Source organism: Hydrogenophaga sp. T66, from assembly GCF_057219855.1.
The window spans coordinates 445,562-557,022 of sequence record NZ_JBXVVX010000002.1; the positions used below are offsets into that span (position 1 = coordinate 445,562).

Below are 111,461 nucleotides of genomic sequence, written 5' to 3' on the forward strand. Positions count from 1 at the left end.
CGAAGTGACCAGCCAGCGCCTCACCGACCTGGGCCGCGGCCCCACCTTCTACGACTGCCTGGTCGAGGTGGCCGCGCTGGAGACCGAGGCGGCATGACGCGGCGACAGCGGGCGGCGGTGGCGGTGCTCACGGCGGGTGCGCTGTGGGCGCTGGGTGGATGCGCCCAGCACGCGCCGGGCCCGGGCTACTACTGGCAGTCGGTCACCGGGCACCTGGGCGTGATGCGCGCCGCCCGGCCGATCGACGACTGGCTGGCCGACAGCGCCACGCCCGACGCGCTGAAGGCCCGCTTGCGCCGCGCCCAGGCAATCCGCGACTACGCTTCCACCGCGCTGGCGCTGCCCGACAACGCCAGCTACCGCCGCTACGCCGACCTCGGCCGGCGTGCGGTGCTGCACAACGTGGTGGCCGCGCCCGCGCTGTCGCTGCAGCTGCAGACCTGGTGCTTCCCGGTGGCGGGCTGCGTGGCCTACCGCGGCTACTACGACGAGGCCGACGCGCGCGCCTTCGCCGCCTCGCTCGACCCCGCGCTGGAGGTCACGGTCTACCCGGTGTTCGCCTACTCCACGCTGGGCTGGACCAACTGGCTCGGCGGCGATCCGCTGCTCAACACCTTCCTGCCTTACCCGGTCGGCGAAGTTGCCCGCACCGTGTTCCACGAATTGGCGCACCAGGTGGTCTTCGTGGCTGGCGATACCGTGTTCAACGAGTCGTTCGCCACCGCGGTCGAGCGCCTCGGTGGCGACCGCTGGCTGGCCGAACAGGCGTCCGACGCCGAACGCGCGGAGTACGCCCGTTTCGACGAACGCCGCCGCGCGTTTCGCGCCCTGACCGCGCGCACGCGCGAGCGCCTGCAGGCGATCTACGCCGATGCCGCGCTGGACGACGCCGCCAAGACCGTGCGCAAGGCCGAAGCGATGGCCACCTTCCGGGCGGACTACGAACGGCTCAAGGCGGGCTGGGGCGGCTTCGCCGGCTACGACGCCTGGGTGGCGCGGGCCAACAACGCGAGCTTTGCCACGCAAGCCCTGTACGACGGGCTGGTGCCCGGCTTCGTGGCGCTGTTTGAGCGCGAGGGCCGCGACTTCGCCCGCTTTTATGATGCGGTGCGCGGGCTCGCCGAGCGCCCGCTGGACGACCGCCACGCCGCGCTGCGCGCGCTGGCGCCCTGAAACCCCGAACCCGCACCGCCATGGCCGACCTCTTCATCGCCCGCGACCACCAGCTCGGCCTCGCCGCCGCCCGCCGCCTCGCGTGGCAGTGGGCCGAACAGGCGGAGAACGAGTTCGACATGGAATGCACCTACGAAGAGGGCGATGACGCTGACGAGGTGGCGTTCACCCGCTCGGGGGTGAACGGCTCGCTGCGTGTGACGGCCACGCGCTTCGAACTCTCGGCGCGGCTGGGCTTTCTGCTCGGTGCCTTCAAAGACCGCATCGAGGCCGAGATCGTGAAAAACCTCGACACCTTGCTGGCGGCCCAGGCAGCGGGCGGCAAGGCGGCGGCCAAGACGGCCGCCAACACCGGGGCCAAGACCGCCTCGAAGAAGCCCGCCAGCCCCAAAAAGAAAGCCACCTGATCGCTCAGGTGGCTCGGGGCTGGGGCCGGGTCGCGCGGCCCGGCACCGGGTCTCAGCTCAGGCTCTTGATCAGGTCGATGTACTGCTGCTTGGCGTCGTCGGCGCTGGTGCCCTTGAGCGCGTTCCACGCGTCCCACTTGGCGCGGCCGACCATGTCGCCGAAGCCGGGCTTCTTCTCGGCGTTGTCGCCCGTCGTGGCCTGCTTGTACAGGCCGTAGATCTTCAGCAGCGTGCTGTTGTCGGGGCGCTCGGCGAGTTTCTTGGAGTTCGCCACCGCGGCGTCGAACTGGGCTTGGAGGTCGGCCATGGATGCTCCTGGTTGTCTCGGGTTGGGGGAGTCCCGGTATCTTACGGGGCGACCACTGGGCACAATAGGGAGCCCACCCAAGGAGTCTTCATGGAACACCGCGTCGCCGCCGTCACCCAGGCCCTGAGCAGCACCCTGGGGCTGGAAGGCGAGCGCATGAGCAAGGTCGACACGGCCTGGCTGCGCATGGACTCGGCGTCCAACCTGATGATGATCGTGGGCGTGTGGCTGCTCAAGCCGGGGATCGGCCGCGACGCGTTGCGCGAGCGCGTGCGGGAACGCCTGCTGCCGTATCGCCGCTTCGTGCAGGTGGCCCGGGAAGACGCCGCCGGCGCCCACTGGGCCGACGACCCGGCCTTCGACATCGACCGCCACCTCACGGTCCACAGCCTCAAGCGCCGGCGAGGTCAGTCCGCGCAGGCCGCGCTGCAGGCGCGCGTCGGCGAGCTGGCGGTGAAGCCCCTGGACCCGAACCACCCGCGCTGGCATTTCGAGCTGATCGAGCACCACGAGGGCGGCTCGGCGCTGATCGCCCGCATCCACCACTGCATCGCCGACGGCATCGCGCTGATCAGCGTGATGATGAGTCTGGTGGACGGCGGCGCGCTGCCCCCGCAGCGCCGGCGCGCCAAGCGCGCCGCGCAAGCCCCGCTCGACGCGGCCGAGGGCTGGGTGGCCGACAGCCTGATCCGCCCGCTGGGTGAACTCACCGCGCGGGCGCTCGACGTGGCCGGCGGCTCGGCGGCGAAGTCGCTGTCGCTGATGGCCGCGCCGCAGCAGGGACTCAGCCAGGGTCTGGATCAGGCGCTCGACCTGGCGCGGCTCGGCGGCCAACTCGCGAGCGACGTGGCCGCGCTGGCGCTGATGCCCGACGACGCCACGACCCGCCTGAAGGGACAACCGGGCGGCCACAAGCGCGTGGCGTGGTGCGAGCCGATCCCGCTCGATCAGGTCAAAGCGATCGGGCGGGCGTTTCATTGCTCGGTGAACGACGTGCTGCTGGCCTGCGTCGCGGGGGCGATCGGGGCCTACCTGCGCGAGCAGGGCGACGACCCGGCGGGGCAGGAGATCCGGGCCATGGTGCCGGTGAACCTGCGTCCGCTGGAAGACGCGTGGAAACTGGGCAACCGGTTTGGCCTGGTGCCACTCCTGCTGCCGATCGGGCTGGACAACCCGATCGAGCGCCTGTTCGCGGTCAAGGCGCGCATGACGGCACTCAAAGGCAGCCTGCAGCCGCTGCTGACCTTCGGCCTGCTGTCGGTGGCCGGGCTGCTGGTGAAGCCCGCACAGGATGCGATGCTGAGCCTGTTTGGGCGCAAGACCACGGCCGTGATGACCAACGTGCCCGGTCCGGCGGAGAAACTCAGGGTCTGCGGCAGCACGCTGGAGCAGACCATGTTCTGGGTGCCGCAGACCGGCACGGTGGGTCTGGGCGTCTCGATCCTGAGCTACGGCGGCGGGGTGCAGTTCGGCGTGATCGCCGACACCGCGCTGTGCCCGGAACCCCAGGCCATCATCGATCAGTTTGTGCCGGCCTTCGAGACGCTGCTCACCGTCACGCTGATGCTTCCGTGGGGCGAGGCGGCCAGCGCCGCCTGAGCGCGCGCGCGCTGCTCGGCGATCTCCAGCAACCCGTCAAAGATCAGGCTGTCCACGAGTTCGACCTGGTTGGACATGCTCGGCGCCATCTTCCAGCCCGCCCCGCCCGTCATGTAGCACACCGGCTCCGCGCCGCAGTGGCGCCGCAGGTTGTCCACCATGCGCTGCACCGCGCCGGCGATGGCAAAGGTGCCGCCGCTGGTGAGGGCATCGCTGGTGTTGGTGGGAAAGTCACGGACCTCGCCGGTCGGCACGTGGAGTCCCGCGGTGCCACTCTCGAGCGCGCGCAACATGATGCCGTGACCGGGCAGGATGATGCCGCCCAGAAAACGGCCCGCCGCGTCGATGCACTCCACGGTCACGGCCGTGCCCACCATCACCACCACGCAAGGCCGCGCCTGGCCGCCGGCGAGCAGGCGCTGGCGCGCGCCGATCATGGCGACCCAGCGGTCCGAGCCCAGTCGGGCCGGGTGGTCATAACCGTTGATGAGCCCGGCCTCGGCCGCGGAGGACACCACCCACCGCGGCGTCACGTCCCACATCTCCAGCTGCTCTTCCACGCGGCGCTTGACCGCATCGCCGGCCACCACGCAGCCCAGCACGCTGGTGGGCTGCGACAGGCGCGCCCAGTCGCCCTCTTGCAGGGTTTCAATGTTTTCGAGGAACTGGGCGCCCTGCGCGAGCAGCCGCGCCCCCACACACGGCCGGTCGTACAGCGCCCACTTCAGGCGCGTGTTGCCGACATCCAGGGCGAGAAAGCTCATGGGCGGGGATTATCGCCAAGCGCCAGCGCGGTTCGTGGCGCAGCGCAGCATCGGCCCGCCGCGTCAGATCAGGCCGATCCAGCAGGCCCGCTGCACCGCCGCCAGCTTGTTGTCGGTCTGCAGCTTCGCCATGGCGTTGGCCAGGTGGTAGTTCACCGTGCGCTCGGTGCAGTCCATGCGCAGGGCGGTCTCGCGCGCGGTCAGTCCTTCAAAGGCGAGGTTCAGGCTCTCCAGCTCCCGCGGGCTGAGGTTGACCCGCTGCTGGGCGATGGCCCGGCGCAACATCGGCCAGACGCAGTAGGCCGACCAGGCGAGCACGGCGGCGTCCGCGCGGCCGGCGAGCGCGCGCGGCGAAAACAGGAAGCACTCAAACGCACGGCCCGCCGGCAGCGCGAAGGCCACGCGCACCAGCGTCTGCTGCCCGTGGGCGAGCCACAAGCGGCGCCACCGGCTGTGGTGTTCGTAGGCCGACTTGGCGATGTCCTGCCAGACCACCATCGGCGCGTCGCTGTCGCGCCAGCCGGCGCCAAAGTCCACGCTCTCGGCCAGCGCCTGCGCGGCCGGCAGAAACCGCGGCGGATGCACCGCCAGCACCTCGCGCGCGTCGCGCTCCCCCAGGGGGTTGGGACCGAGCACCACCAGAGCCTCGACCGCCTGATCGCGCAGCGCACACAGCCAATCGGCGAGGATGGTGTCCACGCCGACGCTGTCAAAGTTGACAGGCTGGGTCATCCGTACTGGCGGCGATAAGGGGTGACAATGGACGGCGCCGGGGTGGCGCCAGCACAGGAGGACATGTTGCCGATCAGCGCGTTGTGGTGGCACAGCGTGAAAACACGCGGGTGGCGGTGGTGGCTCGACGAAGTCGTGCACGCGCCGCTGGAACCCATTTTGCATCCTTCGCGGGCCCGCCTGCAGGCGCTGGGTGCGTTCACCCTCATCGGCCACCTCCTCTTCGCCTGGGTCTGGGGCCGCTGGCTGAAACAGCCGTACGAGGACACGGCCCTGCGGGTGTTCACCGCGCTGCTCGGCGTGCCGCTGCTGATCGGGCGAATCAACCGCGACCTCACGGCCCCCCTGACCCGGTGGCTGTTCAGCGCGGTGGCCTGGCTGCAGCTGCCGCTGCTGTTCTTCTGGATGTATTGGCTCAACGCCGGCAACGCGGTGTGGCTGGCCAGCGTGGCCTGCATGCTGGTGATCTATTACCACCTCACCGACTGGCGGCTGGCCACCGTCGGCGTGGTCATCGGCTTGGGCCTGTCGCTGCTGGCGGCGCAGGCCTTCCGGGGACCGGTCGATCCCGAGACCCTGTCCCCCGAACGGCTGATCGTGATCGGTTTCGCCTGGCAGGCGGCGCTGCTGCTCGGGGCATCCAGCGCCAACCTGCGCCGCACCCGCTTGCTCAACACGCTGAGCACCATGGGCGTGATGGCCCACGAGCTGCGCACGCCGCTGGCGACCGTGAACCTGATGGGCGATGTGCTGCGCAACCTCGCCACGCCGGATGTGCCGGACGCCAAGCGCAAGAAACTGGACGATCTGGCCAACCGGCTGCAGGGCCTCGTGCGCAGCATGAACCGGCAAATCGACACCCAGATCTCCAACGCGCAGCTGCTTCGCCTGCCCAAAGACCAGCAAAGCCCGATCCTGGCTGCGGAGCTGGTGCGGGAGGTGGTGGCCCAGTTTCCGTACCGCAGTTCGCGCGAGCGGGACTGCGTGCGCGTGCACATCCAGCAGGACTTCTGCTTCCTCGGGTCGCGCCCGCTGTTTGCGCAGGTGATCACGAACCTCATGAAAAATGCCCTGCACGCGCTGGCCGCGGCCCGCAACGCACCCGCCCCGGGCGACCTGCGCGTCGAGGTCGGGCTGCACCACGGCAAAGGCCGGATCGCGGTCAGCGACGAGGGGATCGGCATCTCCCCCGAGCTGCAGGCGCGCATCTTCGAACCCTTTTATTCCACGCAGGCCGGTGCCGGCAACGGGCTGGGCCTAACCTTCTGCAAAAACGTGATCGACGGGGCGGGCGGCCGTCTGAGCGTGCACTCCCAACCCGGGCTGGGCGCGGTCTTCATGATCGACCTGCCGCTCACGCTCCCGCCTCCCGAGGCCGCCCACCCCTTGGCCTGACCCGATGGCGCTGACCCTACCCTTGTTCCACCGCCCCGGCGGCGTGCTGTTCCTCGACGACGACGCGGACTACCTCGACATGCTCGGCATGGTGATCCCGGCGCACTGGTCGGTCGAGCTGTACTCGCGGCCCACGGCTTTTCTCAAACGCATGCTGCGCCAGCCCGCCGAGTGGGAGGCCGACGCGCAACTGCAGCTGCAGATGATCGAGCGCTGGCGCCAGGGCCAGGCGCTGATCCCGCAAGTGCTGACCTACTGGCGCGAACAGACGCGGCGCTTCGAATTGGCGAAGACCTGCGTGGTGGACTACGCGATGCCGGGCATGGACGGCCTGAGCGTGCTCAACACCTTGCTGGACTGGCCGGGGTCGCGCGTGCTGCTGACCGGACAGGCCGACGAGCAGATCGCGATCCAGGCCTTCAACAACGGACTGATCGACCAGTTCGTGCCCAAACAGTCGCCCGACATCACGCGCCTGTTGCTCAGCGTGATGCACCGCCTCGCCCACACGGCACACCCGCGCTTGAACATGCTGTGGCGCGGGGCGCTCAAGCCGGTGCAGGTGTCGCTGCTGCAGATCCCCTCGGTGGCGGAGGCGCTGCAGTCGTACACGCGGCAGAACTGGGTCGAATACGTGGTGATCGGCGAGCCGTTTGGCCTGCTGGGCCTCGATGCGCACGGGCACGCGCACTGGCTGCAGCTGGAGACGGCCAGCAGCCTGCCGGAACTGGCGGAGGTGGCGGCGGCGGCGGCGCTGGGCATGGATGTGGTGCAGCGCATCCAGCGCGGTGAAAGCCTGGTGGCGCTGGAGCTGCATCAACAGCTGCGGCTGCCGGGCACACCGCCGCCCGCGCGGGCCATCCCGCTGGGCGACGATGGGTTGTTGCGCGCCGCGGCCTTTGCCCTCGATGCTGCGGCTTTGGGCGGACCGCTGCCGAGCTACAACGACCACCTGGCGCGGCACGCGGACCGGCTGGTTCAGGACAACTGATCGGCCGCGGCGCGCGCGCGCCGCGCGATGGGCCAGTCCCAGGGCTGCACGCGCGGGGCGATGTCCCGCGCCACCGCCACCACATGGTCGAGCTCCGCCTCGGTGAGCGCGGCGTGCAGTGTCAAGCGCACCATCGTGCGGTTGCGGCTGGTGGCGGGCGCGCAGAACACCGCCCCGAACACGTCGCGCTCTTCCAGCAGATCGCGCAACACCATCGTGGCCGGCTCGGTGCCGGCTTCCAGGGCGATGATCTGTTCGGTGCCCTGATGCACCGGGTACCCCAGGTCGCTGAGCCGCTCGCGCAGCCAGCGGGTGTGGCGATGCAGGCGCTGACGCTCGGCATCAGCGCGGCGGATGACATCCAGGGTGGCGTCCAGCGCCGCCACCTCATGCGGCAGGAGGCAGGAGCTGAACATGTTGGGGTAACTGGTGCTGAGCACGTAGTTGCGCATGGCCGCCGGCACCGACAGGAAACCGGCGCGGCCGGCGAAGGCCTTGGCCAGACTGGCGGTGATGAAATGCACGCGGTGGGCCACGCCCAGGGCGACGCACAGGCCCGCGCCCTGCGGTCCGTGGGTGCCCAGCGAGTGGGACTCGTCCACCAGGATCATGCTGCCGTGTCGCTCGGTGACCTCGACCATCTCGACCAGCGGGCACAGCGCGCCGGTGGTGCTGTAGACCGAATCGACGACGACCACGCCGGGGCCGTGGCGTTGCATGAGCCGGTCGAGGTGGGCCGGGTCGTTGTGGCGGAAGGGGTGGGTGGTGGCGCCGGCGCGGCGCGCGCCCTCCCACAGCGAGGTGTGGGCGAGGCTGTCCATGTAGATGGTGGTCTGCGCGTCGGCGATCGACTGCAACAGCCCGAGGTTGGCGGCGTAGCCCGACTGGCAGATCAGGCCGTCCTCTTGTTGCAGCAGGGCCGCCAGCCGGCGTTCCAGCCGGCGGGCCGGGTGCTCGTCGAGCAGGAACACGCCTGACTGGATCACGAACTCCGCGTCCGCCTTGATGGCCTGGGTCTGGGCCGCCACGATCGCCGGGTGGCCGGTGAGCGCGAGGTAATCGTTGCCGTTCAGGCGCACCGCACCGGCCCCGGCGTGGCGCCCGTGGAGCAGGGAACGGCCGCTCCACAGCGTGTTCCACCGGGTGGTGAACTCCCGCTCAATGCGCGCGGCCAGGTGGGCAGAAATCGGGGGACGGGCGTCGGTGGCGGGGACGTCCGGGCAAACCGGGTGGTTCATGGAATTCTCCTGTCGAGATGGAAAATCCCATTGCAAAAATGAAACGTGAACTTCGTCACGCGCCCCCTGTCAGGCCTGACAGGGGGAGTGATGCTTTCGTGTGCCGTTGGGCGACTGGCGGCGACCAGCGGGTCAGTTCTGGCGCCAGGGCAGGCCGTGGTGGCGCCAGCCGCCGGTCTGGCCCCGGTGGGCGTGGGCGTCGGGATCGCCTTCGAAGCCTTCGAGGATGTTGTAGGCCTCCAAACCCAGCGCGGTGGCGCGCTGGGCGGCGGCGATCGAGCGCACGCCGCTGCGGCACAGCAGCACGAGCTTGCGGCCTCCGGCCGCCGCGGCGCGGATCTGGTCGTCAAACGCGGGGTTGAGCGCCATGCCCGGCCACTGCTTCCACGCCACCGCCACCGCACCGGGCACAAAGCCCACCCATTCGCGCTCCGCGTCGGTGCGCACGTCCACCAACACCGCCTCGCCCGCCTGCACCCACTGCCAGGCCAGCGGCGGCGACACATCGCCCGCGTAGCTGCCGGCGTGCGGCCCCGCGGGCGGGCGCGGCTGCAGCAACAGGGCGCCTTCCACGTCGTGGCGCAGTCCGGACGTGAGGTTGGCCGGCACCGCCTCGTCGATCCGTTTCGGGCGGGGCAGCTGCAGCTTGTCCATCAAGTCCACAAACTCGGCCTCGGTCTTGCCGGCGATGCGCGGGTTGTGCCGCTTCTCATGGCCAATGCTCGAATGCGTGCGGCCCTGGTAGTCGTGGCCCGGCCAGACGGTGGTGTCGTCGGGCAGCGCAAACAGCACCTCGGTGAGGCTGTGGTACAGCGCCCGCGCGCTGCCGGACTGGAAATCGGTGCGGCCGCAGCCGCCGATCAGCAGCGCGTCGCCGGTGAACACGTGATCGCGCCACACATAACTCATGCTGCCCGCGGTGTGGCCCGGGGTGTGCAGGGCGCGCAGCGATTCGCCGCCGAAATGCAGCACGTCGCCGTGCTGGAGTTGCTGCGCGGCGGTGCCGATGCCGCAACCCGCGGGCGCGGCGGTGCGTGCGCCGGTGTGTTCGGCGAGCTGCCCGGCGCTGGTGATGTGGTCGGCGTGGGCGTGCGTCTCGATCGACCAGACCAGGCGCAGGCCGTACTCGCGCAGGGTCTGCAAGTCCCGGCCGAGCTGCTCGTCCACCGGATCGATGATCACGGCGTCGCGCGTGTGCAGGTCAAACAGGATGTAGGTGTAGGTGCTGGAGGCGGGGTCGAACAGCTGGATGGGTTTCATGGCTTCGCGTCAGTCCAAAGCAAGCCAGGGCATTCTAGAAACGGCGCGACCCAGGGAGTGAATGCTTTTGCATTCAGCGAGCGGACCCAAATTTCTTTCACACGCCCGTGCAGCAGATTTCAAGGCCCGCCAAGTGCTTGCCACAAGCCGACTTTTCGCGACGGCGCAGTCACGAAATGACCCCAACTGGGTAAAAACCCTGCCATTGGTCGGGCCGCGCGGGCGCATCATCGCGCTCCCATCTTTTTGTTACCCCCTGGCTCACCCCCCAAGGAGACACCATGACCCAGAAGAAAACCGAGACCTCGCGCCGCGGCGTGCTCAAAGGCGCCGCGGTTGCCGCCGGCGCCATGTCGGTGCCGATGGTGGCCACCGCGCAGACCACGACCCTGCGCTTCCAGTCGACTTGGCCGTCCAAGGACATCTTCCACGAGTACGCCAACGACTTCGCCAAGAAGGTCAACGACATGGCGGGCGGCCGCCTGAAGATCGAAGTCTTGCCTTCGGGCTCGGTGGTGCCGGCTTTCCAGCTGCTGGAAGCGGTGTCCAAGGGCACGCTCGACGGCGGCCACGGCGTGATCGCCTACCACTACGGCAAGAACTCGGCGCTGGCCCTGTGGGGATCGGGCCCGGCGTTCGGCATGGACCCGAACATGGTGCTGGCGTGGCACTACTACGGCGGCGGCAAGGACCTCGTGGCCGAGATCTACAAATCGCTGAACATGGACGTGGTGTCCTTCCTGTACGGCCCGATGCCCACCCAGCCGCTGGGCTGGTTCAAGAAGCCGGTGGCCAAGGTCGAGGACATGAAGGGCCTGAAATTCCGCACCGTGGGTCTGGCGGTGGACGTGTTCACCGAGATGGGCACCGCGGTCAACCCGCTGCCGGGCGGCGAAATCGTGCCGGCGCTGGACCGTGGCCTGATCGACGCAGCCGAGTTCAACAACGCCTCGTCTGACCGCCTGCTGGGCTTCCCCGATGTGGTGAAGAACTGCATGCTGCAGTCCTTCCACCAGTCGGGCGAGCAGTTCGAGATCCTGTTCAACGGCGCGAAGTACAACGGCCTGAACGCCGAGCTGAAGTCGATCATCGACTACGCCGTGCAGGCCGCGTCGGCCGACATGAGCTGGAAGGCCATCCAGCGCAACAGCCAGGACTACATCGAGCTGAAGAAGGCCGGCGTGAAGTTCTACAAGACGCCCGATGCCGTGCTGCGCGCGCAGCTCGCCGCCTGGGACAAGACCATCGCCAAGAAGTCCGGCGAGAACCCGCTGTTCAAGAAGGTGCTGGACTCCCAGCGCGCCTTCGCTCAGCGCGCCGGCCAGTGGCAGAACGACTACATGGTCGACTTCAAGATGGCCTACAACCACTACTTCGGCCGCGGCGCCAAGAAGAGCTGACCCTGCCTTGCCGGGCAAGGGCGCCTTCGGGCGCCCTTTTCCGTTTTTCCGAGACCCACCATGCAAAAACTATTGCTCGCCGTCGACCGGTTATCCACCTGGTTCGGCAAGACGTGCGCCTGGACCGTCGTTGGACTGACTGTCCTGATCACCTGGGAGGTGTTCAGCCGCTACGTGCTGAACAAGCCACACGCCTGGATGCTGGACGCCCAGATCATGTTGTACGGCGTGTTGTTCATGACCGCCGGCGCTTACACGCTGGCCAAGGCCGGCCACGTGCGCGGTGACGTGCTGTACGGCTTTTTCCAGCCGCGCACCCAGGCCACCATCGACCTGATCCTGTACATCCTGTTCTTCCTGCCGGGCATCGTGGCGCTGACCTACGCCGGCTGGTTCTTCTTCCAGGATTCGCTCGCGATCCGTGAGCAGACCTTCAACGCCGACCCGCTGCCGGTCTACCCGTTCAAATTCGTCGTGCCGCTGGCCGGCGCCTTCCTGCTGCTGCAGGGCATCGTCGAAATCATCCGCTGCATCATCTGCATCAAGACCGGCGAATGGCCGTCGCGCGAACAGGACGTGGAGGAGGTCGACGTCGACAAACTCAAGGAAATGGTGCACGTGAAAGACGCCGACATCGAGGCCCTGGACCAGCTGGTCACCAAGAAAGGCGGCCAGTGATGAAGATCCGCAAGGAACTCTGGTTCGGCTTCTCGCTGATGGGGCTGATCATTGCCGCAGCCCTCACCATGGTCTTCAGCGTGGAGACCATGACCAACGGCCACTACGGCCTGCTGATGCTCTCGCTGGTGGTCGTGGCCATCATGCTGGGCTTCCCCACCGCGTTCACGCTGATGGGCATGGGCATGATGTTCGCGTTCTTCGCCTACCACTCGGGCGACCAGACCGCGGCCGGCGCGATGAAGCAGACGCTGGACCTGATGGTGCAGCGGGCTTTCTCGGTGATGGGCAACGACGTGCTCATCTCCATCCCGCTGTTCGTGTTCATGGGCTACCTGGTGGAGCGCGCGAACCTGATCGAAAAGCTGTTCCACAGCCTGCACCTTTCGCTTGCGCGGGTGCCCGGTTCGCTGGGCGTGGCCACGCTGGTCACCTGCGCGGTGTTCGCCACCGCCACCGGCATCGTCGGCGCCGTCGTGACGCTGATGGGCCTGCTGGCGCTGCCGCAGATGCTGAAAAACGGCTACGACGTGCGGCTGTCGGCCGGCGCCATCACCGCCGGCGGCTGCCTGGGCATCCTGATTCCGCCGTCGGTGCTGCTGATCGTCTACGGCGCCACCGCCGGCGTGTCGGTGGTGCAGCTGTACGCTGGCGCGTTTTTCCCAGGCTTGATGCTGGCGGCCCTGTACATCGTGTACTTCATCGTCATGGCCAAAATCAAGCCAGCATGGGCGCCGGCGCTGAGTGCCGAACAGCGCCGCGTGCCGCTGCCGGCCCCGCTGCTGTCCATCGGCGCGACGCAGGAAGGCCGTGCGCTGTTGGGCATCCTGTCGGCACTCAAGGGCAAGCGCAACCAGGACGTGTCGACGAAGTACCTGCTGGGGCAGCTGGGTATCGCCTTGCTGCCGGCCATCCTGTTTGCCGCGGTGGCCCTGGCCTCCTACCAGAGCGTGACGACGGTGAAAGTCGAGGAGACCTACACCGGGCTGCAGGCGATGGGCAGCGGCGCGGCGGAAGAACGATCGGACGACGAAGGCGGACTGGCGGAGCCGGAAGAAGCCGGTGGCCTGGCCGAGCCGGAGGGCGCCGACAAGGCCGACGGCGGCGTGGCCGAACCCCCGGGCGCCGAGAAGGCCGACGAAGGTGTGGCGGAGCCGCCGGGCGCGGTGCGCGAAGCGGCGTCCGGCGTGGACGGCGGCGTGGCGCTGCCGCCGGGCGCGGGCGCCCCCGACGGCGACGCGGCGGCCGCGGCAGCCACCACCCAGCCCGCACCGACCAGCTACTGGGTAAGCCTGGGCATCGGCGCGCTGGCGCTGGCGGTGTTCTACGCGGTGCTGAGCTACGCGCGGCTGGAAGTGTTCAAGATGCTGCTTTCCAGCTTCTTCCCGCTGCTGATCCTGATCCTGGCGGTGCTGGGCTCGATCGTGTTTGGCCTGGCCACGCCGACCGAGGCGGCCGCGGTCGGCGCCTTCGGCGGCTTCGTGCTCGCCGCGGCCTACCGCCAGCTCACCTTTGGCGTGGTCAAGGAATCGGTGTTCCTCACCGCCAAGACCAGCGCCATGGTCTGCTGGCTGTTCGTCGGTTCGGCCATCTTCTCGGCGGCGTTTGCGCTGCTGGGCGGCCAGGAACTGGTGGAGCAATGGGTGCTGAGCATGAACCTGTCCAAGACGGAGTTCCTGATCCTGTCGCAGGTGATCATCTTCATCCTGGGCTGGCCGCTGGAGTGGACCGAGATCATCGTGATCTTCATGCCCATCTTCATCCCGCTGCTGGACAACTTCGGCGTGGACCCGCTGTTCTTCGGCCTGCTCGTGGCGCTGAACCTGCAGACCGCGTTCCTGAGCCCGCCGGTGGCGATGAGCGCGTTCTACCTCAAGGGTGTGGCGCCCAAGCACGTGACGCTCAACCAGATCTTCGCCGGCATGCTGCCCTTCATGGGCATCCAGATCGTCGCGATCGTGCTGCTCTACATCTTCCCGGAAATCGGCATGTGGCTGCCCACGGTGCTGTACCGCTGACCCGCGGCGCGACCGTGCATCTCCCCAGGGGCGCTTCGGCGCCCCTTTTTTCTGGGCCGAAAACCGTTACCATTGACGTTTACGTTAACGTCAATCCTGCGATGCCGGGTTAGGGTATGCGCAGACGACACCGGAGACGCCCGTGCCCCCAGCCGCCGACCTGGACCTGCCCTTCCCCGAGGCCGCCCTGCGTGCCCCGAAGGGCAGCCGCTGGCGCGACTGGCAGATCGACCCGGGCAGCAGCCCCAGGGTGTCGCTCGCAGCCCTGGATCCAGGGGCCAAACCCTTCTCCAGTGGCGACAAGGCCGCCGACAAGGCCGCGGTGGAATCGCTGGCCACCGACATCGACACCCTGCAGGAGCGCTTCCACGCGGACGGCCGATTCGGCCTGCTGGTGGTGCTGCAAGGCACCGACACCGCGGGCAAGGACGGCACGGTGCGGGGCGTGTTCTCGCGCACCAGCCCGCTGGGCGTGCACACCGTGGGCTGGAAGGCGCCCACCGAGACCGAGCGGGCCCACGACTTCCTGTGGCGCATCCACCAGCGCACGCCCGGCCGCGGCGAGGTGATGGTGTTCAACCGAAGCCACTACGAAGACGTGCTGGTGCCGGTGGTCAACGGCAGCCTCGATGCCGCGGCCACCGCCCGGCGCTACGACGCCATCAACGCCTTCGAGCGGCTGCTCGCCGACAGCGGCACCGTGGTGCTCAAGTTCATGCTGCACATCAGCCGCGACGAACAGCGCGAGCGTCTTCAGGCCCGCATCGACGACCCGACCAAACACTGGAAGTTCAGCCTCGGCGACCTCGACGCCCGCCGGCAGTGGGACGACTACCAGCGCGCCTACGAGAACCTGCTCGGGGCCACGTCCACCCCCTGGGCCCCGTGGACGGTGGTCCCGGCGAACTCCAAGACCCACCGCAACCTGATGATCGCCACCCTGGTGCGCGACACGCTCAAAGCCCTGAACCTGCGCTATCCCCCGGCGGACCCCCGTCTGGCCGGCTTGCGCGTCGAATGAACACACCCGTGCCCGGAGACACACCATGACCCAACTCGCCGCCGACTACCAGGCCCTGGCCAACTACCGCCCGCAGCACAAGGTGCGCTTCGTGACCGCCGCCAGCCTGTTCGACGGCCATGACGCGGCCATCAACATCATGCGCCGCATCCTGCAGGGCATGGGCGCCGAGGTGATCCACCTGGGCCACAACCGCTCGGTCGACGAGGTGGTGACCGCCGCGCTGCAGGAGGACGTGCAGGGCATCGCGGTCAGCTCCTACCAGGGCGGCCACGTGGAGTACTTCAAGTACATGGTCGACCTGCTGCGCCAGCGCGGCGGCGGGCACATCCAGGTCTTTGGCGGCGGCGGCGGGGTGATCGTGCCGGCCGAGATCCGCGAGCTCCAGGACTACGGCGTGACCCGCATCTACAGCCCCGAAGACGGCCAGCGCATGGGCCTGCAGGGCATGATCGGCGAGATGGTCATGCGCTGCGACCAGGACCTCACCGGCCACGCCCCGCGTGCGCTCGACGCGATCCGCGGTCACGGCGAGATGGCCTGGCGGGCGCTGGCGCAACTGATCACGGCGCTGGAAAACGGGCGGGCCGATGCGGCGCTGGTGCAGTCGGTGCGCGAGGCCGCCGCGGGCACGAAGGTGCCGGTGCTCGGCATCACCGGCACGGGCGGGGCCGGCAAATCGTCGCTCACCGATGAACTCATCCGTCGCTTGCGCCTGGATCAGGACGACGCCCTGCGCGTGGCGGTGATCTCCATCGACCCGTCGCGCCGCAAAAGCGGCGGCGCGCTGCTGGGCGACCGCATTCGCATGAACGCGATCAACCCCTGGCAGCAAGGCGCCCGCGTGTACATGCGCAGCCTCGCCACGCGCGACTTCGGCAGCGAGATCAGCGCCGCGCTGCCCGACGTGGTGGCCGCCTGCAAGGCCGCGGGCTTTGATCTCGTGATCGTCGAGACCTCCGGCATCGGGCAGGGTGACGCGGCCATCGTCCCGCACGTGGACGTACCGATGTACGTGATGACCCCCGAGTTCGGTGCGGCCAGCCAGCTGGAAAAGATCGACATGCTGGACTTCGCCCAGTTCGTGGCGATCAACAAGTTCGACCGCAAAGGCGCGGCCGACGCGCTGCGCGATGTCAGCAAGCAGGTGCAGCGCAACCGCGAGGCGTGGACGGTACCGACCGAACAGATGCCGGTGTTCGGCACGATGGCCGCGCGCTTCAACGACGACGGCGTGACCGCGCTGTACCAGGCGCTGAAGGGAAAGCTGGGCGAACTGGGTCTGCCGCTGCGCGAAGGCCGGCTGCCGCGCGTGAACGGCCGCCACAGCACCAACCAGACGCCCATCGTCCCCGGCGCGCGGACCCGCTACCTCGCCGAAATTGCTGATACGGTGCGCGGCTACAAGAAGAAGGCGCGCGAGCAGGCCCGACTGGCGCGCGAGATCCAGCAGTTGCGCGCGGCGGCCGAGATGCTGCGCATCGACAAGCCCGAGCGCTCGCGCGCGGCCGAAGCCGCCATCGATCTGGCGCAGCTGCGCGAACTCGACCAGGATCCGGCGGCGCGCAAGCTGCTCCAGCAGTGGCCCGACATGCAAAAGGCCTACGCCGGCGACGAGTACGTGGTGAAGATCCGCGACAAGGAAATCCGCACCGCGCTGACCACCAAGAGCCTGTCGGGGACCACGATCCGCAAGGTCGCCCTGCCCGCTTACGAGGACCACGGCGAGTTGCTCAAGTGGCTGATGCTGGAGAACGTGCCGGGCAGCTTCCCGTACACGGCCGGCACCTTCGCCTTCAAGCGCGAAGGCGAGGACCCCACCCGCATGTTCGCGGGTGAAGGCGACCCGTTCCGCACCAACCGCCGCTTCAAGCTGCTGTCCGAGGGCATGCCAGCCAAGCGCCTGTCCACCGCCTTCGACTCGGTGACCCTGTACGGCGCCGACCCGGCGCCGCGGCCCGACATCTACGGCAAGGTCGGCAACTCCGGCGTGTCCATCGCCACGCTGGACGACATGAAGGTGCTCTACGGCGGCTTCGACCTCTGCCACCCGGCCACGTCGGTGTCGATGACGATCAACGGCCCGGCGCCGAGCATCCTGGCGATGTTCATGAACACCGCCATCGACCAGAACCTCGAGAAGTTCAAGACCGAGAACGGCCGCGAACCCACCGACACCGAGGCCGCCAAGATCCGCGAATGGGTGCTGGCCAACGTGCGGGGGACGGTGCAGGCCGACATCCTGAAAGAGGATCAGGGCCAGAACACCTGCATCTTCTCCACCGAGTTTTCGCTCAAGGTGATGGGCGACATCCAGTCGTACTTTGTGCACCACAACGTGCGCAACTTCTATTCGGTGTCCATCTCCGGCTATCACATCGCCGAAGCCGGGGCCAACCCGATCAGCCAGCTCGCGTTCACGCTCTCCAACGGCTTCACGTTTGTGGAAGCCTACCTCGCGCGTGGCATGCACATCGACGACTTCGCGCCCAACCTCAGCTTCTTCTTCAGCAACGGCATGGACCCGGAGTACACCGTGATGGGCCGCGTGGCGCGGCGCATCTGGGCGGTGGCCATGAAAGAGAAGTACGGCGCCAACGAGCGCAGCCAGAAGCTGAAATACCACATCCAGACCAGCGGCCGCAGCCTGCACGCGCAGGAGATCCAGTTCAACGACATCCGCACCACGCTGCAGGCGCTGATCGCGATCTACGACAACTGCAACTCGCTGCACACCAACGCCTTCGACGAGGCCATCACCACGCCCACCGAAGATTCGGTGCGCCGGGCGATGGCGATCCAGCTCATCATCAACCGCGAGTGGGGCCTGGCGAAAAACGAGAACCCGAACCAGGGCGCGTTCATCATGGATGAGCTGACCGAACTGGTGGAAGAGGCGGTGCTCGCCGAGTTCGAGCGCATCGCCGAGCGCGGTGGCGTGTTGGGGGCGATGGAGACCGGCTACCAGCGCGGCCGCATCCAGGATGAGTCGATGCACTACGAGATGCTCAAGCACACGGGCGAACTGCCCATCATCGGCGTCAACACCTTCCGCAACCCGAAGGGCGATCCGATCCCCGAGACGCTGGAGCTCGCGCGCTCGACCGAAGACGAAAAGCAGAGCCAGCTGCAGCGTCTCAACGATTTCCACGCGCGCCACGCGGCCGAGGCGCCGGCGATGCTGCAGCGCCTGAAGCAGACGGTCATCGAAAACGGCAACGTGTTCGAAGTGCTGATGGACGCGGTGCGCTGCTGCTCGCTCGGGCAGATCACCGACGCCCTGTTTGAGGTGGGCGGTCAGTACCGCCGCAACATGTGAGTGTTCCGGCCCGGGCGGTGCTGCTGAACCCGCACGCCCAGGGCGGGCGGGCGGCGCACTGGGGCGATCGCCTGCGGGCTGTGCTGCCGGCGGGCGTGGCACTGCACACGCCCGACACGGTGGCCGATGCGCACGCGCGGATCGCCGCGCTGCCGCGCGGCAGCCGGGTCGTCGCCGTGGGCGGCGACGGTACCCTGCACCGCTGGCTGCCGGCCCTGCTCGACGGCGGCCACTCCCTGGGTGTGGTGGCGCTGGGCAGCGGCAATGACGTCGCGCGCGCCTTGGGCGCTTATGGTCAGCCACCCACCGCCGCCCTGGCCCATGCCCTGGCCGGGGACGATCACCCGATCGATGTGGGCGAGGCGGTGTGGCACGACCGCGCGGGTCACATCCACCGGGTGGCCTTTCTGAGCAGTGTGAGCGCGGGCTTCGACGCGGCGGTGGTGCGGCGCAGCCTGCGCGCGCCGCGCGGGTTGCGTGGCCTGCCGCGCTACCTGTGGGCCACGCTGGCCGAGGTGGCGTGGCTGCGCCGCTGGCGGGTCGAGATCACCGCCGACGATGCGCTGGCCCACCGCGGCGAGGTGCTGTTTGCCGCCACGCTCAACACGCCCACCTTTGGCAGCGGCATACCGGCCGTGCCGGGCGCGCGGGTGCACGACGGCGTACTGAACCTTCTGGTGGCGGGCCGCTTCGGGCGGCTCGGCACGCTGACCATGCTGCCGCGGCTGCTGCTGGGCGCCCACCTCGGGCACCCGCGCGTGCACACCCGCCCGTACGAGACGCTGGACCTCACCGCCGAGACCGACCTGCCGCTGGCGGCGGACGGCGAATGGCTGGGCGAGGCGCGCACGCTGCGCGTGTGCGTGCACCCGGGGGCGCTGCGCGCGGTCAGGCGACCGGCAGGTTGAGCAACAGGTTCTGCGGCTTGAGCTTGAGCAGGCCGTCGGCGGTCATGGCCAGCCCCAGGTAAACCGGCTTGCCGCGCACATCTTCGCGCTGCTGGGCCGGGTCCTCAAACTGCAGGCGGAACAGGCTGATCAGCCGCGCCTTCCGCGCCTCGTCCACCGGCCGGCCTTCGTAGAGGTCGTTGAGCAGCGCGGTGGCCTCCACATCCAGCCCAACGTGCCAGCGCCAGGCCGGGTCGTCCACGCGCGGCTCGGCGGTGATGCGCACACGAAGGCCTTGCACGCGGGCGAGCCAGCGCTCCAGCACGTCGGCCAGCGCGCTCAGTCCCGAGTGTTTGCGCTGCAGGGTGAGCGTGAGTCCGTGCGACAGGTGTTGCTGGACCTCGTGGGTGAGGTCCAGCACCCACGGATGGTGGTCGGCGACGGCGCGGCTGGCGAGGTAAGCCTCAGCGGTGTCGGGCCCGACCACGCGCACCCGCGCATCGGGCAGCGAAGCGCCCGCCTGGCGCAGCAGCTCACCCAGGCTGCCCAGGCCGCCGGTCTGGCTCAGGCGGTCCAGCGTATCGGCGTCGGCCGACAGCACCCGACCGTCGGTGACGCGCACGCGCTGCCGGCGAAACAGCAGTTCCGCGGCGCGCCAGCGCAGCGCGTCGGGCTCATCGGCCAGCGCGCGGGCGGCGATGGCCTGCACCAGCAGGTCGAGAAACAGCGGCGGGATCTGGATGGCGCCGGCGCGGAAAAAACCCGCCCAGGCCGCCTCCAGCGTGCCGGCGGCTTGCACCGCGTCGCGGAACCGCAGGAAGAGGCGCCAGTTCTCCCGCACGTCGGGGTCGCGGATGGCCTCGATGCGCCCGGCGATGACCGAGCGCAGCGGATCGTCCATCAGGGCCTCGTGCAGGCCACGCTCGGCCACGCAGGATTCCTCCACCGGCGCCAGCTCCGGTCGCTGCAGCCACACGCGCCAGTAATCCGGTGTGGGGCGCAGGCCGGCGGCATCGGGTGCGAGGGCATGGACGCCGCAGGCGGGCCAGGGGGCAGCGGACGGTGACAGGGTGTGGTCGGTCATGGTGGCTCGGTGGACCGGCGGGATTGTGCGGCAGTGGCCTTGCCCCCACCGCCAGCCGGGCGACAATCGCCGGCATGCAAACCCCTCCCGTCAGCCTGATCGGCGTGCCCACCGACATCGGCGCCGGCGCCCGCGGCGCCTCCATGGGCCCGGAGGCCTTGCGCGTGGCCGGTCTGCAGGCCGTGCTGGAAAGCCACGGCGTGTCGGTGATCGACCGCGGCAACCTCGGCGGTCCGGCCAACCCGTGGCAGCCGCCGCGCGACGGCTACCGGCACCTGCCTGAGGTGGTGGCCTGGAACCGCGCCCTGCACGAGGCGGTGTTCGCCGAGCTGCAGGGCGGACGGATGCCGATCGTGCTCGGCGGCGACCACTGTCTCGGCCTGGGCTCGATCAGCGCGGTGGCGCGCCACTGCCGCACCCGCGGCCGGCGGCTGCGTGTGTTGTGGCTCGACGCCCACGCCGACTTCAACACCGCCGCCCTCACGCCCAGTGGCAATCTGCACGGCATGCCGGTCGCGCTGCTGTGCGGCATGGGGCCGCCCGAACTCACCGGCATCGGCGGCACCACGCCCGCCATCACGCCCGACGTGGTGCGCCAGATCGGCATCCGCAGCGTGGACGCGGGCGAAAAGCGGCTGGTCCATGAACACGGGCTGGAGGTGTTCGACATGCGCTACATCGACGAGATGGGCATGCGCCACACCATGGCGCAGGCGCTGGCCGACCTCGACGACAACACCCACCTGCACGTGAGCTTCGACGTCGACTTTCTCGATCCCGAGATCGCTCCGGGCGTGGGCACCACCGTGCCGGGCGGGCCGACCTACCGGGAAGCCCAGCTCTGCATGGAAATGATCGCCGACACCGGCCGGCTGGGCAGCCTTGATGTGGTGGAGCTCAACCCGGCGCTGGACGTTCGCAACCGCACCGCGTTGCTGGCCGTGGACCTGATCGAAAGCCTGTTCGGCAAGTCCACATTGATGCGCCAGACCGCGCCGGTGCGCTGAGGACTGAGCTGTCGAGCGGTCTGCTCAGGCGGCCAGTGCCTCGGCCCGCTCGGCCGCCGGCGCTGACACGGCACCGGCCGCACCGCGGGCCGCGCGCAGCCAGTCCACCGCCTTTTCCGCCATCATGATCACCGGCGCGTTGGTGTTGCCACCGACGATACTGGGCATCACCGAGGCATCCACCACGCGAAGACCCTGCACGCCGTGCACGCGCAGCTGCGCGTCGACCACCGCGTCCGGGCCCGGGCCCATCTTGCAGGTGCCCACCGGGTGGTAGATGGTGTCGGCGTGGTCGCGAACGAAGCGCTCGATCTCGGCGTCGGTGCGCGCCGAGGCCGAAGCCGCCGCCTCAAAGCCACCGTGGCGGGCGAGCGCGGGCTGGTTGAGCAGCGCGCGCAATTGACGGAAGCCGCGCACCAGGCGGGCCGTGTCGTCGGGGTCCTGCAGGAAGGCCGGATCGATCAGCGGCGCCACCTGCGGGTCGGCGCTGGCCAGACGCAGGCTGCCGCGGCTGCGCGGCCGCAGCAGGCACACATGGCAGGAGTAGCCGTGACCCAGCACCGTCTTGCGGCCGTGATCGACCAGCTTGCCCACGACGAAATGCAGCTGCAGATCGGGCAGCGGCTCCGCCGGGTCGCTCTTGATGAATCCGCCGGCTTCGGCGAAGTTGCTGGTCAGCAGCCCGCGGCGGTGGCGGCGCCATTCGCCGATCGCCTTGATCACCCGCCACACGCCCACGGGCGTGATGCCCAGCAGGTCGCGCACGCGCGGCGCGTTCATCACCAGCACCACGTCCACGTGGTCGTGCAGGTTCTGCCCCACGCCCGGCAGGTGCCGCACGGGCCGCACACCGACCTCACGCAGGTGGTCCTCGGGCCCGATGCCGGAGAGCAGCAGCAGCTGGGGCGAGCCGAAGGCGCCGGCGCTCAACACCACCTCGCCGCCCTCGCGGCAACGCAGCGTCTGCAGCGGGCCCCGCCCGTCCTGGCCACGGTACTCGATACCCACCGCCCGCACCGGGGTGCTGCCGCCGGTGGTCTCGCCGAACTCGGTGATCACGCGGGTGACGGCGGCGTGGGTGATGACCTGCAGGTTCGGGCGGTTAAGGTGGGGCGTGAGGTAGGCCTTGGCGGCGCTGAAGCGCTCGCCGTCGCGGTGCGTGACCTGGTAGACGCCGACGCCCTCTTGCTCCGCGCCGTTGAAGTCCGGGTTGAGCGGATAACCCGCCTGCCGACCCGCCTCCAGGAACGAGGCCAGGAACGGGTTGGGCGATGTCAGGTCTTTCACGTTGAGGGGGCCGCCCGTGCCATGGAACGCGTCGGCGCCGCGTTCGTTGTGCTCAGCGCGCTTGAAGACAGGCAGGACGTCTTTCCACGACCAGCCCGGATTGCCCTGCGCGGCCCAGTCGTCGTAGTCCCGGGCGTGGCCGCGGGCGTAGATCATGGCGTTGATCGAACTTGACCCGCCCAGCACCTTGCCGCGCGGCTGGTAGCCACGGCGCCCGTTGAGCCCCGGCTGCGGCACCGTCTCATAGGCCCAGTTGGCCTGTCCGTTGCGCGCCATCAGCGCCAGCCCGCCCGGACAGTGGATCAACACGCTGCGGTCTGGCGGCCCCGCTTCCACCAGCGCCACGCGGACCCCCGGATCCTCGCTCAGGCGTCCGGCCAGCACGCAGCCCGCCGATCCGCCGCCCACGATGATGTAGTCGTACATGCCTGTCTCCGAAGTTGGTGCGCCGTACCCGCGGTGGCGGTGGGCGACAATCGATGGGCAAGTTAGCACACGGCCCGGGCCGCCTTTAGGCAGCCCCGCCTAGGAATGACACGCCCGGGACGCCGGGTTTTCCCCGCCCTTCACCTTTGCCTTCCACGAGGTTTTTCAGCATGAGCACCACCATCCAGACCGTCGGCATCATCGGCTCCGGCACCATGGGCAACGGCATCGCGCAGGCCTGCGCCACCAGCGGCATCCGCGTCGTGCTGGTCGACATCGCCCAGGCCGCGCTCGACAAAGCCGTGGCCACCATCGGCGGCAGCCTCGACCGCCTGATCAAGAAAGAGAAGATGACCGCCGAGGCCAAAGCCCAGGCCATGGCGCTGATCACCACCAGCACGTCCTACGACGATCTCAAGGGCGCGCAGCTGGTGATCGAGGCCGCCACCGAAAACGAGGCCTTGAAGGTCAAGATCCTGCAGCAGCTCGACGGCCTGCTGGGCCCCGACGTCATCGTCGCCACCAACACCAGCTCCATCAGCATCACCAAACTGGCCGCGGCCACCCAGCGCGCCGACCGCTTCATCGGCATGCACTTCTTCAACCCGGTGCCGATGATGGCGCTGGTGGAAATCATCCGCGGCCTGCAGACCAGCGACGCCACGCACGACACGGTGAAAGCCCTGGCCGAAGCGCTGGGCAAGACGCCCATCACGGTGAAGAACGCCCCGGGCTTCGTCGTCAACCGGATTCTGGTGCCGATGATCAACGAGGCCTTCTTCGTGCTGGCCGAGGGGCTGGCCACGCCCGAGGACATCGACGCCGGCATGAAACTCGGCACCAACCAGCCCATCGGCCCGCTGGCCCTGGCCGACATGATCGGTCTGGACGTGTGCCTGGCCGTCATGAACGTCTACATGGCCGAGTTCAACGACAGCAAGTACCGCCCCGCCCCGCTGCTCAAGGAAATGGTCGCTGCCGGCTGGCTCGGCCGCAAGACCGGCCGCGGCGTCTACACCTACTGACCCGGTCCCGCGCCGCACCCTGCGGCGCCGACATCACCAGGGCACGGGCAGGCCCTGGTGGTCGAAGAACCCGCCACCGCTGCCCTCGGGCAGCGTGTCGATGACTTGCAGCAGTTGCTGCGCAGCCAGCGCCGGCGGGCGCACCTCCAGCCCGGTCTTGGCGAAAGGCTGGGAGAGCGCGGTGTCCACCGTCCCGGGATGCAGGGCCACGCACAAGGCCTGCTTGTTGCGCCGGGCGAGTTCGATCGACGCCGTGCGCACCAACTGGTTGAGCGCGGCCTTGGACGCGCGGTAACCGTACCAGCCCCCCAGGCGGTTGTCGCCGATGCTCCCCACGCGCGCCGACAGAAAGGCCGCCACGCACCGGCCTTGCCGCGGCAGCAGCGGCAGCAGGTGGCGCATGACCAGCGCCGGGCCGATCGTGTTGACGAGGAAGACGCGCTGCAAGGCCTCGGCGTCGAGGTGCTGCCAGCTGCGCTCGGGCTGCACCGCGCCCTCGTGGAGGACGCCGGTGGCGACGATGAGCGTCGTCAGCGACCGCTGCTCGTCCGCCAGCCGCTGGGCCACGTGCGCCGCCAGGCGCTCCACACTGCCGGGGTCCGCGTAATCCACGGCCACCGGGGTGCGGCGCCCCACGGCCAGCACGGCCCTCCCGCGGGCGGCCAGCGCGTCGGCCAAGGCAGCGCCGATGCCGCCGGTGCCGCCCATCACCAGCGCCAGTTCGTCAGAGCGGGGGAAGATCGGATCGGGCATGGCCGGGATTCTGGCCGGGGCGGGCGGCGCGCGCACCCGCTCGCGGCAATGCCCCGCTGCACCGACCGCCTTGGCGACGCCGCCGACAAGCACCGCCCGGGCGGCCTACCATTCGGGCATGAGCGCATCACACGACTTCGACCTTTTCGTCATCGGCGGCGGCAGCGGCGGCGTGCGTGCGGCCCGCATGGCCGCGCAGCGCGGCTTGCGCGTCGCCCTGGCCGAGACCCTCGGCACCGACGGCCTCGGCGGTACCTGCGTCAACCTGGGCTGCATTCCCAAGAAGCTGTACAGCTACGCCGCGCACTACCACGAGGCCTTCGAAGAGGCGCGCGGCTTCGGCTGGCGGCTGGGCGAGGCGCGCTTTGACTGGGCCACGCTCAAGGCCAACCGCGCCACCGAAATCAGCCGGCTCAACGGCGTGTATGCCAACCTGTTGCGCGGCGCGGGCGTGACCACGCTGGACGGCTTTGCGCGGCTGGCGGGCGACCACACGATCGAACTGGCCACCCTCAACGCCGACGGCTCGCCGGGCCACCGCCACTTCAGCGCGGCCCACATCCTGATCGCCACCGGCGGCGCGCCGCATGTGCCGCACTTCCAGGGTCGCGAACACGTCATCACCAGCGACGAGGTGTTCGACCTCGACCCGTTCCCGAAGCGGCTGCTGATCGTCGGCGGTGGCTACATCGCCTGCGAGTTCGCCTCCATCTTCAACGGGCTGGGGAGCCGCGTGACGCAGCTTTACCGCGGGGAGCAGGTGCTGCGCGGCTTCGACGACGAGCTCCGCCACTTTGCCGCCGCCGAGATGGCCAAGGCGGGCGTGGACCTGCGGCTCCACGCCGGCGTGGTGGAGATTCACCGGCGCGACGACGGTCTGCACGTGACCTGCGAGGACGGCAACACGCTGGTGGTGGACGCCGCGCTGTACGCCACCGGCCGCCGCCCGCGCAGCCAGGGGCTGGGCCTGGAGGCGGCGGGCGTGGCCACCGGCGCGCAGGGTGAGGTCATCGTCAACGAGCGCTACCAGACCACGGTGCCGCACATCTGGGCGGTGGGTGACGTGATCGATCGCGTGGCGCTCACGCCGGTCGCGCTGGGCGAGGCGATGGTCGTGGTCGACCAGCTCTGCGGCCCGGCGCCGGGCAAGGCGCCGCGCCAGATGGCCTACGACCTCATCCCCACCGCCGTGTTCACGCACCCGAACATCGGCACCGTGGGCCTGACGGAGACCCAGGCCCGCGAACGGTTCGGCGACGTCCGCGTGTTCCGCAGCGAATTCAAGGCACTGCGCCACACGCTCTCGGGTCGCAGCGAGCGCACCCTGATGAAGCTCGTGGTGGACGCGGCCAGCGACCGCGTCGTGGGCCTGCACATGGTGGGCGCGGAGGCCGGCGAGATCGTGCAGGGCTTCGCCGTCGCGCTGAAGGCCGGCGCCACCAAGGCGGTGTTCGACAGCACCATCGGCATCCACCCCACGGCGGCGGAAGAGTTCGTGACGATGCGAGAGCCGGTCAGGTGAACAGCAGCACCGCCGCGGCCAGCGCGGTGTGGGCCCACAGGCCCGGCAGCAAGGCGCGCGCGTAGGGCGTGCCGCCGGCCACCACGGCCGCCACGCTTTTGCTCGCCGCGTGCACCACCAGGACCAGCGCCAGCGCCTGGTGCGCGGCCGGGTCGGGGGCGGCATCGCTGAACAGCGCCGCCGCTGCCGCGTGCAGGTCGGCCAGCGCGCCGATACCGGCACCCAGGAGCAGGCCGGTGTCGCCCAGCCACTGCCGCAGCGCGTGCACCAGCGCCTGCACGCCCGCCAGCAGCGCCGCCACGCCCAGCGCGCCGGGCAGGCTGAACATGCGGTCGTCGCGGGCCACGGCCAGCGCGTCGGCGCGCGGCGACGAACCACCCAGCGGCGCGGCGCCAGAAGCGGCACCGCGCACCAGCCACAGGCCCCACAGCAGCGCCAGCGCGCCGCCCGCGGCCACAGGCGTCCACAGGTCGGGCAGCCACGCCGGGCGCAGCGCGGTGGCGACCATCAACAATTGCAGCAGCGTGGCCACGCAGGACAACAGCCCGCCGCCGGCGAGCGCGCGGGCGTCGCCGGAACGCCGGGCGGCCAGGCCCAGGCTGGCGATGGTGGCCGTGCTGGACACAAAGCCCGAGGCCAGCGAGGACAGCGCCAGGGCGTGGCGCGCGGCCAGCAACCGGCGCGCGAGGTGGGCCACCGATTGCAGGATGAGCAGCAGGGCCAGCAAGGTACCGATCGCGCGCGGGTTCAGCGCGTCGCCCCACAACGGCCGGTCCGGCAGCAGCGGCAGGCCCAGCAACACCAGGGCGGCGAGCAGGATGCCGTCGCGCACCTCGCCCGGGCGCAACCAGTGGGTGACGAAGCGGTGCGCGCGGTCCCGCAGGGCCAGCACCACCGTGAGTCCGGCCGCCAGGGCCGCCGCCAGCGGCGCGCTCTGGGCCGCGAGCACGCCGATCAGGTAGGTCAGCAACAGCGCGACCTCGGTGGTCACGCCCGGGTCGCCGGAGCGGTCCTTCCAGTAGGCGAGCAGGCCCAGACCCGCGACAAAACCGGCCCCGGCCACGACCACCCCGGCCAGCCCGGTGAGCGCGGCGGCCGCGCCCGTCACGCAGGCCAGCGCGAAACTGCGCAACCCGGCCAGCGCGCGTTGTGGCCCCGCGCCCTTGCGCCGCTCGCGCTCGATGCCCACCAGCAGCCCGCAGCCCAGCGCCACCGCCAGCGTGGCAACGGCGTGGGCGAGGTCGGGCGCGGTGATCGCGGTCATGGATTCGGTCTTGGGGCGTTCATCGACGCGGGCCACAATAGGCCCATGCAACGCTCGCCCGACTTTACCGCTCCCCGCTTTTTCCACGACCCGGACGCGGCGCTGGCGCAGGTGCGCCACTTGTATGACCGCAGCGTGGGCTTCCTGCGCCAGGCGATGCACGACTACGTGGCCGGCGCCGATTTCGACGGCGTGCGCGTGCGGGCCTGCTACCCCTTCGTGCGTCTGCACACCCACAGCAACCTGCGCCTGGGCGCGGGCAACCCCGACGGCGGACGCCAGCGCCTGAGTTACGGTTTCGTCGCCGGGCCCGGCCGCTACGAGACCACCCTCACGCGCCCGGACCTGTACAGCGACTACTACCGCGAGCAGTTCCGGCTGCTGCTGGCCAACCACGGCGGCGAACTGGAGATCGGCGTCGGCAGCCAGCCGATCCCGATCCACTTCTCCTTCGCCGAGCACGACCACGTGGAAGGCCAGATGAGCGCGGAGCGCCGCGCCTACATGCGCGACGTGTTCGACCTGCCGGACCTCACCGCCATGGACGACGGCATCGCCAACGGCACTTTCGAGCCCCGCCCTGGCGAGCCGCACCCGCTGTCGCTGTTCACCGCGCCGCGCGTGGACTACTCGCTGCAGCGCCTGCGCCACTACACCGGCACCTCACCCGAGTGGTTTCAGAACTTCGTGCTGTTCACGAACTACCAGTTCTACATCGACGAATTCATCAAGCTCGGCCACGCCGAGATGGCCAGGCCCGACAGCCCCTACATCGCCTTCGTCGAGCCCGGCAACGTGGTCACGCGGCGCGCCGGACTGCCGGCCGAACCGGGCGACGAGCTGGGCCACCAGCCTCCCCGGCTGCCGCAGATGCCCGGCTACCACCTGATGCGCGCCGACCGCAGCGGCATCACCATGGTCAATATCGGCGTCGGTCCGGCCAACGCCAAGAACATCACCGACCACATCGCCGTGCTGCGGCCGCACGCCTGGCTCATGCTGGGCCACTGCGCGGGGCTGCGCACCAACCAGCAACTCGGCGACTACGTGCTCGCGCACGCGTATGTGCGCGAGGACCATGTGCTTGACGAGGAACTGCCGCTGTGGGTGCCGATTCCGGCGCTGGCGGAAATCCAGCTGGCGCTGGAGGCTGCGGTCGCCGCCGTCACGGGCGTGGCGCCGCACGAACTCAAACGCATCATGCGCACCGGCACGGTCGCCAGCACCGACAACCGCAACTGGGAGCTGCTGCCGGACAACACGCCGCAGCGGCGCTTCTCGCAGTCGCGCGCGGTGGCGCTGGACATGGAAAGCGCCACCATCGCCGCCAACGGCTTCCGCTTCCGCGTACCCTACGGCACCCTGCTGTGCGTGAGCGACAAGCCACTGCACGGCGAAATCAAGCTGCCCGGCATGGCCAACCACTTCTACCGCGAGCGCGTCGACCAGCACCTGCGCATCGGCATCCGCGCGGTGGAGCGACTGCGCGAAGGTGGCGTGGACCAGCTGCACAGCCGCAAGCTGCGCAGCTTCGCGGAGGTGGCTTTTCAATGAGCACGCGTCGCACCTTTCTTCTCGGCACGCTGGGCGTGGCCGGCGCGCTGGTGATCGGCTGGGGCGTGACGCCGCCGCGGCAGCGGCTGACCACGCGCGAGCCCCTGCCCGCCGGGCCGGGCGAACATCCGCTCAACGGCTGGGTGGTGATCGGCGCCGACGGCACGGTCACTGTGGCGCTGGCCAAGAGCGAGATGGGCCAGGGCATCGCCACCGCGCTGGCGCGCATCCTGGCCGAGGAGCTGGACGCGGACTGGGCGCGCGTGACGGTGCGGCCCGCCCCCATCGACCCGATCTACCGCAACCTGGCCACGGTGGTGGACGGGCTGCCCTTCCACCCGGACGCCGACAGCGTGGTGGCCGACGCGGCGCGCTGGCTCACCGCCAAGGCGATGCGCGAGATGGGCGTGATGATGACGGGCGGCTCGTCGAGCGTGAAGGACCTGTGGCTGCCGATGCGCCAGGCGGGCGCGAGCGCGCGGGCCATGCTGGTCGGGGCGGCCGCGGCCGGCTGGGGCGTCGATCCGGCGGCCTGCCGCACCGAGGCGGGCACGGTGATCGGCCCGGGCGGCCAGCGGGCGGGCTACGGCGAACTGGCCGCCGCCGCGGCGTCGCAGCCGCTGCCGCGGGACGTGGCGCTGAAAGCGCCGTCGGCGTTTCGGCTGATTGGTCAGCCCGCCCCGCGCCTGGAGGCGCGCGCCAAGGTGGACGGCAGCGCGCGCTTTGGCATCGACGCGCGCCCCGAGGGTTTGTTGCACGCACGACTCCTGATGTGCCCCACGCGCGGCGGGCGCGTCGCGTCGGTCGATGATCGCGCGGCCGCGGCCCGGCCTGGCGTGCGGGCGGTGGTGACGGTGCCGCCGCTGCAGGGCAGCACCGGCGGGGTGGCGGTGATCGCCGACCGCGGCTGGCGCGCGCAGCAGGCGCTGGCGGCGCTGCAGGTGCAGTGGGACGCCGGCCCGGCCGCGGCCTTCGACAGCGCGGCGGCGGTCGACACGCTGGCCGCCACGCTGGACCGCGAGGACGGCTTCGCGTTTTTCAAGACCGGCGATGTGGACGCGGCGCTGGCCACGGCAGCGCGCACGGTGACGGCCGAGTACCGCGCGCCGTGGCTGGCCCACGCCGCGCTGGAGCCGGTGAACTGCACGGTGCGCGCCGGACGCGACCGCGCGGAGGTGTGGGTGTCGACCCAGGTGCCGGATCTGGCGCGCGCCGCGGTGGCGCGGGTGCTGGCGCTGCCGGACGAGGCGGTGACGGTGCACGTGTTGTGGCTCGGCGGCGGCTTTGGCCGGCGGCTGGAGGTGGACTTCATCGCGCAGGCGGCGGCGATCGCCCGCGCCGTGCCGGACACGCCGGTGCAGACGGTGTGGAGCCGCGAGCAGGACACGCAACACGACCTGTACCGGCCGGCCTGCGTGGCGCGCTTCACCGCCGGACTGGACGCCCAGAACCGGCTGGTGGCCTGGAAAAACACCAGCGCCGGGCAGGCGATCCTGCCGCAGGTGCTGGACCGGGTGTTCGGACTGCCCGGGGGCGGCCCGGACAAGACGGCCAGCGAGGGCGCGTTTGACCAGCCCTATGCGTGGCCGGCCGCCCGCATTGGCCACGTCAACGTGGATCTGCCGCTGCCGGTGGGCTTCTGGCGCGCCGTGGGCCATTCGCACCAGGCCTTTTTCAAGGAAGGCTTTCTGGACGAAGTCGCCCACGCCGCCGGCACAGACCCGCTGGCGCTGCGCGAGGCCTTGCTGGCCGATCAGCCGCGCGCGCTGGAGGTGTTGCGGGCCGCGGCCCAGGCCGCCGGCTGGGGACGACCGAGCGCGCCCGCGCCCGACGGCGCGCCGACCGCGCTGGGTCTGGCGCTGCACCGCTCGTTCGGCTCCACCGTGGCACAGGTGGCCCAGGTGTCGGTCGGGCCGGACCGCGCGATCCGGGTGCACCGCGTCTGGTGCGCCATCGACTGCGGCACGCCGGTGAACCCGGCGGGCATCCGCCAGCAGATGGAAAGCGGCGTGGTGTTTGGCCTGTCGGCCGCGCTGCACGGCGGCGTGACCGTGAAGGAAGGCCGCGTGCAGGAGAGCAATTTCCACGACCAGCCGGTGCTGCGCCTGCCGGACGCGCCGGTGGTGGAGTGCGTGATCGTGCCCAGCACGGCGCACCCGGAGGGCGTGGGCGAGCCGGGCTTGCCGCCGGTGGCGCCGGCGGTGGCGAATGCGCTGTTCCGCCTCACCGGCCAGCGCCTGCGGCAACTGCCGCTGCGGCTGGCCTGAGTCGCGCGCTCAGAGCACCTGGACCGAACGGCCGATGTAGAGGATCGGCCCGGTCGGCCGCCCGGTGGGCGAGCCGTTGTAGGGCTCCAGCGTGATCTCGAAGAGCTGGTTGGGCTGCAGTGGCGGCAGGCGGTCCAGCGGCACCTCCAGCGGCTGGCCCGGCTGCACCAGCCCGAGCGACAACGGCGCGTCCCAGCCGTCGGCCTTGGTCCAGAACTGCAGCGAACGCTGCTCGGGCACCGGCGTGTCGGCCAGCGGCACCAGGCGCAGCGCGCGCTGTCGATCGCTGGCCTGCACCACCCAGCCCGGCGCGGTCTGGTTGGGGGCGACCAGCACCACCACAAACTGCGCCGCCGGGGCGCGCACCCCCACCGACGGCGCCACGGCCAGGAAGGTGGCGGCGGCAAAACCGGCCAGTGCGGCACCGCGCCACAAGGCCACGCTGCCCCACCACGCGGCCCACGGCTTCGGCGACGGCACCGCCGGTCGCGACCGCGCGGGCGGCGGCGGTGCGGGCAACGCCGCCTCAATGCGCGACCACAACACCGGCGACGGCTCCACCGGGGCCACCGTGTCGGCCAGCGGCTGCAGGCGCTGCTCCCAGAAGGCCACCGCGTCACGAAGGGCCTCGTCCCCCGGCAGGCGCTCGCGCACGGCCGCGCGCGTGGCGGCCGACAGCGTGCCCAACACATAACCCGCGGCGAGGGCGTCGGTGTCCTCGGGCCGGCGGGGCGGGTTGGGGCGGTGGGCGTTGGTCATGGCGGTCAGGCGAGACACTCGCGCAAGGCGGCGAGGCCGCGGCGGATCCAGGCCTTCACCGTGCCCAGCGGGGCGTTGAGCCGCTCGGCGATCTCCGCGTGGCTGCAGCCATCGAGATAGGCATGGAGCACGCACTGTCGCTTGGCCACATCCAGCCGCTCCAGACAGGCGTCGAGCTGGCGCACCGAGCTGCGCCAGGCCACCGTGTCGGCCACGTCAGGACCGGAATCGGCCCCGGCTTCCTGCAGGGCGTCGAGGGTTTCCTCGTCGGCACTCACGGTGCGGCGGTGGGCGCGCACCCAGTCCAGCGCGGCGTGGCGCACGATGCTGTAGAGCCAGCCGCGGCCATCGCCGCGGCGCGGGTCGAAGCTGCCCGCGCGGGTCCACACGGCCACAAACGCGTCCTGCAGCACATCCTCGGCCGACGCGCGGTCGCGCACCAGCCGCAACGCCACCCCCAGCAGGTAGCGTCCTTCGCGCTCGTAAAGGCGGCGCAGCGCGTCGCGCTCGCCGCGCGCACAGGCGGCCAGCTCGGCGTTGTGGTCGAAGGGCGTGTTCAGGGTCACGACGGGGCGGCGGGCGCGGCGGATCGGGGCGGGGGTCGCGCGCATGGTACCCCACCCCGTTCCGCTTCAACCCCGGCCTTCGGCGCCGCGCTGCGCGGGCTCAGGCCCCGCTCAGGAGGCCTTGTAAAGGATGTAGTCGGCCTGGTACTTCACGATCTGCTTCTGGCCTTTGGTGGCCGCGGTGCAGGGCGCGGACGGTGCGACACCGCCCACCGTGGCCACGCGCTGGATGTAGGTCACACCGGTCATGGCGCCCATGCCGGTGGCCGGGTTGGCCTTGACCAGCTGCAGCGGGATGTTGCCGGCGCCGGCCGGGGCAACGGCGAGCTGCGTGGCGGTCACGGCCGAGCCGTCGGTGCTCAGCCAGGTGGCGGGCGGACCGTAGTAGCGGCCCACGGTCTTGCCGGCGCGGTCGAGCAGTTTGGCCTCGGGGCCGACGAACACCCACTCGGTCTGGCCGGGGGCGTCCTTCTTGTCGCGGCACTCGTAGGTGATCTCACCGACGCCCACCGTTTCCATCGCGACCTTGTGGCCGGCCGGCACCTTCACGGCGTCCGGCAGGCTGGCCTGGGAAAACACCGGGGCGGGCGCGGTGGACGCGCAGGCGACGAGAGACAGGGCGGCCGCGGCGGCCAGGGCGGTTTTCAGCATGGAAGGCTCCTTGAGGATGGGTGGACGAGTCAGCGGGCACGACCGGGTCGTGCGCCACTCCTTCCACTACTCCGGAGCCGGCCGTTTGGATGCAGCCCGGCCGAAAAAAAGCGTCAGACCGCCCGCGGCCGCACCAGCGCGGCGGCCCGCTTGGCCTCGCGGCGCGCGGTGTCCACGTCGGGGTGGTGCACCAGCGCGACGCCCATGCGCCGCTTGGCGAAACTCTCGGGTTTGCCGAACAGGCGGATGTCGGCGTTGGGCACGCGCAGGGCCTCGTCCACGCCGTCGAACACGATGCCGCGGGCCTCGACCCCGCCGTAGATCACGGCGCTGGCGCCCGGGCTCTTGAGCGCGGTGTCCACCGGCAGGCCCAGGATGGCGCGGGCGTGCAGCTCGAACTCGTTTTGCCACTGGGTGATCATCGTGACCATGCCCGTGTCGTGGGGGCGCGGGCTGACTTCGCTGAACCACACCTGATCGCCCTTGACGAACAGCTCCACGCCAAACAGGCCCAGCCCCGCCGGCTGACCGTCCAGGCCGACGCCGAGGTTGGCGGTGATCGCCTGCGCGATCTCGCGCGAACGCGCCAGCGCCGCCGGCGACATCGGGTGCGGCTGCCAGCTCTCCACGTAATCGCCGCTGACCTGCACGTGGCCAATCGGGTCACAGAAATGCGTCTGCACGCTGCCGTCGGCCGCGCGGGCGCGCACGGTGAGCTGGGTGATCTCGTAGTCGAAATCGATGAAGCCTTCGACGATCACACGGCCGTGGCTCACGCGGCCGCCGGCCATGGCGTAGTCCCAGGCACCCGCCACGTCGGCCGGCCCGTCGATCTTGCTCTGGCCTTTGCCCGAGCTGCTCATCACCGGCTTGACGATGCAGGGATAACCGATGCCGGGCTGGCCATCGGCGCCGTCGATGGCGGCCTGGAGTTCGGCCAGCGAATCGCAAAAGCGGTACGGGCTGGTGGGCAGCCCGAGGGTTTCGGCGGCGAGGCGGCGGATGCCCTCGCGGTCCATCGTCAGCCGCGTGGCGCGGGCGGTGGGCACCACGCGCACCACGCCCTCGGCCTCCAGCGCCTGCAGCACCGGCGTGGCAATGGCCTCGATCTCGGGCACCACCAGATCGGGCTTTTCGCGCTGGATGAGGGCGCGCAGCGCCTCGGGATCGCTCATGGCGATGGTGTGGGCGCGGTGGGCGACCTGCTGACCCGGGGCGTTGTCGTAGCGGTCCACCGCGATCGTCTCCACGCCCAGACGTTGCAGCGCGATCAGCACCTCCTTGCCCAGCTCGCCGGCGCCGAGCAGCATGACCTTGGTGGCCGACGGGGACAGGGGGGTGCCGAGGGTGGTCATGCGGATCTCCGGGTCGGTAGAAGACGTCGGCGTGGCGCTCAGAGCGCCTCGCCCATGGTTTCGCCCAGGCGCACCGGCCGCGCGGGCGCCCAGTGGGGATCGAAGGCGATGGTGTCGTGCGGCCAGAGCATGACCACGGTCGAGCCGAGCAGGAAACGGCCCATTTCAGCGCCGCGCGCCAGCGCGATGGGCGCGTCGTCGTAGGTCCATTCGCGCAGCGCGCCCGGGCGCGGCGGGTTCACCACGCCGTGCCAGGCGGTGGCCATGCTGCCGACGATCGTGGCGCCCACCAGCACCAGCACGAATGGCTCCGTCTGGCCGCGGTGCTCGATGTCGAACACGCAGACCACGCGCTCGTTGCGCGCGAATAGCCCCGGCACACCCTGCGCGGTGGCCGGGTTGACGGAATACAGGTCGCCGGGCACGTGGATCATGCGCCGCAGCCGCCCCGCGCAGGGCATGTGGATGCGGTGGTAATCGCGCGGGCTGAGGTAGATGGTGGCGAAGGCGCCGTTGCGGAAGGCGCCGGCCAGCGCGGCATCGCCTCCCACCAGCGCGCGCGTGCTGTAGTGGTGGCCCTTGGCCTGGAAGATCTGGTCGTCAACGATGGCGCCGAACTGGCTGATCGCACCGTCCACCGGACACACAAACGCGGCTTCGCTCAGCGGCCGGGCGCCCTCGCGCAGCGCGCGGGTGAAGAAGTCGTTGAAGGTGGCGTAGGCGGCGGGATCGGGCTGCGCCGCCTCGGCCATGTTGACCTGGTAGCGCCGGATGAAGCGGCGGATCATCCACTGGGTGAACGCGCCGCCTTCGGCGCGCGCGAGGCGGCCGGCGAACTCGGTGAGGGCGCGCTGGGGCAGCCAGTGCTGCAGGGAGACGGACAGGGGTATCGACACGGCCGGGATTGTAGGCGGCCACCCCGGCGCCGGGGGCACAGCGGGCACAATGCCCGGCATGAGCGACGCGCTGTTTCGTGTGGAAGGGCTGGTCAAGCGCTATGGCGAGGCCACCGTGGTGCAAGGCCTGGACTTCGAGATCCGGCCGGGCGAATGCCTGGGCGTGATCGGGCCCAACGGGGCCGGCAAGACCACCACCATCCGCGCCTGTCTCGGCCTGACCGTGGCCGACGAAGGACGCATCAGCGCTTTCGGCCTGGAGATGCCGCGCGACGCCCTGGCGATCAAGTCACGGCTGGGCGTGGTGGCCCAGATGGACACGCTCGATCCCGACTTCAGCGCCGCGGAAAACCTGCTGGTCTATGGCCGCTACTTCGGCCTGCCTGACGCGCTCATCCGGGAGCGCATTCCGCGCCTGCTGGACTTCGCGGCCCTGGCCCACAAGGCCGACGCCCGTCCGGGCGAACTCTCCGGCGGCATGAAGCGGCGCCTGTCCCTGGCCCGCGCCCTGGTCAACGACCCGCAATTGCTGCTGCTCGACGAGCCCACCACCGGCCTGGACCCGCAGGCCCGCCACCTCATGTGGGAGCGGCTGCAGCGGCTGCTGCAGCAAGGCAAGAGCATTCTGCTGACCACCCACTTCATGGACGAGGCCGAGCGGCTGTGCTCTCGCCTGCTGGTGCTCGACCACGGCCGCAAGATCGCCGAGGGCACGCCCCGCGACCTGATCGCGGCGCACCTGGAACCCGACGTGGTGGAGGTGTACGGCCCGGCCGCGCTGGCGCTGGCGCACGATGCGGGTCACGCCGCGCTGCGCAGGCTGGCCGCGCGCGTGGAGGTCAGCGGCGAGACGGTGTTCTTCTACACCGCCCACGCCCAGCCGCTGCTCGCCGCACTGGCCGACCGGCCGGGCCTGCGCACACTGCACCGCCCGGCCAACCTCGAAGACCTGTTCCTCAAACTCACCGGTCGACAGATCCGGGAAGACGGCTGAACCCCATGTCCCCCCACGCGGCACCGGTGCGTTGGCCGACGTGCTCCGAGGGGACGCGTTGCACGCTGGCGCAGCGCGGACAGACAACACGGTACTGAATCGCCCATGCCACCCATCTCACTCAACCCCTGGTCGCCGCCGCGCCTGTCGCGCCGCTGGTGGCCTGTCTTTCAACGCAACTTGCTGGTCTGGCGCAAGCTCGCCGTGCCCAGCCTGGTGGGCAACATCGCCGAGCCGCTCATGTGGCTGGTGGCCTTTGGCTACGGGCTCGGTGCGCTGGTGGGCGAGGTGCGGGTGGACGGCGATGCCGCCGTGCCCTACATCCTCTTCCTCGCCAGCGGCAGCATCTGCATGAGCGCGATGAACGCCGCCACGTTTGAGGCGCTGTACTCGGCCTTCTCGCGCATGCACGTGCAAAAAACCTGGGACGGCATCCTCAACGCGCCCGTGCGGCTGGACGACGTGGTGCTGGCCGAGATGCTGTGGGCGGCGTTCAAGGCGCTGTTCACCGTGACGGCGATTCTGGGCGTGATGCTCGCGCTGGGCATCTCGCACTCGCCCAAGCTGCTGGTGGCCTGGCCGGTGTTGTGGCTGGTGGGCATCACCTTCGCCTGCATCGCGCTGGTGTTCAACGCGCTGGCCAAAGGCTATGACTTCTTCACCTACTACTTCACGCTGTTTCTCACGCCGATGATGTTTCTCGCCGGCGTGTTCTTCCCGCGTGAGCAGCTTCCGCCGCTGGTGCAGCAGTTTGCGCAACTGCTGCCGCTGAGCCACGCGGTGGACCTGGTGCGGCCGCTGTTCCTCGACCGCTGGCCCGACCGACCGTGGCTGCACCTGGGCGTGCTGGTGGCGTACGCGGTGGTCGCCTTCTGGATCGCGCTGGCGCTCACGCGCAAACGCTTCGCCCGCTGAGTTGGTGGAGAGCCCGCTCGGGGCCGGGCGGGACGACCGCGGCGCCGGTCAGTGCACGGCCGTCAGCGCGGGCTGGGCGCTCACGTACGGGGCGGTGCCACCGTCCATGAAGGTGGCGGCGTCCACCGCGGTGTCGGCCGGCAGCGGCTCGTCGGCCGAGGCGTCGATGGCAGCGTCGAAATCGGCCGCCACGGTGTGGGTCTTGGGAATCAGGGGCTTGTCCAGCGGACGGCACACGCGCTGGCGCAGGCGGCGCAGGTCGGCGCTGTCTTCCATCGCGCTGATCACGGCTTCGGGATCGAGCATCAGCACGAAGGGATTGAGGCGGTGGGCAGAGGCTTTCATGGTGGCTCCAGAAACTTGAGGGTGGATTTGTGTCGTGTTGAAACAGACTGTAGCCACCGTGTATCAGGGCGTTAAGTCGGCGCCCCGCCATTCGCGTTGTAGGAAATTGGCTGACAGCGTGTCGGCGCAGTCTCACCTGGGCAGGATGGGCGATGGGAGCGATGGTCGGGCGAATCGGGAGGACGCAGACTGAACGCGCATGCCCTGAAACGCTCACCCGAGGCCGCAACGACATGTTTGGTCATCTTTCGATCAGCCCCGACGGCTTCCTGCTGGTGGGTTACCCCATGTGGAATCTGCGCGCCACGGTGGTCATCTCGCCCGAAGGTCGGGCGAAGCGGTCAGCACTGCTCCAGCGTGCCAGCGCGCTGCCACCCGGGCCGATCCGCAATGACGTGTACGTCAACGTCCAGTCGGCCCTGGCCTACGTCCCCGATGAGTTTGTGAACTACGCGGTGGATGTCGGTCTGTATTTTTTCAGTCTGCCGGCATGGCAAGCCCGGCAGGCGGAGATCGATCGCGTGGTGGGTGAGTTCTTCGATCCGGCCGACATCAAGGCCAACCCGGCCATCGCCCTCGTCGCCACCCAGCTCAAGGCGGTGGGGTTTATGCGCCTCGGGCCCACGCTGGAGATGTTCGTCCAACACTGGTGCTACGACGTACACGAAGAACAGCTCGGCAAAAACGGCGCATTCCTCGTCCCGGTCAAGCTGGCCTACCAGGCGATCCGCAAGACCGTGGAGCGGCTCAACGATCCCGTCCTGAAAGCATCCATCCAGACGCTGTGCAGCTGGACCCTGCTGAGTGCCAAGTCATCCACCCGCGAACGTTTGCAGGCAGCGATCGAGACCATCCTCACGCGCCGAGACGCCAAAGCCATCGTCTCCGAGCTGGTGGACTCCTTCAAGAACAGCCAGCTTCCCCCGCCCAACCGAAACGCGGCGCTCCGCGAGGCGGTGCTGCAGGTGGCACAGCATCTCAACCTCACCGCCAGCGCAGCAGCCCAGACCGCCATTGCGACCATGAAAGCCCGCATTGAGGTCGATGACGAATACCTGGTGCGGACCTCGGTTGAGGCAGTGGCTCGAGGTCAGGCACTGGGTGAGTTCACCGACACCAGTCGCCGAGCGCTGGCCTCGGTTCGGGCAGCCCGCCAGGCGGACGACGAATCGGACATGGATACGCTCGTTCGACAGACCCAAGCACACGCCGAACGCAGCGCGGCCTCCGCCCTGACCCTGTCAGCCACCGGCGCTGTCGAGGACGAGCGCGCGGCGCTCCAGCGGCTTTCGCTGACGCAACTGCTGCGCTGGATCAACGGACCCGTGGTCGGCCCCCGGCGACGGCGCCTCGATCGCCCCGCTGCCCTGGCGAAGGCCAGCGCGCGGCCCGCGGCGGTGGAGGTCCAGCCTGCGCCCGCTGCAGCGCGCCAGCCCGCTCGCCCGAAGCCGGCCATCACGGCACACGACATCGACGTCATCGCGGCGCAAGGCTACGCCGCCGCCGCGTCCTTCTTCCTGCAGGACGTGCGCGACATGCAACCCGTGGCCCAGTCGCTGAACCTGCCAGCCACGTTCACGCACCAGCTCGCGCAGCTGGCCACCGACCTCGAACAGCTGCACACCGCCCTCGATCATTTGCCGGGGAATCTGGACGATGGCCGCATCCAGCAGCAGCTCTCCGACGCCGACGCGGCGCTGGATGCCCTGCGCGCGGAGCTGGCCCGCCACCAGACGGAGGCGCAGCTGCGCGAGGACTTCGACACCGCGCTCACCGCCGCGCTGGCGCACGAGACGCTGCGGCTGGGCCGCTCCGACGGCGGCGTGGTGAACTGCCGCTTGCAGGCCACGGACTGGGCCTGGGTGGCCGACCGCTATCACCGCCGCTGGCTCAATCATGTGCGGCGGGTGTGGCGCGGCAACCAACCAGTCGAACTCCAGGCGGATGAGGCCCTGGCGCTTCACATCACGGGCAGCAGCCGCAGCAGCGAAGGCTATGTGTTCTGCGTGTCGGTTCACCTGTGGCAGCGCGACGAGGGCAAAACCAGCCTGCCGAGCAACGGGGAAGGCGTGCTTCCCGCGATGAACACCGCCGACTGGTATGACACCTACCGCACCTGCTGCGTGCTGCACGTTCCGCGTGGCTGAGCGACCGCCGGATTTCAGCGGCCCGCGCGCAGCGCCGTCACGCTCTCCCGCACCACCGCCTCCACGCTGCGCGTCTCCTGGTAGCGGCGGCGCAGCAGGCTGGCGTGGTTGCCGTCATGGCCCGCGGTGCGCTCGATCTCGTCCAGGGCGGCGGTGCTGTGCAGGGCCGCGGCGTGGGGCGCGAGGCGGCGCACGGTGGCCAGCACGTCCTCGCGGATGCTGATCTGCTCGCGCGTCTTGGGGTTGACCATCATGCCGTCGAGTCCGAATCGGCAGGCCTGGAAGCGGTTGTAGGTGTAGACGAGGTAGTCGTCTTCCTCCGGCGGCGGGTCGGTGCGCTCCAGCAGGTGGCGGCACAGGGCCTGCAGGTAGCAAGCCAGGGCGGCGGCGCGCTCCACGGTCAGCGGGGTGTCGCACACCCGAAGCTCGATGGTGCCGTACTCCGGCTTGGGCCGGATGTCCCAGTAAAAGTCCTTCATCGACTTCACCACGCCGGTGCTTTCCATCTTGGTGAAGTAGCCCTCGGTGAATGCCTCCCAGCTCAACACGAAGGGCGCGCGGCCGCTGAGCGGAAAGGCGAACACGGAGTTCAGCCGTGCCGAATCGAACAGGGTGTCCACGCCCTGCGAAAACGGCGACGACGCCGACAGCGCGATGAAGTGGGGCACGTAGCGGTTGAGCGCGTGCAGCAGGTACAGGGCCTCGTCGGGCGAACGGCAGCCGATGTGCACGTGCTGGCCGAAGACGGTGAACTGCTTGGCGAGATAGCCGTACAGCCCCGAGAGCTGCTGGAAGCGCGGTTTGCTGAAGATCCGCTGCTCGAACCAGCGCTGAAAGGGGTGGGTGCCGCCGCCGGCGATCTCGATGTTGAGGCGATCGCCTGCGGTGACCAGCGTGTCGCGGATGGCCCGAAGCTGGGCCAGCAGCGGACCGTGTTCGCGCTGCACGTCGGTGGCGATCTCGATCATGCTCTGGGTCATCTCGGGCGTGACCGTGCCCGGAAAGGGCTTGCGCCGCAGCAGCTCCAGCAGGTCATCGGCGCTGCTGGAGAGGTCGAAATCGTGGGCGTTGACGAGTTGGAGTTCAAGCTCGACGCCCATGGTCAGGGCGTCGGAGGCCTTGAAGGTTTCAAGCGGCATGGCGAGGCTCCTCGGCGTGGGTCAGGTGGGTTTCGCGGGCGGCCATGAGCGCGCGCTGCGTGACGACCGGCCCCAGCAGCTCCTGCACCAGCATCATCCCGGCCAGCGCGGCCAGCACCGCGACCGCCGGCTCGAAGCCCATCAGACGGCTCTGTTCGAGCAGCAGGATGGCGAAGGCCGACATCGGCGTGAGCGCCAGGCCCGTGAGCAGGCCCTTGCGCTCGGTGATGCCCGACAGGCGCGCCACCGCCACGCTGCAGACGACCTTGCTCGCGGTGCGCAGTGCGATCAGCAGCAGGCCCATGGCCAGGCCGGCGGGCACATCGCTCCAGTCCAGCAGCGAGGCGATGTAGACAAACAGGAACACCGACAACAGGTGGCCGACGGTGCCGAAGTCGCGCTGCGCGCTGGTGAGGTGCACCCGGCGCTCGCGCGCCACGATGCCGAACGTGAGCGCGGCCAGCAGCGGCGACAGCTTGAGGCCAAAGGCCGCGGTGGTGAGCAGCAGCACGGCCAGCGCAAACACCACCGTGACCCCGTGCTCCGGGGTGCGCCTGAGCCGCAGCAGCCAGGGCACCGCCACGCCCAGCAGACCACCGACGGCCAGCGAGGTGCCGACCACATGAACGCTGGAGAACAGCGCCTGCACCACGTCGCCCGAGGTGCTCAGATACCAGTACGCCATCACCGCCTTGAGCGCCACCACCGCCGCAAGGCAGTTGATGGCGCACAGGTGCAGCACCCGCTCGGTCACCTGGCCGGCGCTGCGCAGTTCGTTGGCCACGCGCACCACGCCCGCCGGCGAGGCCGAGACCGAGAGCGCGGCGATGATCAGGCGCTGGTCGGTCGGCAGACCGAACCAGCCGCTGGCCCAGTAGATCACGGCAAAGGTCACCGCGGACTCCACCAGGCCGTGCACGAGGACCCACGGGTTGTGGCGGAACCAGCGCAGGTTCATGCGGTGCCCCAGCTCGAACAGCACGAGCGCCAGCGCCACGTTGGCCAGGAAGGGAAGGCCCGGGATGTCGGTGGTCAGGCCCGGCAGGTTGATCAGGCCGCCCAGCAGGCCCACGGCAACATAACTCGTCACCCGCGGCACGCGCCAGCGTTCATGCACCGCTTCACCGGCGAACCAGGCCAGCAGCAGAACGAGGGGCCAGGCAATGCTTTGCAACAGGAAGGCGAGGTCGGTGACCATGGGGGCTCCGTCGTGGGCCGCGCCGGCCGGGTTGTGCGCGCGGTGTGTCGCGCGCGGGGGTGACGCGGGTGGCGCGCTTCCGGTGGGGAGCGGCCGGTTCAACAACAGGCGGCCATGGGGCCACCGCGGAGGTCAGACCGCGAAGCGGGTCTGGAGTTCAGGCAGGCCGAGGGTATCGAGCATCTGCTGCAGGCGCTGCCGCGCGTGGTCGCGGGCGCCGGCGGTGATGTGGGGCATTCTACGGGCGAGGATCAGCTCGTTTTTCATCGAGTGTTCCCAGCCCACGAGTTCGGTCACCGTGACGTCATAGCCATGCGCCTGCAAACGCAGGCAGCGCAGCACGTTGGTGACCTGGCTGCCGAACTCCCGCGTGTGCAGCGGGTGGCGCCACAACTCGGCCAGGGGGGTGCGCTTGAGGGTCAAGGCCTTGTGTTGCCGCATCACCGCGGCCACCTCGGCCTGGCAACACGGCACGATCACCACCGCCGGCGCCTGGCGCGCGAGCGCGAAGTCGATGGCGTCGTCGGTGGCCGTGTCGCAGGCGTGCAAGGCGGTCACCACGTCGATGGCGGCTGGCAGGTCCGGGTGGGAGGGCGCCTGGTCGGCGGTGGCGGCGATGAACCGCATGCGACCGAAGCCCAGGTCGGTGGCGAGTGCGCGCGAGCGCGCGACGAGGTCTTCCCGCACCTCCAGCCCGATGACCTCGCCCACCGCGCGCTCGCGGAAGAAGCGGTCATAGAGCATGAAACCGAGATAGGACTTGCCGGCGCCGACATCGACGAGCGTCACGTCACCGCGGTCAGCCAGCGCATCAGCCAGCAAGGGCTCGATGAATTGCAGCAGGTGGTTCACCTGCTTGAGCTTGCGGCGGGTGTCCTGGTTCAGGCGGCCGTCGCGCGTGAGGACGTGCAAGGCCTGCAACAAGGCGATCGATTGGCCGGGCCGCAACTCGGGGAGTTGCTCGTGAAGGCTGGGGGCGTGGCGCGGGGCGGACGACCGGGAGGCAGGCATGCGGGCGATGGTAGCCCAGCGCTGCATCGACAATTCGCACATGACCGATTTCGCCCCCGCGCTGCCGAGCGGCGCTGCCGACCCGCACCCGTTCAGCCAGCTCACACCCGCCGTCGTGCTCGACGCGCTGAGCGCGGTGGGCTTGTGGCCCGACGGGCGCCTGAGCGCGCTCAACAGCTTTGAGAACCGCGTCTACCACGCCCACCTCGACGAGCCCGTGGCCGGCCACACGCAGGTGGTGGCGAAGTTCTACCGCCCGGGTCGCTGGAGCGACGCGCAGATCGCCGAGGAGCACACGTTCGCCCACGAACTGGTCGCGGCCGAGGTGCCGGTGGTTGCTCCGCTGGTGATTGGAGGCGCCAGCCTGCACCATGCCGAGGGCTTTGCCTTCTCGGTCAGCCCTCGGCGTGGCGGGCGGCGGCCCGAGCTGGACGACGGCGAGGTGCTGGAATGGATCGGCCGGTTTCTGGCCCGGCTGCACACGGTGGGTGCCGCCCACCCGTTTGTGCACCGCCCCGGTCTGAACAGCGCGGCCTTCGCGCGCGAGCCGCGCGACTGGCTGGCGGCCCACCACGTGATTGCGCCCGAGGTGCAGCGCGAATGGTCCGCCGCGCTCGACGAGGCGCTGACGCTGATTGAAGCCCATGGCGTGCTGACCGAAGGCGCATCGGCCGACGGCGTCGCACGGCTGCGGCTGCACGGCGACTGCCACCCGGGCAACATCTTGTGGACACCGACCGATCGGCCAGAACCCGGCCCGCACTTTGTGGACCTGGACGACGCGCGCACCGGCCCGGCCGTGCAGGACCTGTGGATGCTGCTGTCCGGCGACCGCGGCCAGCAGACCCGGCAACTGGCCGCGCTGCTCGACGGCTACGAACAGGTGCGCGTCTTCGACGCGCGCGAACTCGCGCTGATCGAGCCGCTGCGCACGCTGCGGCTGGTCCACTACAGCGCCTGGATCGCCCGTCGCTGGGACGACCCGGCCTTCCCGCCCAACTTCCCCTGGTTCGGCAGCCGCGACTTCTGGCGCGGGCAGGTCGACCTGCTGATCGAACAGATCGAGGCCATGCAGGCCGCACCGCTCGTGGCCTGAGCGCCAGACACGAATGCTTTGGTAGCATTCGGCGGTGATTTTCTGGCCGGTTTTCATACTTTTCAGCAGCTACCGACCCCGCGTCGTCGAGGCGGGCGCGTGCTTGAGGCTCTCCACGCCGGCTTCCGGCCATTTAAATTGCGTGCAATTAAATTTGATGCAATAATACGATCCATGGTCAAGACCACCCCCACCCCGGACGACGTCCTGGCGCTCGACCACCAGCTGTGTTTCGCGCTGTATTCGGCCTCGCTGGCCATGACCAAGCTCTACAAGCCGCTGCTGGACGAACTCGGCCTGACCTACCCGCAATACCTCGCGATGCTGGCCCTGTGGGAGGCCGACGGCGTGAGCGTTTCGGCGCTGGGGGAGCGGCTGCGGCTGGACTCCGGCACCCTCACGCCGCTGCTCAAGCGGCTGGAGGCCGCCGACCTGATCACCCGCACGCGCGACGCCAGCGACGAACGCCGCGTGCGGGTGCACCTCACGCCCGCCGGGCAGCGCCTCAAACAACGCGCCGCGCGCATCCCGGGCTGTGTGCTGCAGGCGGCGCAGTGCAGCGTGACCGAAGCCATCGAACTGACGCGGCAGGTGCAACGCCTGCGCGACCGCCTCGGCGTCTGACCCCAGCGCCTCCCCTTTTTTCAACCCGGCCGCCCCGGCCGCCTTTTCCGGAGAGCCCACCATGCCCACCACCCTCGACAAAGTCCTCTACACCGCCCGCGCCACCACCACCGGCGGACGCGACGGCAGCGCCCGCAGCGACGACGGCCTGCTCGATGTGAAGCTGTCCCCGCCCAAAGCCATGGGCGGCGCCGGCACCGCGACCAACCCCGAACAGCTGTTCGCCGCCGGCTACTCGGCGTGCTTCATGGGGGCGCTGAAATTCGTGGCGGGCATGAAGAAGGTGCCGGTGCCGGCGGACGCGACGATCGACGCCGAAGTGGACATCGGTCCGATCCCGCAAGGCTTTGGCATCGCGGTGCGCATGACGGTGAACCTGCCGGGCATGGACCGCGCGGTGGCACAGGACCTGGTCGACACCGCCCACACGGTGTGCCCCTACTCCAACGCCACCCGCGGCAACATCCCGGTGGAACTCAAGCTGGGCTGAGCCCCGACCGCCTGCTCCCGCCCCAATGCCGTGGCCGGAGGGGCGGGGCGGGTTTGATTTACTTCTTGTCGGGGTCGTGGATGACGGTGCTCGTGCCGACGCCGACCCCGGCCCGCACGCCGCTGTTGCCCACCTCGGTGCTCACACCCACACCGGCGCCGGCGCTCACCTGACCGCGCTGGTTCACGCCGACCCCCACACCCACCGGCCCGACGCCGGTGCCCACGCCCAGGCTCACGCCGCCGTTGCTCGCCCCCACGCCGATCGTGACGGGGCCGACCGGGATGCCGACGCCCACGCCCACCGACGAACAACCGGCCGCGGCCAGGGCCAGCAGCAAGAACGAAGCGCGCAGGGAGCGGGAAGCCAGGGCGGTCATGGGGAACTCCAATCCAACGTGGGCCCCATTGTGACCTGAGGCGCTCCAGAAAGTGCCGCCGGCGGACCGCGGGCTTCCCGCGGGCCACCCGCTGGCCGTGAACCCGGACTCGCCGCTCAGGCCAGCAGGGCGTTGACCCGCTTGACGTAGGCGGCCGGATCGTCGGGCATGCCGCCTTCGGCCAGCAAAGCCTGGTCGAAGAGGATGTGCGCCAGGTCGTCGAACCGGGCATGGCCGTCGAGTTTCTTCACCAGCGCATGGCCGGCGTTGACTTCCAGGATCGGCTTGACCGTGGGCGCCGGCTGCCCCGCCTGCTTGAGCAGGCGCGCGAGCTGCATCGAATAGTCCCCGTCTTCCACCACGAGGCACGCCGGCGAGTCCACCAGCCGCGAGGTCACGCGCACGTCCTTGGCGCGGTCCTTCAGGCTGTCCTTCAAGCGCTCCAGCACCGGCTTGAACGCTTCGGCGGCCTCTTCCGCCGCCTTCTTCTCGGTCTCGTCCTGCAGGTCGCCCAGATCCACCGCACCCTTGGCCACGCTTTGCAGCGGCGTACCGTCGAATTCGGGCAGGAAGGACAAGGCCCACTCGTCCACCCGGTCCGTCATCAGCAGCACCTCGATGCCCTTCTGGCGGAACACCTCCAGCTGCGGGCTGTTCTGCGCGGCGGCCAGCGTGTCGGCGGTGAGGTAGTAGATCGCCTTCTGGCCGTCTTTCATCCGGCCCTTGTAGTCGGCCAGCGCGGTGGGCTCGCTCTGGGTGGTGCTGGCAAAACGCAGCAGTTTCGCGATCCTGTCGCGGTGGGCGAAGTCCTCGCCCACGCCCTCCTTGAGCACGGCGCCAAAGGCGGCGTAGAACTTGCCGTACTTGTCGCTGTCCTTGCTGAGGTCGTCGAGCAGCGTCAGCACGCGGCGCGTGTTGCCCTCGCGAATGGCCTTCACGTCGCGGCTTTCCTGCAGCAGTTCGCGGCTCACGTTGAGCGGCAGGTCGCTCGAATCGACCACGCCCTTGACCCAGCGCAGGTAAGCCGGCATGAGGCTCTCCGCCTCGTCCATGATGAACACGCGCTTGACGTAGAGCTTGATGCCGGCCTTGCGGTCGCGGTTCCACAAGTCCTGCGGCGCGGTGGCCGGGATGTAGAGCAGCTGCGTGTACTCGGTGCTGCCCTCCACCCGGTTGTGGCTCCAGGCCAGCGGCGGCTCGGTGTCGTGGCTGAGGTTCTTGTAGAACTCGATGTACTGCTCGTCGCTCACGTCCTTCTTGGGGCGAGACCACAGCGCGTTGGCCGAGTTGACGGTCTCCCACTCGTCCTTGAGCACGTATTCGCTTTTCTCGGCGTCCCAGGCTTCGGCCTGCATGCGGATCGGCAGGCTGATGTGGTCGCTGTACTTCGCGATGATCGCCTTGAGCTTCCAGTGGCTGAGGTACTCGGTCTTGTCCTCGCGCAGGTGCAGGATGACGCTGGTGCCGCGCGCCGGGCGCTCGATCGCCTCCACCTCGAAATCGCCGCTGCCGCCGCTGCTCCAGCGAACGCCTTCGGCTGCGGACAGGCCGGCACGGCGGCTTTCCACCACGATCTTGTCGGCCACGATGAAGCCCGAGTAGAAGCCGACGCCGAATTGCCCGATCAGCTGCGCGTCGCTCTTCTGGTCGCCGCTGAGCTTGCTCATGAAGTCGCGGGTGCCGCTCTTGGCGATGGTGCCGAGGTGCTCGATCGCCTCCGCCGCGCTCATGCCGATGCCGTTGTCGGTGATGGTGAGGGTGCGCGCCGCTTTGTCGAAGGCCACGCGCACCTCAAGCTCGGGCGCGTCCTCGTACAGCGCGGCGTTGTTCAGCGCCTCGAAGCGCAGCTTGTCGCAGGCGTCCGACGCGTTGGACACCAGCTCGCGCAGAAAGATGTCGGGGTTGGAGTAGAGGGAGTGGGTGACGAGGTGCAGCAGCTGCGCCACCTCGGCCTGGAAGGAGTGGGTCTGTTTGCTCATGGTTGTCGTCTGGGTAACGGCGGCGGACCGCGAAAGCGGCGCCCCGCGGGCGCTCGGCCCGGCGGATTTGCGGGCGACCGCCGGCTTTTCAAGAGCCGCCCGGTTCCAGCCAGCACCGCAGACGCTCGGCCACGGACGGACTGCCGAGCAGGTCGAGGTGGCCGGTGCGGTGGGCGACAAAGCGGCTGTCGGGGCCCAGGCCGAGCGCGCGGGCCGGGTCGTCGTGGTCGCCCAGGGCGCTGCGCAGCGGCACCAGGCCGTCGCCGACCAGCCGGTCGGCCAGCAAGCCGCGGCGCGGCGCCAGGCACGCCGCCACCACGCGACAGGCCACCCCCGCCGGCAGCGGCAGCGGCGCATCGGGCGGACCGTCGTCGTCCCCGCGCACCTGGCCGCGGCGCAGGTCGGTGATGCCGGCGCTGCGCAGCCGGCCCAGCCGGGCCAGGGGCGCGGTGAAGGGCGAGGCGTCGAGCAACAGATCCACGCCATGGCCGGCGCGCTCCAGCGGCGCGCCGTGGTGCGGCGTGCCCAGGCAGATGAGGTCGCGCAGCGTTGCACGCCAGGCGTGGCCGGCGGACCCACCGGCGTGCACCGCGCTGCGAATCACCAGCCCGCCCATGCTGTGGCCGATGAGGGTGAGGCGTTGCAGCGGCACCGGCCAGGACGCGACCAGGCGCTCCAGCCGCTCGGCCAGCGCGCGGCCGTTGGTGGCCACCGGCAACCCGGTGTTGTAGGTGAGGTAGGCCGGGGTGGCCCCCAACCGCCAGGCGAGCCAGACGCCGTGGTCGTGACCCTCGCGCAGCCACTGGTCCCCGTGCATGCACAGGCCATGCACCAGCACCAGCGCGTGGCCGGTGGGCGCCCCGGCCACGCGCCACGACATCGGCTGCGCCAACGGGTTGCCCATGGCCTGCAGCCGGTCCCCCATCACGCCGTTGAGCGCCGCCACGACCGCCGCGCGCTCGGGCGTGTTGTCACCGCCGGACGCCTCCAGCCACGGCCCCAGCGCTTGCAGCAACACGTCCACCCCGAGGCCCACGCCGGCATGGATGCCCCGGATGGCCCGGTAGATCTGCCCGGTGAGGCCGCCGGCACGGCCCGCCTCGGCACCCCGCGACAGACCGAGTCCGCCGCGCACGGCCTGATGCACGCCCTCGGTGATGCCGATGACGCCGCCGGTGGCGGCGGTGATGAGCTGGGCGGCCGCGCGCAGATCGCCGGCACGCAGGTGACGGCGGGCGCGGGCGGCGGGCGAGCGGGGGGGCGGCTGGGCGGGGTTCATGGGCCATTGTGGGCCCGGACCCGCCGACGCGCCAGCGTTCAGAACGCCTCGTCCGCCCCGAGGTAGCGCCACTGGCCGGGCGGCAACCGGCCCAGCACCACGCGCCCGATGCGCACGCGCTTGAGGCCCACGACGTGCAGTCCCACCGCCTCGCACATGCGGCGGATCTGCCGCTTCTTCCCCTCGCGCAGCACGAATCGCAGCTGCTCGGGGTTCTGCCAGTCCACCTGCGCGGGCTTGAGCGGCTGGCCGTCCAGACTCAGGCCGTGCCGCAGGCGCGCCAGCGCCGACGCCGGCAGCGCGGCCTGCACGTTCTGCGTCACCACGCCGCCGCCGTGCGGCCCGTTGGGTGCCCAGTGCACGCGCACGAGGTACTCCTTTTCCACACCGCTGTCCTCGCCAATCAGGGTGCGCGCCACGCGGCCGTCCTGCGTGAGCACCAGCAGGCCGGTGGAGTCGATGTCGAGCCGGCCGGCCGGCGCCAGGCCGCGCAGCTGCGACGGGGAAAAGCGGCGCGGCGCGCGGTCGTCGCGCCACCGGTTGGCGGCGGTGACCAGAGCCACCGCCGCCTCGTGCCCGTCTTCGGGCTGGCCACTGACATAGCCCACGGGCTTGTGAAGCAGCACGGTGACGCGCCCGTCTTGCGAGGCGCGGGCGGCCGGGTCGATGTCGACCACGGCATCGGGGCGCACCGGCTGCCCGACCACCGCCACCAAGCCATCCACCCGCACCCAGCCCTGCGCGATCCAGTCGTCGGCTTCGCGGCGGGAACACAAGCCGCGCTCGGCCATGAGCTTGTTCAGGCGCACCGCGTCACCGGCCGCCACCACCGGCACGGACGGGCGCGGCCGCGCCGACGGCGGGCGGGCCGCAACCGGGCGCTGGGCAGGGGCCGGCGAAGGGACCGAGGGAGAGACCGAGGGAGGGGCCGAAGAACGCGCCGCGGCGGGCGCCGGGGCCACAGCCTTCATCGGTCGTGCGCGCGCGGGCCCGGGGGGCCGCACCGGCGGGCGCGCACGGCCCGCGGCGGGAGCTGGGGCGCGCCCGGGCGCGAGACGAAGGGTCTGGGGGGCGGGCGGACGGCCGCCCGGGGCATCGGAATCGCTCATGGGCCGATGATCCCAGATCGGGTGCTCCGGTAGGAATCGCACCCAGCGTCGCACCCAGCGGCCCTCAATCCGGCAGCCCTCACGCCAGCGGACTTCAGCTGGGCGGGCTTCAGTAGGGCAATTGCGCGCTACGCAGCGCCGGGAAGTCGATCACCCGCAGTCCGCCGTACTCGATGGCGATCCAGCCCGCCGCCTCCAGGCGGGACAAGGCCGTGTTCACCCGCTGGCGCGACAAGCCCACCAGATAGGCCAGCTCCTGCTGCGTGATGCGCAGGCCGCCCGCCGCGCCGGGGGACAGCAGCGGATGGAACAAGGCCGCCAGGTGCCGGGCAACCCGCAGGTCGGGGCTGCTGATGCGGTCGATCTCGCGCGCCGCGATGAACTGACCCAGGCGCTCGTTGAGCTGCAGCATCACGAAGCGGTTGAAGCCGATCGAATGGTCAAGCAGCCAGTCGAACGTGGCCACGGGCAGGCCCGCGACCCGGCTCTTGCGCAGCGCCACCACGTTGTAGCGGTAGGGCTCGTGCTTGATCAGCGTGCCCTCGCCGAACCAGCCGCCGGGCGCGAGGCCGGCGAAGGTGATGACCGGGCCGTTGCTGTCGTCGTTGTGCATCTTCATCAGGCCGTCGACCAGCCCAAACCAGAAGGTGACCGAGCGGCCAAAGCGGCAGATGTAGTCGCCGGGCTCGGCCTCGCCCACCAGCAAGTTGTCGATGGCCCGCTGACGCTCCACGGGCGTCAGCCGCTCCAGCCACGGGATCATGGCCAGTTCCTGTTCGGTGGGCGCGCGCGCGCTGCTGCGCAGCATGCCGCTGCTGCGGGAATGGGGGAATGCCGTCATGAATAAGGGTTAGTCCTAGCTGGGGAACACCCTAGATTGTCGTCGTACAGACAACATGGCGTCAAATCGACGCCTACCATCCCGCCCACTTCGTCCCCCAGGGGACAACTGGCAAGGCACCGGCGATGGCCGGTCACAGGAGACAGGCATGCAAACCACCTTCCCCCGGCTCATGCTGGAGCACGCGCAACGGCGGCCAACGGCCCCGGCCCTGCGCGAGAAGGAATACGGAATCTGGCAGACGCTGACGTGGGGCGACCTCGCGTCGCTGGTCGAGTCGCTGGCCTGTGGGCTGCACCAGGCCGGGCTGCAGCGCGGCGAACACATCGTCGTGATCGGCGCCAACCGCCCGCGCCTGTACGCCACCATGCTGGCCGCCCAGTCCGTCGGCGCCATTCCCGTGCCGCTCTACCAGGACGCCGTGGCCGCCGAATGCGTGTTCCCGATCAACAACGCCGAGGTCCGCTTCTGCGTCGTTGAAGACCAGGAACAGGTCGACAAGATGCTGGAGATCCGCGAGCAGTGCCCGCAGCTGGCCCACATCTGGTACGACGACCCGCGCGGATTGCGCAACTACGACGAGCCGGGCCTGGGCGGACTCGACGAACTCGTCGGTGCCGGCGCGGCCCACGCCAAGGCCCACCCGCAGCTGTTCCAGCGGGAGGTCGAAGCAGGTCAGGCGGACGACGTGGCGGCCATGTTCTTCACCAGCGGCACCACGGGCAACCCCAAGGGCGTGGTCCACACCCACTTCAGCCTGATCAACCGCTCGCAGGCCGGCGTCACCTTCGACCGCCTCACCGACAGCGACGAGGTGCTTGCCTATCTGCCGCCCGCCTGGATCGGCCAGAACATCTTCAGCTACGCGCAGTGGCTGGTCGCCGGCTACGTGGTGAACTGCCCGGAGAGCAGCGGCACCGTGATGATCGACCTCAAGGAGGTCGGCCCGACCTACTACTTCGCGCCGCCCCGCGTGTTTGAGGGCATGCTCACCAGCGTGATGATCCGCATGGAAGACGCCGGCGCCCTCAAACGCAAGCTCTTCCACGCCGCCATGGGCCTGGCTCGCCGCGTCGGCCCGGCCCTGATGGACGGCAAGCCGGTGGGCCTGCTCGACCGCATCAAATACCGCCTGGGCGACTGGAGCGTGTATGGCCCGCTGCGCAACAACCTGGGGCTGAGCCGGGTGCGCGTGGCCTACACCGCCGGCGAAGCGATCGGCCCCGACCTGTTCAGCTTCTACCGCTCCATCGGGATCAACCTCAAGCAGCTTTACGGCTCGACCGAAACCGCGGTGTTCGTCTGCCTGCAGCCCGACCACGAAGCGCGCGCCGACACCGTGGGCGTGCCTTGCGAAGGCGTGGAGATCAAGCTGAGCGAAACCGGCGAGATCCTGGTGAAGTCGCCCGGCCTGCTCAAGGGCTACTACAAGAACCCGAGCGCCACCGCCGAGGTCCTCACCGCCGACGGCTGGTACCACACCAGCGACGCCGGCTTCATCGACGCCTCGGGCCACCTCAAGATCATCGACCGCGTGAAAGACGTCGGCCGCCTCATGGGCGGCGCCCACGATGGCGCCATGTTCGCGCCCAAGTACGTCGAAAACAAGCTGAAGTTCTTCTCGCACATCAAGGAGGCAGTGGCCTTCGGTGACAAGCGCGAGAAGGTCTGCGTGATGATCAACATCGACTTTGACGCCGTGGGCAACTGGGCCGAGCGGCGCAACCTGCCCTACGCCGGCTACACCGACCTGGCCTCCAAACCCGAGGTTTATTCCCTCATCCAGGAATGCGTGGAAAAGGTCAACGCCGACCTGAGCCGCGACGCCATGCTCGCCGGCAGCCAGATCAGCCGCTTCCTCGTGCTGCACAAGGAACTCGACGCGGACGACGGCGAGCTCACCCGCACCAACAAGGTCCGCCGCGGCTACATCGGCGACAAGTACCGGGTGCTGGTTGACGCCCTGTACGGTGGCCGGGCCGAGCAGTTCATTGAAACCCAGGTGAAGTTCGAGGACGGCCGCACGGGCAGCGTGAGCGCCACGCTAAAGATCGCCGACGCCAAGACCTTTGCCCCCGTGAAAGCCGCTGCCTGAGCCCCACGCCATGACACAGAAAAAGATCGGCGACGTCGTCCTCGACGTCAAGAACATCAGCCTGCGGTTCGGCGGCGTGAAAGCGCTGACGGACATCAGTTTCAACGTGCGCGAGCATGAGGTGCGGGCCATCATCGGGCCCAACGGTGCCGGCAAGAGCTCCATGCTCAACTGCATCAACGGTGTCTATTCGCCGCAGGAAGGCTCCATCACCTTCCGGGGCCAGACCTTCAAGCACATGAACAGCCGGCAGGTGGCGGAAATGGGCATCGCCCGCACCTTCCAGAACCTGGCGCTGTTCAAGGGCATGAGCGTGATCGACAACCTCATGAGCGGGCGCAACCTGCGCATCAAGAGCGGCCTGTTTGCCCAGGCCTTCCGCAATCCGTTTGGCATCGGCGGCGCCCAGAAGGAAGAAGAAGAGCACCGCGCCTTCGTGGAACGCATCATCGACTTCCTGGAAATCCAGGCCTACCGCAAAACCCCGGTCGGCACCCTGCCCTACGGCCTGCAAAAGCGCGTGGACCTGGGCCGCGCGCTGGCCATGGAGCCGCAGGTGCTGCTGCTCGACGAACCCATGGCCGGTATGAACCTTGAGGAGAAGCAGGACATGAGCCGCTTCATCCTCGATGTGAACGACGAATTCGGCACCACCATCGTCCTGATCGAACACGACATGGGCGTGGTCATGGACATCTCGGACCGCGTCGTGGTGCTCGACTACGGCAAGAAGATCGGCGACGGCACCCCGGACGAGGTGCGCAACAACGACGAAGTGATCCGGGCGTACCTCGGCACATCGCACTGAGGAGCACACCATGGGATTTTTCATTGAAACGGTGTTCGGCGGCCTGATGGCCGGCATGCTGTATTCGCTGGTGGCGCTGGGCTTTGTGCTCATCTTCAAGGCCTCCGGCGTCTTCAACTTCGCGCAGGGGGCGATGGTGCTGTTCGCGGCACTGGCCATGGCCCGCTTCTCCGAGTGGGTGCCCCAGTGGCTGGGCTTCGAGAACAAGCTGCTGGCCAACCTGGCGGGCTTTGTGCTGGCGGCGATCACGATGCTGATCCTGGCCTGGCTGATCGAGCGGCTGGTGCTGCGCCATCTGGTGAACCAGGAGGGCGTGACCCTGCTGATGGCCACGCTGGGCATCACTTACTTCCTCGACGGTTTCGGCCAGACCGTGTTTGGCAGCGCGATCTACAGCATCGACGTGGGCATGCCCAAAGAGCCTGTGTTCATCCTCGACACGGTGTTCCCCGGCGGTCTGCTGATCAACAAGGAAGACCTGATCGCGGCCCTGATCGCGGCCGCCCTGGTGGCTGTGCTGAGCCTGTTCTTCCAGAAGACCGGCACCGGCCGGGCGCTGCGCGCCGTGGCCGACGACCACCAGGCCGCCCAGTCCATCGGCATTCCGCTCAACCGCATGTGGGTCATCGTCTGGTTTGTCGCCGGCCTGACCGCGCTGGTGGCCGGCATCATCTGGGGATCCAAGATCGGCGTGCAGTTCTCGCTGACCACCGTGGCCCTGAAAGCCCTGCCCGTGATCATCCTGGGCGGCCTGACCTCGGTGCCGGGCGCCATCATCGGCGGCCTGATCATCGGTGTCGGCGAAAAGCTCTCCGAGGTTTACCTCGGCCCGCACATCGGCGGTGGCATCGAGCTGTGGTTTGCCTATGTGCTCGCGCTGGGCTTCCTGCTGATCCGGCCGCAGGGCCTGTTCGGCGAAAAGATCATCGACCGGGTGTGAAATGACTCACCCCCTGCGCCGCTGCGCGTCATCCCCCTCTCCCGCCTTCGGCGGGAGGGTGACGCTCCCCGAGGCCCGGCCAAGCCGGTTCCTCGGGAGCGCTTGGTAAGGCATTTCTCGCCGACAGGTTGAGACAAAGGAAAAGCACATGTTCTATCGCGAAAACGGTCAGTTCAAGACCTCCTACGGCACCGATCAGCAGATCTTCCCGATCGCTCAGGACCGCTTCGCCATCCTCGCCATCCTGGCCTTCGCATTCATCGCCGTCCCCTTTCTGGCCGACGAATACCTGTTCCGCGCCATCCTGATCCCCTTCGTGATCCTGTCGATGGCGGCGATCGGGGTGAACATCCTGGTGGGCTACTGCGGCCAGATCTCGCTCGGTTCGGGCGCGTTCATGGCGGTGGGTGCCTACATGGCCTACAACACCTTCGTGCGCTTCGACGGCATGCCGCTGATCGTGGCCCTGCTCAGCGGCGGCTTCTTCGCCATGCTGGTCGGCATGTTCTTCGGCATTCCCAGTCTGCGGGTGAAAGGCCTGTACCTGGCGGTGGCCACGCTGGCGGCTCAGTTCTTCTGCGACTGGGCCTTTGCCCGGATCAGCTGGTTCACCAACAACAGCTCGTCCGGCAGCGTCGCGGTGTCCAACCTCTCCCTGCTGGGCTGGACGATCGACACGCCGACCGAGAAATACCTGTTCTGCCTGGGATTCACCGCCGTGGTGGCGCTGGTGGCCAAGAACCTGGTCCGGTCGGCGATCGGGCGCGAGTGGATGGCCATTCGCGACATGGACGTCGCCGCGGCGGTGATCGGCATCCGCCCGATGTACGCCAAGCTCAGCGCTTTCGCGGTGAGCAGCTTCATCATCGGTGTGGCCGGTGCGCTGTGGGCCTTCGTGCACCTCGGCTCCTGGGAGCCGGCTGCGTTCTCGATCGACCGCAGCTTCCAGCTGCTGTTCATGGTGATCATCGGCGGGCTGGGCTCCATTATGGGCAGCTTCTTCGGTGCGGCTTTCATCGTCGTGCTCCCGATCTTTCTCAACCAGTTCCTGCCCGCCGTGGGTGAATTGGTGGGGGTCACGATTTCCACCGGCATGATCTCGCACGCCGAATTCATGATCTTTGGCGCCCTGATCGTGTGGTTCCTGATCAAGGAGCCCCACGGTCTGGCCAAACTGTGGAGCATCGGCAAGCAGAAGCTGCGCCTGTGGCCGTTCCCGCACTGACCCGCGTTTCCGTTGGGCGGAGCCCGCTGACCGACACCCCGGCAGGCTCCGTCATCCCTTGTGTCATCCAGCCGGTGTTGTTACTCAGGAGACAAATGATGAAGTTCAAATCCGTCGCCCTCGCGGTGGCATTGATCGCGGGCTCCGCGTCCGCCTTGCTGTCGGCACCCGCCGCACTGGCCCAGGAGAAGGTGCAGTTCTTCCCCAGCCTGACCGGCCGCACCGGCCCGGTGGCCCCCAACGCCACCCCGTTTGCCAACGGCTTCAATGACTACATGAAGCTGGTCAACGCCCGCGGCGGCATCAACGGCGTCATGACGCTGGTCGAAGAGTGCGAAACCGCGTACGCGACCGACCGTGGCGTGGAATGCTACGAGCGACTGAAGGGCAAGCACGGCGGCGCCACGGTGTTCCAGCCGCTGTCCACCGGCATCACCTTCGCCCTGACCGAAAAGGTGTCGAAGGACAAGATTCCGCTGATCACCTCCGGCTATGGCCGCAGCGACAGCCAGGACGGGATGGTGTTCAAGTGGAACTTCCCGCTGATCGGCCATTACTGGGTGGCGGGCGACGTCATCCTGCAGCACATCGCCAAGAAGGAAGGCGGCTGGGACAAGCTTAAGGGCAAGAAGATCGCGGCCGTCTATCACGACAGCCCGTTCGGCAAGGAGCTGCTGCCGATCCTGCAGGAGCGCGCCGCGATGCACGGCTTTACCCTGCAGCTGCTGCCGGTGCCGGCGCCGGGCGTGGAGCAGAAAGCCATCTGGCTGCAAGTCCGCCAGCAACGCCCGGACTTCGTGATCATGCAGACTTGGGGCGTGATGACCGCCACCGCCATCCGCGAGGCCGTGGCCGTGGGCTACCCGCGCGAGAAGATGTTTGGCACCTGGTGGTCGGGCGCCGAGCCTGACCTCAAGGACATCGGCGCTGCCGCCAAGGGCTACAACGCGGTGATGATGCAGCACGGCGCCGAACCGCAATCCGACGTCGTCAAGGAAATCCTGTCCAAGGTGCATGGCAAAGGTCAGGGCGCCGGTCCGCGTGAGGAAGTTGGCCAGGTGCTGTACATGCGCGGTGTGGTCGGTGCGATGCTGGCCGTTGAAGGCGCGCGGGCGGCCCAGGAAAAGTTCGGCAAAGGCAAGCCGGTGACGCCGGAGCAGGCGCGCTGGGGCTATGAGAACCTGAACCTCACCCAGGCCAAGCTCGACGCGCTGGGCTTCAAGGGTGTGCTGCGCCCGATCTCGACGTCCTGCGCGGACCACATGGGCTCGGCCTGGGCCCGCGTGCATTCGTGGGACGGCAGCAAGTTCGTCTGGGCCTCCGACTGGCTGCAGGCGGACGAGCAGATCATCAAGCCGATGGTGAAGGCCTCGGCCGACAAGTACGCGGCTGAGAAACAACTGAGCCGCCGCAGCCCGCAGGACTGCCAGTCCTGATCGATTGAGCCGCGCACCGTCCGCCTGCTGGCGGAGCCGGGTTCCCACCCGGAACCCGGTGCGCGGCGTCAGCTGCCAGGGCAGCGCGCTGTCCTGGCACCTGGCCCCGATTGGAAACACCCCATGAGCACACCCACCCCTGTCATCAACGTCAACGGCATCGAGGTCATCTACAACCACGTGATCCTCGTGCTCAAGGGCGTCTCCCTGACCGTGCAGCAAGGTCAGATCGCCGCCATCCTGGGCGGCAACGGCGCCGGCAAGACCACGACGCTGCGCGCGATCTCCAACCTGCTGAAGGCCGAGCGCGGTGAAGTCACCAAGGGCAGCGTGGAACTGCGCGGCGAGCGCATCGAGCACCTCACCCCGGCCGATCTGGTGCAGCGCGGTGTGGTGCAGGTGATGGAGGGACGCCACTGCTTTGCCCACCTGACCATCGAAGAAAACCTGATGACCGGCTCCTACACCCGCACCGACAAGGCCGAGGTGGCGCGCAACCTGGAGAAGGTCTACAACTACTTCCCCCGCCTGAAAACCCGACGCACCAGCCAGGCCGCCTACACCTCCGGGGGCGAGCAACAGATGTGTGCGATCGGCCGCGCGCTGATGGCCAACCCGAACGTGGTGCTGCTGGACGAGCCTTCGATGGGTCTGGCGCCGCAGATCGTGGAAGAGGTGTTTGAGATCGTGAAGGACCTCAACCAGAAGGAAAAGGTCACCTTCCTGCTGGCCGAGCAGAACACGAACATGGCGCTGCGCTACGCGGACTACGGCTACATCATGGAGTCGGGCCGCATCGTGATGGATGGCGCCGCCAACGACCTGCGCAACAACGAAGACGTCAAAGAGTTCTACCTGGGCATGGGCGGCGGGGAGCGCAAGAGCTTCCGTGACGTCAAGTCCTACAAACGCCGCAAGCGCTGGCTGGCGTGATCCACGCCCCCGCCGCCTGACGCCACCCCTGGAATTTCCTCATGAGCGACTTCTTTGACGCGCTGGAAACGCGCACGCCTGACCAACGCGAGGCCGACCAGCTGGCCCGGCTTCCGGCCCAGCTGGCCCACGCGCAGCAGCACAGCGCGGCGTTCGCCGAGATCCTGCGCGGCGTGGACGCGAGCGCCATCACCAGCCGCGATGCCCTGGCCCGCCTGCCGGTGACGCGCAAGAGCGAACTGCTGGAGCGGCAGAAAGCCCTGCGCGCCAGTGACCCCTTCGGTGGCTTTGCCGCGGTCGTGCGCGGGCCGCAGATGCAGCGCATCTACGCGTCGCCCGGCCCGATCTATGAACCCGAGGGCACGGCGCGCGATTACTGGCGCACCGGGCGCGCGCTGTTCGCCGCCGGCTTCCGCCCGGGCGACCTGGTGCACAACGCCTTCAGCTATCACATGACGCCGGGGGCCTTCATCCTCGAGGCCGGCGCGCTGGCCGTGGGCTGCACCGTGTTCCCGGCGGGCACCGGCCAGACCGAGCAACAGCTGCAGGCCATCCGCGAACTGCGACCCAGCGCCTACACCGGCACGCCCAGTTTCCTGCGCATCCTGTTGGAGAAGGCGCAGGAGGAGGGGGCTGACGTGTCCTCGCTGCGCAAGGCCTCGGTCGGTGGCGAAGCCTGTCCCCCCAGCCTGACCGCCTGGTTCGCCGAGCGCGGCGTCACCGTCTACCAAACCTACGCCACCGCCGACCTGGGGCTGGTGGCCTACGAGACGGCGTCGCGCGAGGGGCTCGTGCTCGACGAGGGCGTGATCGTCGAAATCGTTCGCCCCGGAACGGGTGAGCCGGTGCCCGACGGCGAGGTGGGCGAACTGGTGGTCACCACGCTCAACCCGGTGTATCCGCTGATCCGTTTCGGCACCGGGGATCTCTCGGCCGTGCTGCCCGGCACCTGCCCGACCGGCCGCACCGGCCGCCGCATCAAGGGCTGGATGGGCCGGGCCGACCAAACCACCAAGGTCCGCGGGATGTTCGTCCATCCCTCGCAAGTGGCCGACGTGGTCCGCCGGTTCCCGGCGGTGGCGCGAGCGCGCCTGGTGGTCAGCGGCGAAATGGCCAACGACCGGATGTGCCTGCGTGTGGAGACGGCCGAGTCGCCGGCTGGCCTGCGCGAACAGATCGCCGACGCCGTGCGCGACGTGACCAAGCTGCGCAGCGAGGTCGAACTGGTGCCGCCGGGCTCGCTGCCCAACGACGGCAAGGTGATCGAGGACGCCCGCAGCTACCAGTGAGACAGCGCTGACGGCCCGCTCGCCGCGATCCGCGGCAGCGGGTTCGGTTCCCCTCCAATGACGGGTGTTATCCCGGGTCGAGCGCTACGTGTTTCCCGCGATTTCCGTAGTGTCTTCGAGGGATACCATCTCCGGTATCCCTCACCTCGTCCTGGAGACACCGATGAAAAAACTGCTGGCCCTGGCCCTGACCGCCACCGTCTCGGTGGGCGCGATGGCCCAGAACTTCCCCACGAAACCCATCACGTTTGTGGTGCCCTTCGCCGCTGGCGGTCCGACCGATTTGGTCGCGCGTCAGCTGGCCGAGACCATGCGCAAGCACCTGCCGGGTGCCAACATCGTGGTGGAAAACGCGGCGGGCGCCGGCGGCACGATCGCCGGCACCAAGGTGGCCCGTGCCACGCCCGACGGCCACACCCTGCTGCTCTGGCACATCGGCTTCGCGGCCACCACCAGCCTGTACCGCAAACAGCAGTTCGATCCGCTCAAGGATTTTGAATTCCTCGGCATGATCAACGACGTGCCGATGACGCTGCTGGGCTCGACCAAGCTCAACGCCAACACCTACCGCGACTTTGAGGCCTACATCCGCGCCAACGGCGGCAAGCTGAACCTGGCCCACGCCGGCCTGGGCTCGGCCTCTCACCTGTGCGGCCTCATGTGGCAGTACGCGGTGAAGCTGGACAAGTCGATGACCACCATCGCCTACCGCGGCACCGGCCCGGCCATGAACGACCTCATCGGGGGTCAGGTGGACGTGATGTGCGACCAGACGACCAACACCGTGTCGCAGATCGAAGCCGGTCGCGTGAAGGCGTTCGCCGTGACCACGGCCCGGCCGCTGTCCAACCACCCGATCCTGAAGGACTACCCGTCGCTGCAGGAGATGGGCCTGAAGGGCTTCAACCTGACGATCTGGCACGGCCTGTACGCCCCGAAAGGCACGCCGGCTGACGTGACCAAGAAGCTCAACGACGCGCTGCGCGCCTCGCTCAAGGACCCGGAGTTCATCAAGAAGCAGAACGACCTGGGCGCCATCGTGGTGACCGACAACCGCGCCACGCCGGAAGGCCACCGCGCTTTCGTCGCCGACCAGGTGGTCAAGCTCAAGGCCGTGATCGACGCGGCCGGCCAGTTCGCCGACTGATAGCAGCCCCCCTGCGGCGCTGCGCGCCTTCCCCCCGCGGGGGGACGACACCAGAGGACCGGCGGAGCCGGATCTTCGCTGTCACTCGATCCAGGGCCCGTTCGGCTCTGCCACACCCCAGCCCGCCCTGCGCCCGCCGCAGCGCGGGCTGTGTTGTCTCTGGATGGACAGCCGGGGCGCCGGGCTCGGGACTGTCCCGGTTGACGGCGGTGGGCATGCCGCTAGGCTGACCGCTGAGAGCCTTCACACCGAAACTGGAGACAGCACCATGCCCCCATCCGACCGCCGCGCCAACGCCGCTGGCGCCTTCACCCGCCGCCGGGCCGCCCTGCTCGCCGTCGCGCTGGCACTGCCCCTGGGTGCGGCAGCGCAGACCGCCTGGCCCGGCGCCAAGCCGATTCGCATCGTCGTGCCCTTCGCGCCCGGCGGCACCACCGACATCCTGGCCCGCGTGATCGCGCCGGAGCTGACCAAGGCGCTGGGACAGAGCGTGGTGGTGGACAACCGGGCGGGCGCCGGCGGCAACATCGGCGCCGAGATCGTGGCCAAGTCGCCGGGCGACGGCTACACGCTGCTGATGGGCACCGTCGGCACCCACGGCATCAACAAGTCCCTCTACGCCAAGCTGCCGTACGACCCGCAGAAGGATTTCGCGCCGGTCACGCTGGTGGCCGGCGTGCCGAACGTGATGGTGATGAACGCCCAGCGGGCCAAAGCACTGGGCATTCAGAGCGTGCCGGACTTCGTGAAGTACGCCCGCGCCAACCCGGGCAAGCTCAACATGGCCTCCAGCGGCAACGGCACGTCCATCCACCTCGCCGGCGAGCTGTTCAAGGCGCGCAACAGCGTGTTCATGACGCACATCCCCTATCGCGGCTCGGGCCCGGCGCTGGCGGACCTTTTGTCGGGCGCGATGGACGTGATGTTCGACAACCTGCCATCGGCCATGCCGCACATCCAGGCCGGCACGCTCAAGGCCTTCGCGGTGACCAGCGCCGTGCGGTCGGCCGCGCTGCCGGACGTGCCCACCGTGGCCGAAGCGGGACCGCTGCCCGGCTTTGAGGCCAGCTCCTGGTTCGGGCTGCTCGCCCCGGCCGGTACGCCGACCGACATCGTTGCGCGCCTGCAGCAGGAAACCGCGCGGGCGCTGAACAGCCCGGCGGTGAAGGAGCGGCTGCTGGCGCAAGGCGCCATCCCGGGCGGCAACACGCCGGCCGAGTTCGCCGCCCTGATCGACGCCGAAATCACCAAATGGGCGGCGGTGGTCAAGGCCTCAGGCGCGAAGGTCGACTGAGCGGCCGGCCTGCGCGCCCGCCTCAATGGACGTGGCTGTGGCCGGCGGCCGGCGAGGCTTCCACTTCCAGCACCGGGGCCGGCGCTGGCACGCTGCCCCAGGGCTGACCGGCGGGTGCCACCTCCACCCAGTCCAGCCGGCCGGTGTCGCAAATCTGGCGCACCGGCCAGATGAGGCGGCCGGCCCGGGCGGGCAGTGTGGCCACCACGACGAACTCGTCGTAATGGCTGGCCGGCAGTGCGTCCTCCGGCGTGCGCGCGGTCCAGGTGAGTCGCACCGTGTCCTCGCGAACGGTGCGGCCGTGGCTTTGGTACGGCTCGGCCAGCGGCGCACGCTCGACGGCGGCGCGCCAGCCCGGCTTGGCCATTGGCTTGGCGCCGCGCACGCCGGCCGGGATCTCCACGACGAACTCGCGGGTGGGTGAGCCGCTGCAGCCGTGGCCAACGCGAAACACGGCCTTGTAAGACGCGCCCACGGTGGCGCGGGGTTCGGCGAGCGTGACGTGGGCGAAGGCGGCCGAGGTGGTCAGCGACAGGATCGCGGCGGCCAGCAGAACGGAGGTGTTGGGTTTCATCGGGATCAAGAGCGGTAGGGTTGTCACAGGCTGCTGCGCAGTTCGAGGTGGAAGGTGCGCTGCGGGTAAGGGTGGAAGTTCCAGTAGCGGTCGTTGTTGAGGTTGTCGATGCCGAACGCGAGGGTGGTGCGCGGGGTGGCGCGCCAGGTCACGCGCAGGTCGGTCGTGAAGTAGGCGCTCGCGCCCATGTAGGCGTCGCCGTTGGGATCGCTGTTGTCCAGCGTGCTGAACTGCCGGCCGCTGTAGCGTGCGCCCAGGGTGGTGCTCCAGCGATCGTCCGGCCGCCAGGTGATGGCCGCGGTGGCACGCCAGTCGGGCACGCGGATCTGCCGTTTGCCCACGCTGGCCGGGAACCGGTCGTTGCGGGTCACGCGCGAGTCGGCCCAGGTGACGCTGCCCAGCAGGTCGATGCCCCGGGTGAACACGTCCGTGGCCTGGTAGGCCACCTCCAGACCCTCCGTGCGCACGCGGTCGACGTTCTGGATGTTGGTGATGTTGGGCGTGACCGTGGTGTTGGTCTGCGAGTACAGCGCGTCCTTGGTGCGCTCGAAGAAGGCGGTCAGGCGCCACAAGCCATTGCCCAGATCGCGCTCGGCGGTGAGCTCGGTGGTCCACGATTGCTCGGGCTTGAGGTTCGGGTCGTTGAGCGTGGTCTGGCCAAGGTTGTTCACGCCGCCCTGGTACAGCTCGCTCACCGTGGGCATGCGCACCGCGCGCCCGGTTGAGGCCTTGAGCACCCACGAGGGCGCGGCCTGCCACGACAGCGCCGCTTTCGGGGAGAAGTAGGTCTCCGCGCGCGGGGCGTACTGCACCGAACCGACGCCGTTGGTGCGGAAGCCGCTGTCGGTGACCCAGCGCTCCCAGCGCCCGCCCAACACCGCCTTCCAGCGCGGTGCGAGGCGCCAGGTGTCCTGGGCCCACAGGCTGGTGAGCGTGCTGTCCCCGGCGAAGGCTTCGGTGAGGGCGCCCGGGGCGCCGGAGATCCATTGGGGGGTGGCGTTGGTGCGCGTGCGCAGGCGGTATTCGTCGTGCTGCAGACCCAGGTCGATCACGTGGGCGCCGCGCGGTCCGTCGGGCCGCCAGGTGCCCTTGAGGCCCACGGTCGTCCAGCCGGTGCCGTCGCTGTCGGTGATGCTGCCGGCCCCGCCGGTTTGGGCGCCGGGCAGGGCGGTACCGCTGCGGCGCAGTTCGTCGGTGTCATGGTCATACAGGCTGGCCGCAATTTCCCAGTCCCACACGCCCTGGGTGTTGCTCTTCACGGAGACGCCGTGCATGAGGTGCGTGAGGCGCTCGCGGGTGAGGGCGAAGTCGCTGTTTTGCAGGGTGAACGAGCGACCGTCGATGTTGACCACGCCGCTGGTGACCGGCTGGCCCGCCGCGTTGCGCAGGTAGGAGGCGGCTTGCCCGTTCGATTGGTTGTCCCACACGCCCAGGGTGTAGGCCGCCCGCAGGGTGGGCGTGATGTCGTAAGCCAGCTTGAACTTGGCGACTTGCTGGGTGGTGGTGTACGCCGTGCCGGTGCCCAGCAGGTACCAGGGCTGGTTGGCCCGGTTGAGGCCCAGCACGGCGCCCGTCACCGGGGTGCCAGCGGCGCCCGGCGTGCCGGCGCTGACGAGGCGGGTGGCGAAGGTCTGTGGCTGGCCTTCGCTGCGCGTGCCGGTCAGGCTGAAGAACCACGACCAGTCGCCGGCCCGGTTGCCAGCCGACGCGCTGGCCTGGTACCCGGTGTAGCGGCCATCGGTGTTGTACAGGCGGTAGGGCTGGTGCTGCACGCTGACCTTGCCGTGGGCCTCAAAGGTGCGTGGCATGCGGGTGACGTAATCCACCACCGCCCCCACCGAGTTGCCCGGGTAGGCCGCGGAGAACGGCCCGTACAGCACGTCCACGCGCTCGATTTCCTCGGGCCCCACCATCATCCAACGCGGGGCGTTGGTCGGGCCGTTACCGAGGTAGTTGGACAGCAGGATGCCGTCGGCATAGACCATCGACCGCGCCGGGTTGCCGGTGCCCGACGCCCGGGTGGACAGCACCGCGTGGTTGTAGTCGCCGATGTAGCGCTTGCGCACCAGCAGGCTGGGCAGGTACTTCAGCGCGTCCTGGCTGTCGGTGGCGTTGAGGGTGTCGGCAATCTGCTCGCGGGTGACGCCCTCGATGGTGGTGGGTATCTGCGTAGGCAGCGAGGTGGGCTGGCCGGCGGTGATGGTGACGGTGCCGAGGTCGCGCTGGGGCGCATCGACCTGCGCGCGGGCGGGCGACAGGCACATCGCGGCGAGGGCCGCGACGGCCGTGGGGGAAAGGCGGTGCATGGGAAAACTCCGGCAAAGGCAAGACGTGACCCGGCCGCCGACGCGGGTCGGCGGCATCCGGGCTGGGGGAGATCGCGGGGCGCCCAGGGCGGGCGCCGGGTTCACGTCAGGGCCGGGGGGCCGCGGGCGGGGGGCGGTGCCGCGGGCGGCACGCCAGCGGGAACGCGGTCATGAAGCGACGCCACCCGCCGCGGGGCGGGCGGCAGCGGCGGCGTGGCCACGGGCGGGGCGGGCGGCAGCGCCGCCGCGCACAAGGCGCAATCGCCCATGGTCATGGGTGGCGCCTCGTCCGACGCGTCGCCATCGCCCAGGGGCACAAAACGCAGCTGGCCCGAGGCCGAACAGACCAGCGTGCTTTCCGAGGGATGCAGCACCGGACCCAGCACCGCCGCGGCGAACGCCAGCCACACGGTGAACACGTTCCACCGGGTCAGGCGCGTTGAGCGGAGCAGGGCAAACATCGGGCGCGGATTGTGCCTCACCGGCCCAACCGGCCGCGCGCTCAGACGCCCCAGACGATGTCCACGCCCGCCCGCTGGCAGCGCTGCAGCATCTCGATGAAGGGCGTGGTCCGCATGCGCAGGCTGACCGGGTCGAAGGCCGGCTCGGGCTCGCCGCGGGCGGCGGCCTCGTCCCGCTGGCGTTGCTGGTCGGCCTCCTCGGCGGCCACCGCGGTGCGGATGGCCTCCATCGCTGCGGGCATCTGCGCCGGCGTCACGATGCCCGGTTGGTCCGCGTCCTTGCCGAGGATGCCGAGCAGGCGCCGCGCGTGGGGCGCCAGCATGACCAGGTCGCCGGTCTCGCGGGATTTGAAGCGGTAGACAGCCATCGGGGAAAACGATCGGGTGGGCTCACGTTGTACTACGGCCGGCCGTGCCGCGGTGCGAGACCCTGGCGCGGGTTCGGGTAAACCCTGTTGGGTCTAAATATTTTAGATCTAAACTAATTTCATGAACACCACCGCCCTCCCCGCCGGCCTGCGCCGCATCCTGTGCATTGGCGGCGGGCCCGCCGGCCTGTACTTCGCGCTGCTGATGAAGCGGCGCCATCCCGCGCTGGCGATCACGGTGGTCGAGCGCAACCGGCCGTTCGACACGTTCGGCTGGGGCGTGGTGTTCTCCGACCAGACGCTGGGCAACCTGCGCCGCGCCGACCCGGAGACCGCGCAGCTCATCGGTGACGCCTTCAACCACTGGGACGACATCGAGGTGTTTTTCAAGGGCGGCCGCGTGCGCAGTGGCGGTCACGGCTTTTGCGGCATCGGCCGCAAGCGCCTGCTCAACATCCTGCAGGAGCGCTGCCAGTCGCTCGGGGTGAACCTGGTGTTCGAGACCGACGTGACCGATGACCAGGCGCTCGCGGCGCAGCACGACGCGGACCTGGTGATCGCCAGCGACGGCCTGAACAGCCGCATCCGCACGCGCTACGCAGCCACCTTCCAGCCCGACATCGACACGCGGCAATGCCGCTTCGTCTGGCTGGGCACGAAGAAGACCTTCGATGCCTTCACCTTCGCTTTCGTGCCCACCGAGCACGGCTGGTTTCAGGCGCACGCCTACAAGTTCGACGCCGACACCTCGACCTTCATCGTCGAGACGCCGGAGCACGTCTGGCAGGCCCACGGCATCGACCGCATGAGCCAGGAGGAGGCGATTGCCTTTTGCGAGCGCCTGTTCGCGCCCTGGCTGGACGGCCACCGCCTCATCAGCAACGCCAGCCACCTGCGCGGCTCGGCGATCTGGATCCGCTTCCCGCGGGTGATCTGCCAGACCTGGGTGCACACGGAGACCATCGCCGGGAAGCCCACCCCGATCGTGCTGATGGGCGATGCCGCGCACACCGCCCACTTCTCCATCGGCAGCGGCACCAAACTCGCCCTTGAAGACGCGATCGACCTAGCCGACACCTTCAGCCAGCACCCCGATCACGGGCTGGCCACCGTGCTGCAGGCCTACGAAGCGCGCCGCAGCGTGGAGGTGCTCAAGATCCAGAACGCCGCGCGCAACTCCACCGAATGGTTCGAACACGTGGACCGCTACAGCGGCATGGAGGTCGAGCAGTTCGCCTACTCGCTGCTCACGCGCAGCCAGCGCATCAGCCACGAGAACCTGCGCCTGCGGGACGCGAAGTGGCTCGAAGGCTACGAGCACTGGCTGATGCAGAAGGCCGGCGCCGCGCCCGCCCGGCACCCGACGCCACCGATGCTGTTGCCGCTGACGGTGCGCGGCTGCGCGCTGAAGAACCGCATCGTGGTCTCCCCGATGGCGCAGTACAAGGCCACAGACGGCGTCGTGGGCGACTGGCACCTCATGCACCTGGGCGCGCGTGCCGTGGGCGGCGCCGCGCTGGTGATGGTGGAAATGACCAGCCCCACGCCCGAAGGCCGCATCACCCCGGGCTGCCCCGGTCTGTGGAACGACGCCCAGCAGGCCGCACTCGCCCGCATCGTCGACTTCGCCCACCGCGAAAGCGGCGCCAGGATGGGCCTGCAGCTGGGCCACAGCGGCCCCAAAGGTTCCACGCAACTCGGCTGGGACGCCATCGACGAGCCGCTGCCCTCGGCCGACGGCCGCCCCGACGCGGCGCCCAACTGGCCGCTGCTGTCCGCCAGCGCGGTGGCCTACGGCGCACAGAACCAGGTGCCCCGCGCGATGACCCGCGCCGACATGGACGCCACGACCGCGGCCTTCGTGGCGGCCGCCCGGCGCGCCGCCGCCGCCGGCTTCGACTGGCTGGAACTGCACGCCGCGCACGGCTACCTGCTCTCGGCCTTCCTCTGCCCGCTGACCAACCGGCGCACCGACGCCTACGGCGGCTCGCTGGAGAACCGCGCCCGCTACCCGCTGGAGGTGTTTGCGGCGGTGCGTGCCGTCTGGCCAGCCGACCGGCCGATGAGCGTGCGCATCTCGGCCCACGACTGGGCACCGGGCGGCAACACGCCGGACGACGCGGTGGCCATCGCCCGCCTGTTCAAGGCCGCGGGTTGCGACGTGATCGATGTCTCCTCCGGCCAGACCACCCGCCAGGCCAAGCCGGTCTACGGACGCATGTACCAGACACCGTTTGCCGACCGCATCCGCAACGAGGTTGACATCCTCACCATGGCGGTCGGCGCCATCAGCGAAGCTGACCACGCCAACAGCATCATCGCCGCCGGCCGCGCCGACCTGTGCGCCGTGGCGCGCCCGCACCTCGCCGACCCGGCCTGGACGCTGCACGAAGCCGCCCGGCTGCAGACCCGCGCGATCGACTGGCCGCTGCCCTACCTGAGCGGGCGCGACCAGCTCTACCGCGAGATCGCGCGCCAGCAGGCGCTGCAGCACGCGGGGGAAGAAGAACCCACGAAATAGAGCCCACGAAATGAGCCCCGCACGATGAACGACACCGCCCCCCTCGACCTCGAAGCCCGCGCCCACAGCGAACACGCGCAGGCGCTGCGCCTGTGGCTGCGGCTGTTGACCTGCTCGCAGCTGATCGAAAAGCGCGTGCGCGCCGGCCTGCGCGACCAGTTCGACACCACCCTGCCCCGCTTCGACCTGATGGCGCAACTCGAGCGCCATCCCGAAGGCCTGAAGATGAAGGAGCTGTCGCACCGCCTCATGGTCACCGGCGGCAACGTCACCGGCATCACCGACCAGCTGGTTGCCGAGGGTCTGGTGGAGCGCACGCCGGTCGATGGCGATCGCCGGGCCTTCCTCGTGCGCCTCACGGCCGCGGGCCGCGCCGCCTTCGAGCACATGGCCGCGCAACACGAGCGATGGATCGTCGACGCCTTCGCCGGCCTGTCCGAGCGCGAACTGGACCAGCTCCACCGGCTGCTCGGCAAGGTCAAGCAACACCAGAAAGCCATGGAATGACGCCCGCCACCGAGGCCACCCCGACATGAAACACCCCATCCCCGACCACAACCCGATGCGCGGACAGTACGGCCCGGCCCACGCCGCGCCCACGCACTTCGCTCTCGCCATCGCCGACGGCGTGGCCACCGTCACGCTGAACCGCCCCGAGCGGAAGAACCCGCTCACCTTCGATTCCTACGCCGAACTGCGCGACTGGTTCCTCGGACTGCAGCGCGCCACCGATGTGAAGGCGGTGGTGCTCACCGGCGCCGGCGGCAATTTCTGCTCGGGCGGTGACGTGCACGAAATCATCGGCCCGCTCACGAAGATGACCATGCCCGAGCTGCTGGCCTTCACGCGCATGACCGGCGCGCTGGTGAGCGCCATGCGCGCCTGCCCGCAACCCATCGTGGCCGCGATCGACGGCGTGTGCGCCGGCGCCGGCGCGATGATGGCGCTGGCCTCCGACCTGCGCCTGGGCACGCCGCGCGCCAGCACCGCCTTCCTGTTCACCCGCGTCGGGCTGGCGGGCGCCGACATGGGCGCCTGCGCGCTGCTGCCGCGGCTCATCGGCCAGGGCCGCGCGAGCGAGCTGCTGTTCACCGGCCGCTCGATGAGTGCCGCCGAGGGCCATGCCTGGGGCTTCTTCAACGCGCTGCACGAGTCCGAGTCGCTGCACGACGCGGCGCTCAAACTGGCGAAGTCGCTCGCCGACGGACCGACCTTCGCGCACGGCATGACCAAGACCATGCTGCACCAGGAATGGGCCATGACGCTGGACCAGGCGATCGAAGCCGAGGCGCAAGCGCAGGCCATCTGCATGCAGACGCAGGACTTCCGCCGCGCCTACGAGGCCTTCGCGGCGAAGCAGCGCCCGGTGTTCGAAGGCGATTGAGATGACCCACCCCCGCCGCGCTTCGCGCGACCCCCTCAAGGGGACGACACCAGCCGCCCGGCAAAGCCGGTTCGGCGGTGTCCCCGGATCGGCATCACTGCGCTCGGGAGTTCGATGATGGTTGCCTTTGACCGCCCCCACGGCATGACACCGCCCCAGGCGCAGTGGGAACTGCCCTTCTTCGGCGAACACCACCGCGCCCTGGCGCTCGGTCTGGCCGACTGGGCCGGTGCCCAGCAGGTCGATGAAGCCGACGACCGCCGCGCCTGCCGCGACTGGGTGATGCGCCTCGGTGCGGCCGGGTGGCTGCGCTACTGCGTGCCGGCCGCCCACGGTGGCGCGCTCGACAAGCTCGACTCGCGCGCCCTCGTGATCCTGCGTGAGACCTTGGCCTTCCACTCGCCGCTGGCCGACTTCGCCTTCGCCATGCAGGGCCTGGGCAGCGGCAGCATCACGCTCGGCGGCACACCGGCGCAGCGCGAGGCCCGCCTGCGCCCGGTGGCCAGCGGCCAGCAGATCGCGGCCTTCGCGCTGAGCGAGCCCGATGCCGGCTCCGACGTCGCGGGCATGCGCACCACCGCGCGGCGCGCGGACGACGGCGGCTGGGTGCTGGACGGCACCAAGACCTGGATCAGCAACGGTGGCCTGGCCGACTTCTACGTGGTGTTTGCCAAGACCACGGCCGATGCCGGCGCGCGCGGCATCAGCGCCTTTGTGGTGCCGGCCGACGCGCCGGGGCTGGACAGCTCGGCACACATCGATGTGATGGCCCCGCACCCGCTGGCCACCTTGCGCTTTGCGAACTGCCGTGTCGGCGCCGACGCCCTGATCGGGTCCGTGGATGGCGGCTTCAAGCTCGCGATGCAGACCCTGGACATCTTCCGCGCCTCGGTGGCCGCGGCCGCGCTGGGCATGGCCCGCCGCGCGATGGCCGAGGCCGTGGCCCACGCCCGAAGCCGCGAGATGTTTGGCCAGCGCCTCGCCGACTTCCAGCTCACGCAGGCCCGCCTCGGCGAGATGAGCGCCTTGATCGACGCCGCGGCCGTGCTGACCTACCGGGCCGCGTGGCTGCGCGACGAAAGCACCACCCAGGGCGCCGGCACGCCGGCCTACACCGCCGCCGCCGCCGCCGCCAAGCTCACCGCCACCGAGAACGCGCAGAAGGTCATCGACATGGCGGTGCAGATGTTCGGCGGGCGCGGTGTGCGCGTGGGCGAGGTGGTCGAGCATCTCTACCGCGACATCCGCTCGCTGCGCATCTACGAGGGTGCGAGCGAGGTGCAGCTGCTCATCCTCGGCAAACACGCCCTAAGAACATGAATCACCCCCGCCGCGCTTCGCGCGACCCCCTCCAGGGGGCGACACCTGCGGCCCGGCGAAGCCGGTTTCGCGGTGTCTCGCGGCTCGACCACCTCGCACGAAGCACCACCGCTCAAACGGAGGCATCGTCATGAGTTCCGCACAAACCGACCGCTTCGTGCACGACCGCCTGCCGCCGCGCGCACTGTGGCCCGAGCTGCGCTTTGACACGCCCGAGCTGCAGGCCCTGCCGGCGCAGGTGAACCTGGTGGCGCACCTGTTCGATCGTGCATTCGCCAATGGCCACGCAGACCGCCCCTTCCTGCGCAGCGACGCGCGCACGCTCACCTACGCGCAGGCGCGCGAGGCGGTGAACCGGCTCGCCAACCTGCTGGCCGCGCGCGGCCTGGTGCCGGGCAACCGCGTGCTGCTGCGCGGTGGCAATTCGGTGGCGATGGCGCTGGCCTGGCTGGCGGCGGTGCAGGCCGGGCTGGTGGTGGTGGCCACCATGCCACTGCTGCGCGCCAAGGAGCTCCAGCCCATCATCGACAAGGCGCAGCCCGCGCTGCTGCTGTGCGACGCCGCGCTCACCGCCGAGCTGGAGGCGGTGGGCAGCGGACGGCCCATCATCCGCTTCAACACCGACGCGCCCGACGGCCTCGAAGCGCTCGCCGCGCAGCAGCCCGCGCAGGCCACCCCCTGCCCCACCGCGGGCAGCGACATCGCCCTGCTGGCCTTCACCTCGGGCACCACCGGCGTGCCCAAGGCCGCGGTGCACACGCACACCGACGTGCTGGCCGCGTGCGAATGCTGGCCGCGCCACGTGCTGCGCGCCACACCCGATGACGTGGTGATGGGTTCGCCCCCGCTGGCCTTCACCTTCGGCCTGGGCGGCCTGCTGATTTTTCCGATGTGGGCCGGCTGCTCGGTCTACTTCCCGTCGGTGCCCTACACGCCGGAAGCGATGGTCAGACTCATGGTCGAGAAGGGCGCCACCATCTGCTACACCGCGCCGACCTTCTACCGGCAGATGGCCCCGTTTGCCCAGACCCACGGCATGGGCACGTTGCGCCTGTGCGTGAGCGCGGGCGAAGGCCTGCCCGACGCGACACGCCAGCTGTGGAAGCAGGCCAGCGGCATCGAGCTGCTCGACGGGATCGGCGCCACCGAGATGTTCCACATCTTCATCTCGGCCGCGCCCGAGGCGGTCAAGCGAGGCGCCATCGGCACCGTGGTGCCGGGCTACACCGCGCGCATCGTGGACGAGGAAGGCCGCGAACTGCCCGACGGGGAAGTGGGCCGACTCGCGGTGGTGGGGCCCACCGGCTGCCGCTACCTCGACGAGCCGCGCCAGACGCAGTACGTGCAAGGCGGTTGGAACTTCCCCGGCGACGCCTTCCGGCGCGACGCCGACGGCTACTACGTCTACCAGGCGCGCACCGACGACATGATCATCACGGCCGGCTACAACGTGGCCGGGCCGGAGGTGGAGGCAGGGCTGCTGACCCACCCCGCGGTGGCCGAGTGCGGCGTGGTCGGCCGCCCCGACGAGGAGCGCGGCCAGGTGATCGTGGCCTATGTGGTCCTCAAGCCCGGCCACAGCGGCGATGCCGCGCTGGTGAAGGCGCTGCAAGACCATTGCAAAGCCACGATGGCGCCGTACAAATACCCACGCGAGCTGCATTTCGTCGACAAGCTCCCGCGCACCGAAACCGGCAAGCTCCAGCGTTTCGCCCTCCGACAACAAGCCGCACAGACCTGAGACACACCATGCAACACCTCCACCCCGAGGGCTGGCTGCCCGCCAAGGGCTACGCCAACGGCATCGCCGCGCGCGGCACACAGATCTTCGTCGGCGGCCAGATCGGCTGGAACAGCCAGCAGCAGTTCGAAAGCGACGACTTCATCGCCCAGACGCGCCAGGCACTGCAGAACGTGCATGACGTGCTGCGCTGCGCCGGCGCCGGCCCCGAGCACATGGTGCGCATGACCTGGTACATCCTCGACCGCGATGAGTACAACGCGCGCCTGCGCGAACTGGGCGAGGCCTACCGCGCGGTGATGGGCAAGCACTTCCCGGCCATGACCTGCGTGGAGGTTCGGCGGCTGGTCGAGGCCCGCGCCAAGGTGGAGATCGAGGTGACGGCGGTCCTGCCGGACTGAGGCGCCGCCCGCGTCGGCGGGGGCTGCTCAGTCCGCCACCGTGAGCGGCGCTTCGCGCGGCAGGCGCAGCTCGAAGCGCGTGCCGCCGTCGGGCAGACGCGTCCAGCAGGCGTGGCCGCGCAAGGCCGCGGCGCGGCGCAGCAGGTTGCCCAGGCCCTTGCCGCGCGGCGCACTGCCGGGCGCCACCGCGGCCAGCACGGCCGCGTCGGGCTCAAAGCCAGCGCCGTTGTCCTCCACGCGCACGATCACGTGGTGCGCGTCGTGCATCGTGCTCACCCGCACCCGGCTGGCCCGGGCGTGCTTGATCACGTTGGTGAACACCTCCTGGAAGATGCGCAGCACATGCAGCGCGCTGCGCGGCTCCAGCCAGGGCAGCGGCGGCACGTCCTCCACCGCCCACTCCAGGGCCAGTCCGCTGCCCTGCAGCCGCGGCTCCAGCCGGAAGCGCAGCGTGGCCAGCAACAGCAGCAGGTCGGTCTGCACCGGCTCCAGCGAGTCGATGGCCAGCTTCAGGTCGTCGATGCACTCGCGCAGCACCTGGGCCACGCCCTGCTCATCGAGCTGCCCGAGTTCGACGGCGTGCAGCGCGCTCATGAGCGATGAACCCAGGCCATCGTGCATGTCCTGCATCAGGCGCTGGCGCTCCTGGCCCACCATCTGTTCGCGCGCGATCGCCTGCAGGCGGGCGTAGCTTTGGGCCAGCTCGGCCTCGCGGGTCTGCAGCCGCTGGGCCAGCACCGCGCGCGCGCCCCGGGCTTCGGCCAGCGCGCCGGTATAGCGCTGAAAGACCACCAGCATGAACAGGAAGAACAGCCCGATCCCGGTGTAGGGCAGCAGGTAGATGCCTTCGACGCTGATCAGCAGGTGCTGCAGCATCCAGTCGTGCAGCCCCACCGGGATGTTGAGCACGTTCCACGCCGACACCGCGATCGCCAGCCGCGACCCGCTGCGCCAGGACATCCACAGCGCGGCGAGGGTCACCACCAGCATGACGACAAACTGCACGCCGTAGGCCGCCGACGTGATCACGTCGGCGCGGCCCCACGACGCCCACCCGGGCAGGGTCAGCACGGTGCTCAGCGCCATCACCGCCAGCGCGCCGCGCTCCAGCCAGGGCAGGCGACGCTCGTGCAGGCGGAACGCAAAGAAGTAGACGCACAGCAGCAGCCAGCCCAGGCTGTTGACCGTGATCCAGCCAAACCAGGCTTCGGGAATGAGGGGTGTGCGCTGGCCGGTGTGGTAGTGCAGGCAACGCACGAAGAACAGCACCGAAGCCACAAAGAACAGCAAGTAGGCGGTGTCGTCGCGGTGGCGCGCCCACACGGCCAGCGCGAACAGGCCGATGGCCAGGAAGGCCGCGCTGGCCATGAAGGGGATCTGCGACTGCAGGGCCTCGCGCACACGCAGGCGCCCGACCAGTTCTTCGCGCGGCCCGACCCACGCGGACGACACGCCCGCGCCCGCGCCGGTCTGGCTGACCACGCGGATCAGCACCTCCCGCGTCGGGGGTTCGCCCGCGGTGGGATTGAGCGTCACCCACAGGGGCATGTTGAAGCTGTTCCACACCACGCCGCCGCGTGAATGGAAGCGCAGTTCGCCATCGGCATAGACCGTCACCCGGCCGATGGTCTGCCATCGCGGGAGGTAGAGCACACGCTCCTGCGGCGCGGCGCTGTCGTCGAGCGTGAGGCGGAACCAGCGCGTCACATAGGGCTGGTCGCCCGCGCCCCAGTCGCGGCGGGCCTGGTGGGGAAGGTCCACGTCCTGCCAGGTGCCGGGCAGGGCGGCTGCATCGGCGTGGCGCGGCGGACGGGCGTGCACGTCGCCGCCGGGCACTTCCAGCATCGACGCGCGGACGATGTGTTGCACCGCCATCTCGGCGGCCTGGAGCGGCGCAGCCAACCCCAGCCAGACGAACAGCACCGCCAGCGCCACGGCCCACCGCAGCGCCAGACCGCGCCTGGCGCGATCAGGGCCCGAGCAGGCCCTGCTCGCGGGCGGCATTGATCGCCTCGATCTTGGAGCCCACCTCCAGCTTGGCGTAGATGCGGCGCACGAAGGTCTGCACCGTGTGGCGGGTCACGCCCAGCCGGCGGGCGATTTCCTCGTAGGTGAACCCCTTGGTGATGAGTTCGAGCACCTCGGTCTCGCGCGGCGACATGCTGACCGCGGGCTTGGCGGCTCCCCCGGTCTCGCGGGCCGCCGGCACATCGGGCACCGGCGCGTCGCTGCGCAGCCGCGCCAGGATGAGCCGCGCGATCAGCGGGCTGATCGGGCTGCCGCCGGCGTGCAGGCGGCGGATTTCCTCGGCCATGGTCGATGCCGGGCTGTCCTTGAGCAGGTAGCCCCGCGCGCCGGCCTCGATGGACTGCACCACGTGCATCTCGTCGCCGAAGATGGTGCTGACCATCACATTGCAGGCGGGCCAGCGCTGGTGGGCGGTGCGAATGACGTCGATGCCTGAGCCGTCGGGCAGTCCGAGGTCCACCAGCAGCACATCCACCGGCAGTCGCTCCACCGCCGCCAGCGCCGCGGCGCGCGTGGTTTCGGCCCACACCAGCGTCATGTCGGGTGCGGCGGCGATCGCGGCGGCGAGCGAGGCGTGCACGCGCGGGTCGTCCTCGACGAGGGCCACCCGGATCAAGGCGGGTCCGCCGTTCATGCCGCCCCTCCGACGTACATGACGTTGATGCGCGCCACCCGCTTGGGCGTGCCGGGGCCGACGCGCCGCCCTTCGTGCAACACCGAGCCGGGGCCAAAGCCGTGGCGGAAGAACAGGGCGGAGCCCTTGGCGGGGGTCACATCGACCGCGCTGCCGTCGGGGCGGAACAGGCGCGTGTCGCCGCCCGACACGCCGTCGGCCGGGCCATTGAGGTAGAGCAGCATGGTGAGGGCGGAACGCAGGCCGCGCCATTCGATCATGGCGCGGCGGTCGGGGGAAAGGCTGTAGCCGGGCCAGTCGCCGTCGGTGTGCCGGTTGAACACGTCGTTGGCGTCGTAGCGGTACATGTTGAGCCGGTGGCTGAGCTGCCCGAACAGCGGGCGGCCGTCGATCTCGGGCGGCAGCAGGGGCGCGATGCGCGCCATGACCGGACCCAGCAGGGCCTCATCGGCCACCCAGTGCACGGACTTGTTCAGGCGCATGCCCGGCGGCGTGGCGATGCCGGGCGCCTCGTCGCGGAAGCCCAGGTGCTCGCTGGCGGCCGCCAGGGCGTCGGCCTCGGCGGGCGACACCACGTCGCGGATTTCAAAGGCCAGCAGACCGCCAAGCTCGATGTCCCGGCGCCGGGGCGTGAGGCCCTCACCCGGACCGAGGCACAGGCACGCCGGCGACGGGTCGAACGCGTGAACCGGCGTGTCCGCCACCACCCCGCCCATCGGCAGGGACCCCGGCAGACGCGCCACCGCGCGGTGCGCGGGCCAGGAAACGTGGGGGGTCGTTGGGTCGGCGGTGGCGGGATTCATGTATCTCTTGAAGATACCTCAGCCAGACCCGGTTGGCCTGTCATGTTTTCAGGGGACTACCAATGGCGTAAAACTGGCCGCCGGCCACGTGGTGCAGGGTGCGCAGTTCGTCGTCCGCCGTCTCGAACTGCCAGCGTCCGTCGCGGAAGACCCGGCTGTCGGCCCACGCTGCGGTCACCTCGGCGAGGAACAGGTCGTGCGCGGCCTGCAGCGCCGGCTGGGGCAGCACGCGGCAGTCCAGCCAGGCCACGCAGCCGGCCACCCGCGGCGGGCCGGCCTCGGGCGCGTCGACCCAGCGCACGCCGTGGCGCTGCAGCTTGTCGGGCACGCGGTGGGCGCTGTCCGTGCCGATGCCCCGCACCAGCGCGGCCTGCGCCACGGTGGGCACGGACACCGCGAATGTGCCGTGCGCTTCGACCAGCTCGCGCGTGCGCGTGGCCTTGTCGAGCACGACCGTGAGCTTGGGCGGCGCGAAGTCGAGCGCGCAGCACCAGGCCACCGCCATGGCATTCGCCTCGACGCCCTCGCCGGCCGAGACGATCACCGTCGGCCCGTGGTTGATCAGCCGGTAGGCCCGGTCCAGCGCCACGGGCGCGACGGCGTCGGGCCAGGCCATCTCAGGTGCGCACCTTGCCGTCGCCGGTGAGCATGGAGAGTTCGGCGAAGCTCGACGCGACGTGGTCGGTGGCGCTGAGCGACACCGCAAAACCGCCGAACGACTGCTCGCCGATCGACTCCAGGCCGGTGACCAGGCTGTCGCGCGTGGCGCGGCCACCGGCGCGCTTCACGCCCTCGGCCAGCAGTCGCGCCGCCAGGAAGCCCTCCATGCTGGAGAAGTTGGGCTGCACCTTGTTGCCCCCCTTGGCGATGGCGTCGAGGAACTCGCGCGTGATCGGGCGCGCGGTGCTGAACGGGTTGGGCACGACCTGCGACACCACCACCCCGGCGCCGTCCTTGCCGAGCTCGTCGGCCAGCGCCTGCGTGCCCACGAAGGACACGTTGTAGAACGTGCCGCCGTAGCCCGCGGCGCGGGCGGCGCGGATGTAGGCCGCGCAGGACTTGTAGGCGCTGATCTGCACGACGGCGTCCGGGCGGGCGGCGTTGATCGTGGCCACCGCGGCCGCCACGTCCACCGAGTTGCGCTCGACCGTGGCGGTCGCCACCGGCTTGAGGTTGCGCGACTGCAGGGCCAGGGTCACGCCGTCGAGGCCGGCCTTGCCGTAGCTGTCGTTCTGGTGGAACACCGCGATCTTGTTGAGACCGAGGTTGGTGAGCTGGCGCACGATGAGCGCGGTCTCGTCGTTGTAGGACGCGCGCAGGTGGAAGGCGAGCCGGTTGAACGGCGCGCGCAGGCCCATGGCGCCGGTGAAGGGTGCAATGAAGGGGGTACCGGCCTGCGTGGCCAGCGGCAGCGCCGCCAGGCTGGTGGGCGTGCCGATGTAGCCGAACAGCGCGAAGGCGTCGTCCTTGAGCAGCTTGCGCGTGTTCTCGGCGCAGCGGTCCGGCTCATAGCCGTCGTCGACGTTGACGATTTCGATGCGCTGTCCGTTGACACCGCCACCGGCGTTGAGCAGGTCGAAATAGAGCTTGGCGCCGGCGTGGAACTGGATGCCCAGCTGGGCGGCCGGACCGGTGAAGGCCGCGGACTGCCCCAGCACCAGGCGGTTGGCGTTCTGCGCGCGCAGGGCCGGCGCGGCCGTGAGGGCAGCGGCCCCCAGGCAAGCGGTGAACTGGCGGCGGTTGAGGCGGATGGGGAAGGACATGGCGGGTCGTCGTCGGCAGGGCGGGCGCGGCGTGGGCGCCGCGGGGTGCCCCTACCCGCAGGGGTAAGGGCGATCCCGTGATGCTATCGACGGACTCGGCCCGCGGGAGCGCGTTCGGCCCCCGGTCGCGGCCGCTGATCGGTCGGCGGCGCTCAGAAGCGCCGGCTGACTTCGACCCCCGCGAACACCGACCGCCCCGCGCCGGGCTCAAAGAATCGGCTGTTGCCGTCGTTGACGATCACCGAGCCGGCGTAGCGGCGGTCGGTGAGGTTTTCGATGCGCACGAACTGGCGCCAGGTCCACTCGCCCATCGGCTGCTCGAAACGTGCACCGAGCGCGAACAGGGTGTGCCCCGCCGCGGCGTCGGTGTTGAGGTCGTTGACGAACACCCGGCCGGTGTGGCGCGCTTCCAGCGTGAACACGCCGCCGATGCCGGCGGTGGCCGCCGGCGTCCAGGCCGCTTGCACCCACACCTGCTGCAAGGGCAGCCCGGGCACGCTGTTGCCGGCCGGCACGGTGGTGTTCGGGCTGACGCACACGCCCACGCAGGTGCGGAAGCTGTCGCGGTAGCGGGCACGCAGCAGCGTGTAGGCGCCGCTGAGCGTGACCGGCCCGAGCGCGGTGTCGGCGGCGAGTTCCAGCCCCTGACGCTCGGTGCGGCCGGCGTTCTGGAAGGTCGAGCGCCCGCCGGAGTTGCTCAGCACCACGATCTCGTCGCGCGTGGCGATGTCGAACAGCGTGGCGTTCCAGGCGGTGCTGCCCTGGCGACCGCGCAGGCCGACTTCGGCGCTGGTGCTGCGGGCGGCGTTGAGGGCGGTGTTGAGCCCGGCCGCGCCGCCGGGGCGGTACGCGGCTTCGTTGAGCGTGGGCGTCTCGTAACCGCGGCCCACGCTGGCAAAGGCCTGCAGGCCGGGCGCGAGCTGCCAGCGCACGCCCACCACCGGCAGACTCGCGCGGTATTCGGTGGCGCCGCTGTCGTCGCCGTTGGCGCCGCTGATGAAGCGGTCGGTGGAGGTGAACTTCACGCGGGTGTGGCGCAGGCCAGCGGCCAGCGTCCAGTCGCCGCGCGTCCACTCGGCGTTGGCGTAGGGGTCGAGGGTGGTGGCGCGGTTGGTCTCGTCGCGGCGCAGCGCGCCTTGCACGCCCAGCGTCGCGCCGACGAAGTTCTGATAGCCGCGGCGCAGGTCGCTCTGGCGATCAGCCGCCACGCCCGCCGCCCAGGCCAGGCGCCCCCCGGCCCAGTCGGTCTGGTGGCGCCAGCGCAGGTTCAGACCGGCGTAGTCGCGGTCGAGGTCGATCACGCCGCCGGAGGTGGTGATGCCCTGGTTGGCCGTGGGAATCGACTGGTACTGGATCACGCGGCGCTGGCCGGCGTAGCCCATCAGCTCGATCTTGTGGCCGCCACCCAGCGCCTGCTCCCAGGCCACGCCGGCCTGCGTCTGTGACACGCTCTTGCGGGTGTTGAACTGGATCGGCTGCGGCGCGGTCTGCTCGGGGTTGGCATCAAACTGGGCACGGCTCAGGCCTTGCGGATCGAGCGCAAAGCTGTACTGGCGGTTGAACACCAGCGTGGTGCGGCCGCCGTCGTGGGCGCGCGAGAGCTTGGCGTTGAGGGTGGTGCGGTCGGCCGCCGATTGGGGGCGGATGCCGTCGGTGGCGAAGCGGTTGACATCAACCGTGTAGGACCAGCCGCGCTCGCCCGCGGCCCCGGTCTGGCCGGTGACCTGCGTGCCGAAGCGCCACAGGCCGTCGCTGCCGGCGGCCACGCCGGTGCGCCATTCGCCCGGGCGCGCGCCGTCCTCGGTGTAGAGCAGGATCGCGCCGCCGCTGGAAGCGCCGTACAGCGCCGCGAACGGACCGCGGACCACCTCGATCCGGTCGGCGCTGCCGAGCGGAAAGTTCGCCGCCTGGCCGGAGCCGTCGGGCGCGCTGGCCGGAATGCCATCGACAAACAGGCGCACGCCGCGCACGCCGAAAGTCGCCCGCGCGCCGTAGCCGCGGATCGACACCTGCAGGTCCTGGGCGTAGTTTTCGCGGTTGCGGATCACCAGCCCGGGCACACGGCGCAGGCCCTCGGACAGGTTGATCTGCAGCTGGCCGTCGCGCAGTTCGCGGCCATCCACCACGTCCACCGTGGGCACGCCAAGCCAGCCGCGCGGGCCGTCGCCCGCGGCGCGGATGACCACCGGCGCGAGCGACTCGCCAGCCGCGGGATCGGTGGGCGCGGTCTGCGCCAGGGCGCCGCCGGCGAGCGCGAGGCCAATCGCCGCGGCCAGGGGGGTGCGGCGCGGGCTCATGGCGCCTCGACCCGGATCGTGATGGACGCGTACCACGCGGCCAGGTTGTCGATCTCGGCATCGGTCAGCGGTTTGGCGATCACCCCCATCACCTCGTGCGCCCGCTTGCCGCTGCGGTAGGCGCGCAGCTGCTCGGCCAGGTAGATCTCCGGCTGACCGGCGAGGTGCGGCACGTTGGGCTGCATCGACAGGCCCTGCGGGCCGTGGCAGACCGCGCAGGCCGCGGCGCGGGTCTGGCCCGCCTTCACATCACCGGCCTGCACCGGCCACACACACAGCGCGCCCAGCAGCGCGGAAAACATCGATCGAAGCAACATGGCAGCGGCGAAACCCAAAAAAGGGGGGGCGCGGGCCTCAGGCGAGGCACCGCGCCGGGGCGGGACCCGCCGGCGGCGGATCCCCAGGCCGCCCGAGGGCGGCGGCGAATGGCGCTCAGTTCGGCGCCGAGTAGGTCACGCGGTAGATCGCGCCGACGTAATCATCGGAGATCAGCAGCGAACCGTCCTTCATCGGCGCCACGTCCACCGGGCGGCCCTTGTAGATGCCGTTGGCATCCAGCCAGCCCTCGGCAAACACCTCGGCCGCGCCGGCGGTGCCGTCGGCCTTGATCGGCACGAAGTTGATCAGCGCGCCGGTGGCCTTGGTGCGGTTCCACGAGCCGTGGGACGCCACGAACACGCCGCCCTGGTACTTGGCCGGGAACTGCTTGCCGTTGTAGAAGGTCATGCCCAGCTGCGCCTGGTGCGCCGGGAACTCCACCTGGGGAAACACCGCGTTGGCCGGCGGCTTCATGTCCTTGAGGTCGGGCGCGGCGGCGGTGCCGGCGACCTTGAACTTGCCGTTCCAGTACGGATAGCCGAAGTGCTCGCCGAGCTTGGTGGAGCGGTTGAGCTCGCCCGGCGGAACGTCGTCACCCAGGCCGTCGGTCTGGTTGTCGGTCCACCACACCGTCTTGTCCTTGGGGTTGATGTCCATGCCCACCGAGTTGCGCACGCCGCGCGAGTACACCTCGCGCTTGGAGCCGTCGAACGCGTTCATGCGCACGATGCCGCCAATGCCCAGCTTGTCGTACAGGTCCACCTTGCCGGCGGGCTGCACGTTGTAGGGCTGGCCCAGCGCCACGTAGAGCGTGCCGTCGTCGGCCACCCGGCACACGCGCGCGCCGTGGTTGAACGACTCCTCTTCCACCGGAATCAGGCCGCCCTGGGGCACCACCTCGATCACCGCCACGTCCGGGCCTTCGTAGAAGAACTCGGCGGCCGGGAAGTTGAGCACGCGGTTGTGCTCGACCACGATCAGGAAGCCGTCCTTGGTCCAGCACACGCCGTTGGGCACCTTGAAGTTCAGCGACGGCGCGAACGGCTTGACCTCGTCGGCGGTGCCGTCGCCGTTGCGGTCGGTCACGGCCCAGACGCGGGTCTTGCGGGTGCCGACGAACAGCATGTTGGTGTTCGGCGCCACCGCCATGTGGCGTGCGTCGGGCACCACCGCGTAGAGCTCGATCTTGAAGCCCGGCGGCATCTTGATGTTCTTCAGGTTGGCCTTGATGGCCTCGGCGTTGCGGCCCTCCTGCGGCACCGGCGGGATGTTGAGATCCGTGCCGGAGACCTTGAACTGTTTGAGCGCGGCCAGGTTGTCCTTGCCCGCTTGCGCGTGGGCGCCCAGCGCCACGCCGGCCAGCAGCATCGCTGCGAGCAGCTTCGTCGGTTTCATGGTGTCTCCTCTTTGGGTGTGCCCCGAGGTATGTCGGGGTTCGGCCATTCTGTGACGAAGCAGACGGGTGGCGTAAGTAGCCGCCTACATCACCCCGGGATAACCCCGAGCGCGGGCTGTCGCGCAGGCGGCTGGCTATAGTGACCGGCTGACCAACGCCTCGCTGGAGATTCCATGCACAAACGCGCCTTCCTCCACGCCACCGGCCTGCTCGCCGGCGCCGCCCTCGCCCCGGGCGCCTCGGCCGCCGCCACCCGCGCGTCGGCGCCGGTCGTGCTCACCGTCTCCGGTCCCGTCGAACGGCCGAACCGCGGCCCGCTCGACAAGGCCCTGGACCAGATGATGGGCAAGCACGGCCTGGCCTTCGAGCGCGCCTTCGGGCTCGACTTCGCCGCGGTGGCCGCGCTGCCCGCACAGACCATCGAACCCACGCTGGAATACGACGCCAAGCGCCACCGCCTCAGCGGCCCCACGGTTGAGCGCGTGCTGCAGGCCGCCGGCGCGCGGGCGGGCGCGGGCGCGACGCTGGTGATGCGCGCGGTGGACGGCTACACCGTCGAACTGCCGCTCAAGCAAGCCCGCGAGCAGGGCTTCATCATCGCCACCCACATCGACGGCGCCCCGCTGCACGTGGGCGGGCTGGGCCCGCTGTGGGCGGTGTACGAACCCGACCGCTTCCCCGCGCTGGCGGCCAAGCCGCTGCCCGAGCGCTTTGCGCAGTGCCCGTGGGGCCTGTACTCGATTCACGTCAATGGCTGAGGTGGGCGGGGCTCTCGACGCCGAGGCCACCGCCGCGGCCCTGCCCTACCCCGCGCTGGCGCAGGCCATCGCCGCGCTGCTGCGCGATCCCTCGGTGAGCGTCCCGCCGCGGCTGGTGCAGCCGCTGCCGGGCGGCGGCAGCCTGTTCGTCATGCCGGCCACCGACGCGCGCGTGGCGATCACCAAGCTGATCACCTTCGTCGCCGCCAACGCCGCGGCCGGCCGGCCCACCATCCAGGGCGACATCGTGGTGTTTGACGCCGCCACCGGCGCGCGGCGCGCGCTGCTCGACGGCCCCACGGTGACCGCGCGGCGCACGGCCGCCGTGAGCCTGCTGGCGGCGCAGACGCTGGCGCCGCGGCACGACGGCCCGCTGCTGGTGGTGGGCGCCGGCGTGCAAGGCCGCGCCCACACCGACGCCTTCGCCGACGGCCTGGGCGTGCGCGAGGTGTGGGTCGCGTCGCGCAGCGCGGCCAGCGCCGACGCGCTGGTGGCGCATGCCCGGTCGCGCGGCCTGCGCGCGCGGCGCGTGGACGACGCCGACGCCGCGCTGGCCGACTGCCCGCTGGTGGTGAGCGCGACGCCGGCGCAGGCGGTGTGCCTGCGCGGCCGACCGCGCGACGACGCCTTCGTGGCCGCGGTCGGCGCGTTCACGCCGCGCATGGTGGAGTGGGACGCGGCGGTCGTGCGCGACCTGGCCGCGCGCGGCACGGTGGTCGTGGACACCCGCGACGCCGACCACGAGGCCGGCGATCTGCTGCAAGCCGGGCTTGACGTCGCCGCGCTGCCCACGCTGGGCGAGGTGCTCGATGACAGGCCGCGGGGTGCGCTCGCTGGCCAAGCGGCGACGCCCGGCCCCGTGTTGTTCAAGAGCTGCGGCTGGGCCGGCTGGGACCTCGCGGCGGCCCGCCTGATCGCGGATGCGCCGGCCGGCGCCTGACGACCCGCGCCCGCGTGGGGCCGTGGCGGCGGCCGCCGGCGCCGCGCGGCGGCCTGCGGTTCAATACCGTGCTGACCAAGACCCGTCCAGCCGCCAGCGCGCCCGACCGACACGGCGTTGACCGGCCGACCCACCCCGATCTGCGACCCCGACCCGCCATGAAATACCTGCACACCATGGTCCGCGTGACCGACCTCGACGCTTCCCTGGCCTTCTACCGCGACGCCCTCGGGCTTGAGGTGCTGCGCGTGCGGGAGGTGCCGCAGGGCCGCTTCACCCTGGCCTTTCTGGCCGCGCCCGGCGACAGCCAGGCACAAGTCGAGCTCACCTACAACTGGGACCCCGAGGTCTACACCGGCGGCCGCAATTTCGGCCACCTGGCCTACGCGGTGGACAACATCTACGCCACCTGCGAGCGCCTGCAAGCGCACGGCGTGACGATCAACCGCCCGCCGCGCGACGGCCACATGGCCTTCGTGCGTTCGCCGGACAACATCTCCATCGAGCTGCTGCAACGAGGCGATCCGCTGCCGCCGGCCGCACCGTGGAAAGACATGCCCAACGTGGGCAGCTGGTGAGCCGGCGTCCGTCGCAGCGGGCGCGTCAGGCCGCCGCCGGGGCGCCGAACACGTAAGCGTCCATCGACAGCACGCCGTGCTGCACGCCCCCGTCGATGACTTCGCCGGGCACCGGTCGGCCGGCCGCGCCAGCGGCCAGCGGCAGCGGCAGGAAGTGCTCCGGGGTCGGGTGGGCGCGCGCGGCGTCGGGCGCGCGGTCGAGCGTGTGCACGATGGCGTCGTGGTCGCCCGCGCGCACCGCGTGGCGCACCCAGTCCTGAAACGCCAGCACGTAAGCCGCCGGATCGCGGGTGCCCTGGCGGAATTCATATAGGTTGTGGGTCAGGCTGCCTGACCCCACGATCAGCACACCCTCGTCGGCCAGCGGCGCGAGCGCGCGGCCCAAGGCATGGGCGGCTTGGGCGTCGGCCGCCAGCGGCAGCGACAGCTGCAACACCGGCACGTCGGCCTGCGGAAACAGGTGCATGAGCGGCACCCAGGCGCCGTGGTCCAGGCCGCGGGTGTCGTCGGTGCGGGCGTCGGGCCAACCAGCGTCGCGCAACCGCTGCACCACCGCCCCGGCCAGCGCCGGATCGCCGGGCGCGGCGTAGCGCAGCCGGTAGAGCGCGGCGGGGAAGCCGCCGAAGTCGTGGACCGTCCCGGGCCAGGCGGCGGCCGTCACGCGCGGCTCGGGCGTCATCCAGTGGGGCGAGACCACCAGCACCGCGCGCGGGCGCGGCAGTCGCTCGCCGAGCGCGGTCAGCGCGGGGCCGGCCTCGCCGGGTTCGATGGCGAAGGTGGGGGCGCCGTGGGAGACGAAGAGCGTGGGCAGGCGGGCGGTCATGGACATCGGGGGACGGTGCCGGGCAGAGGGGGACAGGCGGCCAGTCTAGGCGCGGGGCAGCCGCGCGGGGCCGCAGCCGCTTGCACACCGCATTCAAAAATCGTGAACACCGCGCGCACCGCGCTGCTACCGTTACGTCCATGTCGCGCCTGCCCTCGCTCAAAGCCCTGCATGTGTTCCACCTCACCGCTTCGCTGGGCAGCATGGCCCGCGCGGCGGAGCGGCTGTCGGTGAGCCAGAGTTCGGTGAGCCGCTTCATCGGCCTGCTGGAGGACGAACTGGGCACGCCGCTGTTTGTGCGGCGCGACGGCCTGAGCCTCACACCGGCAGGCCGCGCGCTGGCCGGCCCGCTGGCCGAGGCCTTCGCGGCGATGGAGCGTGGCGTGCGGCAGGCGCGCAGCCCGGGCGCGGTGCTGCGGGTGAAGGTGCCGCCGTCGCTGGGCCTGCGCTGGCTGCTGCGGCAGTCCGACGTGCCGCGGCATGTGCGCTTCCACCCGCGCTGGAACGCGATGACACCCGATGACGACGCCTTCGACGTCGGCATCACCTACGGCCTGGGCGGCTGGCCGGCGTCGCAGGCGGTGCCGGTACTCGCCGAGCGGCTGCTGCCGGTGTGCACGCCGGCGTGGCTTGCGGCCCACGGCCCGATCGGCAGCGCCGCGCAGCTCGCCGGGCTGCCGCTGATCCACGCGGACGACACCGGCGACGACTGGCAGCGCTGGATCACGGCCTGGCTGGGCGCGCCGGTGGCGCTGGAGCCCGACATCACCGTCGACACGCTGGACGCGGCGGTGCAGCTCGCCTTGCTGGGCCGCGGCGTGGCCATGGCCGATCCCCTGCTGGTGCGCGAGGAACTGGCCCGCGGCGCGCTCGTGCCCGCGCACCCCCGCGCCTACGCCAGCGGTGAGCACTACCACCTCGTGCACCGCCTGCCGGACCGCGACGACCCGCGGGTGGCGGCCTTGCTGGCGTGGCTGCGCGCGCGGCTGGCGGCCGACGCGCCGGATCAGGCCGTGCCGGGCTGAGCGCTGCGCCCGCGCGGCCAGGCTTCCAGCGCGGCCACGGCGACAAACACCACCAGGCTGCCAATCACCGACACGGCGTGCGGCACCTCGCCGAAGCCCAGCCAGCCCGCCAGCGCGCCCAGCGGCAGGGTCAGGTACAGCACGTGCGCCGCCACCCGCGCCGGCACCCGCTTGAGCGCGGCGACCCACAGCAGGCTGAAGGCCGTGCCCAGCGCGCCCACCAGCGCCAGCCAGGCCAGCTCGCGCGCGCCCAGGGACCACGCCGACGGCCCCGCCATGCCGAGCGCGGCCAGCGTGGCCAGGGCGGTCGCGGCGGTGGTCCAGAAGACCAGCGAGGCCGACGACACACCCCGCCCGTGGACCTGCGTCACCACCGTCTGCAGCGCGCCGCACAGCGCCCCGCCCAGCGCCACCAGCGCGGCGATCCAGAGGTCCGGCCCGGCTGCGCCCAGGCGCAGCCAGTCGCCCCAGGTCGCCACCACCACCCCCAGCAGACCCAGCGCACACACCAACGCCGGCCCACGCGCCAGGCGCTGGCGCCCCAGCAGCGCGGCCAGCATCACCATCAGCAGCGGCTCGGCAAAGAAGATCGTCATGACCAGCGCCAGCGGCAGCGCCTGCAGGCCCACCACCAGGCCGTAGGCCACGCCCAGGTTGAGCAGCGCGCGCCCGGCGTGAATGCGCCGCCACGGGGACGCATCACCCGCGGGCCAGCGCCGCCGCCAGGCCAGCCACGCCACCAGCGGCAGCAGAAACAACAGGCCGAAGGTCCAGCGCCCGGCCACCGTGGCCGCGGTGCCCACGCTGTCGCCCAGCAGCTTCACGACGATATCCATCGCCAGCCCGGTGAGCAGCGCGGCCCAGAGCATGGCGCGGCCGGCGGCGCCGGGCGCCAGGCGCGCCGCCGCGGCCGGCGAAGAAGGGGAAAAGGCGGGCGTGGACAGCATGGCGCCATCGTGCCGCGCGCGGGCCGCCGCGGCTTGCCCTTATTGCAAGGCGGTGTGCAGGAATTCGATGGGGCGACGGCGCGACGTGCAGGCCGGCCCCGGACGGACGCCGGGGCGTCAGGCGACGATGGTGATTTCGTCGCTGCGGCTGGCGCCGCGGCTGTCTTTCCAGCTCGCGCCCACGCGGTCGCCGGCGCGCGCGCCCTTGAGCGTGAACTGCAGGTACGGGTTCTTCGAGACACCGGGGCCCCACTCGGCGGTGATCACCGGCCGGCCGTTGTGGGTGATGGTCACTTCGGTGATGTGCCAGGCGGGGATGAGCGCGCCGCCGCTGTCGCGGCGCTGGCCGGACTCCATCTCGTGGGCCATGCGCAGGCGCACCACGGCCTTGTCGCCCTGGACCTGGGCGCGGATGCGGGTCGGTTCGGTCATGGCGGTTCTCCGGCGGTCAGGCGGCGCAGCCGCCAAGGGTCACGCGCACCTCGCGGCGCGCGAACAGCGCGCGGCCGTCGCGCATCAGCGCCACCGCATACACGTCGGACGACTGGCTCATCTTCGTGCGCAGCGACAGCACCGGCTCGATGGCGTCGGTCAGGTTGAACACCGCCACCAGCACGTTCGGGTTTTTCTCCACCAGCAACACCAGCTGCTTGACACCGGCCAGCGTGGTGCCGATGGTCACCGCCACCTCGGCGCCGTTTTCAGCGATGTCGGGCGCCTGCAGCGTGACCTCGGCGCTGGGCGCGGGCGCGGCGGTGGCCCCGAGCAGGCGGGTGGCCTCGGCCACGCTGCGGGCGTCAAAGGCCTTGCTGTTGCCCGCGGCGCGGGCGGCCTGCGGCCACAGGCCGGCGGCGGCCAGCAAGGCGGCCACGGCGGCGCCCTGCTGCAGGGTGTGTCGGCGGGTGTTCATGGGCAAGGGCTCCGGGAGCGGCATCGGGTGCGGCCGCGTATTGTCGCGCGGCCGGGCCCGGCGCGCTGCCTGGGGGTCATGCGGCTCCTGCAGACCGCTCGGCCACGGACCCCACGCGCACCGCGCAGTACTTGAACTCCGGGATCTTGCCCACCGGGTCGAGCGCGCCGTTGGTGAGCAGGTTGGCCGCCGCCTCACGGTAGGCGAACGGGATGAAGACCGCGCCGGGCGGCGTGCCGTCGTCCGCGCGCACGTCCAGCTCGATGGCGCCGCGCCGCGAGGCCACGCGCACGCGATCGCCCGGTCGCAGACCCAGCCGTGCCAGTTCGGCGCTGTGCAGGCTGGCGCTGGCCGCGGGTTCGATGGCGTCGAGCACCCGCGTGCGGCGGGTCATGCTGCCGGTGTGCCAGTGTTCCAGCTGCCGGCCGGTGATCAGCACCATCGGGTAGTCGGCGTCGGGCCGCTCGTCCGCGGGCACCAGCCCGGCCGGCACCAGGCGCACCCGGCCGTCGGCCGTGGGGAAGCGGTCGTGGAACACGATCGGCTCGCCGGGCTGGTCTTCGGCGTGGCAGGGGTAGACCACCGCCGACTCGCGCTCCAGACGCGCCCAGGTGATGCCGCCGATGGCGGCGTGCATGGCCTGGCGCATTTCCTCGTAGACCGCGGCCACGCCCTCGTCCGGCCCCGGGTAATCCCAGCGCAGCCCCAGGCCCGCGGCCATCCGCTGCACGATCCACAGGTCGGCGCGGGCCTGCCCCGGCGGATCGATCGCGCGGCGGCCGAGCTGCACGAGACGGTCGGTGTTGCTCACCGTGCCGGTCTTCTCGGGCCAGGCCGTGGCGGGCAGCACGACGTCGGCCAGCCAGGCGGTTTCGGTGAGGAAGATGTCCTGGACGACGAGGTGGTCGAGCGCGGCCAGCGCGGCGCGCGCGTGGTGCAGGTCGGGGTCGCTCATCGCGGGGTTCTCGCCCATGACATACAGCCCGCGCACGCGCTGCGGGTCGTCGCGCGGGCGCAGCGCGTGGTCCAGCACCTCGGTCACGGTCAGGCCGGGCCGGTCGTCCAGCGCCGTGCCCCAGAAGGTCTCGAACCAGCGGTGCGCGGCCGGGTCGCTCACGCGCTGGTAGTTCGGAAACATCATGGGAATGAGGCCGGCGTCGCTGGCACCCTGCACGTTGTTCTGCCCGCGCAGGGGATGCAGCCCGGTGCCGGGGCGGCCAATCTGGCCGGTGAGGCTGGCCAGTGCAATCAGGCAGCGCACGTTGTCGGTGCCGTGCACGTGCTGGCTCACGCCCATGCCCCACAGGATGATGGCGGCCGGGCTGGTGGCGTAGGCGCGGGCCACCTCGCGGATGGTGTCGGCCGGGATGCCGCAGACCGCCGCCATGGTCTCGGGCGGGAAGGCCGCCACGTGGGCCTTGAGTTCGGCCACGTCGTCGGCCCGCTCCCGCAGGAAGGCCTCGTCGCACAGTCCCTCCGTCACGATGACGTGCAGCATCGCGTTCAGCAGGGCGACGTCGGTGTCGGGGTGGAAGGTGAGCGTGCGCCAGGCGTGGCGCGCCAGGTCGGTGCGGCGCGGGTCGGCCACCACGAGCCGCGCGCCGCGCTGCACCGCGTTCTTGATCCAGGTGGCGCCCACCGGGTGGTTGGCCGTGGGGTTGGCGCCGATCACCAGGATCAGTTCGGCGTGTTCCACATCGCGCACCGGGTTGCTCACCGCGCCCGAGCCCACGCCTTCGAGCAGCGCGGCCACGCTGGAGGCGTGGCACAGGCGGGTGCAGTGGTCGACGTTGTTGCTGCCAAAACCGGTGCGCACCAGCTTCTGGAACAGATAGGCCTCCTCGTTGCTGCCCTTGGCCGACCCAAAGCCGGCCAGCGCGGCGGGGCCATGGGCGTCGCGCAGCGCGCGCAGGCCGCCGGCCGCCCGGGCCAGCGCTTCGTCCCAGGTGGCCTCGCGGAACACCGTCTGCCAGGGCTGATCGCCCGCCAGGAGCGCCGGGTCCTTGGCCACGCCTTCGCGCCGCACCAGTGGCACGGTCAGGCGGTCCGGGTGGGCCACGTAGTCGAAGCCAAAGCGGCCCTTCACGCACAGGCGTCCTTCGTTGGCCGGGCCATCGCGGCCTTCGACGGCGACGATCGTGTTGTCGCGCACCTGGTAGGTGAGCTGGCAGCCCACGCCGCAGAACGGGCACACCGAGTCCACCGCGCGGTCCACGGTCTGGTCGCCGCGCAGGGTGGCGGCCGACAGCGCGCCGGTCGGGCAGGCCTGTACGCACTCGCCACAGCCCACGCAGCTGCTCGCGCCCATCGCATCGTCGAGATCAAATACCACGCGCGCCTGCGCGCCGCGGAAGGCCAGCCCGATGACGCCGTTGACCTGTTCCTCGCGGCAGGCGCGCTGGCAGCGGTTGCACTGGATGCAGGCATCGAGGTTGACCGCCATCGCGGGGTGCGACGTGTCGGGCGCGACCGGCGCGCGGCGCAGCGCACGCAGCGCCGGTCGCACAGCCACGCCCTGCCGCGCGGCCCAGTCGCTGAGTTCGCCGTGCGGGCGCGCGGCGTCGCCGTCCACCCAGCGCTCGCCCTGCTCGGGCAGGTCGGCCAGCAGCAGCTCGATCACCGCGTTCTGGGCGCGGCGCGCGCGGTCGCTGCGCGCCTGCACCGCCATCCCGGGGGTCACGGTCCGGCAGCAGCTCGGCGCAAGCACGCGCTCGCCGTCGATCTCGACCACGCAGGCGCGGCAGTTGCCGTCCGGGCGCAGGCCGTCATGGTGGCACAGGTGGGGAATGTCCACCCCGTGGCGCTTCGCGGCGTCGAGGATGCGCTCGCCCGGGAGGGCGCGCGCGGCCTGGCCGTCCAGGGTGAAGGCAATGCCAGGCAAGGCCGCATCGGCGTCGGGAGGCGAAGGCATGGACACCGACGGGGGCAAACGCATAGCGGGGGCGTTCATGGCTGGTCTCCGCCGGCACCGACCTCGTGGGCGAAGTGCGTGAGCACGCCCAGGATCGGGTTGGGCGCGGCCTGGCCGAGGCCGCAGATCGAGGCATCGGCCATCACCGCGCCGAGGTCGCGCAGGGTGTCGGCGTCCCACACCGGCTGGGCCATCAGCGCGGCGGCCTTGGCGGTGCCCACGCGACAAGGCGTGCACTGCCCGCAGCTCTCATGGGCGAAGAAGCGCAGGGTGTTGAGGGCGGCGTCGCGCGCGCGGTCGTGCTGGCTGAGCACGACGATGGCCGCCGAGCCGATGAAGCAGCCGTGGGGCTGCAGGGTGTCGAAGTCCAGCGGCAGATCGGCCAGCCGCGCGGGCAGGATGCCGCCGCTGGCGCCGCCGGGCAGGTAGGCGTAGAGCGTGTGGCCGTCGGCCATGCCGCCGCAATGCTCGTCGATGAGTTCGCGCAGCGTGATGCCGGCCGGCGCGAGCTTCACCCCGGGCTCGCGCACCCGCCCGCTCACGCTGAAGCGGCGCAGGCCGCGGCGGCCGTGGCGGCCGTGCGCGGCAAAGGCCTCGTCGCCCCGGGTGACGATGTCACGCACCCACACCAGCGTCTCGGCGTTGTGGGCCAGCGTCGGCCGGCCGAACAGGCCGCGCTCGGCGATGTAGGGCGGGCGCAGGCGCGGCTCGCCGCGCCGGCCCTCGACGCTTTCAATCAGTGCCGACTCCTCGCCGCAGATGTAGGCGCCGGCGCCGCGGCGCAGCTCGATGCGGGGCAGCGGCGCCGGCGGGGCGGCGCGCAGGGCGTCGAGCGCCTCACTCAGGGTGCGGCGCACGTCCGGGTACTCGTCGCGCAAGTAGAGGTAGATCGCGTCGATGCCCACCACCCGCGCGGCCACGAGCATGCCTTCGAGCATCCGGTGCGGGTCGCGCTCCAGCACGTGGCGGTCCTTGAACGTGCCGGGCTCGCCTTCGTCGATGTTGACCACCATCAGCCGCGGGCCGGGCTGGCCCGACACGATGCGCCACTTGCGCCCGGCCGGGAAGCCCGCGCCGCCCAGGCCGCGCAGGGCCGACGACTCCATCGCGGCCAGCACCGCGGCCGGGTCACGCACGCCGTCAGCCAGTTCCCGCACCAGCGCGTAGCCGCCGGCCGCGCGGTAGGCGTCGAAGTCCACGAGGTCGGGATGGGCGGGCGGCGGCCCAGTGTCGCCGCGCGCCGCGGCCGCCACGGTTTCGGGGCGGGCGTTCCCCACCGGCCGCTGGCCCACCAAGGCGGCCGGCGCCGTCTCGCAGCGGCCGATGCACGGCGCCGCGACCACGCGCACGTCGGCATCGAGCAGGGCCGGCAGCCGCGCCAGCAGATCGGCGGCTCCCGCCATGGCGCAGCTCAGGCCGTCACACACCCGCACCGTCAGGCGCGGCACCGTGGCGTCGTCGCGCACCACGTCGAAGTGGTGGTAGAAGCTCGCCACCTCAAACACCTCGACCACGGGCACGCCCAGTTCGGCCGCGAGCGCCACCAGGTGGCCTTCGCGCAGAGCGCCTTCTCGGTCGTTGAGTGCGTGCAGGTATTCGATCAAGGCATCGCGACGCAGACCCCCGGCCGCCAGCGGCGTCAGGGCGTCGCGCACCGCAGCGCGGGCGGCGGCATCGGGCTGTCGGCCCTTGAGAACGGGACGCGGCGCGCGCGGCGCGGGGCCCACAGGGCGCAGTGGAATGACTCGTGAGGGGGTGGCCAGGGACATGCGCGCACTGTGGCGCGCCGGGAACCCGGGGTCAAATGGGTTTTCGCGATGCGCGCATTCAAGGCGTGAATGCGTCGGACCAGACGCTGCCGGCTCAGGCGCCCAGGGCCCCGCACCACGGCACCAGCGACGCGCGCCAGGCATCACCCAGCGCGAGCGCCAGCGCGGCGGCGCGCACCGGCGGTGGCGCGTCGTCGCGGCGGGCGATGAAGCCCACCGGCGTGGTCACCACCGGCGCCACCAGCGGGCGCACGCTAAGGCCCGCAGCGGCGCCGCCCAGCGCGGCCACCAGCGCACCCGGCATCACGGCGGCCACGTCGCCGGCCTGCACGGCCAGCGCCAGCGACAACACCGCGTTGGTCTCCAGCACCGGCGCGGCGGTCACGCCGGCGCGGGCAAACGCCTCGTCCACCAGCCGGCGGTGGTGCATGTCGGGCGTGAGCAGGCACAAAGGCAAGGCGGCGGCATCGGCCCAGCGGATGGGGGTGGGGTCGGGGGTGGCGGACCGCTGGACGAGGTAGTGGCGCTCGTCGTATTGCGGCCAGAGCTCGAAGGCGCCACCGGCGGGCACACGGGCGAGGAAACCCAGACCGAGGTCGAGGGCCCGATCGCGCAGCCCGCGCTCGATGTCGTCGGAGTTGAGCGAGAGCAGCGTGGTGCGCACGCGCGGGTGCGCGGCATGCAGCGCCGCGGCGAAACGGGTGGCCACCGGCAAGGCCGAAGGCACGGCGCCCAAGCGCAACTCGCCGACCGGCTCACCGGTGCGGCTGGAGAGGGTCTGTTCGAGGGCGGCCGCTTCGGCCAACAGGCGCCGCGCACTGGCCAGCACCAGCTCGCCTTCCGGGGTCAGCCCGGCGTACGTGCGGCCGCGCCGCACGAGCGGGGTGCCGAACGCCGATTCCAGCGCGCGCACCGCGTTGGACAGCGCCGGCTGCGTGATGTGGCAGGCCTGCGCGGCGCGGGCGTAGTGTTGGTGCTCGGCCAGGGCAACGAGGTAACGCAGCGGGGCCAGCAACTTCATGGCCCCGAGGTTACCGCGGCCCGGCCGCGGCGTGGCAGGTCAGGCCTGCTGGATGCCGGCGATGACCCAGCCGCCTTCGCCGTTGCGCGGCTTGCTCAGGTGCCAGATCTCGCGGAAGGTGTCCACGGCCTGGGTGTCGAGGTCGCGAATGCGGCCTTCGAAGCGCACGCTCACGGTGTAAGTCATCAGGCCTTCTTCCACGTCCAGCACCTCGGCGTCGAGCTGCTCCACGTCGTTGCGGCCGCGCTCCTTGCTTTCGGCGAGGTCCATGCGGATCTCGGCGAACATTTCCGGCGTGGTGAACTGGCGGATGTCGTCCAGATCACCGGCGTCGTGGGCGGCCTGCAGGCGGATGAACTGCACCTTGGCGTTGCGGGCAAATCCCTCGGCGTCGAAGCCGGCCGGCCACGCGCGGGCTGCCGTCGGCGCGGCCACGCTGGCGCCGCCCGCAGGCATTTGCACGTCATACCCGCGGTTGACCGCCGGTTGTTGACCCAGGCCGGCGCCGGCCGGCGCATACGCCATGCGGTTGCCGCCCATGGCCTGCTGCGCGCGCTTGCGCAGGAAGAAGCCCAGCACGCCCAGGGCCACCATCACGACCAGCGCAATCAGCAGGAAGGAAGCCAGCTCCTCGCCAAAACCGAGGTGCGAGGCCAGCGCGGCCAGACCCAGGCCGGCGGCGATGCCAGCGACCGGGCCGAGCCAGGAACGGCTGCCCGCGGCGGCGGCGCCGGTGGCGGCCGCGGCCGGGGCGGCAGCGGCATTCGGGGCGCCCGGGGTCTGGGCGGGCGTGGCGTTGTTGGTGTTCGCCGGCTTCGGCGTGTTCATGTCGCGCTGCATGCCCACGGACTTGCCGCCGCCCAGGCGCTTAGCGGCTTCGGCGGTGTCGACCACCGCCACCGACAGACCCACGGCCAGGATGGCCGCGCACAAAGAAAACAGTCGCATGGATTTCCCCTCGAATAAAGACTACGGACGGCGCAGGGTAGGGGCATTCATACCCCGAAAAAAGCAGATCGAGACTGATTTTCAGATCGCTTTTTTCGAAATGATTCCGGAGCGAGTGGTCGGGGCTTTCTACAATTCGCGGATGCTGAAACGACGCGCGCTGATGGTATTGCCCGCCGCCGCCTGGGCCTCGGCCGTCCCCGGGGGCGCCGCCGCTGAACGCCGGCGCGGCAAACTGGTGGTCATCGGGGGGGCCGAAGACAAGCGCCACGACCGGGTGATCCTGCGCCGGTTTGTGGAGCTGGCGGGCGGCCCCGGCGCCAAGATTCGGGTGCTGAGCGCGGCCAGCGGCGACCCGGACGGCGCGTGGGCCACCTACGACGCGGTGTTTGGCGCGCTGGGCGTGAGCGACCGCGCGCCGATTCCGGTGCCCGACCGCGTGGCGGCGGACAGCGCCGCCGTCACGGACCTGATCCTGGAAGCCGACGGCATCTTCATTTCTGGCGGCGACCAGAACCGGCTGATGGACCTGATCTGGGAGACCGCCGCCTTCCGCGCACTGCACGTGGCCTACCACCTGCGCGGTGCGTGTGTCGGCGGCACCAGCGCGGGCGCCGCCGTCATGTCCCGCCACATGATCGCGCAGGGCAGCGCGACGCGGTTGCCTGTGAAGGGAGCGGCCGCCTTTGATCTCGGCCTGGGCTTTTTACACCGGGCCATGATCGATCAGCACTTCGCCGAACGTGGCCGGCTTGCCCGCCTGATGTCGGCACTGGCGCAACGACCGCAGCAGCTCGGGGTCGGTATCGACGAAGACACGGCGCTCATCGTTGAGCGCGGCACCGCGATCGAGGTGATCGGTGCCGGGGCCGTCACGCTGCTGGACGGTCGGGAACTGGTGTCGGACTTTGAGCTGGTCGAATCCGCGCAGGGGCTGCAGATGCTGGGCGTGCGGCTCCACTGGCTGCCCGCCGGTCACCGCTACAGCGCCAACCCCCTGGTGCAAAGGGCCCAGGCCATGCCGGTGGCCTTGCGCGAGGCCATCGACATGCTGGTCACCCCCGGCCCCATCCGCGGCTGACGGTCATCAGGTGCGCGTCGGCTCCAGCCGGAACACCTTCATCACCTCGACCATGCGGTGCGCCTGCTCATTGAGCTGCTGTGCGGCCGCCGCGCCTTCTTCGACCATGTTGACGTTGCGATGCGTGACCTCGTCGAGCTGGTGCACCGCCTGACCCATCAGGTTGACGCCGGCCGACTGCTCTTCGCTGGCGTGGCTGATGCCCTGCACCAGGCTCGCCACGCGCTCGATGGATCGGACCACGTCGTTCATGGTGGCGCCTGCCCGGTCGACCAGCGCGACACCCGCGTCGACCTGGTCGCCGCTCTGGGTGATCAGGCCCTTGATCTCGCGGGCGGCCTCGGCGCTGCGTTGCGCGAGATTGCGCACTTCGCCGGCGACCACGGCGAAACCGCGACCCTGCTCGCCGGCGCGCGCGGCCTCCACCGCGGCATTCAGCGCCAGGATGTTGGTCTGGAAGGCAATCCCGTCGATCACGCCGATGATGTCGCTGATGCGCTGGCTGCTCTGGCTGATCGCGCCCATGGTCGCCACGACATTGCCCACGACCTGTCCGCCCTCGGCCGCCACCCGCGCGGCCTCCTGCGCCAGCTGGCTCGCCTGGCGGGCGTTGTCCGTGTTGTTCTTCACCGTGGCGCCCACCTGCTCCATGGAGGACGCCGTCTGCTGCAAGGCCGTGGCCTGCTGCTCGGTGCGTTCGGCCAATTCGTGGTGATCGCGCGAGATCTGCTCGCTCGCGGCCGCCACCGCGTCGGCATTGGACCGCACGGCCCGCACCGTGCGCCGCAGCTGGTCGCTCATGCCCGCCATCGCCGCCATGATGCTGTCGTCGTCACCCGGGCGCACCGGCACGGTCACCGTCAGGTCGCCGGCCGCAATCGCGTTCGCCACCTGCCGCACCTCCCGCGGTTCACCGCCGAGCGATCGGTCCAGACGCGCAATGATGATGTGGGCAATCCACACGCCGACGATCAACGCGAAGAGCGACGCGCTGGCCATGGCAAGCAGCCCGTCGCGCGCGATCCGCTGGCCCAGTTGGTAGGTTTCCTTGGCCTCGCGGGCTTGCAGATTGATCAGGTCGCCCACCACCGCCTGCATCGGATCGAACACCGGGTACATCTTCTGCGCGGTGTATGCCTGCAGCGTCGGGAGGTCGTTGGCCCGCAGTGCCACCTCGGCCTCGGCGATGGACCGGTCGGCCGCCTCCATCAAGGGCTTGAGCTTGTCGATCAGCTCACGCTCCGCCTCATCGGTGGGTCGATCGAGGTAGGCGGCCCAGTCGATGGCGATCTGGCGTCGCGCCGACGCAATCGCGTCAAGCGCCTGCGCCGGGGTGAACGAGCCATCGGCCGCCTTGTGGGCCGCGTCGACCATTTGCACGGCGTACTGGTCCGCCACCGAACGCATCTGCGTCAGGGGCAGTACGCGCACCTCGTATACGTCCCGCAACGCCGCCGTTTCCGCGCGCGCGAGGAGCATCCCCATCAGAAAGACCAAACCGATCACGGCGATAAACACGCCGCACAGCACCCTCAGTCGATTGCGCACCGACAAGCGCGCGAGAAAAGCATCCACGCATCACCTCCCTGGACAGGACAAACACCACTGCAACGCCGACCCCTCGAGGTCTGCAACGAACGTGATATCGGTGGCGAAGGCGTCGGCTGAAGCCTTAGGCATTCAAATCCCTGCCGCGTTAAGGGATTTCTTCACGCTCACGGGTAACCACGCACAGGGGATGATCCCCGGGATGGGGGACGCCGATCCGCCGAAATGATGCGGTTTTGGGCGGCTTAATCTCGCGGCTTGGGCCGTCCTCGCGAGGTCGGCGACAGGTGGCTCGACGCGAACGAGCCGACCGGGTGACCAACCACCCAGACGCGATGTCGAACGACGCCACGAGCGCGACCATCCCGGCCTCTGGGGGTCACACAGTCGCCGGAGCGGGGCCACACCGCGCGAGCCCATGAAAAAAGCCTCCCGAGGGGAGGCTTTCTTGATGCCGGTTTGGCGACCGGCGAATGTTGGTTGCGCGGGCAAGATTTGAACTTGCGACCTTTGGGTTATGAGCCCAACGAGCTACCAGGCTGCTCCACCGCGCGTCAAGCCTTCTAGTATATCACGCTTTCGCGCTGTCATCGGCCGCTGCGGCCGGTTCCGCGCGATCCACGAGTTCGACCAGCGCCATCGGCGCGTTGTCGCCCACGCGGAAGCCCATCTTCAGGATGCGGGTGTAGCCGCCCGGACGCGCCTTGAAGCGCGGGCCGAGTTCGTTGAACAGCTTCACCACGACATCGCGATCGCGCAGTCGGTCAAAGGCCAGCCGGCGGTTCGCCAGCGTCGGTTCTTTGGCCAGGGTGATCATCGGCTCCACCACGCGGCGCAGCTCCTTGGCCTTGGGCAGCGTGGTCTTGATGGCTTCGTGCGTCAGCAGCGAATTCATCATGTTGCGCAGCATCGCCAGGCGGTGCTCGCTGGTGCGGTTCAGTTTGCGAAGTCCGTGTCCGTGACGCATGGTATTTCCTTTCCGTTTTTTGCCGCCGGCCGGATCAGGTACCGGCGGTTCGTCAGGCGCTGGCCCGAGGGCTCAGGGGTGATGAGAATCAGTGCTTGTCAAGACCGGCGGGAGGCCAGTTCTCGAGCTTCATGCCCAGCGTGAGGCCGCGCGAAGCGAGCACTTCCTTGATTTCGTTGAGCGACTTGCGACCGAGGTTGGGGGTCTTGAGCAACTCGTTCTCGGTGCGCTGAATCAGGTCACCGATGTAATAGATATTCTCGGCCTTCAGGCAGTTGGCCGAGCGGACGGTCAACTCGAGCTCGTCCACCGGGCGCAGCAGGATCGGATCGAACTGCTGCGAGGTGCGCTGCTGCGGGTCGGCAGTGAAGTTGCCCAGCGGATCGCCTTCGAGCTGCGCGAACACAGCGAGTTGTTCTACCAGGATTTTGGCCGACGCGCGGACCGCTTCTTCCGGACCGATCGAGCCGTTGGTCTCGATTTCCAGCACCAGCTTGTCAAGGTCGGTGCGCTGCTCCACGCGGGCGCTCTCGACCGTGTAGCTCACGCGCTTCACCGGCGAAAAGGACGCATCAAGCACGATCCGACCAATCGAGCGCGATTGCTCGTCGCCCCGGCGCAGGTTGCCCGGCACATAGCCACGGCCTTTCTCGACCTTGATCTGCATGTCCAGCTTGGCGCCGGCCGACAGGGTCGCGATCACGTGATCCGGGTTGACGATTTCCACGTCATGGGGCGTCTGGATGTCGGCCGCGGTGACCACACCCTCACCATCCTTGCGCAGGCTCAGCGTGACTTCATCGCGGTTGTGGAGTTTGAACACCACGCCCTTGAGGTTGAGCAACAGGTTGACGACGTCTTCCTGGACGCCATCGATGGACGAATACTCGTGCACCACCCCGGCGATCGTCACCTCGGTCGGCGCATGACCCACCATCGACGACAGCAGGACGCGGCGCAGGGCGTTGCCCAGCGTGTGGCCGTAGCCGCGCTCGAACGGCTCTAGCGTGACCTTGGCGCGGTTGGCCGAGAGTTGCTCGACGTTGATGGTTTTGGGCTTGAGCAGATTGTTCAGCATTCAACTTCCTTCAGGACCCTCGGCTCGTTACACCGATAAGGCAGACGGAGCATGGCCCGGGCGCGCCGCGCGGGCGTGCCGGGAACGGGATTAACGCGAATAGAGTTCGACGATCAGCGACTCGTTGATGTCCGAGCCGAACTCGTCGCGGTCCGGGGCCTTCTTGAAGACACCCTCGACCTTGTCGACGGAGACGTCCACCCAACCGGGGAAACCGATCTGCTTGGCCAACTCCAGGGCCTCCACCACGCGGGCTTGTTTCTTCGACTTGTCGCGCACGGCGACCACATCGTTGGCCTTCACGAGGAAGGAGGGGATGTTCACCGGCTGGCCATTGACCGTGATCGCCTTGTGGCTCACGAGCTGGCGGGCTTCGGCGCGGGTCGAGGCAAAACCCATGCGGAACACCACGTTGTCCAGACGGGACTCCAGCAGGCTCAGCAGGTTCGAGCCGGTGTTGCCACGGCGGCGGTCAGCCTCCGCAAAATAGCGGCGGAACTGACGCTCCAACACGCCATACATCCGCTTGACCTTCTGCTTCTCGCGCAGCTGGACGCCGAAATCGGAGGTCCGCTGACCCGAGGTGCGGCCGTGCTGGCCGGGCTTGGAATCAAATTTCGCCTTGTCGCTGATCGAGCGGCGCGCGCTCTTGAGCAGCAGGTCCGTGCCTTCACGGCGGGAAAGTTTGGCCTTGGGGCCGAGGTAACGTGCCACGTGGGTTCCTTCATTGATCACACTGCCGCTGCCGAGGCAAGTGCCTGCAGCGGGAGCCTTCCGACAGTCGCGGAGGCGGTGGGCTTAGCAAAAATGCCACCGCAGGCAGCTGCGGTGGCGACGGGAAACCGGCGATTGTACCGCGCCAGGCGGCAGCGCGCTCAGATGCGGCGGCGCTTCTGGGGGCGGCAGCCGTTGTGCGGCACCGGCGTCACGTCGGAGATCGACGTGATGCGAATGCCGAGTGCGCCGAGCGCTCGCACCGACGACTCGCGACCCGGGCCAGGACCCTTGATCTCGACGTCGAGGTTCTTGATGCCCTGCTCCATGGCGGCGCGGCCGGCCACTTCGGAAGCGACCTGAGCGGCAAACGGCGTCGACTTGCGCGAGCCCTTGAAACCCTGGCCACCCGAAGACGCCCACGACAGTGCGTTGCCCTGGCGATCGGTGATCGTGATGATGGTGTTGTTGAACGAGGCGTGCACGTGGGCAATGCCATCGGCAATGTTCTTGCGAACCTTCTTGCGCACGCGCGCGGCGGCGTTGCTGGCAGGAGACTTGGCCATGGGGGTCCTTCGATCCGATTACTTCTTCAGCGACTGGGCGGCCTTGCGGGGGCCCTTGCGCGTGCGGGCGTTGGTCTTCGTGCGCTGGCCGCGCACGGGCAGACCACGGCGGTGACGGAAGCCACGGTAGCAACCGATGTCCATCAGTCGCTTGATGTTCATGGTGGTCTCGCGCCGCAGGTCACCTTCGATCGTGTAGGTGCCGACCGCGTCACGGACTTTTTCGAGTTCCGCGTCGGTCAGGTCCTTGATCTTCTTGTCGTAGGCGATGCCGCACGCCTCGCAGATCTTGCGTGCGCGGGTGCGACCGATGCCAAAGATTGCCGTCAAGCCGATTTCGGCGTGCTTGTGCGGCGGAATGTTGATGCCTGCAATACGAGCCATGTTGATCCTCTAACGATGCCTGATCAGCCTTGACGCTGTTTGTGACGCGGGTCAGTACAAATCACGCGCACAACGCCGTGGCGCTTGATGATCTTGCAGTTGCGGCACATTTTCTTCACGGAAGCCGAAACTCTCATTGTCTTCTCCTAGAAATTCAATATCAATTCAACGGCGCGCTCACTTGGCGCGGAACACGATACGGGCCCGGGTCAGGTCGTACGGCGTGAGTTCGACTTTCACCTTGTCGCCGGGCAGGATGCGGATGTAGTGCATCCGCATCTTGCCGGAGATGTGACCCAACACGACATGCCCGTTCTCGAGCTTGACGCGGAAGGTCGCATTGGGGAGATTTTCAATCACCTCGCCCTGCATCTCGATGACGTCGTCCTTCGCCATACGAACTCAATCCATCAATTGCCCGAACCGGTTTTGAAGTTGGCCTTCTTCAACAGGGATTCGTACTGCTGGGACATCACGTAGTTCTGCACCTGGGCCATGAAATCCATGGTGACCACCACGATGATCAGCAGCGACGTTCCACCGAAATAGAACGGCACGTTGTATTCAAGAATCAGAAACTCAGGCAGCAGACAGACAGCGGTGATGTACACAGCACCGGCCAGCGTCAAGCGCAGCAGAATCTTGTCGATGTGGCGCGCGGTCTGATCGCCCGGCCGGATGCCCGGGATGAAGGCACCACTCTTCTTCAGGTTGTCGGCGGTTTCGCGGCTGTTGAACACCAGCGCCGTGTAGAAGAAGCAGAAAAACACGATGGCTGCGGCGTAGAGCGCCACGTAAATCGGCTGCCCGGGCGACAGCGCCGCAGCGATGTCGCGCAACCACCGCGTCGAATCACCGGTGCTCACCCAGCTCACCACGGTCGTGGGCAGAAGGATGATCGACGAAGCGAAGATGGGCGGAATCACGCCGGCCATGTTCAGCTTGAGCGGCAGGTGCGAAGACTGGCCACCGTACACCTTGTTGCCGACCTGGCGGCGGGCGTAGTTGACCAGGATCTTCCGCTGGCCGCGCTCCACGAACACCACAAAGTAAGTCACCAGCAACACCAGCGCGATGATGAACAGCGACGCGATGATGCTCATGGCGCCGGTGCGAACCAGCTCCAACAACCCACCCACCGCGCTGGGCAAACCCGCGGCGATGCCGGCGAAGATCAGGATGGAGATGCCATTGCCCAGACCGCGCTCGGTGATTTGCTCGCCCAGCCACATCAGGAACATCGTGCCGGCCACGAGGCTGACCACCGCGGTCAGACGGAAACCCATGCCCGGATCGATCACCAGGCCCGGCGAACCCTCCAGGGCAAGGGCAATGCCCATGGCCTGGAAGATGGCCAGACCCAGCGTTCCATACCGGGTGTACTGCGTGATCTTGCGCCGGCCGGCCTCGCCTTCCTTCTTCAGCTGCTCAAACGCCGGGACGACGTAAGTCATCAGCTGCATGATGATCGAGGCCGAGATGTACGGCATGATGCCCAACGCGAACACGGTGAAGCGCGACAGCGCGCCACCGGAGAACATGTTGAACAAGCTCAGAATGCCGCCCTGCTGGCTCTTGAACAGCTGCGCGAGCTGCGTCGGATCGATGCCGGGCACAGGGATGTGCGCCCCGATCCGGTAAACAACCAGCGCGAGCAGCAGGAAGACCAGCCGGCGACGCAGGTCGCCGAACTTGCCGGTCTTCGCGAGGGACGGAGAAGCGGTGGCCACGTTGGTGATCAGCGGTTGTGCCGTTGATGTCAGGCCACGGCGCCGCCGGCAGCCTCGATGGCCGCTTTGGCGCCCGCGGTGGCAGCGACGTCCTTGAGGGTCACCTTGCGGGTGATCTCGCCGGTCTTGATGACCTTCACGCGCTTGGCCAGGTTGGACACGAGGCCCGCCTGTTTGAGCGTGAGCACGTCAATCTCGGTGGCTTCGAGGGCGTTCAGGTCAGCCAGCGTGACTTCGGCGTTGAACGGCAGCGAAGCGGACTTGAAGCCCCGCTTCGGCAGACGGCGCTGCAGCGGCATTTGACCGCCTTCGAAGCCAACCTTGTGGTAGCCACCCGAACGCGATTTCTGGCCTTTGTGGCCACGGCCGGCGGTCTTGCCCAGGCCAGAGCCGATGCCGCGACCCACGCGACGCTTGGCGTGCTTGGCGCCATCGGCGGGCTTGATGGTGTTGAGTTGCATCTCGGGACTCCGATCAGAGAACTTTGACCAGGTAGCTGATCTTGTTGATCATGCCGCGCACGGCGGGCGTGTCCTGCAGCTCGCTCACGCTGTTGAGCTTGCGCAGACCCAGCCCGCGCACGGTGGCGCGGTGATCCTGCTTGCAGCCAATCGGGCTGCGCACGAGTTGGATCTTGACGGTGTTTTGGGTGCTCATGGTCAATCCTTTCAGCCCAGGATTTCTTCCACCGTCTTGCCGCGCTTGGCAGCGACTTCGGCAGGGGTGGTGGAGTTCTGCAGGGCGTCCAGCGTGGCACGCACGAGGTTGTAGGGGTTGCTCGAGCCGTGGCTCTTGGCGACGACGTCGGTGACGCCGAGCACCTCGAAGACCGCGCGCATCGGGCCGCCGGCGATGATGCCGGTGCCCTTGACGGCGGGCAGCATCATCACGCTGGAGGCACCGTGTTCGCCACGCACCTCGTGGTGCAGGGAACCGTTCTTCAGCGACACCTTGATCATGTTGCGGCGGGCCTGCTCCATGGCCTTCTGCACGGCGACCGGCACTTCACGCGCCTTGCCCTTGCCCATGCCGACGCGGCCATCGCCGTCGCCCACGACCGTCAGAGCGGCGAAACCGAGGATGCGACCGCCCTTGACCACCTTGGTCACGCGGTTGATCGCGATCATCTTCTCGCGCAGACCGTCGTCGTTCGCTTCGTTTTTGATGTTTGCCTGAAACTTAGCCATGTTGGTATCCCGTGTCGTCAGAACTGCAGGCCGGCCTCGCGGGCAGCTTCTGCGAGGGCCTTCACGCGGCCGTGATAGGCAAAACCGGAACGGTCGAACGCGACTTTCTCGATGCCCGCGGCCTTCGCTTTCTCAGCGATGCGCTTGCCGATCAGCGCGGCAGCGGAGGCGTTGCCGCCCTTGCCGGCAGCGCCGAGTTGAGCACGCACTTCCTTTTCGGCGGTCGACGCCGAGGCCAGCACGCGGCTGCCGTCGCCGGAGATGACGTTGGCGTAGATGTGCAGGTTGGTGCGGTTGACCGTCAGGCGCACGGCGCCCTGTTGGGCGATGCGAATGCGCGTTTGGCGGGCGCGGCGCAGACGTTGTTCTTTCTTCGTCAGCATGATCGGCGTCCTTATTTCTTCTTGGTTTCCTTGATCACGACCTTCTCATCCGCATAACGGATGCCCTTGCCCTTGTAGGGCTCGGGAGGACGGACCGCACGCACCTCGGAGGCCACCTGGCCCACGCGCTGACGATCGGCACCCTTGATGACGATCTCGGTCGGCGTGGGGGTCTCGACCTTGATGCCGGCGGGCATGTCGATGATCACCGGGTGGGAGAAACCGACGCTCAGGTTGAGCTTGGCGCCTTGGGCCTGGGCCTTGTAGCCCACGCCAATCAGGCTGAGCTTCTTCTCGAAGCCCTTGCTGACGCCGTTGACCATGTTGTTCACCAGCTGACGCATGGTGCCGGACATGGCGTTGGCTTCGCGGGAGTCGTTCACCGGGGTGAAGCTCAGCGCGGCGCCCTTGTTCTCGACCTTGACCAGCGCGCTCTGGTTGAGCGACAGCGCGCCATTGGCGCCCTTGACGTTGATCTGGTCGTCCTTGACGGCCACTTCGACCCCGGCGGGGATCGCGACCGGCAGCTTACCGATACGGGACATGTTTGTCTCTCCTTAGCGCGTCAGGCGACGTAACACAGCACTTCGCCACCGACGCCGACCGCTCGGGCCTTGCGATCGGTCATCACGCCACGCGGCGTGGTGACGATCGCCACGCCCAGACCGTTCTGGACCTGCGGGATGTCGTGGCGGCCGCGGTAGATCCGCAGGCCGGGGCGGCTGACGCGCTCGATGCGCTCGATCACCGGGCGACCGGCGTAGTACTTCAGGGCAATCTCGAGCTCGCTCTTGCCGCCCGTGGTCTTGACCTGGAAACCGTCGATGTAGCCCTCGTCCTTCAGGACCTGGGCGATGGCAGTTTTCACCTTGGAAGCCGGCATCGTCACGCTGGTCTTTTCGACCATCTGTGCGTTGCGGATGCGGGTCAACATGTCGGCGATAGGATCACTCATGCTCATGGGGGTTCTCCTAAGGCTTACCAGCTGGCTTTGGTGATGCCGGGGATTTCGCCGGCAAAGGCCATCTCGCGCACCTTGGCGCGCGCCAGACCGAAGTGGTTGAAGGTGCCACGCGGACGGCCGGTGATCTCGCAGCGGTTGCGCTGGCGGGTCGGGTTCGCATTGCGGGGCAGCTTCTGCAGCGCCAGGCGAGCGGCATCGCGCTCTTCGTCCGACTTCTTGGCGTCGCCGGCGATGGCCTTCAGTTCGTTGTATTTGTTGGCGAACTTGGCGGCGAGCTTCTCGCGCTTGAGTTCACGTTGGAGCAGTGCTTGTTTGGCCACGCGCCACCTCAGTTCTTGAAGGGGAAACGGAAACCCGCCAGCAGTGCCTTGCACTCCTCGTCGGTCTTGGCGGTCGTCGTGATGCTGATGTTCAGGCCGCGCAGGGCGTCCACCTTGTCGTACTCGATCTCGGGGAAGATGATCTGTTCCTTGACGCCCACGTTGTAGTTGCCGCGACCATCAAAAGAACGGCCCGAGATACCGCGGAAGTCGCGCACGCGGGGCAGGGCCACGGTGACGAAGCGGTCCAGGAATTCGTACATGCGGGCGCCGCGCAGCGTCACCATGCAGCCGATGGCTTGCTGTTCACGGATCTTGAAACCGGCAATTGCCTTGCGGGCGCGGGTCACGACGGGCTTCTGGCCGGAGATTTTGGTCAGATCGCCGACGGCGTGGTCCATGACCTTCTTGTCGGCCACCGCCTCGCTCACACCCATGTTCAGGGTGATCTTGGTGATGCGGGGCACCTCCATCACGGACTTGTAACCGAACTTCTTGGTCAGCTCGGGGACCACCTTCTCGCGGTAGTGTTGTTGCAGTCGTGCCATGGTCATGCCACCTTGATTTCTTCGCCGCTGGACTTGTAGACGCGCACTTTCTTGCCGTCAGCCAGGACTTTCACGCCCACGCGATCCGCCTTGCCCGTGGCGGCGTTGAAGATCGCCACGTTGGACTGGTGGATGGGCATGGTTTTCTCGATGATGCCGCCGGTCACACCCTTCATCGGGTTGGGCTTGGCGTGCTTCTTGACGGTGTTGACACCCTCGACCACGACATGTTCTTCGGTGGCACGGCTCACAACCTTGCCGCGCTTGCCTTTGTCACGGCCGGCGATGACGATGACTTCGTCGCCTGTACGAATCTTGTTCATGGATGGATCCTCAGAGAACCTCGGGTGCCAGGGACACGATCTTCATGAACTTCTCGGTGCGCAACTCGCGCGTGACCGGGCCGAAGATGCGGGTGCCGATGGGCTCGAGCTTGGCGTTGAGCAGCACGGCGGCGTTGCCGTCGAACTTGATCAGGGCGCCGTCCTGGCGGCGGATGCCCTTGGCGGTGCGGACCACCACGGCGTTGTAGACCTCGCCTTTTTTGACGCGGCCACGCGGCGCTGCTTCCTTGATGCTGACCTTGATGACATCACCCACGCTGGCGTAGCGGCGCTTGGAGCCGCCGAGCACCTTGATGCACATCACGGATTTCGCACCCGTGTTGTCAGCAACATCGAGTCGAGATTGCGTTTGAATCATTTGATTTAAGTCCCAACTTGAATCCCTCGAGCCACCGTGGCCGGAGGTGATCAGTCTTGGGCCCGTCGTACAGGCAGCAACAGACGCTTGACGCGCCTCTCACCGCCCTTCGGTGGGCAGAAAGCTGTCCGCTTTTTACAGCGAAGCCGCGCAGTATGACATGCCCTGTCCGGGTTGTCAAACGATCGGCAGGTAATGCCGGGTGAGCGTCAGAAAGGCGTCGATTTCTTCCGAAGGGCGGGGCGCCAAGCCGGCCCGTGCGGCCTCCTGCGCGAGGATGTCGGCGACCGCAGGCGCCATGCGGGCCGCTTCGGCGGCGTCGAGAAAGAGGGAACGCCAGCGGCGGGCCAGCACGTCTTCGACAGTTCGGGCGTGCTCCCGGCGGAAGGCGTGACGCACGACGGCGTCAGTCAAGCCCATGCCCAGTGAGGCTCCGGATCCGCAAGCACTCACTTCGTCGGCCTCTGTGCCGAACAGGTGGAGCCCGGGGTTGGCGTGCAAGGGGGTGTGGAGGGCCGTGGCGGGAGCGCCGACCAGCCGCCGGTGCGCGGTTTGACCGCCCGCGCGGACCGGCAACAGCCCGGCGCCAAAGCAGCGCGCCATCACGTCCTCGGCCATGGCACGGTAGGTGGTCCATTTGCCGCCGGTGACGGTGACGAGGCGCCCGTCGAGGACGATGGTGTGCTCGCGGGACAGCCGACGGGTTTCGCCGTCGGCCGACGCCGGTGGCGCCACCAGGGGGCGCAAACCGACCCACAGGCTGCGGATGTCGCGCCGGCGCACCGGTCGGCTGAGCGCGCGCCCCGCTTCGCTGAGGATGAAGTCCAGCTCGTCAGCGAAGGCGTCGGGTTCGCGGGGCAGATCGGTGCGGGGGGTGTCGGTGGTGCCGAGGATGAGTTTGCCAAGCCAGGGCACGGCAAACAGCACCCGCCCGTCCCGCGTGCGGGGCACCAGCAGGGCGTGGTGTCCGGGCAGGAAATCCCGGTCCACCACCACGTGCACGCCCTGGCTGGGACTGACCATGCGCGACGGCGTGCCGGCAGCGTTGCGCAACGCGTCCACCCAAACGCCGGTCGCATTGACGACGCAGCGGGCACGAACGGTCCGTGTGGCGCCGCCGAGGCGGTCCAGGAGGCTGGCGCGGGTGAGATCGCCATCGGCCTGCAGGCCGGTGACTTCGAGGTAATTGAACAGGCGTCCGCCCGCGGCTTCGGCGGTGCGGGCCAGCGCGAGGGCGAGGCGGGCGTCGTCAAACTGACCGTCCCAGTACTGGACGCCGCCGCGCAGTCCGCGCTCCTGCACACCTGGCAGGGCCTGGAGGGCCTGGGCGCGGGAGAGAAATTCGGTGCGTCCCAGGCCGGCCTGGCCCGCCAGCAGGTCGTAGAGCTTCAGGCCGAGGCCGTAAAAGGGCGTCTGCCACCAGCGGTAGGACGGCATGACGAAGGGCAGTGGCTGCGCGAGGTGGGGCGCCACGCTGAGCACGGTGGCTCGCTCGGCCAGCGCCTCCCGCACCAGCGAGAGGTTGCCTTGGGCGAGGTAGCGCACACCCCCATGCAGCAACTTGGTGGAGCGGGAGGACGTGCCTCCCGCGAAGTCGTGGGATTCGGCGAGCACCACCGAAAAGCCCCGCAACGCCGCGTCGAGCGCCACGCCCAGTCCGGTTGCACCACCACCCACGACCAGAAGGTCGATCGGCTGGTCAGGCGACAGGGAGGCGAGGCGCTCTTCGCGGATCATGGACGTGGCGTTTGGCTCAGCGGACCTTGCCGGCCTTCCAGGCGTTGAGCAGCTGCTCGTAGGCGATGGTCTCGCCCTTCGGCTTCTCGTTGGCCAGCTTCTTCCACGGCGCGGCCTTGTCACTCAGCCACTTGTCGGCGCTCTCCTTCTTATTGAGCTTGGGCGCACACCGCTCCATGCCGGCGCGCTCCAGACGCCCCATCACCTGGTCCATCTGCTCCGCCAGGTTGTCCATCGCGGCTTGCGGCGTTTTCTCGCCGGTCACGGCCTGGGCCACGTTCTGCCACCAGAGCTGGGCCAGCTTGGGATAGTCGGGCACGTTGGTGCCGGTCGGGCTCCACGCCACCCGGGCCGGTGAACGGTAGAACTCGACCAGCCCGCCGAGCTTGGGCGCCATGTCGGTCATCGCCTTGCTCTGGATGTCGGACTCGCGGATCGGCGTGAGGCCGACCAGGGTCTTCTTGAGCGAGACGGTCTTGGCGGTCACGAACTGGGCGTACAGCCAGGCCGCGGCGGTGCGGTTGGCGTCGTGGTTCTTGAAGAACGTCCACGAGCCGACGTCCTGATAGCCGTTCTGCATGCCCTGCTTCCAGTACGGGCCGTTCGGGCCGGGGGCCATGCGCCACTTGGGCGTGCCGTCGGCGTTGACGACCGGCAGGCCGGGCTTGGTCATGTCGGCGGTGAAGGCGGTGTACCAGAAGATCTGCTGCGCGATCTGGCCCTGCGCCGGCACCGGGCCGGCTTCGCCGAAGGTCATGCCGGTGGCTTCCTTGGGCGCGTATTTCTTCATCCAGTCCACGTACTTGGTGAGTGCGTAGACCGCGGCCGGCGAGTTGGTGGCACCGCCACGCGACACGCTGGCGCCCACCGGCGTGCACTTGTCCGCCCCGACACGGATGCCCCACTCGTCGATGGGCAGACCGTTGGGCGTGCCGATGTCGGCGGTACCGGCCATCGACAGCCAGGCGTCGGTGAAGCGCCAGCCCAGCGACGGGTCCTTCTTGCCGTAGTCCATGTGACCGTAGATCGGCTTGCCGTCGATCGTCTTCACGTCGTTGGTGAAGAACTCGGCGATGTCCTCGTAGGCGCTCCAGTTCAGCGGCACGCCGAGGTCGTAGCCGTATTTGGCCTTGAAACGGTCCTTGATGTCCTTGCGGTCGAACAGGTCGGCGCGGAACCAGTACAGGTTGGCGAACTGCTGGTCGGGCAGCTGGTAGAGCTTGCCGTCAGGACCGGTGGTGAACTTGGTGCCGATGTAGTCTTTGATGTCGATCCCGGGGTTGGTGAACTCCTTGCCCGCACCGGCCATGTAGTCGGTCAGGTTCATGATCTTCCCGTACCGGTAGTGCGTGCCGATGAGGTCGGAGTCCGAAATCCAGCCGTCGTAGATCGACTTGCCCGACTGCATGGAGGTCTGGAGCTTCTCGACCACGTCGCCTTCCTGGATCAGGTCGTGCTTGACCTTGATGCCGGTGATTTCCTCGAAGGCCTTGGCCAGCGTCTTGGACTCGTATTCGTGGGTGGTGATGGTCTCGGAGACGACCGAGATTTCCTTGATGCCCTTGGCCTTGAGCTTGGCCGCGGCGTCAATGAACCACTTGAGCTCGGCCGTCTGCTGGGCCTTGCTCAGGGTGGACGGCTGGAACTCGCTGTCGATCCACTTCTTGGCGGCGGCTTCGTCGGCCCACGCGGGCAGCGAACCCAGGGCCAGCAGCGATGCCAGCGCCAGGGCGGTGTGACGCACTTTCATGAATGTCTCCTCTGTGTTGGCTGCCCCGGACAAGAACATGGGCTCGGCCCCGGGGCAGCGATTGGGCCGAATGGGGAAACGGGAAAAGGGAAATGGCAGTGGGTCAGCCCTTGCGCATGACCACCAGCAACCACACGATGGACAGTCCGAAACTCACCCAGACGCTGGGCTCCTCGGCCATCGACAGCCGCTCGGCGATCCAGCCGGCAGCGCCAACGAAGGCGAGGTTGATGTAGGCCGCTCCCAGGAGTCCGACGAACAGGCGATCGCCGCGCGTCGTCTTCATGGGCAGGAAACCTTTGCGCTCGGTGGTGGGCGATCGGATCTCCCACACGGTCATGCCGATCAGCATGAGCGCGATGACCACAAAGAACACGGCCACCGGTGTGGTCCAGACCATCCAGGCAAACATGCGGCCTCCCTCAGACGCGACCCATCGCGAAACCCTTCGCGATGTAGTGGCGCACGAACCAGATGACGATCGCGCCCGGCACGATGGTGAGCACGCCCGCGGCGGCCAGCGTGGCCCAGTCCATCCC

Annotated in this window: 108 protein-coding genes, 1 tRNA gene and 2 pseudogenes (2 of these 111 running past the window's edge); 43 read left to right on the forward strand and 68 right to left on the reverse strand. The window is 69.6% G+C overall.

All coding sequences use genetic code 11. The annotated features are described in order from the left end of the window. The 3 genes in view from AC2D80_RS11070 to AC2D80_RS11080 are tightly spaced (at most 20 nt apart) and all read left to right on the forward strand, a layout consistent with a single transcriptional unit that may run on beyond the window. A protein-coding gene (locus AC2D80_RS11070) for a molybdopterin-containing oxidoreductase family protein (RefSeq protein ID WP_484633073.1) crosses the window boundary here: on the forward strand, window positions 1-97 show its 3' end. It extends 1,958 nt beyond the left edge of the window; 97 of the gene's 2,055 nt are visible here — the last part of the coding sequence; the start codon falls outside the window, past its left edge; it ends in the stop codon at window positions 95-97. Next, complete coding sequence (locus AC2D80_RS11075; protein WP_484633074.1) at window positions 94-1,173, forward strand: aminopeptidase; 1,080 nt, start codon at window positions 94-96, stop codon at window positions 1,171-1,173. Before AC2D80_RS11070 ends, AC2D80_RS11075 begins: the two co-directional genes overlap by 4 nt. A gap of 20 nt (window positions 1,174-1,193) precedes the next feature. Then, the gene (locus tag AC2D80_RS11080; protein WP_484633075.1) at window positions 1,194-1,580 is read left to right on the forward strand and encodes a polyhydroxyalkanoic acid system family protein; all 387 of its coding nucleotides are present in this window, start codon (window positions 1,194-1,196) and stop codon (window positions 1,578-1,580) included. A 52-nt stretch (window positions 1,581-1,632) separates the two neighbouring features. Here AC2D80_RS11080 and AC2D80_RS11085 read toward each other — a convergent pair whose 3' ends face one another. Further along, complete coding sequence (locus AC2D80_RS11085; protein WP_484633076.1) at window positions 1,633-1,887, reverse strand: acyl-CoA-binding protein; 255 nt, start codon at window positions 1,885-1,887, stop codon at window positions 1,633-1,635. Between the two features lie 90 nt (window positions 1,888-1,977). On the opposite strand from AC2D80_RS11085, the gene AC2D80_RS11090 reads away from it, so the two are divergent. Continuing rightward, entirely contained in the window at window positions 1,978-3,486 is a 1,509-nt protein-coding gene (locus tag AC2D80_RS11090) for a wax ester/triacylglycerol synthase family O-acyltransferase (RefSeq protein ID WP_484633077.1), read from the forward strand. Here AC2D80_RS11090 and AC2D80_RS11095 read toward each other — a convergent pair. Together AC2D80_RS11095 and AC2D80_RS11100 are read right to left on the reverse strand one after the other, a co-directional pair. After that, a complete protein-coding gene (locus tag AC2D80_RS11095; RefSeq protein WP_484633078.1) occupies window positions 3,408-4,250 on the reverse strand; it encodes a type III pantothenate kinase in 843 nt (280 codons plus the stop codon). The two genes, AC2D80_RS11090 and AC2D80_RS11095, sit on opposite strands and share 79 nt — an antisense overlap. Window positions 4,251-4,313: 63 nt before the next feature. Then, window positions 4,314-4,982: a helix-turn-helix transcriptional regulator gene (locus AC2D80_RS11100; RefSeq protein WP_484633079.1), complete on the reverse strand. Its 669-nt coding sequence runs from the start codon at window positions 4,980-4,982 to the stop codon at window positions 4,314-4,316. 63 nt (window positions 4,983-5,045) lie between these two features. Here AC2D80_RS11100 and AC2D80_RS11105 point away from each other — a divergent pair, with 63 nt between their 5' ends. After that, the gene (locus AC2D80_RS11105; protein WP_484633080.1) at window positions 5,046-6,377 is read left to right on the forward strand and encodes a sensor histidine kinase; all 1,332 of its coding nucleotides are present in this window, start codon (window positions 5,046-5,048) and stop codon (window positions 6,375-6,377) included. A 4-nt stretch (window positions 6,378-6,381) separates the two neighbouring features. Further along, complete coding sequence (locus AC2D80_RS11110; protein ID WP_484633081.1) at window positions 6,382-7,368, forward strand: response regulator; 987 nt, start codon at window positions 6,382-6,384, stop codon at window positions 7,366-7,368. Here AC2D80_RS11110 and cqsA read toward each other — a convergent pair. The 3 genes and pseudogenes from cqsA to AC2D80_RS11125 form a co-directional block, all read right to left on the reverse strand. Then, window positions 7,356-8,606, reverse strand: coding sequence for an alpha-hydroxyketone-type quorum-sensing autoinducer synthase (gene cqsA, locus AC2D80_RS11115; protein ID WP_484633082.1), 1,251 nt, complete (start codon window positions 8,604-8,606; stop codon window positions 7,356-7,358). The two genes, AC2D80_RS11110 and cqsA, sit on opposite strands and share 13 nt — an antisense overlap. Before the next feature lie 132 nt (window positions 8,607-8,738). Beyond that, window positions 8,739-9,161 (reverse strand): rhodanese-like domain-containing protein, encoded by a 423-nt coding sequence (locus AC2D80_RS11120; protein ID WP_484633326.1) that lies wholly within the window; start codon window positions 9,159-9,161, stop codon window positions 8,739-8,741. 24 nt (window positions 9,162-9,185) lie between these two features. Then, a pseudogene (locus tag AC2D80_RS11125) lies at window positions 9,186-9,866 on the reverse strand (MBL fold metallo-hydrolase); the annotation flags it as partial. A 281-nt stretch (window positions 9,867-10,147) separates the two neighbouring features. Here AC2D80_RS11125 and AC2D80_RS11130 point away from each other — a divergent pair. The 6 genes from AC2D80_RS11130 (at window position 10,148) to AC2D80_RS11155 (ending at window position 19,210) form a co-directional block, all read left to right on the forward strand. After that, window positions 10,148-11,266, forward strand: a complete 1,119-nt coding sequence (locus AC2D80_RS11130) for a TRAP transporter substrate-binding protein (protein ID WP_484633083.1) — start codon at window positions 10,148-10,150, stop codon at window positions 11,264-11,266. 60 nt (window positions 11,267-11,326) lie between these two features. Next, entirely contained in the window at window positions 11,327-11,944 is a 618-nt protein-coding gene (locus AC2D80_RS11135) for a TRAP transporter small permease subunit (RefSeq protein ID WP_484633084.1), read from the forward strand. Next, window positions 11,944-13,962 carry a TRAP transporter large permease gene (locus AC2D80_RS11140; protein WP_484633085.1) on the forward strand — a complete coding sequence of 673 codons (2,019 nt, stop codon included), beginning with the start codon at window positions 11,944-11,946 and terminating at the stop codon, window positions 13,960-13,962. The genes AC2D80_RS11135 and AC2D80_RS11140 overlap by 1 nt, the downstream gene beginning before the upstream one ends. Before the next feature lie 142 nt (window positions 13,963-14,104). Next, window positions 14,105-14,983, forward strand: coding sequence for a PPK2 family polyphosphate kinase (locus tag AC2D80_RS11145; protein ID WP_484633086.1), 879 nt, complete (start codon window positions 14,105-14,107; stop codon window positions 14,981-14,983). Between the two features lie 25 nt (window positions 14,984-15,008). After that, a complete protein-coding gene (gene icmF / locus AC2D80_RS11150) occupies window positions 15,009-18,302 on the forward strand; it encodes a fused isobutyryl-CoA mutase/GTPase IcmF (RefSeq protein WP_484633087.1) in 3,294 nt (1,097 codons plus the stop codon). Continuing rightward, window positions 18,299-19,210, forward strand: a complete 912-nt coding sequence (locus tag AC2D80_RS11155; RefSeq protein ID WP_484633088.1) for a diacylglycerol/lipid kinase family protein — start codon at window positions 18,299-18,301, stop codon at window positions 19,208-19,210. The genes icmF and AC2D80_RS11155 overlap by 4 nt, the downstream gene beginning before the upstream one ends. On the opposite strand, the gene AC2D80_RS11160 is transcribed toward AC2D80_RS11155, so the two are convergent. After that, entirely contained in the window at window positions 19,191-20,273 is a 1,083-nt protein-coding gene (locus AC2D80_RS11160) for a DUF6352 family protein (RefSeq protein ID WP_484633089.1), read from the reverse strand. The two genes, AC2D80_RS11155 and AC2D80_RS11160, sit on opposite strands and share 20 nt — an antisense overlap. A gap of 74 nt (window positions 20,274-20,347) precedes the next feature. Between AC2D80_RS11160 and rocF the strand changes: the two genes are divergently transcribed. After that, complete coding sequence (rocF, locus tag AC2D80_RS11165) at window positions 20,348-21,280, forward strand: arginase (protein ID WP_484633090.1); 933 nt, start codon at window positions 20,348-20,350, stop codon at window positions 21,278-21,280. Window positions 21,281-21,304: 24 nt separating this feature from the next. Here the strand turns inward: rocF and AC2D80_RS11170 are convergent, their stop codons facing one another. Then, window positions 21,305-22,993 (reverse strand): GMC family oxidoreductase, encoded by a 1,689-nt coding sequence (locus tag AC2D80_RS11170; RefSeq protein WP_484633091.1) that lies wholly within the window; start codon window positions 22,991-22,993, stop codon window positions 21,305-21,307. A 170-nt stretch (window positions 22,994-23,163) separates the two neighbouring features. Between AC2D80_RS11170 and AC2D80_RS11175 the strand changes: the two genes are divergently transcribed. Beyond that, window positions 23,164-24,018, forward strand: coding sequence for a 3-hydroxybutyryl-CoA dehydrogenase (locus AC2D80_RS11175; protein WP_484633092.1), 855 nt, complete (start codon window positions 23,164-23,166; stop codon window positions 24,016-24,018). Between the two features lie 33 nt (window positions 24,019-24,051). Here AC2D80_RS11175 and AC2D80_RS11180 read toward each other — a convergent pair whose 3' ends face one another. After that, entirely contained in the window at window positions 24,052-24,771 is a 720-nt protein-coding gene (locus tag AC2D80_RS11180) for an SDR family NAD(P)-dependent oxidoreductase (RefSeq protein WP_484633093.1), read from the reverse strand. A 118-nt stretch (window positions 24,772-24,889) separates the two neighbouring features. Here AC2D80_RS11180 and gorA point away from each other — a divergent pair, with 118 nt between their 5' ends. Beyond that, the gene (gene gorA / locus AC2D80_RS11185) at window positions 24,890-26,293 is read left to right on the forward strand and encodes a glutathione-disulfide reductase (protein ID WP_484633094.1); all 1,404 of its coding nucleotides are present in this window, start codon (window positions 24,890-24,892) and stop codon (window positions 26,291-26,293) included. On the opposite strand, the gene AC2D80_RS11190 is transcribed toward gorA, so the two are convergent. After that, the gene (locus AC2D80_RS11190) at window positions 26,286-27,557 is read right to left on the reverse strand and encodes a DUF4010 domain-containing protein (RefSeq protein WP_484633095.1); all 1,272 of its coding nucleotides are present in this window, start codon (window positions 27,555-27,557) and stop codon (window positions 26,286-26,288) included. The two genes, gorA and AC2D80_RS11190, sit on opposite strands and share 8 nt — an antisense overlap. Before the next feature lie 45 nt (window positions 27,558-27,602). On the opposite strand from AC2D80_RS11190, the gene AC2D80_RS11195 reads away from it, so the two are divergent. Further along, on the forward strand, window positions 27,603-29,111 hold the full coding sequence (locus AC2D80_RS11195) for an AMP nucleosidase (RefSeq protein ID WP_484633096.1): 1,509 nt from the start codon (window positions 27,603-27,605) through the stop codon (window positions 29,109-29,111). After that, complete coding sequence (locus AC2D80_RS11200) at window positions 29,108-31,378, forward strand: xanthine dehydrogenase family protein molybdopterin-binding subunit (protein ID WP_484633097.1); 2,271 nt, start codon at window positions 29,108-29,110, stop codon at window positions 31,376-31,378. The genes AC2D80_RS11195 and AC2D80_RS11200 overlap by 4 nt, the downstream gene beginning before the upstream one ends. A gap of 9 nt (window positions 31,379-31,387) precedes the next feature. Here the strand turns inward: AC2D80_RS11200 and AC2D80_RS11205 are convergent, their stop codons facing one another. The 5 genes from AC2D80_RS11205 to asd all read right to left on the reverse strand — a co-directional run bounded on the left by AC2D80_RS11205 (window position 31,388) and on the right by asd (window position 35,605). Next, window positions 31,388-32,137, reverse strand: a complete 750-nt coding sequence (locus AC2D80_RS11205; RefSeq protein ID WP_484633098.1) for an anti-sigma factor — start codon at window positions 32,135-32,137, stop codon at window positions 31,388-31,390. 5 nt (window positions 32,138-32,142) lie between these two features. After that, complete coding sequence (locus tag AC2D80_RS11210; protein WP_484633099.1) at window positions 32,143-32,748, reverse strand: sigma-70 family RNA polymerase sigma factor; 606 nt, start codon at window positions 32,746-32,748, stop codon at window positions 32,143-32,145. A gap of 66 nt (window positions 32,749-32,814) precedes the next feature. Then, window positions 32,815-33,354 carry a DUF3455 domain-containing protein gene (locus AC2D80_RS11215; protein WP_484633100.1) on the reverse strand — a complete coding sequence of 180 codons (540 nt, stop codon included), beginning with the start codon at window positions 33,352-33,354 and terminating at the stop codon, window positions 32,815-32,817. 113 nt (window positions 33,355-33,467) lie between these two features. Continuing rightward, the gene (gene purT, locus AC2D80_RS11220; RefSeq protein WP_484633101.1) at window positions 33,468-34,709 is read right to left on the reverse strand and encodes a formate-dependent phosphoribosylglycinamide formyltransferase; all 1,242 of its coding nucleotides are present in this window, start codon (window positions 34,707-34,709) and stop codon (window positions 33,468-33,470) included. A gap of 38 nt (window positions 34,710-34,747) precedes the next feature. Continuing rightward, the gene (asd, locus tag AC2D80_RS11225; protein WP_484633102.1) at window positions 34,748-35,605 is read right to left on the reverse strand and encodes an archaetidylserine decarboxylase; all 858 of its coding nucleotides are present in this window, start codon (window positions 35,603-35,605) and stop codon (window positions 34,748-34,750) included. A 58-nt stretch (window positions 35,606-35,663) separates the two neighbouring features. Here asd and AC2D80_RS11230 point away from each other — a divergent pair, with 58 nt between their 5' ends. Then, entirely contained in the window at window positions 35,664-36,599 is a 936-nt protein-coding gene (locus AC2D80_RS11230) for an ATP-binding cassette domain-containing protein (RefSeq protein WP_484633103.1), read from the forward strand. Between the two features lie 105 nt (window positions 36,600-36,704). After that, window positions 36,705-37,514 carry an ABC transporter permease gene (locus tag AC2D80_RS11235; protein ID WP_484633104.1) on the forward strand — a complete coding sequence of 270 codons (810 nt, stop codon included), beginning with the start codon at window positions 36,705-36,707 and terminating at the stop codon, window positions 37,512-37,514. Between the two features lie 48 nt (window positions 37,515-37,562). On the opposite strand, the gene AC2D80_RS11240 is transcribed toward AC2D80_RS11235, so the two are convergent. After that, window positions 37,563-37,859 (reverse strand): hypothetical protein, encoded by a 297-nt coding sequence (locus AC2D80_RS11240; RefSeq protein WP_484633105.1) that lies wholly within the window; start codon window positions 37,857-37,859, stop codon window positions 37,563-37,565. Window positions 37,860-38,092: 233 nt separating this feature from the next. On the opposite strand from AC2D80_RS11240, the gene AC2D80_RS11245 reads away from it, so the two are divergent. After that, window positions 38,093-40,006 (forward strand): hypothetical protein, encoded by a 1,914-nt coding sequence (locus tag AC2D80_RS11245; protein WP_484633106.1) that lies wholly within the window; start codon window positions 38,093-38,095, stop codon window positions 40,004-40,006. 14 nt (window positions 40,007-40,020) lie between these two features. Here the strand turns inward: AC2D80_RS11245 and AC2D80_RS11250 are convergent, their stop codons facing one another. From AC2D80_RS11250 to AC2D80_RS11260, 3 genes are all read right to left on the reverse strand, one after another. Continuing rightward, a complete protein-coding gene (locus AC2D80_RS11250) occupies window positions 40,021-41,145 on the reverse strand; it encodes a YbdK family carboxylate-amine ligase (protein ID WP_484633107.1) in 1,125 nt (374 codons plus the stop codon). Then, window positions 41,135-42,343, reverse strand: coding sequence for a cation:proton antiporter (locus AC2D80_RS11255; RefSeq protein WP_484633108.1), 1,209 nt, complete (start codon window positions 42,341-42,343; stop codon window positions 41,135-41,137). Before AC2D80_RS11255 ends, AC2D80_RS11250 begins: the two co-directional genes overlap by 11 nt. 132 nt (window positions 42,344-42,475) lie before the next feature. After that, entirely contained in the window at window positions 42,476-43,354 is an 879-nt protein-coding gene (locus AC2D80_RS11260) for a class I SAM-dependent methyltransferase (RefSeq protein ID WP_484633109.1), read from the reverse strand. A 40-nt stretch (window positions 43,355-43,394) separates the two neighbouring features. On the opposite strand from AC2D80_RS11260, the gene AC2D80_RS11265 reads away from it, so the two are divergent. From AC2D80_RS11265 to AC2D80_RS11275, 3 genes are all read left to right on the forward strand, one after another. Further along, the gene (locus AC2D80_RS11265; RefSeq protein ID WP_484633110.1) at window positions 43,395-44,450 is read left to right on the forward strand and encodes a serine/threonine protein kinase; all 1,056 of its coding nucleotides are present in this window, start codon (window positions 43,395-43,397) and stop codon (window positions 44,448-44,450) included. Between the two features lie 174 nt (window positions 44,451-44,624). Then, window positions 44,625-45,074, forward strand: a complete 450-nt coding sequence (locus AC2D80_RS11270; protein WP_484633111.1) for a MarR family winged helix-turn-helix transcriptional regulator — start codon at window positions 44,625-44,627, stop codon at window positions 45,072-45,074. Between the two features lie 61 nt (window positions 45,075-45,135). Further along, entirely contained in the window at window positions 45,136-45,564 is a 429-nt protein-coding gene (locus tag AC2D80_RS11275; protein ID WP_484633112.1) for an organic hydroperoxide resistance protein, read from the forward strand. 64 nt (window positions 45,565-45,628) lie between these two features. Here the strand turns inward: AC2D80_RS11275 and AC2D80_RS11280 are convergent. The 5 genes and pseudogenes from AC2D80_RS11280 to AC2D80_RS11300 all read right to left on the reverse strand — a co-directional run. Beyond that, window positions 45,629-45,943, reverse strand: a pseudogene (locus AC2D80_RS11280) (hypothetical protein); the annotation flags it as partial. A gap of 116 nt (window positions 45,944-46,059) precedes the next feature. Further along, window positions 46,060-47,922, reverse strand: coding sequence for a molecular chaperone HtpG (gene htpG, locus AC2D80_RS11285; RefSeq protein ID WP_484633113.1), 1,863 nt, complete (start codon window positions 47,920-47,922; stop codon window positions 46,060-46,062). Window positions 47,923-48,010: 88 nt separating this feature from the next. After that, window positions 48,011-49,201 (reverse strand): esterase/lipase family protein, encoded by a 1,191-nt coding sequence (locus AC2D80_RS11290; RefSeq protein WP_484633114.1) that lies wholly within the window; start codon window positions 49,199-49,201, stop codon window positions 48,011-48,013. 38 nt (window positions 49,202-49,239) lie between these two features. Next, the gene (locus tag AC2D80_RS11295) at window positions 49,240-49,992 is read right to left on the reverse strand and encodes a pseudouridine synthase (protein WP_484633327.1); all 753 of its coding nucleotides are present in this window, start codon (window positions 49,990-49,992) and stop codon (window positions 49,240-49,242) included. 427 nt (window positions 49,993-50,419) lie between these two features. Continuing rightward, window positions 50,420-51,151 carry a Crp/Fnr family transcriptional regulator gene (locus tag AC2D80_RS11300; protein ID WP_484633115.1) on the reverse strand — a complete coding sequence of 244 codons (732 nt, stop codon included), beginning with the start codon at window positions 51,149-51,151 and terminating at the stop codon, window positions 50,420-50,422. 148 nt (window positions 51,152-51,299) lie between these two features. Between AC2D80_RS11300 and AC2D80_RS11305 the strand changes: the two genes are divergently transcribed. From AC2D80_RS11305 to AC2D80_RS11345, 9 genes are all read left to right on the forward strand, one after another. Further along, window positions 51,300-53,246, forward strand: a complete 1,947-nt coding sequence (locus tag AC2D80_RS11305) for an AMP-dependent synthetase/ligase (RefSeq protein WP_484633116.1) — start codon at window positions 51,300-51,302, stop codon at window positions 53,244-53,246. A gap of 10 nt (window positions 53,247-53,256) precedes the next feature. Further along, entirely contained in the window at window positions 53,257-54,054 is a 798-nt protein-coding gene (locus AC2D80_RS11310; RefSeq protein WP_484633117.1) for an ABC transporter ATP-binding protein, read from the forward strand. A 10-nt stretch (window positions 54,055-54,064) separates the two neighbouring features. Then, the gene (locus AC2D80_RS11315) at window positions 54,065-54,994 is read left to right on the forward strand and encodes a branched-chain amino acid ABC transporter permease (protein WP_484633118.1); all 930 of its coding nucleotides are present in this window, start codon (window positions 54,065-54,067) and stop codon (window positions 54,992-54,994) included. A gap of 148 nt (window positions 54,995-55,142) precedes the next feature. After that, entirely contained in the window at window positions 55,143-56,219 is a 1,077-nt protein-coding gene (locus tag AC2D80_RS11320) for a branched-chain amino acid ABC transporter permease (RefSeq protein WP_484633119.1), read from the forward strand. Between the two features lie 98 nt (window positions 56,220-56,317). Continuing rightward, window positions 56,318-57,655 carry an ABC transporter substrate-binding protein gene (locus AC2D80_RS11325; protein ID WP_484633120.1) on the forward strand — a complete coding sequence of 446 codons (1,338 nt, stop codon included), beginning with the start codon at window positions 56,318-56,320 and terminating at the stop codon, window positions 57,653-57,655. A 123-nt stretch (window positions 57,656-57,778) separates the two neighbouring features. Next, the gene (locus AC2D80_RS11330) at window positions 57,779-58,588 is read left to right on the forward strand and encodes an ABC transporter ATP-binding protein (protein ID WP_484633121.1); all 810 of its coding nucleotides are present in this window, start codon (window positions 57,779-57,781) and stop codon (window positions 58,586-58,588) included. A 41-nt stretch (window positions 58,589-58,629) separates the two neighbouring features. Then, on the forward strand, window positions 58,630-59,877 hold the full coding sequence (locus AC2D80_RS11335; RefSeq protein ID WP_484633122.1) for a phenylacetate--CoA ligase family protein: 1,248 nt from the start codon (window positions 58,630-58,632) through the stop codon (window positions 59,875-59,877). A gap of 163 nt (window positions 59,878-60,040) precedes the next feature. After that, window positions 60,041-61,024: a tripartite tricarboxylate transporter substrate-binding protein gene (locus tag AC2D80_RS11340; RefSeq protein WP_484633123.1), complete on the forward strand. Its 984-nt coding sequence runs from the start codon at window positions 60,041-60,043 to the stop codon at window positions 61,022-61,024. Window positions 61,025-61,292: 268 nt separating this feature from the next. Further along, the gene (locus AC2D80_RS11345; protein ID WP_484633124.1) at window positions 61,293-62,318 is read left to right on the forward strand and encodes a tripartite tricarboxylate transporter substrate binding protein; all 1,026 of its coding nucleotides are present in this window, start codon (window positions 61,293-61,295) and stop codon (window positions 62,316-62,318) included. Window positions 62,319-62,340: 22 nt separating this feature from the next. On the opposite strand, the gene AC2D80_RS11350 is transcribed toward AC2D80_RS11345, so the two are convergent. The 4 genes from AC2D80_RS11350 to AC2D80_RS11365 form a co-directional block, all read right to left on the reverse strand. Next, window positions 62,341-62,892 (reverse strand): YcnI family copper-binding membrane protein, encoded by a 552-nt coding sequence (locus AC2D80_RS11350; RefSeq protein WP_484633125.1) that lies wholly within the window; start codon window positions 62,890-62,892, stop codon window positions 62,341-62,343. A gap of 23 nt (window positions 62,893-62,915) precedes the next feature. Then, window positions 62,916-65,198: a TonB-dependent receptor gene (locus AC2D80_RS11355; RefSeq protein WP_484633126.1), complete on the reverse strand. Its 2,283-nt coding sequence runs from the start codon at window positions 65,196-65,198 to the stop codon at window positions 62,916-62,918. 101 nt (window positions 65,199-65,299) lie between these two features. Then, a complete protein-coding gene (locus AC2D80_RS11360; protein ID WP_484633127.1) occupies window positions 65,300-65,659 on the reverse strand; it encodes a hypothetical protein in 360 nt (119 codons plus the stop codon). Window positions 65,660-65,700: 41 nt separating this feature from the next. After that, complete coding sequence (locus AC2D80_RS11365; RefSeq protein ID WP_484633128.1) at window positions 65,701-66,027, reverse strand: DUF1840 domain-containing protein; 327 nt, start codon at window positions 66,025-66,027, stop codon at window positions 65,701-65,703. Between the two features lie 121 nt (window positions 66,028-66,148). On the opposite strand from AC2D80_RS11365, the gene AC2D80_RS11370 reads away from it, so the two are divergent. The 6 genes from AC2D80_RS11370 to AC2D80_RS11395 all read left to right on the forward strand — a co-directional run bounded on the left by AC2D80_RS11370 (window position 66,149) and on the right by AC2D80_RS11395 (window position 73,394). Next, window positions 66,149-68,548: a bifunctional salicylyl-CoA 5-hydroxylase/oxidoreductase gene (locus AC2D80_RS11370; protein WP_484633129.1), complete on the forward strand. Its 2,400-nt coding sequence runs from the start codon at window positions 66,149-66,151 to the stop codon at window positions 68,546-68,548. A 24-nt stretch (window positions 68,549-68,572) separates the two neighbouring features. Beyond that, complete coding sequence (locus AC2D80_RS11375) at window positions 68,573-69,055, forward strand: MarR family winged helix-turn-helix transcriptional regulator (RefSeq protein WP_484633130.1); 483 nt, start codon at window positions 68,573-68,575, stop codon at window positions 69,053-69,055. Between the two features lie 25 nt (window positions 69,056-69,080). Continuing rightward, window positions 69,081-69,932 (forward strand): enoyl-CoA hydratase family protein, encoded by an 852-nt coding sequence (locus AC2D80_RS11380; protein WP_484633131.1) that lies wholly within the window; start codon window positions 69,081-69,083, stop codon window positions 69,930-69,932. Between the two features lie 117 nt (window positions 69,933-70,049). Further along, a complete protein-coding gene (locus AC2D80_RS11385; protein ID WP_484633132.1) occupies window positions 70,050-71,252 on the forward strand; it encodes an acyl-CoA dehydrogenase family protein in 1,203 nt (400 codons plus the stop codon). 130 nt (window positions 71,253-71,382) lie between these two features. After that, window positions 71,383-72,993 carry an AMP-binding protein gene (locus tag AC2D80_RS11390; protein ID WP_484633133.1) on the forward strand — a complete coding sequence of 537 codons (1,611 nt, stop codon included), beginning with the start codon at window positions 71,383-71,385 and terminating at the stop codon, window positions 72,991-72,993. Between the two features lie 8 nt (window positions 72,994-73,001). Further along, entirely contained in the window at window positions 73,002-73,394 is a 393-nt protein-coding gene (locus AC2D80_RS11395; RefSeq protein WP_484633134.1) for a RidA family protein, read from the forward strand. Window positions 73,395-73,421: 27 nt separating this feature from the next. Here AC2D80_RS11395 and AC2D80_RS11400 read toward each other — a convergent pair whose 3' ends face one another. The 8 genes from AC2D80_RS11400 to AC2D80_RS11435 form a co-directional block, all read right to left on the reverse strand. After that, on the reverse strand, window positions 73,422-75,398 hold the full coding sequence (locus tag AC2D80_RS11400) for an ATP-binding protein (RefSeq protein ID WP_484633135.1): 1,977 nt from the start codon (window positions 75,396-75,398) through the stop codon (window positions 73,422-73,424). Further along, a complete protein-coding gene (locus AC2D80_RS11405) occupies window positions 75,364-76,056 on the reverse strand; it encodes a response regulator (protein ID WP_484633136.1) in 693 nt (230 codons plus the stop codon). The genes AC2D80_RS11400 and AC2D80_RS11405 overlap by 35 nt, the downstream gene beginning before the upstream one ends. Then, window positions 76,053-76,859: a 2OG-Fe(II) oxygenase gene (locus tag AC2D80_RS11410; protein WP_484633137.1), complete on the reverse strand. Its 807-nt coding sequence runs from the start codon at window positions 76,857-76,859 to the stop codon at window positions 76,053-76,055. The genes AC2D80_RS11405 and AC2D80_RS11410 overlap by 4 nt, the downstream gene beginning before the upstream one ends. Window positions 76,860-76,899: 40 nt before the next feature. Next, complete coding sequence (locus AC2D80_RS11415; protein WP_484633138.1) at window positions 76,900-77,475, reverse strand: flavin reductase family protein; 576 nt, start codon at window positions 77,473-77,475, stop codon at window positions 76,900-76,902. A 1-nt stretch (window position 77,476) separates the two neighbouring features. After that, window positions 77,477-78,622: an ABC transporter substrate-binding protein gene (locus tag AC2D80_RS11420; protein ID WP_484633139.1), complete on the reverse strand. Its 1,146-nt coding sequence runs from the start codon at window positions 78,620-78,622 to the stop codon at window positions 77,477-77,479. Between the two features lie 152 nt (window positions 78,623-78,774). Next, entirely contained in the window at window positions 78,775-80,919 is a 2,145-nt protein-coding gene (locus AC2D80_RS11425) for a TonB-dependent receptor family protein (RefSeq protein ID WP_484633140.1), read from the reverse strand. Then, entirely contained in the window at window positions 80,916-81,236 is a 321-nt protein-coding gene (locus AC2D80_RS11430) for a c-type cytochrome (protein ID WP_484633141.1), read from the reverse strand. Before AC2D80_RS11430 ends, AC2D80_RS11425 begins: the two co-directional genes overlap by 4 nt. A 115-nt stretch (window positions 81,237-81,351) precedes the next feature. After that, window positions 81,352-82,632, reverse strand: coding sequence for a PQQ-dependent sugar dehydrogenase (locus AC2D80_RS11435; protein ID WP_484633142.1), 1,281 nt, complete (start codon window positions 82,630-82,632; stop codon window positions 81,352-81,354). Between the two features lie 174 nt (window positions 82,633-82,806). Here AC2D80_RS11435 and AC2D80_RS11440 point away from each other — a divergent pair, with 174 nt between their 5' ends. The 3 genes from AC2D80_RS11440 (at window position 82,807) to AC2D80_RS11450 (ending at window position 84,909) form a co-directional block, all read left to right on the forward strand. After that, complete coding sequence (locus AC2D80_RS11440; RefSeq protein ID WP_484633143.1) at window positions 82,807-83,391, forward strand: putative pterin-binding protein; 585 nt, start codon at window positions 82,807-82,809, stop codon at window positions 83,389-83,391. Beyond that, on the forward strand, window positions 83,384-84,331 hold the full coding sequence (locus AC2D80_RS11445) for a delta(1)-pyrroline-2-carboxylate reductase family protein (RefSeq protein WP_484633144.1): 948 nt from the start codon (window positions 83,384-83,386) through the stop codon (window positions 84,329-84,331). Before AC2D80_RS11440 ends, AC2D80_RS11445 begins: the two co-directional genes overlap by 8 nt. A gap of 158 nt (window positions 84,332-84,489) precedes the next feature. Next, a complete protein-coding gene (locus AC2D80_RS11450; RefSeq protein ID WP_484633145.1) occupies window positions 84,490-84,909 on the forward strand; it encodes a VOC family protein in 420 nt (139 codons plus the stop codon). 25 nt (window positions 84,910-84,934) lie between these two features. Here the strand turns inward: AC2D80_RS11450 and AC2D80_RS11455 are convergent, their stop codons facing one another. Continuing rightward, window positions 84,935-85,738 carry a dioxygenase family protein gene (locus AC2D80_RS11455; RefSeq protein ID WP_484633146.1) on the reverse strand — a complete coding sequence of 268 codons (804 nt, stop codon included), beginning with the start codon at window positions 85,736-85,738 and terminating at the stop codon, window positions 84,935-84,937. A 134-nt stretch (window positions 85,739-85,872) separates the two neighbouring features. On the opposite strand from AC2D80_RS11455, the gene AC2D80_RS11460 reads away from it, so the two are divergent. After that, window positions 85,873-86,757, forward strand: coding sequence for a LysR substrate-binding domain-containing protein (locus AC2D80_RS11460; protein WP_484633147.1), 885 nt, complete (start codon window positions 85,873-85,875; stop codon window positions 86,755-86,757). Here the strand turns inward: AC2D80_RS11460 and AC2D80_RS11465 are convergent. The 7 genes from AC2D80_RS11465 to AC2D80_RS11495 form a co-directional block, all read right to left on the reverse strand. Further along, the gene (locus tag AC2D80_RS11465) at window positions 86,739-87,704 is read right to left on the reverse strand and encodes a DMT family transporter (protein WP_484633148.1); all 966 of its coding nucleotides are present in this window, start codon (window positions 87,702-87,704) and stop codon (window positions 86,739-86,741) included. The two genes, AC2D80_RS11460 and AC2D80_RS11465, sit on opposite strands and share 19 nt — an antisense overlap. Before the next feature lie 117 nt (window positions 87,705-87,821). Next, window positions 87,822-88,136, reverse strand: a complete 315-nt coding sequence (gene soxZ, locus AC2D80_RS11470; RefSeq protein ID WP_484633149.1) for a thiosulfate oxidation carrier complex protein SoxZ — start codon at window positions 88,134-88,136, stop codon at window positions 87,822-87,824. A gap of 16 nt (window positions 88,137-88,152) precedes the next feature. Then, window positions 88,153-88,614 carry a thiosulfate oxidation carrier protein SoxY gene (soxY, locus tag AC2D80_RS11475; RefSeq protein ID WP_484633150.1) on the reverse strand — a complete coding sequence of 154 codons (462 nt, stop codon included), beginning with the start codon at window positions 88,612-88,614 and terminating at the stop codon, window positions 88,153-88,155. Between the two features lie 76 nt (window positions 88,615-88,690). Beyond that, window positions 88,691-91,525 carry a formate dehydrogenase subunit alpha gene (fdhF, locus tag AC2D80_RS11480; RefSeq protein ID WP_484633328.1) on the reverse strand — a complete coding sequence of 945 codons (2,835 nt, stop codon included), beginning with the start codon at window positions 91,523-91,525 and terminating at the stop codon, window positions 88,691-88,693. Between the two features lie 35 nt (window positions 91,526-91,560). Further along, window positions 91,561-93,294 (reverse strand): NADH-ubiquinone oxidoreductase-F iron-sulfur binding region domain-containing protein, encoded by a 1,734-nt coding sequence (locus tag AC2D80_RS11485; RefSeq protein ID WP_484633151.1) that lies wholly within the window; start codon window positions 93,292-93,294, stop codon window positions 91,561-91,563. A 94-nt stretch (window positions 93,295-93,388) separates the two neighbouring features. Beyond that, window positions 93,389-94,315: a LysR family transcriptional regulator gene (locus tag AC2D80_RS11490; RefSeq protein ID WP_484633152.1), complete on the reverse strand. Its 927-nt coding sequence runs from the start codon at window positions 94,313-94,315 to the stop codon at window positions 93,389-93,391. Between the two features lie 39 nt (window positions 94,316-94,354). After that, the gene (locus AC2D80_RS11495; RefSeq protein WP_484633153.1) at window positions 94,355-95,263 is read right to left on the reverse strand and encodes a Tim44 domain-containing protein; all 909 of its coding nucleotides are present in this window, start codon (window positions 95,261-95,263) and stop codon (window positions 94,355-94,357) included. Here AC2D80_RS11495 and AC2D80_RS11500 point away from each other — a divergent pair. Then, on the forward strand, window positions 95,262-96,344 hold the full coding sequence (locus AC2D80_RS11500; protein ID WP_484633154.1) for a cyanophycinase: 1,083 nt from the start codon (window positions 95,262-95,264) through the stop codon (window positions 96,342-96,344). The two genes, AC2D80_RS11495 and AC2D80_RS11500, sit on opposite strands and share 2 nt — an antisense overlap. A 6-nt stretch (window positions 96,345-96,350) precedes the next feature. Here AC2D80_RS11500 and AC2D80_RS11505 read toward each other — a convergent pair whose 3' ends face one another. From AC2D80_RS11505 to AC2D80_RS11620, 24 genes are all read right to left on the reverse strand, one after another. Continuing rightward, on the reverse strand, window positions 96,351-97,919 hold the full coding sequence (locus tag AC2D80_RS11505) for a methyl-accepting chemotaxis protein (RefSeq protein WP_484633155.1): 1,569 nt from the start codon (window positions 97,917-97,919) through the stop codon (window positions 96,351-96,353). 450 nt (window positions 97,920-98,369) lie between these two features. Continuing rightward, window positions 98,370-98,446 (reverse strand) — tRNA-Met (locus AC2D80_RS11510). 17 nt (window positions 98,447-98,463) lie between these two features. Continuing rightward, on the reverse strand, window positions 98,464-98,859 hold the full coding sequence (rplQ, locus tag AC2D80_RS11515; protein ID WP_484633156.1) for a 50S ribosomal protein L17: 396 nt from the start codon (window positions 98,857-98,859) through the stop codon (window positions 98,464-98,466). A gap of 88 nt (window positions 98,860-98,947) precedes the next feature. Beyond that, on the reverse strand, window positions 98,948-99,937 hold the full coding sequence (locus tag AC2D80_RS11520) for a DNA-directed RNA polymerase subunit alpha (RefSeq protein WP_484633157.1): 990 nt from the start codon (window positions 99,935-99,937) through the stop codon (window positions 98,948-98,950). Window positions 99,938-100,027: 90 nt separating this feature from the next. Next, on the reverse strand, window positions 100,028-100,651 hold the full coding sequence (gene rpsD / locus AC2D80_RS11525) for a 30S ribosomal protein S4 (protein WP_484633158.1): 624 nt from the start codon (window positions 100,649-100,651) through the stop codon (window positions 100,028-100,030). Window positions 100,652-100,812: 161 nt separating this feature from the next. Further along, on the reverse strand, window positions 100,813-101,217 hold the full coding sequence (gene rpsK, locus AC2D80_RS11530; RefSeq protein WP_484633159.1) for a 30S ribosomal protein S11: 405 nt from the start codon (window positions 101,215-101,217) through the stop codon (window positions 100,813-100,815). Between the two features lie 18 nt (window positions 101,218-101,235). After that, the gene (gene rpsM / locus AC2D80_RS11535; protein WP_484633160.1) at window positions 101,236-101,601 is read right to left on the reverse strand and encodes a 30S ribosomal protein S13; all 366 of its coding nucleotides are present in this window, start codon (window positions 101,599-101,601) and stop codon (window positions 101,236-101,238) included. 23 nt (window positions 101,602-101,624) lie between these two features. Beyond that, the gene (gene rpmJ, locus AC2D80_RS11540) at window positions 101,625-101,738 is read right to left on the reverse strand and encodes a 50S ribosomal protein L36 (protein ID WP_009514917.1); all 114 of its coding nucleotides are present in this window, start codon (window positions 101,736-101,738) and stop codon (window positions 101,625-101,627) included. Window positions 101,739-101,778: 40 nt separating this feature from the next. Further along, a complete protein-coding gene (infA, locus tag AC2D80_RS11545) occupies window positions 101,779-101,997 on the reverse strand; it encodes a translation initiation factor IF-1 (RefSeq protein ID WP_043700245.1) in 219 nt (72 codons plus the stop codon). A gap of 14 nt (window positions 101,998-102,011) precedes the next feature. Then, window positions 102,012-103,331, reverse strand: coding sequence for a preprotein translocase subunit SecY (gene secY, locus AC2D80_RS11550; RefSeq protein ID WP_484633161.1), 1,320 nt, complete (start codon window positions 103,329-103,331; stop codon window positions 102,012-102,014). Window positions 103,332-103,360: 29 nt separating this feature from the next. Beyond that, on the reverse strand, window positions 103,361-103,792 hold the full coding sequence (gene rplO / locus AC2D80_RS11555; protein ID WP_484633162.1) for a 50S ribosomal protein L15: 432 nt from the start codon (window positions 103,790-103,792) through the stop codon (window positions 103,361-103,363). Between the two features lie 13 nt (window positions 103,793-103,805). After that, window positions 103,806-103,988, reverse strand: a complete 183-nt coding sequence (gene rpmD, locus AC2D80_RS11560; RefSeq protein WP_374520655.1) for a 50S ribosomal protein L30 — start codon at window positions 103,986-103,988, stop codon at window positions 103,806-103,808. An 11-nt stretch (window positions 103,989-103,999) separates the two neighbouring features. Then, window positions 104,000-104,518 carry a 30S ribosomal protein S5 gene (gene rpsE / locus AC2D80_RS11565; RefSeq protein ID WP_484633163.1) on the reverse strand — a complete coding sequence of 173 codons (519 nt, stop codon included), beginning with the start codon at window positions 104,516-104,518 and terminating at the stop codon, window positions 104,000-104,002. A gap of 17 nt (window positions 104,519-104,535) precedes the next feature. Continuing rightward, entirely contained in the window at window positions 104,536-104,901 is a 366-nt protein-coding gene (gene rplR, locus AC2D80_RS11570; protein ID WP_484633164.1) for a 50S ribosomal protein L18, read from the reverse strand. Between the two features lie 11 nt (window positions 104,902-104,912). Further along, window positions 104,913-105,446: a 50S ribosomal protein L6 gene (gene rplF, locus AC2D80_RS11575; RefSeq protein ID WP_484633165.1), complete on the reverse strand. Its 534-nt coding sequence runs from the start codon at window positions 105,444-105,446 to the stop codon at window positions 104,913-104,915. Between the two features lie 20 nt (window positions 105,447-105,466). After that, window positions 105,467-105,862, reverse strand: coding sequence for a 30S ribosomal protein S8 (rpsH, locus tag AC2D80_RS11580; protein WP_484633166.1), 396 nt, complete (start codon window positions 105,860-105,862; stop codon window positions 105,467-105,469). Window positions 105,863-105,879: 17 nt separating this feature from the next. Further along, complete coding sequence (rpsN, locus tag AC2D80_RS11585) at window positions 105,880-106,185, reverse strand: 30S ribosomal protein S14 (protein WP_484633167.1); 306 nt, start codon at window positions 106,183-106,185, stop codon at window positions 105,880-105,882. 8 nt (window positions 106,186-106,193) lie between these two features. Then, on the reverse strand, window positions 106,194-106,733 hold the full coding sequence (gene rplE, locus AC2D80_RS11590; RefSeq protein ID WP_484633168.1) for a 50S ribosomal protein L5: 540 nt from the start codon (window positions 106,731-106,733) through the stop codon (window positions 106,194-106,196). A gap of 2 nt (window positions 106,734-106,735) precedes the next feature. Further along, the gene (gene rplX / locus AC2D80_RS11595; protein WP_484633169.1) at window positions 106,736-107,056 is read right to left on the reverse strand and encodes a 50S ribosomal protein L24; all 321 of its coding nucleotides are present in this window, start codon (window positions 107,054-107,056) and stop codon (window positions 106,736-106,738) included. A gap of 10 nt (window positions 107,057-107,066) precedes the next feature. Continuing rightward, the gene (gene rplN / locus AC2D80_RS11600; RefSeq protein WP_009514936.1) at window positions 107,067-107,435 is read right to left on the reverse strand and encodes a 50S ribosomal protein L14; all 369 of its coding nucleotides are present in this window, start codon (window positions 107,433-107,435) and stop codon (window positions 107,067-107,069) included. A gap of 177 nt (window positions 107,436-107,612) precedes the next feature. Next, window positions 107,613-109,172, reverse strand: a complete 1,560-nt coding sequence (locus AC2D80_RS11605) for a glycerol-3-phosphate dehydrogenase/oxidase (protein WP_484633170.1) — start codon at window positions 109,170-109,172, stop codon at window positions 107,613-107,615. A gap of 16 nt (window positions 109,173-109,188) precedes the next feature. Further along, entirely contained in the window at window positions 109,189-110,922 is a 1,734-nt protein-coding gene (locus AC2D80_RS11610; protein ID WP_484633171.1) for an ABC transporter substrate-binding protein, read from the reverse strand. A gap of 103 nt (window positions 110,923-111,025) precedes the next feature. After that, window positions 111,026-111,334, reverse strand: a complete 309-nt coding sequence (locus tag AC2D80_RS11615) for a DUF2160 domain-containing protein (protein ID WP_484633172.1) — start codon at window positions 111,332-111,334, stop codon at window positions 111,026-111,028. 10 nt (window positions 111,335-111,344) lie between these two features. Continuing rightward, a protein-coding gene (locus AC2D80_RS11620) for a carbohydrate ABC transporter permease (RefSeq protein WP_484633173.1) crosses the window boundary here: on the reverse strand, window positions 111,345-111,461 show its 3' portion. Its footprint extends 696 nt past the window's final position; only the last 117 of its 813 coding nucleotides appear in the window; its start codon lies beyond the right edge, outside the window — the gene reads right to left on this strand; it ends in the stop codon at window positions 111,345-111,347.

Coding starts and splice junctions, on each gene's coding strand:
- AC2D80_RS11075 (WP_484633074.1), top strand. CDS start 94: ATGACGCGGCGACAGCGGGCGGCGGTGGCGGTGCTCACGGCGGGTGCG.
- AC2D80_RS11080 (WP_484633075.1), top strand. CDS start 1,194: ATGGCCGACCTCTTCATCGCCCGCGACCACCAGCTCGGCCTCGCCGCC.
- AC2D80_RS11085 (WP_484633076.1), bottom strand. CDS start 1,887: ATGGCCGACCTCCAAGCCCAGTTCGACGCCGCGGTGGCGAACTCCAAG.
- AC2D80_RS11090 (WP_484633077.1), top strand. CDS start 1,978: ATGGAACACCGCGTCGCCGCCGTCACCCAGGCCCTGAGCAGCACCCTG.
- AC2D80_RS11095 (WP_484633078.1), bottom strand. CDS start 4,250: ATGAGCTTTCTCGCCCTGGATGTCGGCAACACGCGCCTGAAGTGGGCG.
- AC2D80_RS11100 (WP_484633079.1), bottom strand. CDS start 4,982: ATGACCCAGCCTGTCAACTTTGACAGCGTCGGCGTGGACACCATCCTC.
- AC2D80_RS11105 (WP_484633080.1), top strand. CDS start 5,046: ATGTTGCCGATCAGCGCGTTGTGGTGGCACAGCGTGAAAACACGCGGG.
- AC2D80_RS11110 (WP_484633081.1), top strand. CDS start 6,382: ATGGCGCTGACCCTACCCTTGTTCCACCGCCCCGGCGGCGTGCTGTTC.
- cqsA (WP_484633082.1), bottom strand. CDS start 8,606: ATGAACCACCCGGTTTGCCCGGACGTCCCCGCCACCGACGCCCGTCCC.
- AC2D80_RS11130 (WP_484633083.1), top strand. CDS start 10,148: ATGACCCAGAAGAAAACCGAGACCTCGCGCCGCGGCGTGCTCAAAGGC.
- AC2D80_RS11135 (WP_484633084.1), top strand. CDS start 11,327: ATGCAAAAACTATTGCTCGCCGTCGACCGGTTATCCACCTGGTTCGGC.
- AC2D80_RS11140 (WP_484633085.1), top strand. CDS start 11,944: ATGAAGATCCGCAAGGAACTCTGGTTCGGCTTCTCGCTGATGGGGCTG.
- icmF (WP_484633087.1), top strand. CDS start 15,009: ATGACCCAACTCGCCGCCGACTACCAGGCCCTGGCCAACTACCGCCCG.
- AC2D80_RS11160 (WP_484633089.1), bottom strand. CDS start 20,273: ATGACCGACCACACCCTGTCACCGTCCGCTGCCCCCTGGCCCGCCTGC.
- rocF (WP_484633090.1), top strand. CDS start 20,348: ATGCAAACCCCTCCCGTCAGCCTGATCGGCGTGCCCACCGACATCGGC.
- AC2D80_RS11170 (WP_484633091.1), bottom strand. CDS start 22,993: ATGTACGACTACATCATCGTGGGCGGCGGATCGGCGGGCTGCGTGCTG.
- AC2D80_RS11175 (WP_484633092.1), top strand. CDS start 23,164: ATGAGCACCACCATCCAGACCGTCGGCATCATCGGCTCCGGCACCATG.
- AC2D80_RS11180 (WP_484633093.1), bottom strand. CDS start 24,771: ATGCCCGATCCGATCTTCCCCCGCTCTGACGAACTGGCGCTGGTGATG.
- gorA (WP_484633094.1), top strand. CDS start 24,890: ATGAGCGCATCACACGACTTCGACCTTTTCGTCATCGGCGGCGGCAGC.
- AC2D80_RS11190 (WP_484633095.1), bottom strand. CDS start 27,557: ATGACCGCGATCACCGCGCCCGACCTCGCCCACGCCGTTGCCACGCTG.
- AC2D80_RS11195 (WP_484633096.1), top strand. CDS start 27,603: ATGCAACGCTCGCCCGACTTTACCGCTCCCCGCTTTTTCCACGACCCG.
- AC2D80_RS11200 (WP_484633097.1), top strand. CDS start 29,108: ATGAGCACGCGTCGCACCTTTCTTCTCGGCACGCTGGGCGTGGCCGGC.
- AC2D80_RS11205 (WP_484633098.1), bottom strand. CDS start 32,137: ATGACCAACGCCCACCGCCCCAACCCGCCCCGCCGGCCCGAGGACACC.
- AC2D80_RS11210 (WP_484633099.1), bottom strand. CDS start 32,748: ATGCGCGCGACCCCCGCCCCGATCCGCCGCGCCCGCCGCCCCGTCGTG.
- AC2D80_RS11215 (WP_484633100.1), bottom strand. CDS start 33,354: ATGCTGAAAACCGCCCTGGCCGCCGCGGCCGCCCTGTCTCTCGTCGCC.
- purT (WP_484633101.1), bottom strand. CDS start 34,709: ATGACCACCCTCGGCACCCCCCTGTCCCCGTCGGCCACCAAGGTCATG.
- AC2D80_RS11230 (WP_484633103.1), top strand. CDS start 35,664: ATGAGCGACGCGCTGTTTCGTGTGGAAGGGCTGGTCAAGCGCTATGGC.
- AC2D80_RS11235 (WP_484633104.1), top strand. CDS start 36,705: ATGCCACCCATCTCACTCAACCCCTGGTCGCCGCCGCGCCTGTCGCGC.
- AC2D80_RS11240 (WP_484633105.1), bottom strand. CDS start 37,859: ATGAAAGCCTCTGCCCACCGCCTCAATCCCTTCGTGCTGATGCTCGAT.
- AC2D80_RS11245 (WP_484633106.1), top strand. CDS start 38,093: ATGTTTGGTCATCTTTCGATCAGCCCCGACGGCTTCCTGCTGGTGGGT.
- AC2D80_RS11250 (WP_484633107.1), bottom strand. CDS start 41,145: ATGCCGCTTGAAACCTTCAAGGCCTCCGACGCCCTGACCATGGGCGTC.
- AC2D80_RS11255 (WP_484633108.1), bottom strand. CDS start 42,343: ATGGTCACCGACCTCGCCTTCCTGTTGCAAAGCATTGCCTGGCCCCTC.
- AC2D80_RS11260 (WP_484633109.1), bottom strand. CDS start 43,354: ATGCCTGCCTCCCGGTCGTCCGCCCCGCGCCACGCCCCCAGCCTTCAC.
- AC2D80_RS11265 (WP_484633110.1), top strand. CDS start 43,395: ATGACCGATTTCGCCCCCGCGCTGCCGAGCGGCGCTGCCGACCCGCAC.
- AC2D80_RS11270 (WP_484633111.1), top strand. CDS start 44,625: ATGGTCAAGACCACCCCCACCCCGGACGACGTCCTGGCGCTCGACCAC.
- AC2D80_RS11275 (WP_484633112.1), top strand. CDS start 45,136: ATGCCCACCACCCTCGACAAAGTCCTCTACACCGCCCGCGCCACCACC.
- htpG (WP_484633113.1), bottom strand. CDS start 47,922: ATGAGCAAACAGACCCACTCCTTCCAGGCCGAGGTGGCGCAGCTGCTG.
- AC2D80_RS11290 (WP_484633114.1), bottom strand. CDS start 49,201: ATGAACCCCGCCCAGCCGCCCCCCCGCTCGCCCGCCGCCCGCGCCCGC.
- AC2D80_RS11295 (WP_484633327.1), bottom strand. CDS start 49,992: ATGGCCGAGCGCGGCTTGTGTTCCCGCCGCGAAGCCGACGACTGGATC.
- AC2D80_RS11300 (WP_484633115.1), bottom strand. CDS start 51,151: ATGACGGCATTCCCCCATTCCCGCAGCAGCGGCATGCTGCGCAGCAGC.
- AC2D80_RS11305 (WP_484633116.1), top strand. CDS start 51,300: ATGCAAACCACCTTCCCCCGGCTCATGCTGGAGCACGCGCAACGGCGG.
- AC2D80_RS11310 (WP_484633117.1), top strand. CDS start 53,257: ATGACACAGAAAAAGATCGGCGACGTCGTCCTCGACGTCAAGAACATC.
- AC2D80_RS11315 (WP_484633118.1), top strand. CDS start 54,065: ATGGGATTTTTCATTGAAACGGTGTTCGGCGGCCTGATGGCCGGCATG.
- AC2D80_RS11320 (WP_484633119.1), top strand. CDS start 55,143: ATGTTCTATCGCGAAAACGGTCAGTTCAAGACCTCCTACGGCACCGAT.
- AC2D80_RS11325 (WP_484633120.1), top strand. CDS start 56,318: ATGAAGTTCAAATCCGTCGCCCTCGCGGTGGCATTGATCGCGGGCTCC.
- AC2D80_RS11330 (WP_484633121.1), top strand. CDS start 57,779: ATGAGCACACCCACCCCTGTCATCAACGTCAACGGCATCGAGGTCATC.
- AC2D80_RS11335 (WP_484633122.1), top strand. CDS start 58,630: ATGAGCGACTTCTTTGACGCGCTGGAAACGCGCACGCCTGACCAACGC.
- AC2D80_RS11340 (WP_484633123.1), top strand. CDS start 60,041: ATGAAAAAACTGCTGGCCCTGGCCCTGACCGCCACCGTCTCGGTGGGC.
- AC2D80_RS11345 (WP_484633124.1), top strand. CDS start 61,293: ATGCCCCCATCCGACCGCCGCGCCAACGCCGCTGGCGCCTTCACCCGC.
- AC2D80_RS11350 (WP_484633125.1), bottom strand. CDS start 62,892: ATGAAACCCAACACCTCCGTTCTGCTGGCCGCCGCGATCCTGTCGCTG.
- AC2D80_RS11355 (WP_484633126.1), bottom strand. CDS start 65,198: ATGCACCGCCTTTCCCCCACGGCCGTCGCGGCCCTCGCCGCGATGTGC.
- AC2D80_RS11360 (WP_484633127.1), bottom strand. CDS start 65,659: ATGTTTGCCCTGCTCCGCTCAACGCGCCTGACCCGGTGGAACGTGTTC.
- AC2D80_RS11365 (WP_484633128.1), bottom strand. CDS start 66,027: ATGGCTGTCTACCGCTTCAAATCCCGCGAGACCGGCGACCTGGTCATG.
- AC2D80_RS11370 (WP_484633129.1), top strand. CDS start 66,149: ATGAACACCACCGCCCTCCCCGCCGGCCTGCGCCGCATCCTGTGCATT.
- AC2D80_RS11375 (WP_484633130.1), top strand. CDS start 68,573: ATGAACGACACCGCCCCCCTCGACCTCGAAGCCCGCGCCCACAGCGAA.
- AC2D80_RS11380 (WP_484633131.1), top strand. CDS start 69,081: ATGAAACACCCCATCCCCGACCACAACCCGATGCGCGGACAGTACGGC.
- AC2D80_RS11385 (WP_484633132.1), top strand. CDS start 70,050: ATGGTTGCCTTTGACCGCCCCCACGGCATGACACCGCCCCAGGCGCAG.
- AC2D80_RS11390 (WP_484633133.1), top strand. CDS start 71,383: ATGAGTTCCGCACAAACCGACCGCTTCGTGCACGACCGCCTGCCGCCG.
- AC2D80_RS11395 (WP_484633134.1), top strand. CDS start 73,002: ATGCAACACCTCCACCCCGAGGGCTGGCTGCCCGCCAAGGGCTACGCC.
- AC2D80_RS11400 (WP_484633135.1), bottom strand. CDS start 75,398: ATGCCGCCCGCGAGCAGGGCCTGCTCGGGCCCTGATCGCGCCAGGCGC.
- AC2D80_RS11405 (WP_484633136.1), bottom strand. CDS start 76,056: ATGAACGGCGGACCCGCCTTGATCCGGGTGGCCCTCGTCGAGGACGAC.
- AC2D80_RS11410 (WP_484633137.1), bottom strand. CDS start 76,859: ATGAATCCCGCCACCGCCGACCCAACGACCCCCCACGTTTCCTGGCCC.
- AC2D80_RS11415 (WP_484633138.1), bottom strand. CDS start 77,475: ATGGCCTGGCCCGACGCCGTCGCGCCCGTGGCGCTGGACCGGGCCTAC.
- AC2D80_RS11420 (WP_484633139.1), bottom strand. CDS start 78,622: ATGTCCTTCCCCATCCGCCTCAACCGCCGCCAGTTCACCGCTTGCCTG.
- AC2D80_RS11425 (WP_484633140.1), bottom strand. CDS start 80,919: ATGAGCCCGCGCCGCACCCCCCTGGCCGCGGCGATTGGCCTCGCGCTC.
- AC2D80_RS11430 (WP_484633141.1), bottom strand. CDS start 81,236: ATGTTGCTTCGATCGATGTTTTCCGCGCTGCTGGGCGCGCTGTGTGTG.
- AC2D80_RS11435 (WP_484633142.1), bottom strand. CDS start 82,632: ATGAAACCGACGAAGCTGCTCGCAGCGATGCTGCTGGCCGGCGTGGCG.
- AC2D80_RS11440 (WP_484633143.1), top strand. CDS start 82,807: ATGCACAAACGCGCCTTCCTCCACGCCACCGGCCTGCTCGCCGGCGCC.
- AC2D80_RS11445 (WP_484633144.1), top strand. CDS start 83,384: ATGGCTGAGGTGGGCGGGGCTCTCGACGCCGAGGCCACCGCCGCGGCC.
- AC2D80_RS11450 (WP_484633145.1), top strand. CDS start 84,490: ATGAAATACCTGCACACCATGGTCCGCGTGACCGACCTCGACGCTTCC.
- AC2D80_RS11455 (WP_484633146.1), bottom strand. CDS start 85,738: ATGTCCATGACCGCCCGCCTGCCCACGCTCTTCGTCTCCCACGGCGCC.
- AC2D80_RS11460 (WP_484633147.1), top strand. CDS start 85,873: ATGTCGCGCCTGCCCTCGCTCAAAGCCCTGCATGTGTTCCACCTCACC.
- AC2D80_RS11465 (WP_484633148.1), bottom strand. CDS start 87,704: ATGCTGTCCACGCCCGCCTTTTCCCCTTCTTCGCCGGCCGCGGCGGCG.
- soxZ (WP_484633149.1), bottom strand. CDS start 88,136: ATGACCGAACCGACCCGCATCCGCGCCCAGGTCCAGGGCGACAAGGCC.
- soxY (WP_484633150.1), bottom strand. CDS start 88,614: ATGAACACCCGCCGACACACCCTGCAGCAGGGCGCCGCCGTGGCCGCC.
- fdhF (WP_484633328.1), bottom strand. CDS start 91,525: ATGCCTTCGCCTCCCGACGCCGATGCGGCCTTGCCTGGCATTGCCTTC.
- AC2D80_RS11485 (WP_484633151.1), bottom strand. CDS start 93,294: ATGTCCCTGGCCACCCCCTCACGAGTCATTCCACTGCGCCCTGTGGGC.
- AC2D80_RS11490 (WP_484633152.1), bottom strand. CDS start 94,315: ATGAAGTTGCTGGCCCCGCTGCGTTACCTCGTTGCCCTGGCCGAGCAC.
- AC2D80_RS11500 (WP_484633154.1), top strand. CDS start 95,262: ATGGATTTCCCCTCGAATAAAGACTACGGACGGCGCAGGGTAGGGGCA.
- AC2D80_RS11495 (WP_484633153.1), bottom strand. CDS start 95,263: ATGCGACTGTTTTCTTTGTGCGCGGCCATCCTGGCCGTGGGTCTGTCG.
- rplQ (WP_484633156.1), bottom strand. CDS start 98,859: ATGCGTCACGGACACGGACTTCGCAAACTGAACCGCACCAGCGAGCAC.
- AC2D80_RS11520 (WP_484633157.1), bottom strand. CDS start 99,937: ATGCTGAACAATCTGCTCAAGCCCAAAACCATCAACGTCGAGCAACTC.
- rpsK (WP_484633159.1), bottom strand. CDS start 101,217: ATGGCCAAGTCTCCTGCCAGCAACGCCGCCGCGCGCGTGCGCAAGAAG.
- rpsM (WP_484633160.1), bottom strand. CDS start 101,601: ATGGCTCGTATTGCAGGCATCAACATTCCGCCGCACAAGCACGCCGAA.
- rpmJ (WP_009514917.1), bottom strand. CDS start 101,738: ATGAGAGTTTCGGCTTCCGTGAAGAAAATGTGCCGCAACTGCAAGATC.
- infA (WP_043700245.1), bottom strand. CDS start 101,997: ATGGCGAAGGACGACGTCATCGAGATGCAGGGCGAGGTGATTGAAAAT.
- rplO (WP_484633162.1), bottom strand. CDS start 103,792: ATGCAACTCAACACCATCAAGCCCGCCGATGGCGCCAAGCACGCCAAG.
- rpmD (WP_374520655.1), bottom strand. CDS start 103,988: ATGAGCACCCAAAACACCGTCAAGATCCAACTCGTGCGCAGCCCGATT.
- rpsE (WP_484633163.1), bottom strand. CDS start 104,518: ATGGCTAAGTTTCAGGCAAACATCAAAAACGAAGCGAACGACGACGGT.
- rplR (WP_484633164.1), bottom strand. CDS start 104,901: ATGCTGACGAAGAAAGAACAACGTCTGCGCCGCGCCCGCCAAACGCGC.
- rplF (WP_484633165.1), bottom strand. CDS start 105,446: ATGTCCCGTATCGGTAAGCTGCCGGTCGCGATCCCCGCCGGGGTCGAA.
- rpsH (WP_484633166.1), bottom strand. CDS start 105,862: ATGAGCATGAGTGATCCTATCGCCGACATGTTGACCCGCATCCGCAAC.
- rplE (WP_484633168.1), bottom strand. CDS start 106,733: ATGGCACGACTGCAACAACACTACCGCGAGAAGGTGGTCCCCGAGCTG.
- rplX (WP_484633169.1), bottom strand. CDS start 107,056: ATGAACAAGATTCGTACAGGCGACGAAGTCATCGTCATCGCCGGCCGT.
- rplN (WP_009514936.1), bottom strand. CDS start 107,435: ATGATTCAAACGCAATCTCGACTCGATGTTGCTGACAACACGGGTGCG.
- AC2D80_RS11605 (WP_484633170.1), bottom strand. CDS start 109,172: ATGATCCGCGAAGAGCGCCTCGCCTCCCTGTCGCCTGACCAGCCGATC.
- AC2D80_RS11610 (WP_484633171.1), bottom strand. CDS start 110,922: ATGAAAGTGCGTCACACCGCCCTGGCGCTGGCATCGCTGCTGGCCCTG.
- AC2D80_RS11615 (WP_484633172.1), bottom strand. CDS start 111,334: ATGTTTGCCTGGATGGTCTGGACCACACCGGTGGCCGTGTTCTTTGTG.